Here is an 81,816-nt window from a genome sequence, read left to right as displayed (position 1 = left end):
CTTATTCTTGTGTCAGGCTTATTTTAGAGGAAGTAAACAACCCGGTAAAACTTGGCCTGGTTACCATCGTTGTAATATTTCTTATGGTGGGCAGGAAATCATCACTGATAACTATCGAATTTTAACTCAGTACGAAGAAAATACTCATTTTCATGGGCATGGTGAACAACAACCAAATAGTTATAACCAACATCACGGGCATCCTAGCCAAGCTATTCAACAACAATGTCTGCAGGGTCCTTTCGGCAACACAGCATGCGGCTTCAACTGTATAACTTCTATCAATTCAGTAGCATGTGCCTCTTCTCCCGATCAGCAATGTGTATCAGATAACTTCGGTCATATCGCTTGTGGTTATGGTTGCGTTAAAACACCCTTAAAAGTGGCATGTGCTAGTCAACGCGGAGAAAATTGCATTGTAAATAGTTTTAATGAAGTGCGCTGTGGCCGAGGCTGCAGAATGGATGGCTTCAATCATATCCAATGTAATTAGAACACTATCCTCGGGTTAATCACATAACCCGAGGCAATTTCAGTCGTATGAACGCTCATAGCGATAGAACGTCATATCATAATTATTTTTTTCATCTTTTGGGACAAAGACTGCTTCTTCGACTTGCCATAATGCCTTATCAAACTCAGGGAAAAAAACATCTGCTGAAAATTGATGATGAATGACTGTTAAATAGATTCTTGAGGCTAATGGTAATGCCTGTTTATAAACCGTAGCCCCCCCGATAATCATGGTTTCTGGAACATCCGATACTTTAGCTAAAGCATTCTCTAAAGAATCCACAACTTCAGTACCGTCAATATCTTTCACTTGCCGACTTAATATTATATTTAATCGTCCGGGAAGCGGTTTACCAATTGAGTCAAATGTTTTTTTACCCATGATTATTGGCTTACCCATAGTCAGTGTTTTAAAGCGTTTTAAGTCTGCGGGAAGATGACAAAGCAGGTGGTTGTCTTTACCTAAACCATTGTTTTCATCAATTGCAGCAACGAGACTTATAATAGTCATGCTTTTTCTCTCTGTCTTGCCATGAATTGTGCCATTTTAACTGCTGCTAACATGCTTCCTACCTCTGCCGTACCAGTTCCGGCTAGATCAAGCGCCGTTCCATGATCTACAGAGGTTCTAATAATGGGTAATCCCAAGGTGATATTTACTGCCGAACCAAAACCTGCATACTTTAGAACGGATAAGCCCTGATCATGGTACATAGCAATAAAGGCATCGCAGCAATCAAGATTACGAGGGGTAAATAATGTGTCTGCCGGAAAAGGACCGTGAACGTTAATACCTTCTTTTTTCAACTGCTCGAGCGCCGGAGTAATGATTTCGATTTCTTCCCGTCCTAAATAACCACCCTCGCCCGCATGAGGATTTAAGCCTGCAACATAAAGACAAGGATTCCTAATACCAAAATCTCGTTTCAATGTAGAATTAATTTGGTGGATAACCTGCTTAATCGTTGAAATAGAAATCGCATCGGCAACAGCTCTTAAAGGTAAATGGGTGGTTACCAAAGCAACTTTCATTATCTCACAAGCTAACATCATGACCACAACATCTGTTTTACAACGGCTTGCAAAAAACTCGGTGTGACCAGTAAAAGGAATTCCGGCCTGATTAATTACCGCTTTATGAACGGGTGCTGTTACTAATCCTGAAAACTCACCTTGCAAACATTGATCTGCTGCCAAAGTTAGCATTTCAATCACATAAGATGAATTTTTTGGATTGAGCTTCCCTGGTATTACATTTTCTGGACAAGGAATAGAAAGGACCGTTAGATGACCTTTACGAATTATTAAGGGAGTTTCTGGTTGATAATCCGTAAAAGTAATCTTTAGTTGAAGCGTCTGGGCTCGTTGTTGAAGCAAATTTTTATCACCCAGGATGACTATCGGTAACTCATAATCAGCAAGGGCAAGACATAAATCAGGTCCTACCCCTGCCGGCTCACCACTACTTACAAGTAGTGGTTTTATCATGCCAGATCCTTATCCATGATATTGATGTATGCAGTCGAACGTAAATGTTGCTGCCAGTTCTGCACAGCTTCAGTAAATTTACGTTGTTGTAGAAATTGTCGTACTTGTTGACGCTTGAATGACTCAGAGTCATCTATTTTTTTCCGTTCCAGCACTTCAATCAAGTGCCAGCCAAATACAGTTTTTACTGGTTTGCTTACCTTATTTAAAGGCAGAGCATCCATTGCTTTTTCAAATTCGGGAACAAGCTCACCAGGATTTACCCATCCAAGATCACCACCTTTAACAGCGCTTGCTGCATCCAGAGAATATTGCTTGGCCATTACCGCAAAATCTTTGCCTGATTTTAATTGCTGATACAAGTTATTCACTTGCCGATTAGCTTCTTCAGCGGTCATGCTTGGAGCAGGTTTTAATAAAATGTGGCGGACATGCGTTTTGGTGACTTCATGATGTTGATCAGCACCACCGATAGCAATCAATTTAATCAGTTGGAAACCATTGCCTGTTCTAATTGGCCCTGAAATCTGACCAGGCTTCATCTTCACTACTTCTTTAACAAAGATTTCGGGCAATTCCGCAAGATGACGCTCTCCTAAGTCCCCCCCTTCAAGGGCAAACTCTCCACTTGATTCAGCAATCGCTAACTGACTGAAATCTTCACCACTTTTGATTTTGCCTAATAATTCTATTGACTTTTCACGCGCTTTATTGACTTGCTCAGTTGTGGGTTCTTCAGGCAAAGGAATAACAATATTTTGTAGATGATACGTTAACTGACTTTTATCATCTTGCTGCGCATTTTTTAAATAATCTTCTATCTGAGCAGCACTAACATTGAGATCTTTCCCTACTGCTTTTTGTTGAAGACGGCTAATTAGCATTTCCTTGCGAATATTTTCTCGGTAATTTTGCCAAGTTAATCCCTGTTTAACGATTTCTTCTCGCAATTGAGTTAATGACAAATTATTTGCAGCAGCGATTTTATTAATAGTATCGTTAAGTTCTGTGCTATCAACGGTAATATCATTTTGTTTAGCCAGCTGTAACTCCAGATCCACATCAATTAGATGTTGTAAAACCTGCTTACGCAAGACCTTGTCAGAAGGTAATTGCATACGCTTGGCTTCAAGTTGTCGGCGCAAAATATCTACTTGTGTATTCAATTCACTTTCAGTAATTACCCCTTCGTTGACAACAGCCACCACTTTATCCAAAGGCTGTGCGGCTTCTGCAACAGGAAGTACTGATAGCAACAGCATTAAGAGTGCAATCCGCTTTAACATGTGAATTATCCCCTGTTTAATTATTCCGGCAATGTAGGTCATTCTTAATTAAAATTCAAGCAGCTTTGATAAATTTTAAATCAAAAACTAGCTATTATGGAACTGATCGGCATAAGTAGGTAAATAGGTACGTATTGTACTTGCTGGATCACTATTTCCTACAGAACCGAGTCCCTTTAATAAAATTTGCAAATAGATGTTGTTATTATATATGGGTTGTGCTGAAGCATTTAAACTCTGAAAGCTTCGTCCACCGATTAATCGAACTGCCCAACAACAACTATCGTATTGTACTCCTAAAAAGGACATCATTTCATAGTTTTTACTGATATTGTAATTGTACCCACCTAAGCTACCCCATCTTTCAGTAAAGGGCCACGCATATGAAAAGGTTATTTGATTTAATGGATTCACATTAACCTTGCTCACATCAACCTGTGTTATATCTCCGTTGACGAGGTAGGAATAACCTAGGTTAATAATGCGATTAGGTCCTGGCTGATAGTGTAGATTCAGGCGCCCATTATTAGTCGCCTCTGTATAAGGATCCCAAACATAATCTCCACTTAAAAACCATTTGGAATTGAAATGATACATTGCTCTACTAGCAACGGGAGAATACTCGGCAAGAGGAGATAAAAAGCCTAATGTCAGAGGATTATCATAGCAGTCTCCAGCTGGATTCTGACAAAGCTGCACTCGCCTATTTGCAAAATAGCGACTTTGTCCTATTGAAATACTTGCTTTTTCTGCACCGGTCTCATCAGATAACCACCGGGTTGTCACTGCATAGGAGAGTTGATTCGTATCACCAATTCTATCAAATCCTGAAAAACGGTTTTTACGAAACAACTGATCATAACTAAAAATCATATACCCAGAGTCATAAACTGGAATGGGGGTTTGATTGGCAAAAGGAACATTCAAATAATAAAGACGTGGTTCTAATGTTTGGGTTAAGGGATAATCAAAAAATGAGATCGAACGCTCAAAATATAATCCACTATCAATCGCATAACGAGGAATTGTCCTATCATACTGACTAAACGATGTTGTGCTCACAGGAAAACCATAGCTATTTAAAGGATTACTATCGTTTAATGACGCATAATTATTTCTACTCACATCATAATAGTTTTCGACTACCTCGACTGAGGGAGTAAAGAATCCCCAAGGTTTTATTTGTGGAAAGGACAATACAGGGTTTAAATGGTAGCGAGGACCTTGTGGCTTAACAATTTGTCGATTGATAACTCTTAATGATTTGATTGATGGATCATCAGGCCATACGAACTGATCATATTGCCCTAATATCGACAAATTTCCATTAAACGGTAAATCACCATAATTACCTCGAGCTAAAAGTTGAGGTAGTCGTTGATAGATATTAGCAATAGGCGTTTGATTAACTGGATGTAGTGTCTGATAACTCTGCACCATTCCACGAAATAGCCAATGACTGGTCGTATAACTTAAATTAGCTTCACGCAATAGTTGCCGTTCGGTTAAGATAGCAAAATTACTACTAAAATCCTGAAGAAAATAGTCATCTGACACTTGTTGAAAATTCACTCCAAAATGTAAATTTTGTGCCAGCCAGGTATTATTAAGTACCTGTACAGACCAGCGATCTGTAGACATCCCTTGCAATATAGGGTAACGCGCTTGATGATCTTGGATATAATCTTTAAATGCACGATCGTTTGGCAAAAATCGACCGTTAAAAACGCCTGAAGACATTGATGTCAAATACCTAAACTGTCCACCTAACATCAACCCACGTAAAGAATAGTAGTGGGGGATAATTGTCGCATCATAATTGGGAGCGATATTCCAATAATAAGGTTGTGCATAATCAAAACCACCTACATTTGATGTGCCAATAGTTGGCATTAAAAATCCGGACTTCCGTTCCTTAGAGGTGGGAAAACTTAAATAAGGAGTATAAAGCACAGGTACATCATAAATACGTAATTTAGCGTGACGAGCAACACCAGTTGCTTCAGAGTCGTCTAACGCGATGCTGTCGGCTTCAATTTGCCAAGCCCTGTCTTGAGGTGCACAATTACTGTAGGTTGCTCGCTTTAATAAATAATCCTGATTGGCAAAGCGCTCAATAAAACTGGCTCGCCCCCACGCTGGTAAAGTTGCACCTGGTCGCTGTGAATTAAAGCGATATAAAACGTCTTCAACCTTACCTGATTTATCCTGCGGATAAATCGTTGCTTTCCTCGCAATCATTAAGCGATCAGGTTCCAAGTAATGAACATCACCTAACAATTCAATTTTTGTGACTTGATTGGATTTAGCATCTCGATAGACATACGCAGTTTGCGCATTGACCACACGTTGTGCCTGCTGTACTTCTACATTCCCTGTTAATTGTGAACGTCCTTCGTTATAAAATGAGACCTCATTGGCGTTGATTCGTATTTCATTGGGATCAGCTAAGGGACTCACTTCCAGGGGATGATACTCGCCGCGACAAATGGACACAGTGGAAACTAATTGAGACTCCCATCCCAAGCATTGAGCAAATCGAGAACGAATTGCATCTGTTAAATCAACATCACGCGCGATAACACAAGCTTGAACAGGTTCAACTACCATGATGTTAGCCGCATAGCTCACCATATGATACGTACCGGTGGCTATACTAAGTACAGCAATGCTGCTGGCAAACATATAGCGATGGTCGATCATTTTATTTATTATTTGAGTTATTGAGTTAAACCTAATGTTCACCGCCACCAAAATACCTTATGATGCACATGCACAAAGTGCACGATAATTAATACTTATAAGGTTCACGCTAAAAACCTCTATAAGCAAGAACATGGCATTGGAGTATAGCATGCAAAATCGGCAAAACGCACTTAACAAATGGTTGGAAAAAACACTTACGCCAACTTCATTTTCAATTAGCCCTTTAGCAGGCGATGCAAGTTTTAGGCGTTATTTTCGACTGCAATTAGATACCATCACACAAGTCATAATGGATGCTCCTCCAGACAAAGAAGCCATGCAACCTTTTTTAGCCGTGGGTGATTTACTGACTGACTTGGGAGTAAGAATACCCTCTATTCACGCCCTGGATAAAGCGCAGGGCTTTGCCATTTTAGATGATTTCGGTGATGAACTGCTGCTTAAGCATCTAGCACCAAATACCGCCAACAAATTGTATACAGCGGCAATGAACATCATTCAAATTATGCAGCGTTGCCCCTCTATTAATGCTAATCAATTACCCCGATTTGATAAACAATTTATGTTGCAAGAAATAAGTAACTTCAGAGAATGGTTCCTGCATCGCTATTTAAACCTTCAATTAAGAGCTCAAGAAGAAGAGCTCTTGTCATCTACATTCGATTGGTTAACCGATAAAATTTCAAACCAACCACAGGTTTTTATTCATCGTGATTATCATTCGCGTAACATTATGCTGCTAGATAATACAGAAAACGACATTCAATTAGGCATCATTGATTTTCAGGATGCTATGCTTGGACCATTTACCTATGATTTAGTTTCTCTTTTAAAAGATTGCTACATCCAATGGCCACGCGACCAGGTTATGCAGTGGGTCACTGCCTTTTATGAGCAATCCCCGTTAACGAAAGACATATCCCTAAACGATTTCATTTACGCCTTTGACTTGTGTGGTTTACAAAGGCATTTAAAAGTGTTGGGTGTTTTCTCCCGCTTATATTTGCGCGACAACAAACCGAACTATTTACAGGATTTACCTTTAACGCTTCACTATGTAATGGCTTGTCTAGAAAGTTACAAAGAACTGGAACCGTTTTATGAATTTATGCAGACAAGGATTCGGTTACCATGAAAATTGCTATGATCTTAGCGGCAGGCAGGGGTGAACGTTTACGCCCACTCACGGATGAAATACCGAAGGCATTATGCAAGGTACATGATAAACCCTTAATTGAATACCATATCGCCAAACTTGCACAATGTGGTTTCGAACGCATCGTGATAAATCATGCGCACCTGGGTGGGCAAATACGGCGTTATTTAGGAGATGGAAGCCAATGGGATATTGAAATCTGCTATGCCCCCGAGCCTCCTGGAGGACTTGAAACCGGAGGAGGAATCTATAACGCTTTACCTTTATTAGGTAGCGAGCCATTTCTGACTGTCAATGCAGATATTCTTACCGGATATGATTTTAACGCTCTGCATCTTCCTGCGAAGACTCTGGTGAAATTAGTGTTAGTCCCCAACCCTTCACATAACCAACAAGGCGATTTCGGCCTTAACCAGCAACGGCTTACCAATGAAAAAACTTATACTTTCCCAGGTATAGCCTGTTATCATCCAGATGCCTTTCGTCACTGCCAACCAGGTCGATATTCAGTAGTCCCGTTAATTCGTAGCCTGGCAGAGCAAAATTTGGCAGCCGGCGAAATTTATGAAGGATTATGGATGGATATTGGCTCACCTGAGCGACTCAAGCTTGCCAGTACCATGAGTATTTAAGCTGAAGGACCTGAAGCTTGTGGTGCAGAACTGACTTCAGGAGTAACTTCTGGTGTAACAGTAGGAGCACTTTCTGGTGCTTGTGCTTTTGAAACAGTAGGCTGTTGCGGGTAAGCCCGCTCTTTAACCTCTACTTTAATATCGCCCTTTCCGGCTTCCTTAAAATAATTCTCCACTTGGTGGGCTGCGTCACTTAGTACTTGCTTTGCTTTTTCAACATCAGCCAGCACAGGTTCACCTTTAGAGTCGCGACGAATCTGACCTTTTTCATCACCTTGATAAATCACACTTCCCTTACTTACTAAATTCTCTTCAGCTAAAACAGCCTGCATGATTTTATCGAGTTCTTTCCTGGTTTCGGGATCCAACGCTTCTTTCTTTACTTTTCCTGATTCAACATCTTTTTTGACTATCGAAAAGGCTCTTCTCATTTCGCTTGAGTCATTGACAGCAAATTCGACGACGAGATTACCATCAATTTGGAGTCCAGCTTTTTTAGCAGCTTTCTCTGCTCTGTTTTGCTGTAAATTTTGAAAATCATTAAGTGGCCCAGGTACGCCAGACCAGGGATCGCCCCGGCTTTCCCGTTGATTACGCACCATTTCTACAAACTCATGAATATTATCCAGCGCAGGTTGAGCCTCCTCCAATTTACCAGCAGCACGAAGTCTTGATTCAAATTGGTTTTCAAAATACTCAGCAGCTTCTATGGTAGTGGCTACTTCTTTGCCTTTCACCAACGATTCTTTATTTGGAAGAGTAATTGTTTGTCGCGTTCCCATAATTTGTACTCTCAAAATAGGATAATTATAAATGTGGCTATATCAATTCGTTTAGGTGGATTATAGCAAAATTATATTGTGGCTCTTATAGGTAAAGATACACCAAATTGTTAAGGGAAAGTAAAAGAATGCTTTTATCAGCACAATATCTGAAGTTACAGATATTGTGCTGTCTTAAATTAAAGATCCAAAGGATTTGGGTAAGTATCCGTCACTGATGAAAACGATTTCTTTTTCATGGAATCAAAAGAAAATTCATCAACTTGAATTGCATCCCAACGCGCTCGTTCAACAGCAACCAACGCATCCATTTCTTGTTGAGTCAACTCACCTTTACTCACTTTGATTGCTAGTTGTTCTTTCAGCACACTAAATTTAACGCGTTTTAAGTCAGGTATTTTTTTGTACAGAGCGCCATGCTTGATAATTAGCTGCAATGCTTCTTCCATTCTATCCACTGGTTGATTAGCATCACCGCTTAGATAGATCAATTTCTTGATGCTATCCCGATAGTGATTATTAGACATCATTAATTGGGCTAATTGATGATCTAAGCGATCGCTTGGGTAACGCATTGTTTGTCCTAATGGAAATACGAGTAAACGCACTAATATACCGAGGACTCGCGAAGGAAAGTTATGACAAAACGTAATCATCGCTTTTTGTGCATGGTAGTAGCAATAGCTGACTGCCCATTTCGCATGAATTTTTTGGTCAGCATGCTCTTCATTTTTTTGGCAATACCGTAAAGCCGCCATAGCCATGTAAAGATAAGACATCCCATCAGCCAATCTTGCTGATAAACGCTCCTTCCTTTTTAAGTCACCACCTAGATAGATTAATGACAAATCAGCCAGCCATGCATAGGCGTAACTTAAGCGTGATAATCGTTGATATTCTCTTTTTAATTTGCTGTCAGGAGTTGATATGAAGAAACCACCCGTCCAGGCAGAGCAAATTGCTTTAGCAAAATTTTGCATGAAGTAACTTATGTGCTGCCAAATGATTTGTCTAAATCCAAGCTTGTCGTCGCGAGATATCGCATAAAACTCATCACGAACAAAAGGATGACATGCCATAGAACCTTGGCCAAAAATAAGTAAATTACGGGACATAATATTTGCCCCCTCTACTGTAATTGAAACAGGCACACCAAGATAATAACTGGATAAATAATTCCGCGGCCCAACTACAACTGCTCGACCCGCATGAATATCCATCGCATTATTAATCGTGGCTCGGCCAATTTCCGTATTAAAATACTTTGTAATTGCAGACGCTACAGAAGGCTTTTTATGTTCGTTGACCGCGGCCACGGTGAGTAAGCGTGTGGCATTCGCCAAATAATTTAAACCAGCAACCTCAGCAAGTTTTTCCTCTATACCTTCAAACTGCCCAATTTCCGTATTAAACTGACGGCGAATTCTTGAAAATGCTCCAGTGGTTAAATAGGCCACCGTTGAAGACGCAGCACCTAAAGCGGGTAAAGAAATCGAGCGTCCAATGGATAAACACTCCACTAGCATCTGCCAACCATGGCCTGCATTTTTTTGACCACCAATAATCGTTGTTAGCGGCACAAAAATATTTTTCCCACGAAGAGTACCATTCATAAATGGCTGCATCGCAGGTAAATGGCGATTACCAATTTCAAGATTTTCTGTATCACGTGGAATTAAGAGACAGGTAATACCTTCTTCGCCCACGCCATTGAGCAATCCATCAGGATCTTTTAGATTCACTGCCAAACCAATTAACGTAGCTACTGGCGCTAAGGTTATCCAACGCTTATTTAAAGTAATATCAAGGCCGACGATAGTTTTATTGGCTATCTTTCTTTTCACCACAATCGCTTCAGATTGAATCGATGTGGCATCACTTCCTGCTCCTGGCTCTGTTAACGCAAAGCAAGGTATATCAATTCCCTTCGCTAAATTAGGCAAATATTGGGCTTTTTGCTCATCAGTACCGTAGTAGTTAAGAAGTTCTCCTGGACCTAATGAGTTTGGTACCATTACGGTCACCGCCGCGATACCAGAGCGACTTGCAATTTTCATGACTACATCTGAATGAGCACGAGCGGAAAAACCTTTACCACCGTATTCTTTGGGGATAACTAAACCAAAAAAGCCTTTTTCTTTAATAAAATTCCACACGTCTTCAGGTAGATCGCCCGCTTGACTGATTTCCCATTCATTAAGCATGTCACACAAAGTTTGTGTTTCATTGTCAAGGAATGACTGCTCTTCCGGAGTTAACTCAGAAGACACACTCGCCAAGCGATCCCAGTTAGGAGTACCTGTAAAAATGTCTTTTTCAAGCCAGGTATCACCGGCATTAAGCGCTTCTTCTTCTGTCTTGGATAGTTTGGGGATGGATTTACCGACTCGCGCAAATAAGAAATCACTGATCGCAAATCGCACGGAGTCCATGCGAATGATTAGAACAGTGGCAAGAATAATTAACCAAATAAGAATGCCAGGAATCCAATGCATGCCGATAAAAAAAGTCGCAATTAATAAGTAAACAGCACTGCCGATTTCCCAAACAAGTGAATTTAAACCTCGATAGAGTACTGCTAATGTGAATCCAAGATAAACAAGAAATAAAAGTGTAGCCATCTCAATACCTTCCTTTTCCCTATTGATGGAGGTCCACGAATAGAAGTAAGTATATACCTGACTGACATAATTTTGCGAGTCATCAACGTTGATAACTAATAAAACTTCATTTAGCTTGCTTTCATAGAACGAATCATTTAGCGTATTCTTTTTTAAAAACCTCTTACCACAATGAATCAACGTCTTGTTTGGAACTTTGAAATTAACAATACTCCTATATTAAACATACAAGACTTACCACAGAGTGAGAAAGAAAGTATTAAATGGGAAGCCAGGTATTTTTGGTCTCAAAAAGAGATTATTTGCTTAAAGGGGCTCAATGATAGTTTCCTTGATTTAGGCAATTATGAGATTAAGCATCGAAACGATCAGTATTTATTATTAGCTGACGACAATTACAATCTTAAAAAGCGACGCGACGAATTACAGTATAAACCTTTATTGAAAGAAATAGATGGCATCCGAGGCTATGGTAGCAAAATTGATCTTTGCCATAATTCAGCGCCAGAACATTTATCCTTAGAAACTATTCAGAAACAAGCATTAACCATTGCAGTCCCTAAAATTGCTTTAATCTACAAATTTCCAACTGTCCCGGTTGTTAAACTTGAATTGGCAAGACTTACAGTAGCCGAAAAACACTTCTTTACGGTCTGCATCGAAGGCCGGTCGCAATTCTTGGTAAATCATATTGCAAAACACTTGCTGCCTAACCAGGTTTCTTGCGACTATGTGAACTTCCTAAAACAAATCATAAAGCCATGATGCAAACTCTTTTAGCCATTATGTTTAGTTTTGGCAAAATTGGCATAATTTCTTTGGGTGGCGGCAACTCCATGCTGAAGCTATTGGAGTATGAAGCTGTTACTTATCGCCATTGGATTGGTGAAGAAGAATTTGTACAAATGATAGGCTCAACATTTTTATTCCCTGGACTTACTGTCGTTAAATTAGCCGCCCTTATAGGGTATAAAGCAGCAGGCATCAGTGGCTTAATTATGGCTGTGCTTTGTCTAAACTTACCCGGCTTATTGACAGCTGTCTTAGGTTATCAACTTTTAACCAGTCATAATGGACCTGTCGCTCGCAAAATCATGATAGCCGTACAATATGGTGCTTTGGCTTTGTTAGCTGCAGCCTCATTTTCTGTCGCACAAGGTGTAGTCAATTCTTATTATTCTCTCCCAATGGCCTTTGCTTGTATTCTCTTTTTCCTAAGTTTGGCTTATTTACAGCTCTCACCTTTTTGGGGATTTATCGCATTTATCAGCATTTGTTTTTTTCTCATTCGTTAGAACGCTTGCTTGAAATACCAAGGTACACTAACCTAGGCCTATAATTCAGTCTGGAGTTCTTGGCTTGTGAGTAACGATTTAGACAATCCTGAATACTTTATCAACCGCGAATTCACCGCGTTGGCTTTTAATGAGCGAGTTTTACAACTTGCCAAAGATGAGCGTGTACCGCTACTTGAGCGCATGCGCTTTCTTTGCATTTGCAGTGGCAATCTTGATGAGTTCTTTGAAATTCGTGTCGCTGGTCTTAAAGAAAAAATTGCAATTTCCTCACGTAAAACCTACATCGATGGTCTACAAGCCACCGAAATTTTCACTCAACTGAGCAAAAAAGTTCATTTACTGACAGATGAGTTATACCACATCTTTAATAAACAATTGCTTCCTGCAATGAAAAAGGAAAATATCCATTTCCTGACAGCTGCAGAATGGACCGATGATATTCACTTATGGGCAAAACATTATTTTAAAAATGAAATCCTGCCCATTGTTAGCCCTATTGCGCTCGATTTAGCACATCCATTCCCGCGACTATTTAATAAGAGTTTAAATTTCATTATTTCTTTACGAGGCAAAGACGCGTTTGATCGTAATATTGATTATGCTGTCGTTCACGCTCCACGCTCCTTACCGCGTCTTATCCACTTGCCTTCTGAGCTTTGCGAACGAGGTAGTACCCATTTCGTTTATTTATCATCGATCATTGAAACCCATATCCACAGTCTATTCCCAGGTATGGAAATCAATGGTTGCTATACGTTTCGCCTTACTCGTAACAGTGATTTGTTTCTACGTGAAGAAGAAATTGAAGATTTAGCCGTGGCTGTGCAAAGAGAATTATTTTCTCGTCATTATGGCCATGTTGTTCGCCTTGAAGTTGATAAACACTGCCCCAGCAATATCGTTGACTTCCTCTTGCAAAAACATCATCTCCACCATGAAGATGCTTATTATTGTGATGGGCCGGTTAATTTCCAACGTTACTTTAGTGTTATCAATCGTATTGAGCGTCCTGATTTAAATTACCCACCACTGAGTGTGCAATACCCTGGCATTGTTCATCAAAAGCGCAATATTTTTAATGCCCTGGATGAACAAGATATTTTACTGCATCATCCTTATCAAAGTTATGATGTCGTCATTGATTTTGTACGTCAGGCAGCATCTGATCCTAATGTATTGGCAATCAAGCAAACACTTTATCGAACCCACTCCGAATCAGTCATGGTAAAAGCTCTGATCGAAGCTGCACGCTCCGGTAAAGAAGTAACAGCCGTGGTGGAATTGCGTGCTCGTTTTGATGAAGAATCAAATTTAAAACTGGCCAACCACCTTCATGAGGCAGGCGTACTCGTTCTCTATGGGGTTATGGGATATAAAACGCATGCCAAAATGACTTTGGTCGTTCGTCGAGCTCATGGCAAGCTAAGACGCTATGCGCATCTAGGCACAGGGAATTATCACGAACAAACGGCTAAACGTTACACAGATTTAGGCTTGCTCACCAGTGAACCAACTATTACTGCTGACGTCCAAACAATTTTCCAACAGCTCACAGGTCTTGGCAAAGCCGTTAAGCTTAAAGCGTTATGCCACTCCCCCTTTACCTTGCAAAAGAATTTATTACAGCTCATTGATGATTGTGTTCAAGCGGCGAAAGCAGGTCAGGAAGCGGAGATTAATATTAAGGTTAATGGTCTCACCGACAAAACGATGATTAAAGCCCTTTATTGTGCATCGCAAGCCGGCGTAAAAATTAATCTATTAGTGCGTAGTGTTTGTTGTCTTAAACCGGGTATCCCCAATGTGTCTGATAACATTCGCGTTCTTTCAATTGTAGGCCGTTTTCTCGAACATCATCGCATTTACTCTTTTCGCACAGGAGAAAATGAGCGCATCTATTGTTCCAGTGCTGACTTAATGGAGCGCAATCTCTATAACCGGATTGAAGTGATGTTTCCGATTCTTGACGAGAATCATCAACGACGAATCAAACAAGAAATCTTTAGGAATTATCTTAAAGACAACTCCAATGCCTGGGAAATGCAAGCTGATGGTAGCTACAAATCCGTGACACGCGGTAGTTATAGCGCTCAAGAAAAACTACTAGAACTTTATGCAAAAAATGGAGAGAACTCCTAGCATGACTAAATGACAAGAGTCTTACTTGCCCGTCCTGGTTCTTCTCGTGCCAAGCGAGGAACAAGATAACCTGGAAGTCTTTTTTGCAATTGTCTATAGAGTGTCAATGAGGTCTCTAGTGGGATATCAAAATGTGCAGCGCCCTTAACCTTATCCAATAAATGAAGGTAATAGGGCAGTACGTCACATTGAAATAATTGTTCACTTAATGTAACTAGACTCTCCACATCATCATTTATCCCTTTCAACAATACAGACTGATTAAGTAGAGAGCATCCTGCTTGTCGTAACAATTGACAAGCCTGTGCGACAGAATCATCCAATTCATTGGCATGATTACTGTGAATGACTATCACTTTACGCAAAGAACTAGATGATAATAGCTCTAAAAATTCTTCATCAATTCGTTCCGGCAGCACCACGGGAACTCGAGTATGAAAGCGTAAGATCTTAACATGCGCAATTTGTTCTAATTGCCTCAAAAACCGACGCAATGAAGAATTGGTTGCCAATAAGGGATCTCCTCCACTTAAAATCACTTCATGAATAGTCACATCGTTTGCGATGTAATCCAATACCGTCTGCCAGCCTTCTCGCCCAGGATTGTTGTCTTGATAAGGAAAATGTCGTCTAAAACAATAGCGACAATTAACAGCGCAGACTCCTGTTAAGGTCAAGAGTACACGCCCTTGATATTTATGCAGTAACCCTTGTTGAGATGTTGCTGCATTTTCAGCCAGTGGATCGGCTTCAAAACCATCAACATCTTGCAACTCCTCATCTACTGCTAAAACTTGCAAAAGTAATGGATCATTAGGATTTCCCGCTTCCATACGCGCAGCAAAGCCTCGCGGCACACGCGTTTTAAAGGTTTGTTCTGCTTTAACACTACCCAAAGTTACTGGTAACGATAAAAATTCAAGCAATTCATTGACTGAGGCAAAACCTTGAGCCAGAATTTTTTGCCAACTCACAGAGGTATCTCGCATTAATTGTACAAAATTGATAAACTGCGTGAACTCTAGCGAAATTGGAACAAAATCTCAACAGTGGAGCACTGATGGCAATTTACAGCACCAATGAATTTAAGAACGGTTTAAAAGTTATGATTGATAATGCGCCTTGTAGCATTGTCGATTGCGAATTTGTTAAACCAGGAAAAGGACAGGCATTTACCCGAGTAAAAATCCGCAACCTCAAAACAGGTCGAGTCGTTGAGCGGACCTATAAATCAGGGGAAACATTGCCTTCTGCTGACGTCGCCGACGTTGAAATGCAATATTTATACAATGACGGTGAGCATTGGCATTTTATGGTCGTAGATACTTTCGAACAGTATGCAGTAGGCCCTGAATCGGTGGCTGATGCCAAGCAGTGGCTTAAAGAACAAGATCTCTGCGTTGTAACTTTATGGAACAATGAAGCAATTCAGGTAATGCCTCCTAACTTCGTTATTCTTGAGATTACTGAAACCGACCCAGGGCTTAAAGGCGATACCTCTGGAGGCGGCGGAAAACCAGCCATATTAGAAACAGGGGCTGTTGTTCGTGTACCTCTTTTCGTGCAAACTGGCGAATTGATTAAGGTCGATACACGTAAGGGTGAATACGTGTCTCGAGCCAAGGAATAGAAAAAGGATATAAGGAGAGAGGGATGCCTGCAATTAACTTTAGAAATGCTTTTGAAGCGCTACAACTCTCTCCTGGTGTTAGTTTTACCGAAATTAAATACCAATACGAACACTTAGTGTCTTCCAAAAATCCCAATGCAAATAAAAGTCAGGAAGGTCTTTCACCGCAAGATATTGCAGCTGCTTATAATGACTTACAACTTTTAACAAAGCCTTATGAGGAGTTAAGTCAAATAGAACAAGCGTCATTGCTGGATGCTTTTAATGAAATGCCTGAATTAGAACTTACATTTTGGCTGCAACTTTATCCTCATAATACGACTAGTTTTTATTGGCATAGTAAATCCTATCCCCAACTCGCCACAAATTTGGCTACATCTCTTTATAAAACCACTGCCCATCGGACTGCTTCATCAGTAGGAACTTTTTTCTCAATGTTTACAAGCTGCTACAGTAATCCAGGTATTGTTAGTGATAATGAATACCAAGAGGATGTTGAGCTTCCTTTATGGACAAAAAAAACTCAGTAATGATTTCTTTTTTGTACGGCTCCAATGATGTACTGTAGAATCTGTATGGCAATATCATTACCAGTCGCTAACTCCATCCCTTTAAAGCCTGGAGATGAATTCGCCTCACAGATTTTAAACCCTTGCTCAGCAAATAATAAATCAATACCAGCAATTTCAAGATTAAGTAATTGTGCACAAGAAATTGCCAACTGTTCAATCTCGGCACTTACACGATAAGGGTTGACTTCTCCACCCAGAGAATAATTGGCTTTAAAACTATCCTTAGCAGTGCGTTGCATACACCCAATAACTCGCCCTCCCAAAACAAAAACACGCAGATCTCGACCATAACTTGTCGAGACAAATTCCTGAAGAATCATTTGATGATTACCACTATGACTCGCGATAAGCTCCATCAAATCTCGAAAACTATTTGCAGATTCACATAAATGGATACCAATACCTCGAGCACCAGAAATGTTCTTGATCACCAGTGGAAATCCTATCTCTCTCTCAACAACCGAAACTGGAACAGGAAATTTCACAAGCATTGTCTTAGGAAAAGGTAAATCACTCTGGGCAAAAAGTTGGCTCAGCAACATTTTATCGCGAACTGTTTCAACAGCACTGGCATTATTGCACGTATAAACACCTGACTTTTCCAGTTGTCTAATAATAGCCAACGCAAAATAACTTGTCTCAGCACCTAAACGTGGCATTAAAAAATCAGGTAAAGCAACACGAGAACCATCAAGAAGTATGCTTTTCATATCTTCTTTTGTGACAACAAGCTCAAATTGCTCGGGCTTATACACGTCTAATTCGATGTTCAATTCTGCGGCAGCAGACAATAAGCGATTAACACCATGGTCATTGCTGGATAACTCTTCTAGATTACGTTTATATAAAATCCAACCTTTCATCGATTAGCCTTAATTATGCTTGAGCTTTTAAGGGAAATTTTAACTGAATACCCCTCAGCAAATAAATGGTGACAAGGTATTTAATGAAAGAAATTGTGAGTAAAATTAAAATAACGGGAACATATTCAGCTGCAGGCACTAAAAGTCCTCCGCTAAAATCGCATTGGTTGTAGCATATGACCTGGGACTCCAAGAATCCAATGCCTCAAAACAATTAGGATTAATCCGCAGATTACCATCTACGGACATAGCCATACCATGCTCTAGGGTAGGTGTAGATTCCCCGGTAATTACTCCAGTCATAACCAGTATAAGCTCGAGTTCCCCAGTAAGGGCGATAACCATAATATCCCACAGAATAGACATAATCATTGGTATAGCCAGCAGGGACATAGTTAGTTGTAGTTACAGTACAACTGGATAAAAATATGGCAGGTACAAATACCATCAAAGCAACAATTGACTTTTTCATAAAGCACATCCTTGCTCATGCATTTGTTCTTAAATTATAAGACATGTTTTTACATTAAACAAAGAGAGATATTTAGTGACAAAATCAGCGCTTTTAAACAAAACAGAGACTGTATTTAGCTATGAAGCAGGTAACGACCACCTGTGCATCTGAGCCGCTAGAAAAAACCATGGTGGCGATCTATGACGCACTTTAGGTTTCCTGCATGGGGGCCAGGTATACACACCGCGCATCAAAAACAATCTCCCAATCTGAAAACAAAAACTGGTTCAGCCAGGATCAGTCATCACCTATATTGTATATTAGACTAAAAAATGCGGTTTGGAGAGCTTAGTCTCTCCAAACTTATTCGCGGAAATTCTCAAACTGTAGGGGCAGTTTAATATCTGAATTTTTTAATAAGGCGATAACTTCTTGTAAATCATCACGCTTTTTGCCAGTGACCCGAACTTTATCACCTTGAATAGACGCTTGAACTTTAGCCTTACTCTCTTTGATCAATTTTACAATGTCTTTCGCAGTGGGTTGATCGATGCCTTGTTTAAACGTCATAGATAGCGAAAACGTTTTACCACTATGAACTGGTTTATCCTCTATATCTGCACCGCTGGCATCTATATTGCGCTTTGTGCAGTGATTGCGAAATAGATCCTCTAATTGACGAACCTGAAAATCTGATTCCGATTTAAGGGTGACGACAAGTTCATTGAGTTCGATACTGGATTCCACACCACGAAAATCAAAGCGAGTTCCCATTTCACGCTGTGAATTTTCAACAGCATGGCGCAATTCCACTTTATTAATTTCTGAAACAATATCAAAAGAAGGCATAAATCCCTCCGACTAAAAAATCAGGAAACTATTGTAACTAAAAAATAAGGCTTGGGAATAGCTGATACGCGCTTTAAATCGCATTTGTCATTAGGTAAAAAAAGGGCTCCAGTTGGAGCCCTTTTTTTAGACGTTCTGTAGTTGTTGAGTAGGTTCGTTCAGTCCTAATTGCTGATACATACTTATACCGCCATGGGAAAGTTTTACATCCTTAGGATAGATGTTTTTCATCTCCATACGCATCTCATCCAGCATTACCGCAAGTTCTCCTATATCGTCAATAGGGATACCACCAGGTAACTTTCTAGCTAAGTTGTTATACACATCAATATTCTTCTCAAAAGCACGGATAAATGCTTGAGCAAATAATTGTGGATTGGTGATAGACTGATAATTTCGACTTTCATCATTTAATTGCATGTGCTTCAATTCTGCAAGAAAGTTTGCAGCAATCTCGATGCGAGCTTCTTGCAATGCTTTGTTATAAAATATACCTCTGTCTATAGGACGATAGTTATAAATAACCACACTATCATTCTTTTCTGTATTGATTAGCTCTGCACGTTTCGCTAAATAAGCTTCCAGTCTGGTAATCAGTTTCTCGCGTGCATCTTCAAGCTGGAAAGCAGAACCAACTGCATTTATTTCCAGTCCTAATGAAGTACGACGATCCTCGAGTGATTCCCTTAATTGATTGGGCAAGTCGTCTGCAAATAAATCAGCAGCGCTATTGGTTGCTGTGATTACTATTTCTTCCTTATCCTTATTAGATTCATTTTTGTCCTTCTGGCTGAATATGGATAGTAATCCTTTTGCCCCATCAGCCAGGTTTTTAGCCCCTCTTACCAAATTATCTTGTAATCCTTCACCCGTCGATAAATCCTCAGCAACTCCAAGTTGTGCTAATAAATCAGCTTCAATTGCAATTGTGGCAATTACTGCTGAAAGAGATTTTGCACAACTAATCAGGTCAATAGTCTGTTGAATAATCCATCTGCAATCATCTAATTTGCCTGCCGTTTCTAATCTGTTATGGAATTCACCTCGGTCGAGAACTGTTTTAAATCTTTCCAGCTTTACTATTAAGTCTTTTTTAATTCGATTCAGATCATCTGTCGTTATGTGTTTAAATTTAGCAGCTAGCGTTTCCTCATTGGCAAGATAAATTGCTTCGAAATGAGTTCGAGTAATACCATCTTTGTCCTGAGTGAATACTATTTCTTCAAGATTAATATTATCACCATAAATTAAACTTGTGCCGGCAGCCTGAGAAACAGCGGTATTCAATTTACGAGCAACCGCTAATGAACTTCCTTTTACATTTAAATCATTTCTTTGAGTTTGAGTCTGAGATTTTTTTCCAATTAAACGCTTTTCTAATTCACGTTGAGCATTGAGAGCCTTAAGAGCAGTCTCTTTTGACTCCTGATTTAATTTTTTATGAAAAGTTACCTTTACTACCGTATCGCGATAAGCTTGGCGCTGAAAACAAAAAAAACTCGACATAGTTTCACCTTTGGACAAAATGTAAAAAACAACTAATAATAACACAAAACAAATAAAAATTGTATAAATAAATATCATAAATAGCGCAAATAGCGATTACACCGGGTTATACACTCCTTGATTGCTATCTTTCCAATCGTAAGCATCATTTAAGTTCTGACACAAATCCTCTAAAATCTTGGCCAACTCTCCTTGTTTATCAACTACCCTTCCATAAAAACGATAAAGACGCTCGTTCTCTTTCTGCGCATTTTGTAAAATCTGTAATAACTGCTGAGGGCTATCAATATCTTGTCCAACATCAATCATAAATTGCAACTTATTTAATAAATGACTAGCCAATTCTATTCGCGCAATCTGCAAACGAGTATTATAAAAAAAACCCCTATTGATAGGCAGATAAGTCTGGCACAGATAATTTCCAGAACGCTCTTTTTCAGTGTACACGGCACGCTCTTTTAAATAATCCCCTAGTTTCTTAATACAAAACTCGCGCATTTGCTCAAATTTAAATGCTGGCCCTAATGAATTGGGAATGTAATTCGCTGATTTTAACGTTAATGAAGTATGAAGTTTAGTCGTAAGCGCCTGAAGACTGGAAAGAGCGAAATCAGTAATCTCTGGATAAAGACAAGCGAAATTAGCAGCAATGGCCAAACTGATAATAACTCCAGATACCGTTCTCGCAGAATCTATCAGTACCTTGCTTCGATTGACAAAACGCTCAAATCTATCAACTGTCTGGTGGTATTTAGCAGGAACATACTTTCCATGTGCTTCACCTGTTGCCCGAGAAACATACTCCTCATAAGATTGAATCATTAAAATAATGAGTGCTTCTTTCAAGTTCCTTAAATCTTTTGGGGTAAACTGCGCAAAACTATCGGATAGTGACTCTGTATTGAGCAGATAAATTAATACGAAAGAATCAATATTATTTTCAAAAAATTCCTTTTTAAAATACAAACTTACCTGATTTATTAAACTATCATAGGACGTAGTTGTAAAGGCATCCCTTTTATGAGGGTAAAATTCTTTCAATTGTTGCAGCGCCGTCTCAGGCGAAACGCGCTTTTCGATTTGCTTCTCAATAAAGAACCTGGTAGTTATTGCATTGCGAACCTGAATTGTCTTCGCCCCAAAAAAACGCCCCATGCTTTACTCAACCACAATCTAAAAAATGTCCTTATTTTATCACAAAGTGAACGAAATATTGATAAAAAGACCGCAAATTAGTCATGCCGCCCAGGAAATCATCATTTTATGAATATTTTAAAGGAGAGATTTGTAATTTTTAAGCGCTTTTTATCACCATTAAATAAAAAATTAACAACACCCCTATGAATGCAGGCCATCCCAAGATGAACCAAATTCGATAAAGACTATAATACGCAGCGGGTAAATCTTGTTTTTCAACAATAGCCAAGCGAATTATTTTTTCTAATTTCATTTGGATAAAGACAACCGGAATCCAGCACCCCCCCACCAGAGCATACAAAAGAAGGGAAGCCATAATCCAAAAACTTGTCAATGAATAACCAGCTATATAGATCATTGCCAAGCCGGTTAAGGGCTGAATAATTACCGCAGGTGTGGTAAAGACAAAATCTGCAATCACCACATTTCGAGTTATCCGTTGCAAATATAATAAATTATCACGCTTGCGATTTCCCATAAACATGTAAAATGCCGAACCTAAGCCCGTACCGAAAAGCAAGGTTGAGCTTACGATGTGAATTAATTTAAGCCATAGATAAAACATTATTTCTCCGAATTTGTGTCGTAATTGGCAAATCGGATATCTCAGCGAGGTAATCCTTTAAACTTACCAATCCCACACAAGGTAATGCACCCGTTGATGTCAGCGCCCCCTGAATTAATTGTTTCGCAAGAACAATAGCAGGAATTGTGGGGATGTGCGGTCCAGCAGCCTCTTTCGCTAATATAAACCATTTAATTTCTAATGGTTCTCCTTGCAAATTTTGTCCCTTCATAAACATATGCATACCGCTATCATTGCTACTCTGCCAATCGAAACAATGACCAACATTAATTAACAACTGTGTATGTTTAGGTAAGGATACCGGCAACCCTAACCGTACTAACCATGCCACTACCCACATTCCCCAATGCAACAAATTACTCTCCATTCCTGCTGAAAAGCGAATTTTTTTAATCCCAAAATGCTGTGGTAATAGATCAAGATCAGGAACATCACAAAAGCACATCCACCGTTTTCCCATGTCAGGGTAACGGATCCGATGCAAGCCTTGCCAACCATAAAACGATTCTGTCTCACCCAAGGGAGCACGACATGGTTTCCCTAAATAAGTCAATATGGCCTTAGCTGTAGCAAATCCTCGGGAAAATTTTTGTACTGTTGCAATACCATACTGTAAAGAATCAATACAACTAAACTCATGATGAAACTCTTGCAATACTGCCGAGGATAAACCAGGAACGCTACTTGCTCCACTTACAACCAAAACACCCTTAGCTTTTGCCTTGTCATTTAAGCCACTGATACCACAAACAAAATCACGCCCATCAGCAAGGTCCAAGTAATGAATCCCACAATCAATACAATTGGTAGCGATGTGATAATCCGCCATTTGAAAAGGACCGCAAGTATTAATGACGACGATTGGTTGATACTTTTTTAAAGTTGTTTCAATATTTTGTTCAGCGTCAACTGCCAGGGCAGTAATAGGCACATGCGGAAATTGTTGTTGCAATTCAAAAGAAAATTGCTCGGCTTTAGATAGATTACGGCCCGCAATAATGATAGCAATACCCTCTTTACATAGAGACTGAGCTATACGCTTGCCGAAATTTCCATAGCCACCCAGGATCATTACTTGCTTTTTCATGATTTGCTCTATTTTACTATCGCTAATTGACAAGTGATTGCGTCAATTTACTATCATCATAACCCAGCCTTGACTAATTTTCCTCAAATTATGGCCCCAGGCTTGGGTGGTAAAATTATTAAAAAAAACATAAAGTTACATTCATTCAATTGAAAGTGTATAATTTTTTGGCTATAGATCAGAAAGGCGCTTAATTCAGCAATTCCACAAGGAGGTAGGAAATGAAGCTTCCTATTCAAGTGATATTTCGCAATATGGACCATTCATCTGCTGCTGAAGACAGAGCCCGTGCACTAGCCAATAAACTTGAGCGTTATTATGACAGAATAATGAGCTGTCGTATTGTCATTGAATCACCACATCGTCATCATTCCAAAGGTAAACTCTACCACGTACGAATTGATTTAACAGTCCCAGAAGCCGAACTTGTTGTGAGCCGAGAACCTTCAGAGCATCATGCCCACGAAGATGTCTTTGTAGCTATTCGTGACGCCTTTCATGCGATTACACGACAGTTAAAGGATTATGTTGAGCAAAGACGAGGTCATGTGAAGCATCATGAGATGCCCCTTTATGGGCATATTCTTGAAGTATGTCCCCCAGCGGATTACGGGTATATTGAAACACCAGATGGGCGGCATGTACGTTTTAATAGTCAAAGCGTAATTGACTATGATTTTGAAAAGCTTGAAGTGGGCGATAAAGTCCGTTTTGCCGAAGTTGAAGGAGCGGGGGAACCTGTTGCCAGCACGGTGTATATTGAGAGTTTAACTCATCGCTAAAGCCAGGAAATTGGCGCATAAGCGTTGGAAACTCTACTGCTATGATAGGAGGGGTTTATGCGCGTTGGTGAATTTTGTAATCGCGAAGTTGTCATGATGCCAAGCGATGAATCTGTAAAAGTTGCGGCGGAACTTATGCGTTCGAAACATGTCGGCGATATTGTTCTTGTAGAAGAAAGACACGGCAAAAGAATACCTGTCGGCATAATTTCCGATCGCGACCTTGTCGTTGAAGTGATGGTCCCAGGTTTAATTCCTAAAGATCTTGCTGCATCTGATATCGTCACCCGCTCTCTACTTGTCATACACGAAAATGACAGCATGTTCGACGCGCTTTATCTCATGCGTGAAAAAGCGATTCGTCGTCTGCCAGTAGTTGATAGCGAAAATACTCTTGTCGGTATCATCACTCTGGATGACATTACTGATCTCTTGGCTGAAATGCTGGGAAATGTAGCTGATGTGGTGGAGCGACAGCGCGAACTTGAGATAAGACATCGCCCTTAAGATTCAAATTTATCCTTGATAATTATTGACTTAATTAGTGTCCTAATAGATAGTTTTTATCTAATGGTCCTAAGAATAAGAATTTGATGGTTTTCTCATACTCTCGCACCTTCTTTGTACTAACCTCACTTTTTCTAAGCTTCCCTGGTTTGACCGCAAGCGACGCTTTTCCACTTCCGGCGCGTTTATTAGGTGATGGTACCGCCGGGACAACCGCCGGAACCCGAGGGGATTTAATGTTGCCGTTGTTAGGTAGTGAACGAGGAATAGTGTATGGTGACTTACAAGGAAAATATTACCGTGATGAGAGTTGGTTTGGTGGCTTGGCGGGTGGTTTTCGTCAAACATTTGGTCGAACTATTATTGGCAGCTATTTGTTTGCCGACCGCAGTGAATCTGCAAACAGCCAGCATTTTTGGTCATTAAATCCAGGTATTGAGGCTATGAATGCGCAATGGGATGCGCATTTGAACGGTTATTTCCCTGTAGGTGACCGTAGTAAAACCCTCAACAGTGCCTGGGCCGACACTCTTGGTAATTATAACTTTGTCAGTTTTGCAGGACACCGCCAATTTGACCATATTTTTGTAGATACTGAAACGGCAGGTCGTGGTTGCGATGCAGAAGTGGGTTATCGTGTGCAACCCTTGAATAATCTTAGAGTGGCTGTTGGTGGTTACTATTTCAATTTCCAAGACATGAATAACATGCGTGGTGTTATTGGTACCCTTGAATATCCTTTCAATGAACGAGTCAGTGTGTTAGCGCAAGATTCCTACGACAATTTGCAAAACAATACCTTCATGCTCACCGTGCGTTTACGTTTCGGGGCCATCAATCCTCAGGAAGGACACATGCTAGACCCTATCCGTCGTAATTTGGGAACGTTAGATAGAGGTACAAGTATTCCTACCCAACGTGCCTGGATAGATACAGGAGCTAATCTTGTTGAAAAAGACAGACTGTGGTTCTTTAAACCGGGCGGAGAAACTTTTGATGCGGCCAAAGGCTTAGCCAACTGTACGGCAGAGCACCCCTGTACAAGTGCGCAATTAACACAATTTGAAGTCGACACAATTAATAACCTCGCTCCTAATAGCACATTGAATTTATCTACGGGTGTTTATTTACTCGATCCCACAGGTAATGAGCGTCTTAGTCTGCGTAGAGGACAAAATATTGACGGGCGAACCAGCGATTTTGTTAAAGAGGCCGTCGGTAATGAAAAACCAAGTTTAATTGGCGGTCTTGATTTAGATGGTTTTAATAATGTGAGTAATATTTTCCTTGATAGCACAATAACCTCTGTAACACCAAAAAATCTTGTACCTAACCAGGCAGCACAGTCTGTCGGTGAAATAATAAAAGGCAATGCAACCCTTCGTAATGTGAGCATAGGTGTTAGAAGTACTTATAATTTGGGGATCGATATTCTTAGTATTAATGGTGCACGACCCATTGTAAGCCTCGTCAATTCAACTGTTTTTGCTCGAAGCAACAATTCAAGGACAGTCACTACTATCCGCGCAAATAATGCAAATCTTAATATCCATGGGGGCGCTATTTTAACACGAGCAATCAATGCTCAAGTGGGTTTGCTCCCTGTTGTCGCGACAGGTATAGAATTAAATGGTCGCAGTGAGCTGAAAATGATTAATGGCACAGTGGAAACTATAGCAGTTACAGCGACTTCCAATCTCGTGCCTATAATGACTGCTCAAGGCCTGGTAGTAAATGATACCAGTACCTTTCAGATTTCAAATTTATCCTTATTTACTATTCGAGGAATTTCAGACGAACCAGCCCCGACTTTGATTCGAGCTATGGGTATAAACAACAATAGCTCTACTTTACACACAGGCAGCATTAGTAACACGACCTTTAACATTACTGCTGATGCCCGGATTGGTCATGCAAGTGCCTGGGGAATTCGTCAGTCTGTAAATCACAAGCTTAAATTAACTGACGTTACGATTAATCGCTTCACCAAAGGAACCTCCACATCTGGAGTAAATATAGGTCCTTAGAGAATCTTTCTCTAGGATAGATAAATCACTAATAGGAACATCTGGTGACTCATTGGATAACATGGCGTTGGCTACTTGATTTGCTGTGGCTTGCATTCCTTTTAGCCTTACTCTTGCATTTTTGGCAAGACAGAAAAAATTTTCTAAAAATCCAAAGCTGGTTTTTGACTAAGGGCAGAATTACTCAATTCCTATGGACCCAGGAAGGTTACCGTTTGTGGCCAAAAATTGAGTATTCCTATCGAGTTCTGGATCAAGATTTTCAAGGCGAACGTCTTTTTCCAGAAACAATGCATATTAATTTAAACAGCAAATATGCAAGAGAAGTGGCTTATCGTGCAGCCCTGGCCTATGAAAAAGATGTCGATATTGATATCTATTACAATCCTTATAATCCGCAGGAGGCCGTGCTTGATATCACTATGCCGCGTAAATTAACGTTAATCATTATCTTACTGACAGCGTTAATTCTTTTTCACCTTGTCATTGTGGCTTACCGTTTGTTGTAGCATCTTCCTCTGTTTGCGGCTGACATACACACGGAGGTTGGGTCACCTTTGATTGCAAACTAGCTATTGCTAATCCACGCACACCCTGCCCAGAGGGAGCTTGAATAAAATTAATCGTAACCAGCAAGTCTTGTTTTTGTTGATATTGGGGATTCTTATACAGAACAAGGATAGGCATGGTGGCTTCCCATTGTGTTGCATTGACCGTCCTGATGGTGGGAGGCAAAGTAGCTACAGCACTCACTACGTAATAATTTTTTTTCACAGTATCAGGAAGTTTAGAGGTGTTCAATGCTGTGCTATACGCAGTCCATCCAGCAGCTGTAAAATATTTGGCAATTTCTTTTTGACGAGGTAAAAAATTCTTATAGTCAAATGTATATGTTGCAATAATAGCTTCATTGGCCCACACAGCAAGCTGAGTGTTATCAGGTGCCGCAAACCCTGGCAGCGATATAAACAACGTGAACAGGAAATACAGTCTGATCTTACGCATCAAAATCCCCTAAATCTTCATTCTAAACAGCTTTAACAGATAAAAAAACCCCGGTGATAACACCGGGGAAATTGTTACCATACCTTAAGTATGGACAATTACTTCGCATAAAGAGGGAAATGCGAAGTAAGAGCATTTTTGATGCTCACTATTTAGACACGAAAATTATCAAAAAGTTCACACCTTTTTCAAAAATTTATTTTAAGATGCGTCCTCGCCGGATAAACATGCGTGATTGTTATACCGATAACGCCGTATTTATGTTATTTTATACGGTTTGGGGTCTTACTACTCAAACAGGGTGCTTTAATAATCCCCCGCCCTTTATACGCAATGACTGCGTATAGTTTTTCAATCAGTTAATAAAAACAAAAAAGGGGAGAAGCCTAGTGCGCAACAGTCGTTTTTACTTTGCTAATCGTGAAAATGTCAGCCGTTACATCAATCGCTGGGATCTGTTGTTACTAATTCTTATCTTTTCTGTTGTTTTTTTTCTCGGCTGGGCCGGCAAACAAATGGCCAGTCCTTATCAATTGGGCGAACCTTTACCTATTTCTTTAGAGCCTGCGAAGTTACCTTTTTATGCGTTACGCACCGTATTACGGATGTTTATTGCCCTTAGTCTCTCTATATTGTTCACCTTTATAGTTGGCGCGTTAGCCGCAAAACATCGACGGGCAGAGCAAATTATTATTCCGGCTATTGATATTTTGCAATCTGTACCAGTTTTGAGTTTTTTATCAATTACCGTAACGGGTTTTATTCACTTATTCCCAGGTAGTTTGTTAGGTCCTGAATGTGCTTCAATCTTTGCAATTTTCACCGCTCAAGTGTGGAATATTACCTTTGGTTTTTATCAGTCGTTGAAAACACTGCCTGAGGATTTGAAAGAGGCAGCAGCGATGTTTCAACTCTCTGCCTGGCAACGTTTCTGGAAAGTTGAAGTTCCTTTTTCCATGTCCGGTTTATTGTGGAATATGATGATGTCGATGTCTGCCAGTTGGTTTTTTGTCGTGTTATCCGAAGCCATTGCCGTTTCACATCAGGATATTCGCTTACCGGGGGTTGGTTCTTACATTGCATTAGCTATTGAGCGACACGATTTGCATGCTGTTGGCTATGCCATTCTCACCATGGTTATCGTGATTTTTCTCTATGATCAAATTCTTTTCAGACCTCTTATAGCCTGGTCAGAAAAATTTAAAATGGAGCAATCACCGGATGAAGAAGAATATCAATCCTGGTTAATTGACCTAATTCGCAGCAGTCGTTTGATAAAACGCTTCAGTAACCGATTTGCAGCGATCAAAGATCGTTTTGTGAACGCTCCTTTGTTTAGTCGAAGAAAACCAAAAGTTATTAAAGAAATTGATTACCGCCATCAAAGACATATGGATTGGATTTGGAATACAGTAGTATTAATTGCCATTTTAAGTGGCGGTTGGTTATTGTTAAATTTTATTCTCGCTCAACTTGCAGTCAGTGAAATTTTTCATGTGTTTCTTTTAGGAGCCGCGACAGGTACCCGCGTTATTGTTTTGATTATTGTTAGCTCCCTTATTTGGGTTCCTGTGGGAGTCTGGATTGGTTTACGGCCTCGAATCGCACAAAAAATACAACCCGTGGTTCAATTTGCCGCAGCATTTCCAGCAAATTTGTTTTATCCTTTATTTGTGATTGCTATTGTTCGCTTTAATTTAAGCGTGGAAATTTGGGTAACTCCACTGATGATTTTAGGTACTCAATGGTACATTTTATTTAATGTCATCGCGGGTGCATCAAATATTCCCCGAGATCTTTATCTAGCCGCTGACAATTTTGGTGTTAAAGGTTGGCAATGGTGGAAACGTTTAGCATTGCCCGGCATTTTTCCTTTCTATATTACGGGAGCCATTACAGCCGCTGGAGGCGCATGGAATGCCAGTATTGTGGCTGAGTGGGTTAGTTGGGGAAATACCACATTAAAAGCAACCGGTTTGGGTGAATACATTCAAGCCAGCACCATCGCTGGTGATTTTTCTAAAATAGCATTAGGTACTGCTATGATGTGTACCTATGTACTGGCATTTAATCATTTAATTTGGCGTCCTCTGTACCGCTTGGCGGAAGAACGCTTTCACTTCAATTGAGGCATCTATGTCAGAAACAATAATTGCTATCGAAAACTGCCGTAAATCCTTCAAAAAAGCATCCGATCAGGATTTATTGGTACTTGAAGATGTTAATTTTCAATTAAAGGAAGGTGAGATTGTTGCCATGCTGGGTAAGTCAGGGTCCGGAAAATCGACCCTCTTACGGATTATCGCAGGTTTAGTGCCCCCCAGCTCTGGCAAAATTTCTTATCGTGGTCAGCCCGTGACAGGACCTGTACCTGGTATTGCAATGGTTTTTCAATCCTTTGCATTAATGCCCTGGCTCACCGTATTGGAAAATGTAGAGCTAGGTCTGGAAGCACAAGGTGTTAGTCGCGAAGAGCGTCGACATAGAGCCATTGAGGCGATTGATACTATTGGTCTTGATGGCTTTGAATCAGCGTTTCCTAAAGAATTGTCTGGGGGAATGCGTCAACGTGTAGGTTTTGCCCGTGCTTTGGTGATTAACCCCGACGTATTATTAATGGATGAACCCTTTTCTGCACTTGATGTGTTAACGGCGGAAAATTTAAAGTCAGATTTATTGGAACTTTGGAAAGAGAAGAAAACCAATACCAATGGCATATTATTAGTTACCCATAATATTGAAGAAGCAGCAACACTTGCTGATCGTATTGTTATTTTCGGTAGTGATCCTGGTTATATCCGAGCCGAATTACAAGTAACTCTTCCACAGCCACGCAATCAAGAAACCCCTGAGTTCCGTGATTTAGTGGATAAAATATATAAACTAATGACAACAGGACCCAAAGAAAAAGCCAAACGCGCACAACGGGAGCGTCAGATAGGCTTAGGCTACCGCTTGCCTGATGTTGAACCTTCAGAATTATCGGGCTTAATTGAAACAATGAAATCATTTGAAGAGCGAATCGACTTACCAGAATTAGCTGATGAACTTATGATGAACATTGATGATTTGTTCCCTATTCTTGAAACCTTAGAGATTTTAGGACTAGCTAAAGTTTCTGATGGAGATATTCAGCTTAGTGAGTTAGGTAAACAATACTCTGAAGCAGATCTGCAAGCTCGTAAACAAGTTTTCGCAAGATGCTTACTCGAGAAAGTCCCTCTTGCTCGTTATATTCGTCGAGTATTGGACGAAAAAATAGGGCATCGTGTTTCAGAAGAACGGTTTTTAAGTAAGCTTGAAGATTATTTAAGCGAAAAAGAAGCTGAACGCGTTCTACGAACTATGATTGATTGGGGGCGATACGCGGAAATTTTTGCCTACGATTTTAACACTGGAATTCTAAGTTTAGAAAATCCAGGCTTCTCTGATTTACACTATAATGATTAATCTCTGAAATATCGCTAAAACGAATTTATTTACCTGAACAGCCCGTTCTGCAAGGAGTTCAAAACGGGCAATAGGCTAATAAACAAGTTCTTAAGCCTTTTTATCTTGTTTGGCTTTATCGACAAGAAAATTGAGTATCTTAAAGAAGCGCTCTTGATTTTGTGCCATTTGTAAATCTGTTTTGTAGTGATTATTCACAACCACCGCAGGTACACCATTGACATGGTAATGAGACATTAACGCAGCATCCTGAGCAATCTGCAAATCAACCATAGTGGAGTTTTCAAATGCTGACTTCACAGTTGCATTGTCTGCCCCTTCTGTTGTGAAGAAACCTACCATAGCTTCGTTATTTGTTAAATTACGCTTATCAGTTTGAATAGCCTTAAATAATGCAGGATTAATTTTGGTTTCCAAGCCTAAAAGATGAGCAGTGTAATAAGCTTTGGCATACACTTTCCAATCTTTATTGAAAACTACTGGAACCCGTGAAAATTGCACTTTGTCCCCTTGTTGCTCTAACCAGGTCATCAGCGCTGGCTCAAGTCGGTAACACCAAGGACAGCCATAGCTGAAAAACTCCGTAATAGTCACTTTATTGGTATTTGCATTAACAGTGGGTCCAATAACAAGCTCGTAGTCTTTACCAGCAACAAACTCATCTGCAAACACCAAGCTTGGCAATAATAAAACAATCAATAATAACCGCTTTAACATTTTCTATATCTCTCTTTCATTAAACAATTAATGTAGACCTTGCATATAAAAAGCAACCGCTTCCATATCCTCATGACTCATACGAGCACTGATATCTCTCATGATCGAATTTAAATCATTCGAACGTTTTTTATCTTTGAATGCCTGTAACTGCTGTATGGTATAGGGTGCGTGCTGTCCAGACAAGACTGGAAAACCTGCTTGACCATTTCCTGTCCCTCGCGGACCGTGACAGGCAATACAAGCAGTAATATGTTTCTCAAAGTCACCGCCACGATAAAGTTGCTCCCCACGCTTTAAATATTTCTGCGGGGTAACTCCTTCTGGAAGTGGTTGCTTGGCATAAAAAGCAGCTAGCTCTGCCATATCCGCTTCACTTAGAGTTGCCACAATGCCCACCATAGCAGGTGCGTTACGAGTGGTACCTTTTTTGTAATCCTGCAACTGCTTCAAAATATAACTTGCGTGCTGTCCAGCAATGTTGGGCCATTCGGGATTTAGACTAACACCCTGCTGTCCATGACAAGCGACACACACTGTTGCCTTAGCCGGCGCTGGAGTAGTTTGTTCTGCAGCATTGCTCGTAAAGGTGCAGAACACAATAAGAGCAAATACAATTTTTTTCATTCTTTTTCCGAGGGTTCTATCTCATTTAATGGTACACTGCTTGGTTAAAATCCCAAAATGAAATTGAAAATAATGTTAATAAATCCTTATTCGCGTGCAAGTTTTTTAAAAAGTGCTTCTCGAGTAAACCAATTACCGACCGATGAAGGTTTCGAGGTTGCTTTCGCCGGACGCTCAAATGCAGGAAAATCGAGTGCACTAAATTGTTTAACTAATATTAAACAACTTGCTCGGACCAGTAAAACACCAGGACGAACTCAACTCATTAATTTATTTCAACTTGACGACTCACGTCGTCTAGTTGATTTGCCTGGTTATGGATACGCAAAAGTTGCTCAGGAAATCAAACAAGATTGGCAACAACATCTTGCTCATTATTTGGAGGTTCGCCAGTGTCTACGCGGTTTGATTCTATTGATGGACTGCCGCCATCCGCTTAAAGAATTAGATCAAACAATGATTGATTGGTCTTTAGCACGAAATTTACCAGTTCATATCTTATTAACGAAAGCCGATAAACTAAGTCGCAGTGAGGTTAAAAATACTGTTCAGAAGGTTCGAAAATATTACCAGGCCATGCCAGACTTAATTAGTGTGCAATCTTTTTCATCCTTGAAAAAAGAAGGAATTGAGGAGTTAATTTTAAAATTAAACGAATGGTTTTGCTGGCCTGAAGAAGAATTAAACTCATAAAGGGGATATTTCTCCCTTATGAGCCCTTCGAATTCATTCCTTGCAAAAGCTCTTTAACGACCTGAGGATTAGCCAGGGTTGATAAATCACCTAGTTCGGAAAGATCATTTACCTTTTTAGAAGCAATTTGTCTTAAAATTCTGCGCATTATCTTTCCCGAACGGGTTTTAGGTAAATCAGTTACCCAACAAATTGCCTCTGGTTTGGCAATAGCACCGATATCAGATTTTATAGTTTCAATTAACTCCTGATAAAGCTGCTCAGAAGGATGCTCGTCATGTTGCAAACTGACAAAAGCATACACAGCCTGCCCTTTAATTTCATGCGGTATACCTACAACCGCGGCCTCTGCTACTTTGGAATGTGTCACCAAGGCGCTTTCGATTTCAGCAGTGCCCAAGCGGTGACCAGAGACATTTAAAACATCATCTATACGCCCTGTAATCCAGTAGTCGCCTTCATCGTCGCGACGAGCTCCATCCCCAGTAATGTAATAACCCTGATCAAAATAAGTTTCTCGGTAACGCTCATGATCGCCTGCAATAGTTCTTGCAATAGCCGGCCAGGGGTATTTAATTGCCAACCGTCCTTCTCCTGCCCCATTTATTTCTTCATTATGCTCATTTAATAAAACGGGAAAGATAGCTGGTAGAGGTTCACTGGCAGCACCGGGTTTTGCATGTTTCAAATCTTGCTGAGGGCATATCATAATGGCGCCAGTCTCTGTCTGCCACCATGTATCGACGATTGGTAAACGATTAAATCCCACTTTTTCGCGATACCATTGCCAAACATCGGGGTTAATTGGTTCTCCAACCGTTCCCAACAGCCGTAAAGAATCACGCTTTGTCGTTGCTAGCCATTGATCACCCGCTCGTTTTAATGCGCGAATAGCTGTTGGTGCTGTATAAAAAACACTAACCTGATGCTTATCTACTACCTCCCAACAACGTGCTGGCGTTGGCCAGGTTGGAATGCCTGCAAAAATTAAAGATGTAATACCATTGCATAAAGGGCCATAAACAACATAGCTATGTCCTGTTATCCAGCCTATATCCGCTGTACACCAGAAAATATCCTTCTCTGTGCAATTAAAGATATGTTGGTGGCTATAGGCAACCTGCGTCAGATAGCCTCCAGTGGTATGAACCACTCCTTTAGGTTTACCTGTACTGCCTGAGGTATATAAAATAAATAAGGGATCCTCAGCATCCATAGGTTCAGGAGGACATTGTCCACTCGCTTCAGTTTTTAACTCATGCCACCAGCAATCGTTTTTTGGATTAAAGGCGGTCGGTTCTCCCGTTGATTTAATAACCAATGTCTTAATAGGGAGATCTTTAATTGCCTCATCCGCCTGTTCTTTAAGAGCAAAATGCTTACCACCACGATAATACCCATCGGCGGTAATCAATAAGTTACAGGAAGCAGCCTTAAGACGTTGATGTAAAGCATGGGGCGAAAAACCAGCAAATACTACAGTATGTACAGCTCCAATTCTTGCACAAGCCAGCATTGCAATCACGGCTTCTGGAATCATTGGCAAGTAGATACCCACTCGATCGCCCTTTGCGACTTTTAATGACTTAAGCACATTAGCCATACGGCAAACTTCATGATGCAGGTCGGTAAATGTCAGTTTTTGTCCGTGTTGTCCTCTATCGCCTTCCCAGATTAAAGCCGTATGTTTCCCTTTTGCTGGTAAATGCTTGTCCAGGCAATTTGCACTCACATTCAATTTACCACCACGAAACCATTGAATATCACCCGTTGTGAAGTCTCCATGTAATATATCATCCCAAGGATTCATCCAGCTTACATATTTACGGGCAACGTTATCCCAGAAATCAGCAATAGTTTTCCTGTTATGACCAGAACTATTCATGAGTAACCTGCTCTTTAGCAATTGCTTTGATAATGGCCGAAAAATCTAAATGCCCTAAACCTGCGTCATTAAACTGCTGATAAATTGCCGTTGCTTTCGCCGCTACAGGTGTTTCGAGTCCCATTGCCGTAGCCGAATTTTGGCTTAAGTTCAGATCCTTAAGCATCATTGCTGCAGTAAATCCTGGTTGGTAGTTATTGTTTGCCGGTGTATGTGGTAATACCCCAGGGACCGGAGCATATTGACTCATTGCCCAACACTGTCCCGACGAATTAGTGACTACCTCAAATAATTTTTGCGCTGATAAGCCTAAGTTCTCAGCTAGAACAAAGGCTTCGGAAATGCCTATCATTGAGATGCCTAAAATCATATTGTTACAAATCTTTGCAGCCTGACCACTGCCAGCAGCACCGGTGTGAATTATTTTTTTTCCCATTGCTTCTAATATGGGTCTTGCTTTTGCAAACGCTTCTTCCTGGCCACCAACCATAAATGTTAATGTCCCTGCGGTAGCACCTGCAACACCTCCTGAGACAGGGGCGTCAACCGTCAATAGTTGTCTTTGCGCACCGTGTTGATGCACCTCGCGGCTGCTTGCAACATCAATTGAAGAACAGTCAATGTGCAGAGTTTTGGGTTTAACTACAGCGAACAACCCTTCGTTTCCTAAACAAACTTGACGCACCTGCTGCCCTGTTTGCAACATGGTGATAATAATTTCCTGATTAAATGCAGCTTCCTGTAACTTATGTGTGATACTGCCACCAGCATCTTTTAAGCTAGTCATAACTTGTTGTTGAAGATCAAAACCCGTTACTGCATGGCCTGCTTTTAACAAATTAATAGCCATTGGCAAGCCCATATGACCTAAGCCGATAAAACCAATCCGTGCCATTTTTTTCTCCTGAAAATGGGAAAGGCAAAAAGCCAGTTCTTATTCATGAACTGGCATTGTGAATGCACTTTTATCAAGGGTAGTAACAGGCCATTTGCTGGTAATTGTTTTGCGTCGAGTATAAAACTCAATACTTTCTTTACCATGCATATTGGTATCACCAAATGATGAGCGCTTCCATCCACCGAAAGGATGACTCGCTATTGGCACAGGAATTGGGATATTGATGCCCACCATGCCCACTTGTACTCGTTGGCTAAATTCACGAGCGGTATAACCATCACGCGTAAAGATAGCTGTACCGTTTCCATATTGATGGCTATTGATTAACGCCAGAGCTTCATCAAAATCACGAACGCGCAGCATCACAAGCACGGGGCCAAAAATTTCATTTTCATAAACCGACATTGACTCATTGACTTGATCAAATAATGAAGGGCCAACGAAGTAACCTTCAGGATGCGTTTTATGTTTGAAATTACGACCATCTATAACTAATTGCGCCCCTTCAGAAACACCTTTATCAATAGCAGCCAAAACCTTCTGCTTATGCGCGCTACTAATTAAGGGCCCCATATCTGTGCCATCCATTTCACCGTTATCAATGCGCATTCCCTGGATGAGCGGTTTTAATTTTTCCAGCAAGTTATCCGCAGTATGATCACCTACAGCAACCACCGCCGAGATGGCCATGCAACGCTCACCGGCAGAACCATAAGCAGCCCCAACAATAGCATTCGCCGCTTGATCCAAATCAGCATCAGGCATAACTACACAATGATTCTTTGCTCCACCAAAAGTGTGTGCACGCTTACCGTGTGCAGTTGCTTTAGTATAGATAGCTTCAGCTACTGGGGTTGAAGCTACGGCAGTAAACGCTTTAATATCAGGATGCGCTAATAAATAGTCCACAACAGACTTGTCACCTTGCACGCAATTAGCAACTCCATCGGGTAATCCTGCTTCTGTTAAAAGTTCTAATAAACGGATTGGAGCAGATGGGTCTTGTTCGGAAGGCTTCAAGATAAACGTATTACCGCAAGCAATGGCAGGAATCATCATCCATACAGGCACCATCACTGGAAAGTTAAAGGGAGAGACCCCTGCACAAACCCCCAGCGGTTGCCGCAATGTATGGCAATCAATATGATTGGAAACATCCGCCGAAAAATCACCTTGTAATTGAGTAACCAAACCACAATGAAACTCGACCACTTCTATTGCACGAGCGACAGAGCCCTTTGCATCTTCCAGAGTTTTTCCATGTTCACGGGTAACAAGACGAGCTAAATCAAGCTGGTACTTCTCAAGCAGCTCTCTAAATTTAAATAAAATACGGGCTCTTTTTAATGCCGTTGTTTCTGCCCAGGTAGGCCAAGCTGCTTTTGCCGTAGCCACAGCTTTATCGCAAGTTGCTTTATCAGCAAAATAGACTTGCCCAATGGCTTCCCCTAACGCCGGATTGTAAATTGTATGCGCATTGGACGATGTGGCAGTATAGTCTTTACCTCCAATGTAATGAGGCACAGTATAACTCATCTCAAACTCCTTTTAGGATGTAATTAGTCAGCGAAGGTGCTTATTAACACCTGATAATAACGTTTATCTTCACCAATTTGAGAACTGCGTGTTTCAATAATTTTAATTCTGGTATGCTGACCAGCTTTTGATAGTGCATTTTGGATTGCTTCATTGATCCCTGCATCAGAAGAACCAGTAAAGTCTCCTGTTTTTGTTTTCATTCCCTTTTATCCTTAATCCTAAAGAAAACACAGTGTAGCATGAAACAACATTGAATATCTTGCTAAAATACTTTAGAACAAATTGTTAAGTACGAGGATTTATTTAATAATAAAGAATCAACGCAGGCAAGGAAAAATGGATCATGGGAAAAAAAACAATATTGCGCCTAGCCGAAGGCACGAAATTTCCTGGATTAGAAGGTGGACCAAAGGAAGAGACCAGTGGCATTTTTGATAAAAAATTAAAACTACCTTTGAAATTTGCACAAAATATAAAGGAAAATATTGGTGATTTTGATCTGGAATATTATCCAAAAACTCCTGATTTAAAGCGCAGTTATCAGCGACGAATCGATAGTTTACACAACACATTTTTATTTATTTTAGAGTCAATTCCTGAGTTCCATGAAAAAAATGAAGAGCTGAAAGCCTATCTTTCCTGGTGTAAAGCATTACACACCCTTCCTGATAGTGAATCGATTGAGAGCTATCAGATAATTCTTGCCAAGTACACAAGCCTGTTGGTGAATGCACTTTACGATTATTACCCTTATGAGGTAGGCTCAGGTGATAAATTCAAGCTGGCTACTGAACTTTTAAATAAAGCAGAACAATATGTCATTATGAAAGAAGGTCGAGCTGATTTAGCGACTTTGATACCTTATAAACTGAATGATTCAATTGAATATATCTTACGGTGGGAGAAGCAATTAACACCTTATTCCCAAGAAACTTTTCAAGAATTTAATGCAGTTAAACAAGGGACGTTACGTACTACGCCAGCCTGGTTTCGTGGCCTACCTCCCTTTATGCAAATGTATTTGCATTCCTGCATCCCTGAATACCTGGTGGTGGAATCAAACGAAGCAACACTAACGAAACTTAAATTTGCTATTAATCAATTTATGCAGAAATGGGATGATATTCAAACACAACATAATCTAACGCTCGCGAGTGATTTGAATTCGATAGCGAATAATAAACTTCCTGGCTGGTTTGCCAGTTTAGGCAGACAAGATCAGCAATTGCTAAGATTATTCTGTGAATCCAAGCTATCAGTACTTGAAATTACTACGCAATTAAGTGCTTTCAATAAACAAATTCAATCTTGGGCAAAAAGCAAAACAAGCTCTGCAAAAAAAGACAATTTTAGATTCCAGGATCTGGAAGCTTTAAGAAAACTACCTTATTGGTTTATCGTTTTAGAAAACTATGAACAACTTTTTCTTAAACAAGTTGTAGATAGTTGCGAACAACTGAAAGATGCGATTTCATTCGCACCAAGTCGCCTTCGTCGCATTCCCCTGGCGGCAAATTTGTGTGAAAGCAACTGTTTTGCACTAACTGCAGAGGGGAAAGTCGTTCAAAAATATGCCTCTCGAATACGTTCTAGTCATTTGGCTTCTCGTGATGTTATTAAATTGCCTGAGCAAGTTAAAAAATTGCATGCCTCGCGTAATTTAGCATTAATCGCCAAGTTTGCCGAAACAGAACAAGCTCTGTTGGAACAAACTCTAGTGAGTCCTGTACCATTACTGGAGAACCATATCCCTGATGCTTATTTAAATAGGCAACTGCAAGAAACGGTAAGCAATTTTCAAAAAGAATCCAATCGCATTATTCTAACCACAAATCATCCATTGAATATAGCAAAGTATGTTTACTATACACAGTCTAATGATCCAGGATGCATGGCAGTTTATAATATGTCTCAGGTTATTCTTTTAATTAATAAAATCCCGCAGCTAGAAGGCTCTTGGGACTTAAAGAATATTAAACAAATCATTGAGCAAGCTTTTACAGAAGTAGAGTATAAACAAGGTGATAAGGCAAATTCTTATACCCCTGTAGAATTGGATCTCAAAAGCGAGCAGGTTAAAAAGAATTTAGTCAGCTTGTTTAGCGAAAACTATCAATTATTAAAGTCATTTAATGGTTGGCAACAGTTACTCAGTCAGCATTTACTGTTACGAAAAAATTGTGCTGACCAGGGAGAATTGGGCAACTATCTGACCAATTTAATCGACCTACAGAGTGTGGCTAACGAATACCACGCTGTATTAAATTCCTCATACGGAACCGCAACTTTTTTTGATTTTTATGGACGGGAATTATTTTTAGCCTCTCTTGAAAATCTACTGTTTATACTGGCCAAAGGTAAATGTGCAGGCTCTTGTGTCAGCGGTAAAGATCGCAAAGACATAGAAACTGTTCATACGCTTGCAATGTTACTCTACCGTGATAAAAAAGGACGCTGGCCTAGTATGCAGGATATAGGCGAAGACCGAAAAGACTTTGTTGATATTGTTGCAACACTTGTTGTGTCCGGGCATGGTGATGAACTCGCAGGGCAAAATGCGCCCGGTGCTGATGGCATTAAAACTCCTGAAAATTACTGGCCAGCAGATATTGCTGAAGCCATACGCAAAAAATCACATGAACAAGCCCTACGCAATAGTGACATCTTGGCCACTAATAACGAGGTGGGACGTATAGGAAAACTCCAGGAGCTAGTAACGCCTGGTTTCTCAACCTGTGTATTTGCAAGTCTTCGATTAACTGAGGAGCAGCGTCAAAAGATCCTTGGAGGACTCGGAATACTGTGTGGCGAACAACAATTTCTACGCAATAAAACGTGGAGACTTCCTTTTATTTCCTCCTATGCACCTACAGGTTTTGAGGGAATTAAAGCTATTCTACATGAGCCTGGTGATAATAACACAGCTTGTATTTTCAAACTTGCCCAAGTGATTATGGAAATCAAAAAGCGTCCGACGGTAAGTTGGACTCGAGCTCCAGAAATACAGAAGCTTTATACGGCATTGCTTGGTCTTTGCAAAGAAGAGTCGAAAAAGGAGGCAGTGGAGACTATTGCTCTTTTAACAGAAACTAAAAATATGGCATTTGATTCCAATTCCCAATGCGTTTATTAATGGGGATAGATCGTGAGTGAATATTTAATTTTTGCTATGGTAGGTTTCTTTGCGCAATTAATTGATGGTGGTTTAGGGATGGGGTACGGTCTTATTAGTATGACCGTACTTCTTACTTTTGGCGTTGCTCCGCCGTTAGCAAGCGCCAGTGTGCATGCAGCAGAAATTGTCACCACAGCAATCTCTGGTTTTTCCCATATGATGTTTAAAAATGTTGATCATACCCTTTTTCGTCGGTTGGTAATTCCTGGAATGCTTGGTGGTATTGCCGGCGCGCAACTATTAAGTTTTGCTCCTATGCAAATCATCAAACCATTTGTAATGTGTTACTTACTGCTAATGGGAGTTTATGTTTTATATAAATCATTTCGTAAAACAGAGTTATCCGAAAAAATTTACACATACCTGGTTCATACCTTAATGAAACGTGAGAAGCCAGCAAAAAAGATTCCGCGCTTAATTACTCTTGGTTTTATTGGGGGTTTTTTGGATGCAGCCGGTGGTGGCGGATGGGGTTCTATCGTTAATTCAACTTTGCTGGCACAGGGTGAGCCCCCGCGCTACACAATCGGTTCGGTGAATTTAGCCGAATTTTTAGTCGCAAGCAGTATTGTAGCTGCCTTTTTTCTGACCATCGAAATTAAACAATGGGATATGCTTATTGGTCTTATTTTGGGTGGTGCTATTGCAGCTCCAATTTCTGCTTATATGGTACGAATATTACCAGCCCATCTCCTGATGCTTTTTGTTGGTATCTTAATTATTGGACTTAGCTTGCGCTCATTCTGGATTCTTGTGTTTGCTACCTAAAAATTCTTCTTTTAGTATTTTTAATTTCCATTGCTGAATAAAAAATATTTCTATATAGTGATTCACTTGGCTGTTGATTAATTACATTGCAGTAAGCAAGGAAGTGCTTTATGCCGTTTAATCACAAAGAAGGCTTCATCATTGAAGAGGTACCCCCCCAGTCTCACGAAGATGACATCGTCATTGACGATGCTCCGCCTCAGTATCAGGACGTTGAACCAAGTTCATTAGCTTCCATTCATATTCAAGAAAATAGTTATCTTCGCGAAGAAAATGAGCTTCTAAAAAAAGAGCTCGCTTTATCTAAGCGCGTTCATCAACAATTACAATGGGATCATGCCACACTAAAAGAGCATAATCTGTTAGTAGAAACTCAACTTGCGTTAGTCAAAGAAACTAAACAGCAACTTGGTGAAAACTATGCGACTCTCTGTAAAAATTATGTACTTTCTATAGGTGAAAAAAATGGATTAATCCAATTACTCAGAGCGACTACCGAACAAGAAGAGCGAATACTTAACACGATTGAGACAGAATTAGAATCGTGTACACGAACTTTAAGTCAGTCACCAGAGATTGGTGAACTTCGTCTTAAGATGCAGGAGTTTGAAGCAAATCTGCAGGCCCATAAAGATGAAGTTTCTGCAGACATAGAAAAACAAATCGACGAAAAATCGCAACTACTTCGCACAAATATTCTGGAGTTATTTGATCAGTTCATTCACGGTGAAGCGTTTACTCAATTGGTTAGCGACCTTGAAATTAAATTAAGTGCAATTATTTATCAAGAACAAGAAGCATTTCTTGCAGAAGCTAACCACATTCCCATTATCGATGAAGTCACTCTGCAATACCTTGATAATAAAACTAAAAAATTAATCGCACTTAAACAAATCCGAGATAATGACAAGTGTAATTTATTTTATAACACCAGCTATATTGCGCTATGGGCAAAAATAATCGGGATTATTTCTGTTTTTAGTCAATTGGTTGAGAAAAAAGCCGGTACAGGGAAAAAAGTGCTCGACCTCTCTGCCGATGTAATTGGTGGATTGCTTGGTAGTGTTCCATTTGTCGGACCTTTGTTAGATACAGTCACGGCATTTACCTTAAAAGAAATTGGTGATGGTGTGCTTGATTATCTGGCAGATAAGCGCATACAAAATATTTTAGCAATTTTGCAAAATCCAGATCATGCTAAAAAAATGGCTGAATTATTTGCGCGCTCGTTAACCGTACGTTATCAAGATGACATACAATCCTGGGCTACCAAAACGATTAAACATGCAGCAACCATGTACAGCAATCAGGTTTATACCTTGTCTACCAGTGGTAAAATTAATAGTAAACTGGAAGAACTTAAATCAGATTCACTCGATGATAAAATTGAGATTTTTCTTAACTCACTAGCCACACTCAGTGAAAAAGAAATCATTTATGATAGTACTAAGGAGGTAACTACACCGTCCTCAAGCGGTTTAAAATTAAACAAATCTTTCCCTAATGAAAAATCAATTGGCACTCATGTACAACAACAAACACAAACACTGCGAAAACGAGTCAGTGAAACGGAGTTCTATTCGAAACATGCCTCAGTAGTCGTAAAAGGTGTCCAGCGACAAAACTCTGGTTTACAACAAAAATCAGAGAAACATGGTGCACAAATTTCGAGCTTAGAATCTGAGGTTGTTTTCTTAAGAGCTGAAGTGACACGATGTTATGAGCAAATCGATGGTTTACAAGCTCAAATTAATGGTTTGCACGAAATTATGGCCGATTGGCTTACTCCCGCCAATACAGACACATCTAACCCAGCAGCAGCTAGATCGAAGAAAAGCACTTCGCGATTTAAACTTTTTAATAAAAAAGAAAGCGGCCATAATTCTAGACCAGATTTAAATATAACCATGACTTCAAAATAAAATTTTGAAGTCATGGTTATATTTTATAAGTCGTACTAGCAAAAGCTATTATAAAAGATGTTCTAGCCCGTAATATAAAGAGTCCAGATTTTTGACTTTTTGGCAAGCCAGGACAACACCCGGCATGAACGAAATTCTATCGATACTGTCATGAGTAATCGTTAATGTTTCACCTGTGGTACCAAAAATCACTTGTTGACGGGCAACGACACCAGGAAGACGTAAAGAATGAATCGTTACTCCCTGGTGCGAACCGCCTCTAGCTCCCATGATTAATTCATGTCCTTTGATCCCTTGAGGATTTGTGGTACGTGCCTTGGCTATCATTTCAGCGGTTTTTACTGCCGTTCCGGAAGGGGCATCAAATTTTTGTTGATGATGCATTTCTACAATTTCTACTTCGGGTAATAATCGTGCCGCTTCAGCCGCAAAGCGCATCATAAGCACTGCAGATATGGAGAAATTAGGAGCAATGATGCCGCCTAATTTCTCTCTCTGGCAATACGTTTTTAACGTCTCTATTTGATCCGTGTCTAAACCACTGGTACCAATAACAGGGTGTGCACCGCTTTCAATAATGGCAAGACTATTTTCATAAACACAATCAGCACGTGTTAAATCGACCACAATATCGGCCTGCAAATTCATGATAGATTGTCGAAGATTATCCTGACGCGTTAACCCGCCAACCAGTTCAAAATCGGGGTGATTTTTAATCGTCTCACATGCGAGCTTTCCCATTTTGCCTTGAGCACCATTAACAATTACACGAATAGCCATGCTAACTCCACAAACTAAAAATTGCTTATTCTTCTTCTGATTTTTTCTTCTCTTTCTCTTCTTTAGCGGTAGCGGCGTTTTCCTGGAGAACTCTGACTGCCCAAAAGATAGCTGGTATCCAGCCAATAATGGTAGCTTGCATAACCAAAGCAACTACAGCACCCCCTGGATTATCATCGAGCAACAAGACAAGCCAAGGGAAAAAAACAGCAAGAAATGTCCAGAAAATTCGACTAATCATTGCCAGTTACCTACATGAGAATAGTTAAAGTATACAATATTAATTTACAGTATATCTTTCTTTTTTTAATTTAGAAGACAGCATCTATTTAAAGTTTTTTCAAACAAAAAAGTTATACTTGCAAATAGGTATTAAACGCTGTACATTGTATGCGCATTTTCAAGAAGAACCTGTTTTCCTTATATATGGCAATATGCAACTCGTACAACGCTCCTACATATACTTCAAAACAGTGTCGTCTTAACGCACACTTGATATTTTTCAAAAAAAGGTAACAGCATGAGAAGGCAAGAACTTCATCCACGCACAGCAGTGCTCAATAAGGCACAAAAAAATAAATCCAAAAAAGCCCGTAATGAAGCATTATTGTGGCTTGCTGCGACATTCCCTCATGCCTTTGATAATAGCTTAAGGATTCGCCCACTAAAGATAGGTATTATGGATGATATCCTAGCTGTAGCCGATGAAGCAGCTAAACATGGTATTTCTAAGAGCAAATTGCGAGAAGCTGTCGTAATTTTCACGCGCCGCATTGATTATTTGACCTGTCTTAAAGCTCGCGAAATGCGTGTTGATTTGGCTGGAAATCCCGTCAGCGTTGTGACTGAAGATGAAGCCGAAAAAGCAGCTACAAAAATTAAAAAAAGGGTGGAAAAAAGTGTGCGAAATGCTCGAAAGCAACTTCCTGCCAAATCAACGTCCTCTACTTATTCAAGCTCTAAATCACCTGCTCAATCTCAAGAATCGGTGACTCCTTATTTTCCTGAGCGAGCGCCAGCGTTTAGCGCCCAAAATCCAATTACTCCAGCACGCGCTGCTGTTGTAGTGAAGCACAAACCCTCCAGGCAATTTGATCCTGATGCGGTTGCCCGATTAAAAGAGAAATTAGGCTTATCGCGTAAGGCACAGGAAACTACGGATTAATTTTTATTTAAACTTTTATAATTTGCATACAATTTGTCCCACCAGGCTCACCAATTTTGTGGCCTCGCGTCAATAGGATAAATGTATTCTTTTTAAGATAGCCTTGATGCATCAGATGATTAAGTACCCCCTTATTAACCTCTTGATCCGCCAAACTATGATAATCGATATGTATAGGAAAAACGTTATTTACTAGACTTAGCTTTCCTACGGTACCAACATTTGCGGTGACCGCATAAATTGGCACCGTACTGTGCTGTCGAGACATCCAAATTGCTGACGCACCTGATTCTGTTAAGGCTACGATTGCTTTAATTGGAAAATGATTAGCCGCATGCATCGTTGCCATAGCAATTGCTTGATCAGCACGTTGATAATAACAGCTTTCATTTTCTGCATTGTAAAAAAAGCCAGCATGTTTTTCCGAGCTTTTACAAATGCTATCCACCATTTGAATGACTTTGACTGGGAATTTACCTGTGGCTGTTTCTGCAGACAGCATTACCGCATCGGTTCCATCTAAAATAGCATTGGCAACATCTGAAACCTCAGCTCGAGTCGGTTGAGAATGATGAATCATGGACTCCATCATTTGTGTCGCAGTAATAACCACCTTATCCAAACGTCTACTTTGCTCAATAATCTTTTTTTGTATGGCAGGGACTTCAGCAGGACCAATCTCTACTCCTAAATCTCCACGAGCAACCATGACTGCATCTGAGGCATTAATTATCTCTACCAAATGATGTAATGCTTCAGTACGCTCGATTTTAGCGATAATAGGGATAGCTCTTGCATTTAATCCAGCCAATAATTCACGTGCCTCTTTAATGTCCTGAGCATCTCGCACAAAAGAAAGCGTTAAATAGTCCACATCCAGAGCAACTGCTGTCTGCAGGTCTTTTTTATCTTTTTCCGTTAAGGCCCTTGCTGCGAGTCCGCCACCCTTGCGATTCAATCCTTTATTGTTGCGTAACACCCCTCCTTCAAGAACAACACATTGAATTAAAGGAGGAGTAATGGCTGTAACTTTGAGTTCAATCAACCCATCGTCCAACAATAAGTGATCACCGACATTTAATTCATAACACAAATTTTTATAGGCAACAGAAACAGTATGTTCATCACCCAACTCCTGCGTGGAGCAATTTAAAGTGAAGATCTGCTTATCATGAAGGGTAATTTGATTGTCTTTAAATCGACCAATGCGCAGCTTAGGTCCTTGTAAATCTGCCATAATAGCCAAAGGATGATTCAACTCATCCGCTATTGCCCTGGCTTTTTCCACAATTTGAAAAATGCCACTTTCAGCATGAGAAAAGTTAATTCGCAGAACATTTACCCCAGCGGCTAGTATCGCATGCAGTGTCGAAGGGTCACTGCATGCGGGACCTAGAGTTGCAACAATTTTAGTGCGTCGAAGCATTTGCACGCTCTTCCAAAATAGCAACAGCAGGCAATTTTTTACCTTCAAGAAACTCCAGGAAAGCGCCCCCGCCGGTAGATATATAGGAAATTTGCTGAGTTAGATCATATTGATCAATGGCTGCTAAAGTATCGCCGCCCCCAGCAATTGAGAACGCATTGCTATCAGCAATCGCAATGGCTAAAGCACGTGTGCCATAAGCAAATTGAGGAAATTCAAAAACGCCTACTGGACCATTCCAAATAATCGTTTTTGCTCCTTCAATGATATCTACATAACGGCTAACCGTATCAGGACCTATATCCATAATCATGTCATCGCTAGCAACATTACTTAAGGACTTATTGAAAGCAGGACAGCTGTCACTAAACGATTTACCAACGACAACATCTGTTGGCAAGGGAATTTCGCACCCTTTCTCAGCTGCTAATGCCAGGATATCACGCGCTTCTTCAAGTAAATTTTCTTCGTAAAGAGACACCCCGATTTCATAACCTTGAGCCTTTAAAAATGTATTGGCAATGCCGCCACCAGGAATCAAATAATCAACCACGGTTACCAGTTGCTTCAACAAGGTTAATTTACTTGAAACTTTAGCCCCGCCAACAATGGCAACGATTGGTTTCTCAGGCTCTTTTAGAACATGCTCTAAGACCTCCAGTTCGCTGACCAAAAGAGGGCCTGCTACAGCAACAGGCGCATATTTTGCCACACCATGGGTTGATGCTTGCGCACGGTGTGCTGTACCAAAAGCATCCATAACAAAAATATCACAAAGACGAGCAAGCTTTTTTGCCAACGCATCGTCATTTGCCTTCTCCCCCACATTAAAGCGCACATTTTCGCAAATCACCAGTTCGCCCGGATACACTTCTATACCATCGAGGTAATCCGTAACAAAACGCACGGGGTAATCTAAATTAGCAGCCATGTAATCAGCAACAGGCTGTAGCGAAAAACGCTTTTCGATTTTACCTTCCTCTGGCCGACCCAAATGAGACAACACCATAACGGCTGCATTTTCATCTAATGCTGCTTGAAGAGTAGGTAAAGCTGCTCGCAAGCGTTGATCACTGGTAATAATTCCATCTTTAACCGGAACATTTAAATCTTCACGAATTAGTAAGCGCTTACCACTTAAGCTGATTTCGCTCATTCTAAGTAGATTCATTCTCTCATCCCTTATCGATTCATCATGTAATGGGCGGTATCCAGCATACGATTAGAGAATCCCCACTCATTATCGTACCAGGCAACTACTTTCACCAAATTACCAAGAACTTTAGTCTGAGTCGTATCAAATACAGCTGAAGCGGGATAATGATTAAAATCACAAGAAACCAAAGGCTCATCATTAATATGTAAAATATTATTTTTTGCACGACGCATAATGTCGTTTACTTCATCAACAGTCGTTTCACGCTTGGAAATAAACGTTAAATCTACCACGGATACATTTAAGGTAGGTACTCGCATCGCGAATCCATCCAGTTTACCTGCTAATTCAGGGAGCACTAAACCCACAGCAACCGCAGCACCTGTCTTCGTAGGGATAATAGATTGAGTCGCTGAGCGCGCGCGGCGCAAATCACTGTGGCTACCATCTAATAGCATTTGATCTTTAGTATACGCGTGCACAGTGTTAACTAGACCATGTTCAATACCTAAAGCATCATGAAGAGGTTTAACGACGGGTGCCAGGCAATTTGTCGTACATGATGCATTAGAGACGATAATATCCGTTGCTTGTAATGTTTGATGGTTCACACCATAGACTATCGTAGCATCTGCATTTTTTCCTGGAGCAGAAATAAGGACTTTCTTAGCCCCCGCATGAATATGCTTCATCGCAGCATCACGTTGTGTAAAATGTCCAGTGCATTCAAAAACCAGGTCAACTTCTAAATCTTTCCAAGGCAACACATTTGGATCTCGTTCTGCGATAACACGAATAGAATGGCCATCAATTACTAAATTATTACCATCGACCTGGACTTCATTTGCAAAGCGACCGTGAGTGGAATCATAACGCGTTAAATGTGCCGTAGTCTCAATACCTGCTAAATCATTGATAGCAACAATATTGAATTCATTTTGGCGCTTGTATTCATAAATGGCACGCAAAATACAACGGCCAATACGACCATAACCATTTATTGCGACTCGTATTGTCATACTACTCTCCGAAATTACCTTGATTCGTTGCTTGCGAATCTGTTTTTTAAAATAGTGTTTTCAAGCTATCGATTACATGATCAACAGTAATGCCTAGATAATTAAACGCATCTTTTGCTGGTGCTGACACGCCGAAGCGGTTTAGGCCGATAACTTTACCATCTAAACCAACAAATCGATACCAATAATCAGTCGCTGCCGCCTCTATTGCTACGCGTCTTCGAACGGTACTTGGTAAGACCTGCTCCTGATAAGCACTATCCTGAGCAATAAAGCGCTCACAACAAGGCATGGAAACTACACGAATTTTTTTGCCTGAAGTCTGCATTTTTTCTGCTGCAGCCATCGCTAGTTGCACCTCAGAACCTGTAGCTAACAAAATAGCATCTGGAGTACCTTGGCAGTCGTGAAGAATATAGCCCCCGCGTTTAATCAATTGGGCTTGCCCTTCGCAGTGAGGCAGGGCTGGTAAATTTTGTCTCGACAATAATAAGGCCGAAGGACCATGATGGTGTTCAAGTGCTTGTTGCCACGCAATGGCGGTCTCCATTAAATCTGCCGGACGCCATACTGACATATTCGGTGTAATGCGTAACATAGCAGCATGTTCAATGGGTTGATGAGTTGGGCCATCTTCACCCAAGCCAATAGAATCATGAGTTAATACATAAATAACGCGTTGATGCATTAACGCACTTAAGCGAATCGCATTGCGGGCATAATCGGCAAACACCAGGAAAGTACCCCCGTAAGGAATAATACCCCCATGCAGTGCCAAACCATTCATAATAGCCGCCATGGCAAATTCACGGACTCCGTAATACAAATAATTCCCTGAAAAGTCATTCGCGCTAATTGCCCTGCTTCCTGACCAATCGGTATTATTCGAACCTGTTAAATCCGCTGAACCACCCAGCATTTCAGGTAATAACCTGGCAAATTGTTCGATACATTGCTGAGAACTTTTACGTGTTGCTTGCGCTTTATCATTTAAGCGACATTGTTCAATAAAAGCCTCTGAATTTTTATCCCAATTATCGGGTAAATCACCATTAATACGACGTAAGAATTCGTGATAATCCTGTTGATGCTCTTGTTGATAAGCATGACAACAAGCGAGCCAACGAGCTTCATCATGTTGCCCCTGTTCTTCATGATTCCATTTTGCATAAATAGAATTAGGAATAATAAAAGGAGGATACGGCCAATTAAAGGTTTCACGCACTTTGGCTATACCTTCTGCACCTAATGGTGCGCCATGGCTTTTTTCACTGCCCGCAACGTGTGAACCATAACCTATCACTGTTTTGCAAATAATCAGACTGGGTTTTTCGGTTTCTTGCCGTGCCTGTTCAATAGCGCTTTCGATGGCTTGTGGATTATGACCATCAATAGGGCCAATAACCTGCCAATTGTATCCTTTAAAGCGGGTTGCAGTATCGTCGGTAAACCAGGAATCAACCTTGCCATCAATGGAAATGCCATTGTCATCATAAAAGGCAATTAATTTTCCAAGTTTTAACGTGCCGGCTAACGAGCAAGCCTCATGGGAAATACCTTCCATTAAACAGCCATCACCCACAAAGGTATATGTGTAATGATTAACCAGCTCTAAACCTGGGCGATTAAATTGTGTGGCAAGAACTCTCTCAGCAATGGCCATCCCTACCGAATTGGCAAGCCCCTGTCCCAGTGGGCCTGTGGTAGTTTCCACTCCAGGAGTCTCATGCTCAGGGTGTCCTGGTGTTTTTGAATTGAGTTGACGAAAACGCTTTAACTCATCAAGGCTTAAATTATAACCGGTTAAGTGCAGCAAGGAGTACAAAAGCATAGAACCATGCCCGTTTGATAAAACAAAGCGATCACGGTCAAACCACTTCGGATTTTTAGGATTGTGTTTTAAAAACTTTGTCCACAACACGGTGGCAATTTCTGCCATCCCTAAAGGCATCCCCGGGTGTCCGGATTGTGCTTGCTCAACAGCATCGATACTTAAAAAGCGAATGGCATTGGCTAAATCGTTGGTAAGGCTCATGCGTACTCTTTTGCAATTTATCAGGGGCTCTATTGTCTCTCAGAAGACTGTAATCAGCAAGTTAGCGATATTCAGTGTGCTATTAATAAACAAAAACAGAGACTTCTAGTAAAAATATAGGATAAAAACATTTAAATTTTACTTTTTGTCTATTTTTTGAGATCATTGCCTCTTTATTAAATTAACTTCAGGGTTGTATGATCGCAGTTTTGCATAGATTACAGTCTCAGATTAATTTCAACATCGAAAAGAAAATAGGGAGTGAGTTGCCTAAATGGGGCTTTAGCAGTTTTTTATCAAAGCAGCCTCCAAGCTATTTTGAAGCATTTGTTCGTCATCATCCCATCCTTAATCTTGAATATAGTGTTTTTTGTACCAAATTAGCTAATAACATTCTTAATCGTACCAAGCATGAATCGTTAACTCAGTTAACAAACGATGAAGAGCTCATTGAACAAATCACAGCAGCTCTGGTAATCTCCGAATTATTAGCTCATCTTCACCGACACTATCTTGCAGTTCCAAGAGAAGTAACCAGTTTAGAAGCTGAGCAAACAATTTATCGCAATTGGCTTAAAAATCGTCGCTTTCAGTTCGAAGATAAAAAGGAATCTACAATCGTACCGCCCGGTTTCTTCACCCAAACTGTTAGAGATAGAACAGTATGGTTAAACTGGCCAAGACTATTCTCTAATCGTATACGTCGTGTTTTTACTACAGCAATACTTATCCCTGTTGTGAAAGATATGAAATACTTTTATCAATTTGTGATATTTGCCGACAGATTTGCTAATCCAACACTGACTTATTTTTCCTGGTTATTCTACATTCCTCGACTGACAGTCAATGTAGCGCTCCTGTTCAAACATCTCATTCCAGGTGGCTGGATGGATGACAAAGAAAAAAAATTATCGTTTCTAACCCGGCTACAAGGACAATTGCAACGACGCTGGTTTGAACTAGGAAATGATACCATCTGGCTAACAGGAGGCTTATTAAATTGCTTTGTTTTAACGGGGGCCTTATCTCCTATTGGCATGTATCTAACCATTTCTTTTTTCCTCTTTGATGCCGTATGGGCGGGACTGCGTGCCTTTATCGAATTGGGACGATTACGAGAATTAGAACGCTACTATGAGCGAAAAGGTGTCGAGCTAAATATTAACTCCGCGTCTGAGGCCGAACTTAAAGAACTGAAAGAATACCAAGAAACTTTACAACAACGTATTGATTTTGAATGGCAACGGTTAATAATCAGTGTAGCCAGTACCTCAACTTTGTTTTTGGCAATGTGTCTGGCATTACCTTTAATCACCAATCCGGTCATTACTTTTATTAGTGCCTTATTAGTGATTACCATTACTTTAGTCACCTACATTAAATCGCAGGAATTAGAAAAGCGACGCCCTGTTAATCCTATGATGAAATTAGCTGAGCGTGAGTATGCCGATTTATTAACAGACCAAGGGTTGTTTAAACCCAATAACCAAGAATCACCAACCGCTTCTTCGCAAATGGGACATAACTCAACTTCGCAGCCTATCTCTCGCACCGAATATTCCTAATCAATTTAGCGTGTTGAAATGGAGCCTTTCCAGATTCGATGCTATGCTAGAAGCATTTGTAGCCCAGGAGCTTAAGTTAATGAATTTACCTTCTTTTACTACGATTGATACAGGCAGTTTTGTCGAAAGATTAGATCAATTATTGCAAACCAACCTGGATCAAATTGATTCTATTCTTACTAATACTAAAAAATTTACCTGGGATACGCTGATGCGTCCATTAGAAGCAATGGACGATAAACTCGAGCGTTTCTGGTCACCTTTATCCCATTTGCATGCCGTAATGAATTCACCCACCTTGCGCGAATGTTACCAAGCCTGCTTACCAAAATTATCCGCCTATGATGCAGCAATTGGTCATAATCACGCTCTCTATGATGCGATTAAATCAATTGATCAAAAGGAATTAGATAACACTCAGCAAAAAATCATTGAAGATACATTGCGTGATTTTGAATTATCGGGTGTAGCTTTGTCCAAAGAAAAAAAAGAGCGATTTGAAGCCATTCAGACCCGCTTGTCTGCACTATCGAATCAATTTGAAAATAATGTCCTGGATGCAACACAAGCATTTAGCATTCATATTTCGGATGAGAAACGTTTAAGTGGATTACCAGAGCATGCCATCCATACTGCCCATGAGCTGGCAGTCGAGAAGAAAGTAGACGGCTGGGTATTTAATCTGGAATTTCCTTGCTACCTTGCAATTGTCACCTATGCTGATGATCGCAACTTGCGCGAAGAAATGTATCAAGCATATGTCACACGAGCCTCTGATAAAGGACCTTCTGCTGGAAAATTTGATAACACTGAAATCATTAATGAAATGCTAGCCCTGCGTCATGAAAAAGCACAGTTACTTGGATTTAATAACTATGCGGAATTATCACTTGCCACTAAAATGGCGGAGTCTACAAAGCAAGTACGTCATTTTCTTACCGATTTATCCTCACGGGCTTATCATCAAGCCCAAGAGGAATTCAGTAAACTGCAAGAGTTCGCCAAAAAAAATTACGAGATCAATGAACTGGCTCCTTGGGATATTGCCTATGTTTCCGAGAAAAAAAGACAGGCACGTTACGCAATTTCTCAGGAAGAATTACGCCCCTATTTTCCCCAAGATAAAGTTGTGGCCGGTTTATTTGCAATCGTTAAAAAACTCTATGGGATGACTTTTGAAGAAGTAAAAAATGCCGATATATGGCATCCTGATGTTCGCTGCTATCGCATCTCTGATGAAAATCAGCAAGTACGTGGCTATGTTTATGCTGATCTTTTTGCAAGACCTCATAAACGCGGTGGCGCCTGGATGGATTCTTGTCAGAGTCGACGTCAGCTTGATAATGGTGACTTCCAACTCCCTATTGCCACGTTGACCTGTAATTTTGCGAAGCCTTCAGCCAACAAAAAAGCCACCCTGTCTCATGATGAAGTGCTCACTTTATTTCATGAGTTTGGCCATTGCTTACATCATATTTTGACGCGCGTGAATTATTTAAGCGCCTCAGGAATTAACGGGGTGGAATGGGATGCGGTGGAATTGCCCAGCCAATTTTTTGAAAATTGGTGCTGGGAAGAAGAGGCGTTAAAACTCCTTGCTGAACATGTCGACACCAAAGAACCTTTACCTCAAGAGTTATTTAATAAATTATTAGCCGCAAAAAATTTTCAATCAGCCATGGCCATGATGCGACAACTGGAGTTTTCCCTTTTTGATTTTCGTATTCACGAAGAATTCGATGCGTCAAGAAACGATTTTGTGCCACAAATTTTAGCGGAAGTGCGCAAGCAAACAACGGTGGTGCCGTTGGTACCTTATAATCGCTTCCAACATAGCTTTTCTCACATCTTTGGCGGTGGTTATTCAGCAGGTTACTACAGTTACAAATGGGCTGAAGTTCTTTCCAGCGATGCCTTTGCCCGCTTTGAGGAAGATGGCATTTTTAATGAAAAAACAGGCCGTCATTTCTTGCATAATATTCTGGAAGTAGGTGGTTCTAAAAAGGCTGCCGATGCGTATTATGCATTTCGAGGTCGTGCTGCGACAGTTGATGCATTACTACGACATAATGGTATTCACTAATTTCATGGGGCATAGAAATATGCCCTGACTTTTCAGAGTCCCCAATGTCCTATTTTCTGAAATTCGCAGTGTTATGCTTTACCCTGTCTGCTTCCCTAGTGTCAGCATCATCGGCTAATCTTCCTGACTCAGAGAAATCAGGATTTGTTGCCATTATTGGCAACACAAAATTTTCGTTAACAACCATTCAACAATCGCAATTGCCAGCGCCTTTTGACTTTCTATTAACCCAACCTTTGATGACTGTAGGACTGGAACAACACTACCAACGTAGCGGCCAGATTAAAGTGATTTATAAACAAGAAATCGCGAGAAAAGGTACCTATTCCCGCGCCATCCTCATGTTGATGGATAACGATAAAAATCGCAATGATGTTAAAAAGGCTGAAGCCAGGCATGAAGTGATCGCTGTTGAACTGGCATTAATCAAAATGAATTTTAAGGCACTACCCAAAGAAGTCATTAATGGGGTATTACACAGTAGCATTCCTTTTGGTAAGTTACTGGTAATGAATGGCATAAAGACCACTTCTAGTCATCGATCCTATTTTAAAATGACTTGCAATACACAATTAGCAGCGTTTATAAATTGCAAATTAAATAGCATCCTTTACGGGCGTAAAAATACCCTGAATCGCGCCGACAACAACCAATGGCTAGCTCATGTCCTGGAAATTTTGCCAGCAATCCAATGCACTGAGAAAACTTGTTATCCGGTATAAATTTAGCCCTTGAAAAAATTTAATTCATAACCATATTGATCAATGTCACTTGTGTTATAATAAAGTTGTAAGTAAAAGGGGGCGACCTGGCTTCGACGTGGGTTGCGAAACCTGAAGTGCATGCCGAGAATGAGACGTCTCGTAAATCAGACTCACTAAATATAAATGCAAACGATGAAAACTTTGCAGGTGAAGCTATCGCTGCGTAAGCTTTGATAGTGTAACCGCACCGTGCGCTGCTATATAACCAGCGCCCCGTTGACCGAGCTCGCTTATCGGTATCGAATCAACGGTCATAGAAGATAAGCTCGCATCTTAACCCGTCCCGAGTTAAGCTGTTAAATTAAGGGAATCGCCGTGTTCAATCCTGCCCGTCGGAGGGACCACGGTTAACTTAAAAGACAAGGCTACGCATGTAGAGCTGATGGCAGAGGATTTGCGGACGCGGGTTCGATTCCCGCCGCCTCCACCAATTAAGCCTTTGATTACCAATCATTAGATATCTAGCTCTGGGTTTAGCTGAAGAAAAGAGCTCTGGGTGATTTTCGTCGCAATAAACTTCAAAATCCATCAGATTACCTCCTAAATTAAAGAGATTTTATCTGCTAGTTTGTGCATTTCAAAATGATATTAATTGCTATTAGCTAGAAGGGGGCAGGCAAAAAAATGGTTAAGCATATGAAATGCGTCAAAAAGAATCTGGTTTATATTTTTTTAAGTCTCGATAAAGTTTGTCACTGTTGAAAAAATATGTGCTATCGTGGTTTTGTCTTTGTTTTTTATATAAGCTAAACACCTCATGTAAAAAAATAAAATTGTGGCCACAAGTGCCCCATATATCCTTGATATCTAGGTCTCCTCTTGAATAAAAAAGCTAATTGTTTCTAGAAAATCAATTAAGTAAAGCACGTAAATAAATTTCTTACCTTCTCTCCCTGCTTTTTGACTTAAGTTTAATATGTCTTTTGCTGTATGATGTAAAGCGCCTGGGTAATCTTTTGAAATGGGGCTAGTTGTATCTCTATAGTTATGAACAAAAAAATCGTGGATTATTTGTCTAGCAATAATGATTTCCTGCAACCCCATCGCTTATATAAAAATAATAGAAATTCATTGCCTGTTAATTTATTCGCACGTTGGAACTCAATAAATGCAATAAATGCCAGAACCCCTGTAGCCAAGAAAATAAAATAATTAATTTCTTCTGCGCTAGTCGATTCGAATAACTTTTTCCAGCAAAGAAGGACAAAAACAAGCAGCCCGATAACTAAAAATATTGAGATGGGGTGTTTTTTAAGAAATTTCATATGGCTTCCTTCCAAAATTTCTTTATTAAATTTATAGCTCAATTTAAACGTTTCAGCAGCCAAATTCCTTGATGTATGGGGTATGTTCTACGTATATAAAATAAATTATTTATGAGTTATCTTTTATGTTTTTAATTTTTGGTGGTGAATGTGAAATCAGTATGTGTTTATCTGGGGGCGAAATTTGGTAACTCGACACTCTTTAAAGATGTTGTTGTTCAATTAGCGCATCAAATAGCTCATTCTAATATTCGTTTGGTTTATGGAGGCTCTGGTTTAGGCTTAATGGGGCTACTGGCAACTAATGTAATAGATTTAGGAGGAAAGGTAACAGGAATAATCCCTGAAAATCTTATTGCCTTAGAAAAACCATTAACATCGCTAGATGAGCTTATCATTACCAAAACGATGCAAGAACGAAAAATGCTGATGCAGGAAAAAGCAGATGCATTTATTGTGATGCCCGGGGGGCTAGGTACTTTAGAAGAGGCTTTCGATACTTGGAATGCTATTAAAATAGGGGCTTTTAAGAAGCCTTTTGGATTTTTAAATATTGATGGATATTTTGATGGTTTGTTTTCTTTTATAGCTAATGCTGAAAAGCATGGTTATATTTCTAAAGCACAGGCGCAAATACCCAAAATTAATACCTGTCCATCATTATTACTGTCTGAACTATCAACATGTTGTTCATTTGACTCAGAAAGTTGTTAAAATAGGAAGTTAGAGTATGTCAGGCCTAAATTTAGAAAAGCATTTCTCTTTAACCAGCAGTAAGCTTATTCAGCAAATTTGTAATCCCGTATTAAATCCAATTGGTATTACTTATTTTAATTATATCAAAATCTATCTCAATGATTGCTCAAGAGAGCTTCTAACAAATAATGCTGACTGGATTGACCATTTTTATAAAAATGCCTTATACGATACGGTTGAAGCGATTGATATTGAGCACCTTTTGCCAAAGGGTATTTTTCATGGTCTGAAATGGACAAGGCCTCCCCTGTTTCTGTAGTGCAGGGAACAAACAAAAAATTTTAATTGATGTTTTAACAAAATATAGTGAAATGGATATTAATAGACTTGCCTCGGTGTTGGAAGTATCTACAGAAATGCTAAATGATATTTGCGAGGCAGATAGCTTCTTAGTAGCAAAAAAAGCGGATTGTTTAGCTCAATTATTTTTGATATTTTTTGGAAAACAATTTTTTCGCAAATGTACCTTAATTCGCAATTTTAGAGATTGATTATGAATGAACGCGGCATACATATGCATCAATGCTGCTTTCTGCCGGGGAGAACCCATTGTGGTTGGCTACACAGATGGGGCATAGGGATACGGAGATGATTATCAAACACTATGGGCGTTGGATCCCTGATAAGTCCACTGTTGCTGGATATCAACAGGTGAATGATTGGAATTTAAGCATGGGCACTACCAAATATGTTAGTTAAGCAAACTAAGTAATCTATGTATCTGCCCCACAAGATAAAAGGGAATTGATATAAAAGTATAGTTTACGGATTTCCCTAAATTATCTTTTACAGCTACATTAGTTTTACTTGGATGATCAGAATTAATTCGCATGGCGAGAGGTAATTTTTTTAATCCCATGAAAACATGTAGTGACTTTAGGCTTCCTGTGGCACCAGCTTTTACTTCAATAGGTATAATTTTATTACCATGTTGGATTACATAATCAATTTCAGCACTTGAACCGGCCTCTTCTCTATGCCAATAATACAAAACTGGTTCAATATAGGGTGGTTCAATTGTTCTTAGCAATTGGCCAACTACCTGTTCAGCGATGCCGCCATTATTAATCAAAAGAATTTCATTTGTTGAATTAATTTGGTTTAAACTCAGTCCTAGTGCTGTACTACATAAGCCTATATCAAGGAAAATTTCTTTAAAAAATTTTTCTTTAATTTCAGATGCGAGGGGAACACCATTTGCTGAGCTACTTTGTACTCGGTGGCTAATTCGGGCTTTTTCTAACAGATCTAATACATGCTTTATTGTCGATGCTTGAATCGTTTTATTAACTCTACTAAATACAAATTTTTGTCCAAGCATTTTTGGAATAGAATTAATTACTTCGTCTAATCTTTCTGTCGCTAAACGGCCTTTATATTTTGAAAAGTCATCGCGATAGGTGGCCAATAAGTCATTTTGTATTTGACTAACTCTATTTAGAGAGCGTTCAGCAGCCCAATTAGAGACTACAGCGGGCATACCGCCGATAATCAGATATTCTTTAAATAAAGTAGTTAATTGCTCGTGAATCGCAGAGGGGAGCTCGACACTTAGGTCATATTGATTTAAATAGTCATAAAGTGATTCTTTGTCATTTGCTAATAAAAATTCATCAAATGACAATGGTTCCAAATGCATATAGCTAACTCGCCCAACCGGCATACTAAATGAGTGCTCCGCTAGAATAAATTCTAATAGAGAGCCAGCGGAGATTACTGCTAGTTGGGGTAAATCTTCTGCAAACCAACGGAGTTTGCTAAGCAGTTGAGGTGCTGCCTGTATTTCATCTAGGAATAATAAGCACTTTGGGGGATCTATTTTCTGATTTAATACCGTACTTAAATTTAATAAAATTTGATTTACATCATTAGAGGCAAAAAGACTGGCATAGGAAGGTTGCTTCTCAAAGTTGAGTTCAATTAATTGCATTCCTGTCTTTTCAGCTAAGTGCCTTACTAGCCATGTTTTACCAACTTGTCTTGCCCCACGAATGACTAATGGTTTCCGGTCAGGTGAAACCAGCCAGTTATTCATATAATTTAATAGAGTTCGTTTCATTTAATATACTTATCATTAGTAATATACTAAATTATAAGCAATAATATATTTAAGTCAACAAAACAGACGGTTGTTTTTATTATTAAACCAACAAAACAGAACCTTGTTTTAATTAATAGCCATGGAAAACAGAGGGTTGTTATTTGGATTTTTAAAGTATTGAGGGCCAGTAACACCACATAATATTTACTTTAATCTCCATTAAATACTAATACTTACCTATTACTGGAGATTAAAGTAAATGACGGTAGAACAATTTTTTTATGACCACTCAACCAACCATAAATTGGGTTATCAAGAAACACCAAAGGTTAATTAAAAAATATAGCGGTTGCAAGGAAACAAATTCAATTCCCATGTCAGGTCTTTCAGAGATTTTCACAACAATTTTTTTACAATTATTATAAAGATTTTCTATTCTGCTTCATTAATTCGAATATTAATAAACTGCCAAGGATCACTTTGATCAGTATGTTTACTATTTGAATTGCCTCTGTCCTGTAGTGGAGTCCAATCTGTGTAATAACCACCGACTTTCCCAAGATAAGGTAAGGCTAAACTCAAAATAAACTCATGGTCCATGTCTTCAGGCTCTGTAATTCCCCGTTCTGGATTGTTAATAGCCCAAACCATAGCTGCTAGAACCCCGGCGGCAACTTGTAAGCTTGTCGCATTATTATGATTCACTAATTTTCTAGCCTCATGTATGGATAGATGAGAGCCATACCAGTAAGCTCCTTTTTTATTTCCCATTAATAAAACTCCGAGTTCATCGTAGCCATCAACTATCTCTTTTAAAAGAATACGCTTTTCCTTTTGAGTGATGTAATTTCTTTGCACGAGCTCTTTTAAAGATAAAATAGCATCAGGGCAAAGATGATAAGCGTAATGAACTGTGGGTCTGTAATAGACCTTATTGTCTTTATGTAACGTTAAATATTCTGCAAGAGATATAGACTCGGTATGGGTTATTAAAAAACCATTGATGGGGCCAGAGTTAGGCGTCCAGGTACGGACTTGGGTCTCTGCCCCTGGCCGACCAAGATATATTCCACAATTTGATCCAAAACTGTGATGGTTCGCATCAAAGGGCCAATGGCGCTCATGGCTTCCCCAGCCTAGTTCAGCAGGGCGAACCGCTTCAGAAATTAACGCATCTACTGACCATGTATTTATAAACTCATTCTCTTTTTTAGCTTGAGAGGAAATTTGCGTATCACGTTCAGAAATATGTATGGTTTTTATATCAAGATCATGGGCCAATTGCGCCCATTCCACGGCTTTTTGTGGACGGGTAAAATTCAAATTATTATCGTTTGCTATATTCAAAAGGGCTTGTTTAAGGAAGTGGGATACTAACCCAGGATTGGCCCCATGCCTTAATACTGCGGTAGGTCCTTTTTTTTCAAGTTGTAATGTCGCATCACGCAACGCGTAATTAGAAAGTAGTTGACTATTATCGCTATACCTTTCTTCCCAACACTCGGCGGCTGCATCCAAATATAATAGATTATTTAATTGGCAATATTTTATTAAATCAATACTGGATACACCTACCGATAAGTTTAATAAAAAATCACCAGGTTTAAGAAGAGCGGATAAAAGGTCTTGGTAGTTATGTTCTGTAACGGCAATTTCTTTGAATGAAACGCCATACTCTTTTGCCACATCCGCACCAAAATTATGTTTGGATAGAATAACAATTTGCTTGGGATTTAATTTAAGATATTGGAACAAAAGAGGTAAAATTGCTTGCCCAATACTGCCGAATCCAAGAATTAGAACTTTACTTTTATAAACTGTTTGAATCACCGATTTAGCCATAATTACCCTTCAAAAAGAACATCTTTTGATAATTATTTAAAGTACAGGGGGGTACTAACTCTCCAAAATTTTATCGGTTAAATTTAATTTTTCCTCACCTTAGTATAGTTCACAAAAATGATTAGATTGTGAGTTGCAATAATCCAATCAGTGGTCAATGCGTTTATTACTTTAGTTTCCTATACTATATTTGATGAAAACAAGCATACTAAAAATAAATTTATATACCCTAACAGGCTAACGATTTACCAGTTTAAATTTACCCAGAAGGGATTTGATAAATGAAACGTTATGAAATGTATATTGATGGCAAATTCACTTCCGCCCAAAACGGTGCCACTCGCGATATTATTGATCCCGGTAACGGTAAATTAATTGCAACAGTTCCAGAAAGTAGTAAAGAAGATGTCGTGGTTGCGATTAAGGCTGCGCGAAAGGCTTTTGATGCAGGCGAGTGGAGAAAAACATCAGCACTTGACAGAAGTAAACTGTTATTTAAAGTTGCTGATTTGATTCGCGCCAATGCTAAAATGTTAGCGGAGCTTGAAACCCGAAACTGTGGTAAGCCATTGGCAGAAGCAGAATATGATGTGGTTGATGCAGCCAATTGTTTTGAGTTTTACGCAGGCCTCGCTACTAAAATTCATGGCGAAACGATGTCGGTTCCAGCGAACTCTTTTAGTTATGTTGTCCGTGAGCCGATAGGCGTTTGTGGACAAATTATCCCCTGGAATTTTCCACTCCTAATGGCAGCGTGGAAACTTGCTCCTGCACTTGCCGCAGGAAATACCGTCATATTAAAACCTTCAGAATTAACACCGCTAACTGCCCTTGAACTAGTCAAACTAATTGATCAATGTGGATTCCCCGCCGGTGTTGTGAATCTTGTCACTGGTCCTGGTGTAGGAGTAGGTGAAGAATTATCAACGAATGCGATGGTGGATAAAGTTGCATTTACTGGTGGAACAGTTACTGGAAAAAAAATAATGCAAGCCGCTACGGGAAATTTGAAACGAATATCATTGGAACTTGGTGGAAAAAATCCAAATATTGTATTTGCAGACTGTGATTTGGAGATGGCCATTGATGGCGCCCTTTTTGGTGCATTTGCCAATCAAGGCGAGGTGTGTTCGGCTGGTTCTCGTTTGATCGTTGAGCGTTCTATTCACCAAAAAATAGTGACAGGAATGTTGGAAAAAATTCCAAATATTAAGCTAGGCCATGGTTTAGATGAGGGGGTTAAAATGGGGCCGCTGGTTTCACGCACCCACCTCGAAAAAATAGAACATTATATCAAGATAGGGATTGATGAAGGTGCAAAATTGATCTGTGGCGGAAAACGTCCTACAGGTGAAGCTTATGAAAAAGGCTATTTTTTCGAACCCACTATTTTTGATGAAGTAAAACCTGCAATGCGTATTGCCCGTGAAGAAATTTTTGGTCCGGTACTCGCAGTGATTCCTTTTGACACTGAAGAAGAAGCCATCCAAATTGCAAACGATACGGAGTATGGTTTAGCCGCAGCGGTGTGGACTAAGGACCTTGCTCGTGCCCATCGCGTGACCGCTCAAATTCGTGCCGGAATTCTTTGGGTAAACCACTACCACCCAACGCATAATGAAATGCCTTGGGGTGGATACAAACAAAGTGGCTCCGGTCGTGAATTAGGTTTGTATGGAATCGAAAGTTATCTTGAAATCAAGCAAGTCAATATTAACCTCGATAATGCACCAATTGGGTGGTACTAATGGATAGGATTACTATTAAAACATCAATACCAGGACCAAAATCAAAAGTATTGATGGAACAGCGCTATAAGCATGTTGCGCGCGGTCCATTTCACACTACCCCTATCTTTGTAGAACAGGCAAAAGGTTCGTTTATAAAGGATGTCGATGGAAATGTATTTCTGGATTTCTCATCTGGAATTGGCGTGGTAAATACAGGCCACTGCCCCGATGCGATAGTCAATGCAATCCAAACCCAGGCTAAAAAATTCCTTCATACAAGTTTTAATATCCTTCCTTATGAAGGCTATATCAAAGTGTGTGAAAAATTAAATTATCACACCCCTGGGGATTTTGAAAAAAAATCACTCTTGTTGAATTCAGGAGCTGAGGCTGTCGAAAATGCAATTAAAATTGCACGTGCCTATACGGGAAAGCAAGCCGTAATTTGTTTTGATCATGCTTACCATGGCCGCACCTACATGGCTATGGCACTTACAGCCAAGAATAAACCTTACAAACATGGATTTGGTCCATTTCTTTCAGAAGTTCATCGTGCTTCCCTACCCTATGAGTATCGTTGGCAAGGAAAAAATTGTGTGGAAGAGTGTTTCAATGATTTTTCTGAACTTGTTAACTTTCGTGTGGGCATTGAAAATACCGCTGCAGTAATCTTAGAACCAGTGTTAGGGGAAGGCGGCTTCATCCAATTTCCAGTCCCATTTTTACAAAAGCTTCGTGAGTTTTGTACGGCAAACAATATTGTTTTCATTGCCGATGAAATTCAATCTGGTTTTGGACGGACTGGAAACCTCTATGCGATGAAGACAATGGGGGTTGCCCCTGACCTTACTACATCGGCAAAGGGGCTCGGTGGTGGAACAGTTATCGCTGCGGTAACAGGTAAAGCTGAAATGATGGATGCGGCGATGGTGGGTGGGTTGGGCGGAACCTTTGGAGGGAATCCACTGAGTTGTGCAGCAGCTCTTGAAGTATTCAAAATTTTTGAAGAGGGAGAACTTTTGAAAAATGTCACTAATCTTTCAAAAGTACTTCACTCCAAACTTTCTAGATTTAAAGAAAAATATGAAATAGTAGGTGATTTCCGTGGTCTGGGTGTTATGCAGGCGATCGAGCTTGTGAAAGATAAAAGCACGAAGGAACCCAATAAAGAAGCGGCGGACAGATTAACAAGATTTTGTTTAGAGCATGGTCTGGTAATTCTTAGCTGCGGAGGATACGGAAATGTAATCCGCCTCCTCATGCCACTTGCGACTGATATAAACGATTTGGAAATTGGACTTTCTATCATTGAGGAAGGACTCAAAACATTATAAAAGAAGTTTAGAGGTGTAGCCTGGGTGGCGCAGAGCGACAACCGGGTTTCCAATTCATTAACAATGAATAAATCCTTTCCAGACGACCTCCCGGATGTCAGCTAAAGCGTCCAGGCTACACTTGCTACATTCACCATCAACTTATAAACATCTAACTAATATTAAGAGGGATACAATAGATTATGGTGCTTTTGTAAAAACGCAATTACTATTAACTGTATCATCCAAAGGATTTAGGTTACTATAGAATTTTGCTTGCATAGTCATTAACAGTTGGTCATTATTTAATGCCATCGACGTTTCTGATATAGACGTATATATCATGCTTCCATTGTTATCCGCATTTAGACTGGTCCCATTAATCATTAACGCCGTTTTTTTAGGATCCCATGTCAGGCGTAATTGAGAGTTATGATAAAAATCAGTATCTGAAGAAGAGAAAGTTGTTATAGCGCCAAATTTAAAACCGTACCCATTAATTGTAATAAAATTTTCTAACTGCTGTATTTCTAACTGGAATTCTCCCTCAATATCAGTACAAGTTCCTGACCAATTCCCAGAAAAATCAGCATCTTTAATGCTGGGATGATTAATTATAGCATGTTGAATTTTACTTTTTGGTAAATGAGCATTTAAAAAAAAGGGGGTTAATGAACCAGCAACGCTTGTCGTTGTTACTACCGCTCCTAAAAGAATCCCTCTTGCCAATGTCCTTAACATAAAACCTCCCGTTGCTTTAATTAAATATTACACTTGGGCGTGTAATGACCCAAGAGGAAATTATATATGATTTAAAAGAATCATACGTAAATGCCCACCATTTTACGAGGCGCTCAAAATTTAGGCAGTTAATGCCCCCTTCTCACGCTACTTCTGTGCCTTAGCTATTTGTGAAAAAAGGCTTAAAAAAAGATTTTCAACATCCCAACATTCTAATCATCAATCAAAAAGCAGAACATTTCCTGGATTGAAAATCCAAAGCAAATTATTGCGCCTTTTAATCTTGCCACTAAAGAAAATCACCTCGAAACCACCCTGGAAATTCTAATAAACTCGCAGTTCTCTCTCATTTAACCCTACAGAATTAATGAATTAATTCTATTATTCTAATCTCCGATTAAGGGAAATATAACGATGCCAAAGAGCAAAAAAAGCCAGAAGGAAACGGACCCATTAATACATCAAGAATTACTTGGATTTCCTAAAAGCCTCAGCAACGGCAAGCGTAGCCTGGTTGGCGCAGAGCGACAACCGGGTTTCCAATTCATTAACAATGAATAAATCCCTTCCGGGCCTATTCCTGGATGTCAGCTAAAGCTGCCATCCAGGCTACGCTTGTTGCTACACTTTCCGTCCGTATGATTCATTGTGGGGGAGAAATTTCGTTCAACTCTGTTTCCTGATGAGTTGCTTGACACATTAGATGGCTCTTGATTTTTTGAAGTGTATTAAAAAAAGCTTCCCTGTTTCTGGCTAAACTCGAGGAATTGTTTGTTTCAGGAAGGGCTTGCCCGTTTTCAAGATTGGAAATATTAGGTATTTCAACTCCTCTCACTCGTTCAATTAAGGAGGAAACACTGTTTTTTAAGGCGTTGTAGCGATCAGCTACTTTATCAGGTATATCAGCTTTGTAGCAGGCAAAGCCTGTACATCCCAAAACGGCACCTACACATACAACACCTAAAATAATACCAATCGTTTCTAAAGTTTCTTCATTACAAGAGTCAGATACCTTATCTAAAAGTGCACAAAGGCAATCATCAAAAAACGCATCATCAGAACCATAGTTAGTAATATACGTAGAAGAAAAAGTGCCTCCGCAAGTTTTTGAGCCAAATACATTATTTATATCCCGATCGCGTTCGGACGCTCCACACCCCCCCTCATCAGTATTTTTTATCACCTCTTCCATAAAATCATCTTTTTTACAGCGACTATCAGAGGTTATCAAATAATCAGATTTACCTGGATTTTTAAAATAGCCTTTATATTCCTTTTTTTGTGAGGAGGATTTACTGGCCTCAACTTTAAGCATGAGAATATTTAAAAAAATGAGGACTTGGAGCATAAAAAAGAAGTTTCTATCAAATGTGGCATTGGTATTTCTAGGCATAATTACTCCTTTAATTTAAAACAACGCCATTATATATAGTTAACTTTATTTAAATACAAGATTTTTCCCTCTTATTTATTGATGTCGAATCAGGGTAATTTACCTTACCCATTTGAGTTGAGCGTTTCATGATTTGTCACCTGCCTGCCTTATAGAATTAATTAACTCATTCTATTATTCTACTTCCAGTTAAAAGGGAGATTTATCTATGAAAAAGAGCAAAGAAGCGCCAGAAGGAAAGTCATTAATTGATAAAAAATTACCGGAATATCCGAAGACTCCTCATGATTTGACCAATACTGATATTCAAGCCATGGGGCTAAGATATATGGAAAAGGTTAAGAAAATGGAGGGCAAGAATTTTGTTAGGAAGTTCTTCTCGAGTTACAAAAATCAAGCAGCAGCACAACAACTTATCAATTACAGAAATCAGTCACAGCCCCATGAAAAATGGGAGTTTTTAGCCGACCTATATCCAGAATTAAAGTATCCTGATGACAAGTTAGCAATCGAAATAATTGCTTTGTTTAAAACTGTCTTTAAACGCGATATTTTGCTCAAGGTAAAATGTCCTGAGAAACATTCAGCTTATCTATCAATGCAAAATGTTTCAGACTCCTTAAAAGGTATTTCTAGCCAACATTTTCTAAAACACTATGTAGAACTTTATAATGCCTCAAATAACTCTCATCAGACAAGGGATTCAACTCCTTCGAACCAGGAATCGCCGTTGTTTACATACCCTTAACTAATAACAACTGCCTTGAAGCATGCTCAAGGCAGTTGTTATTAGTATGTCATGCCTGCAGGTTTGGGTACACTAGAAGAAGCCTTTGAAACATGGAATGCCATTAAAATAGGTATTTTGGATAAACCCATCGGCTTTTTAAACGTAGGTGGTTATTTCGATGACTTATTTTCCTTTATATCCAATGGCGAGAAAAAGGGATTAATTTCTGAACGACAAATAAAAATACCGTACATAAATTCTAATCCGGAATTACTGCTCTCTGAATTATTAGCATACTACTTATTTGAAGCAGTGAGTTATTGAGGCTATACATGTAGTCTCTTAGCCTCAATAATTTAGTCCTACATAGGGCCTTTAGGTGTGAAATCAGTACTCGGTGAAAACTCCACCATTCTCTTTAAAAGTAATGCGAGAATAAATATCGTTACACTTAAGACTGCAAGAGGATATCCAGTTAATTTAGGCTGGTAAGAATGCATCTTAACGAGATCATCATAAATGCCAGTCATTTTTTCATAGATACCGGTGCATTGCTCAAGAATCTTTTTATATTCATCGTCCTCCAGCGCAATATTTTCATCCAATTCCTTTTTCATATCCTCATAAAGAGCAAGTGGCGATTTTTTTTTCGTTGATAAAAACATAAGTGCATGGGAGAAATTATATTGATTCTTTGGTATTTGATACACAGTTAAACGATTACTAGGGTCAATGTATTTAGTTCCAATCATATTCCCACCATGCATAAATCCCGAAACATGCATTAAGAAATGTGCAAGTAGAACTTTCGGGGAATATTGTTTTATGTCATGAAGGTATTTTTTGGTTGTACTTGTTATCGCGTCATCAGGAATGTTATCAGCGTCGACATCCAATAATTGTAAATCTTTTTGCATCCCTGGGGTACGCCATAATTCGTCAAGATAAGTTAAGGTAAAAAATGCACTTATTTGTGCTTTGCCATCATGCGACAAGTTTTTTAATTGGGTTTCTATGGCTTGGATAATCAAAAATTGTTGGATCAATCGAGACACATAGAGCTCTTTAGGGATCACTTCATTTTTAAAAAGATAATCGGTTTTAAAAGGATGGTTTTCAGCTGTATTATGCTCTTTAGTCAGTTTTCCAACTTTACCATCTACATAGGTTGCTTTTAATAGGGCTCTAAACATCGATCGATTTCCTTGCTCAAGAGTGAATGTCAGTGTGTAAGTCGTTGCGCATGTATGATACTGCAGATTGCTCAGCAAATATATTGCCAGATTAGTTTGCCAAGTATTTGACATCATAGAGGGGCAACTTTAGAGTGTTTTTATTTTTTGACAGGCCTATGAAAAGTAAATCTGAGATCACTCAATCTCTTGATGTTATATACCATACTGATATTACTGTTAATGATTTACGTGGAATTAGTACGCCTTCCGAACAGGTAGCCTGGGTGAGCGGAGCCAAGGGTACAGTGATTTGCACTCTCGATGGCGGCAAAACCTGGGACTTAAAGAAAGTCCCTGGAGCAGAGAAGTTAGATTTTCGTGATGTCAAAGCATTTGATAAAAATACCGCTTATATAATGAGCGTAGGGTATGCTACAGAATCACGCATCTATAAAACTGATGATGGCGGGCAAACATGGAACTTACAATTAAAAGGCCAGAATCTATCAGAATTTTTCAATTGCATGGCCTTTTGGAATCAAAATCATGGTCTCGTGCTTAGCGACCCCGTTGATGGTAAATTTACTCTATATACCACACAAAATGGTTGTACATGGTCGAAAATACCCAGTGATGGAATGCCAATCGCTTTAACTGACGAAGGGGCGTTTGCTGCCAGCGGTAGTTGTATGACTGTTTATGGCAAAAATAATGTATGGTTTGGCTCTGGTTTAAAAACTGCCCGCGTTTTTTATAGTCAAGATGGTGGATTTAATTGGCATGTTTCAGAAACACCCATTAAGAAGGATACAAAATCCTCCGGTGTTTTTTCTATTATATTTTCTGATCAAAACAAAGGAATGATTGCGGGAGGAGATTATGCGAATCCCCAAATAGGTGGCTCAAACCTGGCAATAACTACTGATGGAGGAGTAAATTGGCACCCTGTTGACATATCACCTCAATATTACTGGTCTTCGATTTCTTTTACTCCCGATAAAAAAAATTATATGGTCGTTGGTTCAACACATGTTGGTTATACGTCAAGCCCATTTTCTCAACAAAATACTAATAAAAATGGCTCTGACGTTGTTCAATCAACAATAACCAAGGAACCTGACCTTAAAGAAAAAGCAAACAGCATTTTATGCCCACCTTGGGAAAATTCGTTGACTAATGTTACCCTCAATGCGTTTAGTTTTTGGAAAAAAGATAGAGCATTAGCGATCGGCCCAAAGGGAACCATTGTCGAAATAGCAATACCTACTTCAAAAATATGAGGACCTAACTTTGCTTTAAGAAGGTTTAAAAACCTGTAAAGGAATCGCAGTGTCGGAAACCACTGTAGTTCGACTAAAAAATCGAAAGGGTGACATCAATTTTTCTGCCGTTTTTAAAATTTTCTCTGCTGAACTGATAAACCCTGTACAATCAGTGATGGCAGCGTGAATGACAGGGTGAATTTTTTGCTTTTCATACACGTATTTTATGACCTCAATTAATTCAAGCATGGATAGGTCCCCTTGAAAATCTTGTAACGCAAGGAATGCTTTGCGTATGCGCATTAAAAATTGTGGGGATTGCCCGTTTTTAATCGCCTTTTCAATATGCGTTGACAATAAACTGTCCACACTCGAGGAAAAGAACATGTTTTTCATGACAACATAAGGCAAATCACGAATAAAATCAGCGAGCATTTTGAGCTCCGATTCATCAGGCTTTTCCAGGGATACTTCACCAAAATCATACGCGTCCAAAATTATCTCGTCGGTAACAGGATTAACCAATACACGCATCTGATTGCCATGTCTATCAGAATCAAAATGATCACCACTTGCGATGTTCACTAGCTCCTTGATAAGTACTGCCTTGGCAACGGCTTTCCTGATGAGAATATTTTGGGGACTGAGTTTGTCAAACTCATTGAACTCAACACCACGTGCAAGCTCGATAAATCGATATCCTTTGCCGTTGCTTAAAAGAGACACGGGTTTCATTTGAATAGCAAATGTGATGTCCTTAACGGTAACATCCATATTAAATGTATAGATACGGCGGGCAATTTCAAATTGCTTCACGCTTGCCTGTGTATCCATTTCAAGCTCTGAGAGTTTTTCTGATTCTTTAAGAGTCGCAAGACCTAAATCACGTATTTCATCCATTAGTGGGTGTTTACAATTTTGAATCGTGGTTGCTAAATGACGAAATCCTTTTTGGCTTTCATTGGTAGCATTTTCTCGACATAAAGACAACACTACATGCTCATCGTTTTGTAAAATCACCTCTAATGCAAGATTATACGAGGCAGAACCAAGTAACCTGCCTATCCGTTTGATTCTGGCGCGCTCTTTAGCCGGCAATGTTTCATTAATCAGCCGTTCTAATTCCCATCGATCCGGAGGATTGGCGTGATTCTTAGCATGCTTTAAATCATCCCGGATATGAGCAGGAGTGTTAGGATGGCTATGAATAGCTTGTAATAATTTAATATAAGGTGGTCCCATGTGCTCACATATCATAGCCAATTTTTTCCCCACTCTTTTTGATGAGTCACGCGAGTCATTTGAGGCGACAAGCATGGCCGATAGTAAATAACTACGTTCATAAGGATCGGCAGAGTCTAAATAAGACTGAAGAAGAGCAAGGGCGAAATTTTCATCAGAATCAGAGCTAACATTTGGAAAAAGCTTATTAGCGACATAAGTAAATGCTTTTTTATAGGCAGTTTGACTTGAGGCATCACTCTCAACAGTTTTTGTTGGCATTAATAGATAATCAATAACAACAGCTCGCTGATAAATTGAGAAATCCCAAAACTCATAATAAAAATTCTTAATGGCATAAATGATGGCGGTGCGCTTTTCCTTTTCCCTGTCCATAACCTCCGGGTTCGACCTGAAATCATAATGGGCAAAATCGATTAAAGACTCTATTTTCTGATGAGCTGAGAGATATTTAGAAAATAATTGAACGGAGCGATCTGTTAACGGAGAAGAGATAAACTCTAAAAATTGTCGTCTATCTTCATCATGATTACTAAGCTGTTGACACAATTTTGCCAAAGCCGCAATAACAGAGCTCGATGAAATTTTTTTATCACTTACGAGGTAATGTTTTTCAGGCTCAAAATGCATGCCCACCAATTCATTGACACGAGTTTGTGATTCAATTCTCACTGTCAATTTTGATAAAATAGCATATTTATCTTGTCTAGAGGCTTTTTTAAGAACACTGTCAATGGCTGGTTTAATAGTATTAAAATACGTTTCGCTACCATCATCTTTTCCATAAAGCAAAGAAAATGCTTCAACGAGTAAATTAATAGCCCTTGCTCGCAATTCAGGATCATTTACGGGGCTATATTTCTCATTAGAATACAGCAACTCCTCCAACACTCTTATACGCTCATTCACATCATGAATTTGTTCTATTTTTTTGAGCAGTACATCTCGCAAACGCGCTTGTTGTTCTTGATTAGGAAATGATAATGTAGTGTCGTAGGAGCGATATATAGTCATCAAAGTACTATAAGGAATCGCTTCGAGTTTAGCCTCAGAAATCTGAGAATCCCAAGACAAATGTTTAATAATGTGTCTTCTATAGCGGTATTGACATAAAGTATCGAAAGTAAGTTTTAAAATTTTTTCTGTCGTCGCACTAAAAAAATAATAGTCATTTTCTTGTAAATGCGAAGCTAGTATCCTGCATGCATCGAAGGATAGATAACTCTTTTCCATTAATGGTAATAATTGGGTAATACAGGGAAGAGAAAATGTTGTAAAAGGCAACTTGTAAAGACTCAGATAGACACTTAATGGTACATCACCATCTTTAGTATACGTTCGGATAAATTGGATAATTTCATCAGGAGTAAATAAATTGAATTGAATATCCTGAAATTTTTGCTGCACAACAAATTGAACATAAGGCACATTATAATTAAAGGGATTGTATTCATAAGAGGGAATGCGACCCAGCTGCATCAAATTAAACTCACTTTCTTTATTCAAAAAGAAATCTTTAACACTATTCTTCTCTTCCTCACTCCCCTGCGCCATTTTAGCAAATAACCCTAAAAGAAATCTGACAGAAGGGTTATCGAGATTCATTGTTTTATCGAGTCCCGGAGCAGCCAAGGCAGGTAAATTAACTCTGAAAAAATTATTTAAAGCCTCTTTAGTAGGTCCAGAGGGTACAAACATATCTGTCACTAAATTATGTCTCTGTGAAAGATAACGCATTATAAATGTTTTATAATTAAACGTTTTGTCTTGTTTAAAACTAACATGACTATAAGGAGCGAGTTCGCCTGAGAGCTTGACTATCGGGGCTTTTTTTACTAGTTTCAATAAGGTGTTTGCGCCTAATTTGGGCCAAATTCTGGTCTCTCTGGTGACACCTATCCACCATAATACATTCGCCATCGCTGGACTTTTTGACTGAAGAGCCCATTTCACATGAAATTCCCAGGGTAAATGATGATTATTTTTGGTAAAACTGGTCCATGCAATGGACTCGCCGATTTCAGAACCAAAATAACGTGCATCACCTGTAGGCAAAGATTGTTGATGCGATTTTTTATAAGCGAAAAGCTTATTATGCGCTTTACCAAAACCTCTAAAGTGATTCTTTAAAAGCTTCTTAAAGCTATTCACCTCTCCTGCTGCCTTCTCGGCTTCCTCTGCATTTTTTGCATTTATAAATCGATTAATAGCAAGTTGTAATTCTCTAAAGGGGCCTAACGCAACTATTTTTTTCTCCTGCCTGAATTTAGGATCAAAAATGCTAAAATAAATGTACTCAAATGCAGGAATTCGCAACTCAAACGCCCGACTAATTAACGCATTTACTGCATGCGCCTGAGCCCTATCGCGAAAATCAATGCCGATTCGTTTTATTAAGCAACAAAAATGTCTAACCCGAATACCAGGAGCGTAGACAAATTCATAAGGAAGAAGTTCAATTTTTAAATCAGGTAAGCAGGTCGTAAGAACATTAATTTTTTCCACTTTTGTTTTACATTCTATAAATTTCTCACTAAAAAATACGGCTTGTTTGATTGACTGTAGTTCACTGACAATATTAGTCGGTATATCCTCTTTAGCACTCATGTTCACACGTAATGATTCATCCTTCGCCAATAAGGTCATTAGATTTTTAATGCGTTGTTCATAGGTCCACTTCGTTAAGATTGATAGTCTTGTTCCTGGCTCAATGATCTCAAGAACCTTACCAGCCGAGTTTTTCTTGCAAAATTGATTGGCTTTGCGTAAGTAACCTATAGCTGCATCTGCATGTTTACATTTGGCAAGAGCAAGACCATCCAGGTAATGATGTTCCTCAGCTGAAATATCATCATTAGACACGCCACCATGGTATTTAATTTGAAGCAATGCACGGGCAACACCAAATCTTAATTCATCAACACTAAATTGCTGAGGTATTTTGCATAACAATTCTCTATGGATTGCAATTTTTGGTACATCAAAACCATTAATTACACTCACTAGATTATTATTGGATGTCGTAATAAAGAACTCTATATCGGCCACGAAATTATCAGGCTGTAACTCATGCATTAGACTTGTGAGGAATGATTTTGTTTCTGCAAACTCTGGCGAGGCAAGCGATGTTAATTGATATTCTTCCATGATTAAAGGCAAACGGGTCTTAAGCGATTCATTACCGGTTATTGTCCAATAGGTTTGAAGCGTTGTTATATTTTTTAAGAGGTACCAGTCTGATGTTTCAAATTGAATAGATGTCCATTTACCATTTTTATGTAAGAGTGGATAGCAAACTGGTAACGATTGATAATCTTTAGCAAAACAAACCAGATCATTCCATGAGTCGAATAGAAAAGCATTCTCACCCCAAGTTGACATATCCTCTAAGGTGCTCTTTTTATCACGATAAACTATAAAAGTATGATTTACACCATCTCCATAGTCCACCGATACTTTTTCAAGGATACCGCTGAACAAAAAAGACAAGTCCTTCTCTAAAATTTTTACGAGCGCCAAACAAGCATGCTCATCACAAAACCCGACATGAATCGCAGGATTGGAAAAATAGACCCCTCGCCAAAAATGCATGATTTTTTTGGCTGTTTCTAATTTTTCCTTACCTCTAATTTTATCGACGTAAAGATAGGACGGGATACGAAACTGGCCTTCACAAATGTCTCTATGTTCGGCAAGTTTATGACTATCCTCTATCCTTTGAGTCATTTCAGAATTGATGGATAAACTTTCGCCCCGTCGCACACGAAGAATACGCTCTTTAATATCGTTTTCGATGCCGGCAGCATCTATGACTTTATTTGGATAAATGTGCTTTAACGTCCGAGTTAACTTAGTACAGAGTCGTGAATTATTCTCTAACAAATCCTCTTGCAACTGTACCCAGTCGAGTTCAGACAGCTCAGAAACATGAGACTTATCCTTTTTTTGCATTGATAAATTTAATCTAGCATTCAGTAACTTATATATTTCGTACTCTATAAATTGAGAAAAAATAAAATTCTGATTTGCTTTTAATTTAAGGATGGCTTCATCTAAATCAGTTTCCTTAGGCACGCACTCTAAATCATCAAAACGATTGGCTGGATGAGGAATTTGTTTCTTAATTTCCTGGTGTATTTCTAATAACATGTCTAAGACTTCTTGATGTGACTTCACAGATGGACTCCTGTCTGAAAAAATTACTGGAAAGATAGCGATTGAAATGGATGACTTAAATTAGTGAATTAATTATTTGCCGGGAATAATGGCTGAAAATAATAGCATAGATGACAAATAGTCGTAAAAATAATTTACTTATTTATCATAATATTAACTAAATATTTAAAAAAAACTCGTGAGTGCAGAGATTGTAGGCCAAAATGATAGCGACCGCAGTGAAATAATAGCAAAGTATAGATTTAACGACTCTTCTGCCACTTAGTCGACTCCTCAACCTGGTACTCCAGAAACTCAGTTTTCTTCTTCTCGTAACCATGACCAGAAAGCGATTTAAAAAAATTAAAAACTCTTCGCTCATCATTTTCGATGGTGGCATGTTCTTTGGGCGACCCATTAGATGGATAAAGTAGTTCACCCCCTACTCCAAAATGGCAACAACCTCTTTTATAATTTGCACGAAAAGCAGCAATCAATGCCTGTATCTCATCTGGTAACCCTAACTGACTTTTGGATAAAATTTGTAAATGACTTGCCGCTCTCGCTAAGGCTTTTGTTGAGGGATATCCAGGATTCACTGCTTGAGGCAAGAAACAAAGACGACTGGATCTGATACTGTTGCAATATTTATTGAGTCCTTTTATCAAATTTCTTATTTTATCTTCTTGTTTATCCATCCTTAAATAAACGCAATGTCTATAAAGCAATTGTGAATATTCCATCACACTCCTCGCCGTATTTTTTCCCAATACCTGCTTAATGATGGATGATTTTAGAATGTCGATAACCGATAACAAACTATTCTGCTCTTGGAGAGAATACCTCCGAAATTTTTTTTCGTTGGTAAAATAAATTTTAAAATCAAACAAAGCAGCGATTAACTCCATCGCCATATTCTCAAGAGTATTCGCTGCCCATGATCGTCGGTTATTTAATTTCGTCTGTTGACTCACTGTTTCTTGAAAAATGGGCAATACCTTCTCCAAGACAAACTTTGTGCTTACCCTGAAGTAATGCGCATCGATTTCATCACTAAAATGGTAAGTTGCTGTACTATCACCTAGCGATTTTAAGTACATTAAAAATCGAGCTATTTCACCTTCTTTGATAGCGTCAATTGCAAAAAACATCGTTTTACCATTCATATTACCAAATTGGCATTTGACAGGTTTACTATGAACTCTTGCCAGTTTCAGTAATGTCTCTACAAAAGTATTGGTATAAGATGCGTTGATTGGGTTATTCAATAAAAAACGTGTCAGTTTCTCCAGAAATTCATCATAGGTTGAATTGATTGTTCTTTCTAAAATTTTAATCTCCTGGTTTCCTATCGAAACGCCTTAACAAGCTATCAATTACAATAATAATTCTTTTGAATAGTCGTCAAGTTACTATTTTTCTAGAAATACTAATCGTTGAAGGCGGTTGTTATCCCATGCAAAGTCATGCACTATAAGAAATTCCCACAGGAAGTCACCCTTATAATGATAAATGCCAACAAAAAATTAGGTGTTCTTCTGTATCCTCGCGTACAACCGATGGATGTAATAGGTCCTTGGGAAGTATTTGCCACCTGGAAAAATATTCTGGGCGGACCCTTAGACATGTATCTGGTTGCAGAAACTATGGACTTAGTCCAAGGTGAAAATGGCATCGTATTAAAACCTCATTGCGAGTTCTCAAACGCGCCTCAATTTGATTTTTTATTAATTCCTGGCGGTCCTGGCCGTCGTGAACAAATCTTCAATAAGACCACAATTCATTTTATTAGCCATCAAGCAGTATTCTGCGAATATGTCTTATCAGTTTGCACCGGTGCCTTTTTGCTAAACGCAGCCAAATTGTTGCAAGACAAACAAGCAACAACCTATTGGCGAGCTCTTGATGAGTTAAGGTTAAATGACGATGTGGACGTCGTTGAGGAAAGAATTGTAAAGTCGGGAAATATCTGGACTGCCGGAGGCGTATCAAGTGGTATCGACTTAGCGCTCGCGTTCATTAATGAAATAGCAGGCTCTGAGACTGCCTGCAAGGTCCAAGTCTTGTTTGAGTATTTTCCAAGTAACACGATTTATTGCCACAAAGCCAGGACTCTAGAGCTTCCTCCTTACACAGCGGATGGGCTAAAAAAAGAAGAAACCTTGCCTGATTATGTAAAAAAAATAATGAAGCAAATAGGGTAGTTACATAACTAAGTAATGCAGTATTAAACCAATTCCATAGGCAAGTACTGCCGTAATTACGCCTATAATGAAAGTTTCAATCCCTGAATTTAGCCAGGATTTCGACGACCAATGACTTTTGATTGAGCCAATAATAAAGAAGGTAATCCCTGTACCAATATTAGACCAAAAAAAAGCGTTGGACATATTAAACACATAAGGAAATAGGGGAATTAAACCGAAAATTAGAAATGCTAAAAAAGTATAGCAGGCTGATTTTAAAGGGGTTCGAATTAACAATGGTAAACCATATTCTTCTTGTAGCATGGTTTTAACCCATAGCGATTTATTAGACGTAATTTCATTAACCACCATATCTAAAGCATCCCCTTTTAAGCCTTTATTTTGAAAGATCTGCCTAATTTCCTCTCTTTCACCTTCAGGAATAATATCAATATGTTTTTCTTCAATTGCTTTGAGTTTATGATACTGCTCCATTTCAGCCTTGGTGCCCAAGTAATTGCTTGCTGCCATTGAAAATCCGTCAGCAAGTAAGTTGGCAAAACCTAAAATTAATATAACCACAGAAGATAACTGACCACCAACAACTCCGGAAACGATTGCAAACGTGGTAACAGCACCATCAATTCCACCATAAATCCAATCACGTAAATAACTTGGCGAAGGAACCGCTTCAAACCGCTCTATAATCTCAGCCTTTGAATGACCATGTTCTAATTTTTTCATGAAAATTAAAATTAAATTTCGACAAGCACTTAAATTGACATAATCACTGATAATTTCATAGAGGCATGGCAAAAGACTGTTCAATAAAAAGCCAGACTCTTAAGTAAATCTTAAGTTTCCTTTGTTACTCTATTCCACAATTTACGAGTACTGACAACAATGAGGGCTTAATATGCTATATGTTATCGTAAACTTACCACCCCGTGTGAGATTCAATCCTTTCCTCACCTCCACACTTTTCGATGTTTTCCAACAAGTAAAAAATCAAGCCAAGCAAGAACATTCCTCTTATATCACTTATGGAACTAAGCTTGAGCAAGTTAATGAGCATATTAGCGGTATCTCCAATCATCCTTCTCGCATTCTTGTTTTGCAAATGCAGATCAATAATCGCTATGAGATACCAGGGGAGCCAATGAACTTTATTAAGGCTGTTAAAAAAGCAGATTTTCACCTTGGTGCTTTCCACAAAGAGATTGCACTAGCACTACCAATAGTTAAAAAACCAGTTACAGTCTCTGTTCCTAGAGAACCATTAAAATCAGTTAGTCCCAAACTACCCGATCATCCTATTAAAAAAATTATTCAAAATCATCCTGGATTGCAAATGCCTTCAGGCGTACAAAAACTTCCTGAGAATCTTCAGAAGGTTATTCAGTCGAAATCTGAGTTTCTCAGTAAATATAAATCTTCTCCACCGCTAAAAAAACCAAGTGTTGAGCAAATTAAACAAATCCCAAAACCTGTCGTACTACCTCAAATACCAAAGCCAGCACCCGTAGTACAACCTAGACCGCTAGCTCCACGTCCACCAGTAGTAGCACCAATACCTCCTGTTGCTGTTCCACCACGACCTCAAGTCGAGGAAGACAATCGAGTTAATCTTCCTGAAATACCGGTACAAGCGCTGCCCATTCCTCCACAGCCTCAACCGTTAGTGGATAACGTAAACAGACTAGATCCTGAAATACCTGAGGAAGCACTTCCCGTTCCACCAGGTCGCCTAGGGCATGTGCCTTATCCTGCACGAACGCTAGCGCAAGCTGCTAAAAAAGTGGCGGATGAACATGCTGATGAGCTACCTGTAGAATTCATGGATCCAATTACGATGGAGCCTTTAACCGACCCCATAGAAATCAATCGACGCGTCTATGATCGTGATACCGCCGAAGGCTTGATAAAACAGGGACAGTTTCAGGATCCTTTCACCCGTGAAGCCATTGACCCAGCTACAGCAAAGCCCGCGCATTACATGTTAGAAGCCATGTCAGAGCATTTAGCAGTTATGAAAAAAGAGGAGCCTAAATTGCCTGCGCTTCATAAGGACACCACCTGTATTCCTTTAAAAGCGCTATTTGAACAATGGGAAGAGATGTTAAAAATGCCTGTACCCGCTGTATAATCCTTGCTAAGTTTAAGGCATGGATTTCAACCATGTCTTAAACTTATGTTCTACTGCTATTCAAATTATGTCTACACTCTAAATTAGTGGAGAGCGTTATGACTCCTCTAACCCTAATTTAACTAAATAAAGTGATCCTATGAAAGAAAACTTTGTCCAAACCAGTGATTTCGGACTTCTCTTCACGAAAGACTTTTTTGAATTCTGTCTTAGAAGACAATTGAATGATCCAGAGCTAACCGTGACAGACGTTAGTTATATACCCTCTACCAGCGAAAAAATGGCACTTGAATTAAAACACCCGAAAAAAGGCGACCATCCGATTGGTGTACAGCGATATAATCTGTCTATTGTTAAACAGCATAAAAAAGAAACTCTCTCTTTGATTGTTAAATCAAAAATTGGCGAGCAACAATATTTGCAAGCTATTACTCAAGCCTTTGAAAAATGCGGCATTATCACCTCCATACCCTTGCTAGAGTATATGTCTCAACTTGAATTCATGTATGTCAATAGCAAGGAAATTGCTGTTTACGACATGCAAAAAGAACATTTGCCGTTTCGTAAATTCATGCCAACTTGTTATGGGTATTATCTGGATGAAGAACACCAGATCTGCGTGCTCATGCTGCATTATCTTTCTGATGATTATTTATCGTTAGACCCTTTCGATGTTGAAAAATGGAACCAAGAAGCCATTGATTATTTCATCGATACGATTAGTCAATTACACGCTGTTTGGTATGACAACGTCACTGAGCTTTCTAAAATTTCTTACCTACAAAACGTTTTAGATGCTAGCAAAATGCAAGCATTTCTACCCTATTGGCAGGCATTGGCAAAGGCAGTAGAGACTGCAGACCTGTCTTTTTTGCAAGATACCGATCATGCCTTCCACTATCAATTAATCAATGACATTCCTAAATGGCGACCACACATTGATCGGATGAAAAAAACTTTAGTGCAAAATGACTGTGTTCCTAAAAATGTCGGTCTTAAGCTTCATGATAACGTGAAAGAAGTCTATATTTTTGATTGGGAAATCACGACAATCCATATTCCTCAAAGAGATTCAGTGGAGTTTTTAGCTTACGTGCTTCCTGGTTCTTTTGATAATGATTTGCTTAACCACTACATAAACCGCCATCGCCAATCACTGGCACTCCATAGTCAAGAAAATATTGATAAGGAGGAATGGCGTCTTGGTTTTCTCTATAGTGCCTACGATTATTTAATTCAACGTGTTTTCCCACAGCTTGTTTTTGAAAAATTGGAAGCACGGAATATTGAAAAAATATATAAAAATACTCGAAGAATAATCAAGCTTTTATCCTGACAGGAGAATAATGTGACTCATGTACGCGTAATTTTGCCTGGATATAATACGAAGGTTTTAAATATGGCGATGTTAAAACCTTATAGTAGTCCTGAATTGGAATTTAGCATTGCTTATGTTGATTTGCCTGTCGATGCTGTCCGCCATGAGTTTGACATGGCGTTACTCGCCCCAGGCTTAATAAAACAAGCGATGTTAGCCGAAAAAGAAAATGTTTCTGCTATCGTTATTGATTTAATGGCAGAAATTGCACTCGCGGCCCTGCGCGAAGCAGTTTCTATCCCTGTCGTAAGCTTGCCTGAAACTACGATGCATGTTGCAGCGATGATGGGACGGAAATTTGCAATAATCAATACTACAGACGAGTTGACCGCTATTCAGGAAAATTTGGCAAGAAACTACGGCCTTTGGGAACATTTGGCATGTGTTCAAGGTATTCAACTCGATCCTCATGCCGACTATTCCTCGGAGGAAACAATTGCCTCACTCATTGAGCAATGTGCTGATGCTGTCATAAAAAAAGAAGCCGACACCCTTATTTTTGGCTCAGGACGACTGATTGCTTATCGTGACAAAATTAATAACGGATTAAGTGAACTCGGTATTCATGTCACAATTATCGAGCCACTCCCTACCGGAATTTATTTTGCAAAATTTCTGGCCGATGCAAAAATAAGCCATAGCAAACGAGTGTTTCGCTCGCCTGACGAAAATACATTAAAAATTTACCAACAAATTCTTAACAGTTTTGACTCGCCTAAGTAATTTCTTTATTCACCCGCTTGACGACATTCATTTTGTGCATTTTCCTGGCAAAGTTGTACACAATTTTGGTTGTCATTACTTTCGCATTTTTCAATACAGGGCTTAAGAATTCTTTGTATACAATCATCTTGCGCATTGACCTCTTCCTGCATACTCGGGCCATCAGCAGTGGCTGCCTGTGCAGGAATAAGAAATAAGAATAACAGCGTGGAAAAAATAATTTTATACATGATGTGCTTTCCTTTTCTCTTATTATGTTAACTCTAGCATAGTCTTTAATGCGATTGCGGAATCAGAAAAAGAAGATGTAAATTATGTCTGGGTAAAAAATTTGTTTCTTTAATTTGAAACTGGGTATCGGAAATTTTCTTAACATTCTTACCGC

At 39.4% G+C, this 81,816-nt stretch carries 71 protein-coding genes, 1 other RNA gene and 1 pseudogene (2 of these 73 running past the window's edge); 35 read left to right on the top strand and 38 right to left on the bottom strand.

Annotated features, from left to right (window positions below; translation table 11 throughout):
- A protein-coding gene (locus LHA_RS16315) for a DUF3421 domain-containing protein (protein ID WP_065238330.1) crosses the window boundary here: on the top strand, positions 1–493 show its 3' portion. 341 nt of this gene lie to the left of the window's left edge; the window shows 493 of its 834 coding nt (coding positions 342–834); the start codon falls outside the window, past its left edge; its stop codon occupies positions 491–493.
- A gap of 39 nt (positions 494–532) precedes the next feature.
- On the opposite strand, the gene LHA_RS01420 is transcribed toward LHA_RS16315, so the two are convergent.
- From LHA_RS01420 to LHA_RS01405, 4 genes are all read right to left on the bottom strand, one after another.
- The gene (locus LHA_RS01420) at positions 533–1,024 is read right to left on the bottom strand and encodes a dihydrofolate reductase (protein WP_045104962.1); all 492 of its coding nucleotides are present in this window, start codon (positions 1,022–1,024) and stop codon (positions 533–535) included.
- The gene (gene pdxA, locus LHA_RS01415) at positions 1,021–1,998 is read right to left on the bottom strand and encodes a 4-hydroxythreonine-4-phosphate dehydrogenase PdxA (RefSeq protein WP_045107328.1); all 978 of its coding nucleotides are present in this window, start codon (positions 1,996–1,998) and stop codon (positions 1,021–1,023) included. Before pdxA ends, LHA_RS01420 begins: the two co-directional genes overlap by 4 nt.
- The gene (locus tag LHA_RS01410) at positions 1,998–3,287 is read right to left on the bottom strand and encodes a peptidylprolyl isomerase (protein ID WP_045104961.1); all 1,290 of its coding nucleotides are present in this window, start codon (positions 3,285–3,287) and stop codon (positions 1,998–2,000) included. Before LHA_RS01410 ends, pdxA begins: the two co-directional genes overlap by 1 nt.
- An 87-nt stretch (positions 3,288–3,374) precedes the next feature.
- Positions 3,375–5,990: an LPS-assembly protein LptD gene (locus tag LHA_RS01405; RefSeq protein ID WP_102046622.1), complete on the bottom strand. Its 2,616-nt coding sequence runs from the start codon at positions 5,988–5,990 to the stop codon at positions 3,375–3,377.
- 151 nt (positions 5,991–6,141) lie between these two features.
- Between LHA_RS01405 and LHA_RS01400 the strand changes: the two genes are divergently transcribed.
- Together LHA_RS01400 and murU are read left to right on the top strand one after the other, a co-directional pair.
- Entirely contained in the window at positions 6,142–7,128 is a 987-nt protein-coding gene (locus LHA_RS01400) for an aminoglycoside phosphotransferase family protein (RefSeq protein ID WP_045104960.1), read from the top strand.
- Positions 7,125–7,781 (top strand): N-acetylmuramate alpha-1-phosphate uridylyltransferase MurU, encoded by a 657-nt coding sequence (gene murU, locus LHA_RS01395; RefSeq protein ID WP_045104959.1) that lies wholly within the window; start codon positions 7,125–7,127, stop codon positions 7,779–7,781. The genes LHA_RS01400 and murU overlap by 4 nt, the downstream gene beginning before the upstream one ends.
- Here the strand turns inward: murU and LHA_RS01390 are convergent.
- Together LHA_RS01390 and LHA_RS01385 are read right to left on the bottom strand one after the other, a co-directional pair.
- Positions 7,778–8,563, bottom strand: a complete 786-nt coding sequence (locus tag LHA_RS01390) for a hypothetical protein (RefSeq protein WP_045104958.1) — start codon at positions 8,561–8,563, stop codon at positions 7,778–7,780. The two genes, murU and LHA_RS01390, sit on opposite strands and share 4 nt — an antisense overlap.
- Before the next feature lie 179 nt (positions 8,564–8,742).
- Positions 8,743–11,184 (bottom strand): acyl-CoA dehydrogenase, encoded by a 2,442-nt coding sequence (locus tag LHA_RS01385; RefSeq protein WP_045107326.1) that lies wholly within the window; start codon positions 11,182–11,184, stop codon positions 8,743–8,745.
- A 171-nt stretch (positions 11,185–11,355) separates the two neighbouring features.
- On the opposite strand from LHA_RS01385, the gene LHA_RS01380 reads away from it, so the two are divergent.
- The 3 genes from LHA_RS01380 to ppk1 all read left to right on the top strand — a co-directional run bounded on the left by LHA_RS01380 (position 11,356) and on the right by ppk1 (position 14,621).
- Positions 11,356–11,949 carry a hypothetical protein gene (locus tag LHA_RS01380; protein ID WP_045104957.1) on the top strand — a complete coding sequence of 198 codons (594 nt, stop codon included), beginning with the start codon at positions 11,356–11,358 and terminating at the stop codon, positions 11,947–11,949.
- On the top strand, positions 11,946–12,479 hold the full coding sequence (locus LHA_RS01375) for a chromate transporter (RefSeq protein ID WP_045104956.1): 534 nt from the start codon (positions 11,946–11,948) through the stop codon (positions 12,477–12,479). The genes LHA_RS01380 and LHA_RS01375 overlap by 4 nt, the downstream gene beginning before the upstream one ends.
- A gap of 66 nt (positions 12,480–12,545) precedes the next feature.
- A complete protein-coding gene (ppk1, locus tag LHA_RS01370; RefSeq protein WP_045104955.1) occupies positions 12,546–14,621 on the top strand; it encodes a polyphosphate kinase 1 in 2,076 nt (691 codons plus the stop codon).
- Between the two features lie 5 nt (positions 14,622–14,626).
- On the opposite strand, the gene epmB is transcribed toward ppk1, so the two are convergent.
- The gene (gene epmB, locus LHA_RS01365) at positions 14,627–15,628 is read right to left on the bottom strand and encodes an EF-P beta-lysylation protein EpmB (RefSeq protein WP_256597229.1); all 1,002 of its coding nucleotides are present in this window, start codon (positions 15,626–15,628) and stop codon (positions 14,627–14,629) included.
- A 53-nt stretch (positions 15,629–15,681) separates the two neighbouring features.
- On the opposite strand from epmB, the gene efp reads away from it, so the two are divergent.
- Together efp and LHA_RS01355 are read left to right on the top strand one after the other, a co-directional pair.
- Positions 15,682–16,251: an elongation factor P gene (gene efp, locus LHA_RS01360; RefSeq protein ID WP_045104953.1), complete on the top strand. Its 570-nt coding sequence runs from the start codon at positions 15,682–15,684 to the stop codon at positions 16,249–16,251.
- A 23-nt stretch (positions 16,252–16,274) separates the two neighbouring features.
- Positions 16,275–16,781 carry a hypothetical protein gene (locus tag LHA_RS01355; protein WP_045104952.1) on the top strand — a complete coding sequence of 169 codons (507 nt, stop codon included), beginning with the start codon at positions 16,275–16,277 and terminating at the stop codon, positions 16,779–16,781.
- On the opposite strand, the gene LHA_RS01350 is transcribed toward LHA_RS01355, so the two are convergent.
- The 7 genes from LHA_RS01350 to LHA_RS01320 form a co-directional block, all read right to left on the bottom strand.
- Complete coding sequence (locus LHA_RS01350; RefSeq protein ID WP_045104951.1) at positions 16,775–17,686, bottom strand: ATP-grasp domain-containing protein; 912 nt, start codon at positions 17,684–17,686, stop codon at positions 16,775–16,777. The genes LHA_RS01355 and LHA_RS01350 overlap by 7 nt on opposite strands.
- Positions 17,687–17,918: 232 nt before the next feature.
- Positions 17,919–18,158 carry a hypothetical protein gene (locus LHA_RS16865; protein WP_082060251.1) on the bottom strand — a complete coding sequence of 80 codons (240 nt, stop codon included), beginning with the start codon at positions 18,156–18,158 and terminating at the stop codon, positions 17,919–17,921.
- Between the two features lie 345 nt (positions 18,159–18,503).
- Positions 18,504–18,989, bottom strand: coding sequence for a YajQ family cyclic di-GMP-binding protein (locus LHA_RS01340; protein ID WP_045104949.1), 486 nt, complete (start codon positions 18,987–18,989; stop codon positions 18,504–18,506).
- Positions 18,990–19,115: 126 nt separating this feature from the next.
- Positions 19,116–20,495, bottom strand: coding sequence for a hypothetical protein (locus LHA_RS01335; protein ID WP_147292379.1), 1,380 nt, complete (start codon positions 20,493–20,495; stop codon positions 19,116–19,118).
- Between the two features lie 96 nt (positions 20,496–20,591).
- Positions 20,592–21,650, bottom strand: a complete 1,059-nt coding sequence (locus LHA_RS01330) for a hypothetical protein (RefSeq protein ID WP_045104947.1) — start codon at positions 21,648–21,650, stop codon at positions 20,592–20,594.
- 139 nt (positions 21,651–21,789) lie between these two features.
- Positions 21,790–22,257, bottom strand: a complete 468-nt coding sequence (locus LHA_RS01325) for a DUF2269 family protein (protein ID WP_045104946.1) — start codon at positions 22,255–22,257, stop codon at positions 21,790–21,792.
- The gene (locus LHA_RS01320; protein WP_256597199.1) at positions 22,238–23,398 is read right to left on the bottom strand and encodes a saccharopine dehydrogenase family protein; all 1,161 of its coding nucleotides are present in this window, start codon (positions 23,396–23,398) and stop codon (positions 22,238–22,240) included. The genes LHA_RS01325 and LHA_RS01320 overlap by 20 nt, the downstream gene beginning before the upstream one ends.
- A gap of 188 nt (positions 23,399–23,586) precedes the next feature.
- On the opposite strand from LHA_RS01320, the gene LHA_RS01315 reads away from it, so the two are divergent.
- The 4 genes from LHA_RS01315 to LHA_RS01300 all read left to right on the top strand — a co-directional run bounded on the left by LHA_RS01315 (position 23,587) and on the right by LHA_RS01300 (position 27,190).
- Positions 23,587–24,147, top strand: a complete 561-nt coding sequence (locus LHA_RS01315) for an HPF/RaiA family ribosome-associated protein (RefSeq protein ID WP_045104944.1) — start codon at positions 23,587–23,589, stop codon at positions 24,145–24,147.
- 57 nt (positions 24,148–24,204) lie between these two features.
- Positions 24,205–24,654 (top strand): CBS domain-containing protein, encoded by a 450-nt coding sequence (locus LHA_RS01310; protein ID WP_045104943.1) that lies wholly within the window; start codon positions 24,205–24,207, stop codon positions 24,652–24,654.
- Between the two features lie 149 nt (positions 24,655–24,803).
- Positions 24,804–26,681, top strand: coding sequence for a hypothetical protein (locus LHA_RS01305; protein ID WP_147292378.1), 1,878 nt, complete (start codon positions 24,804–24,806; stop codon positions 26,679–26,681).
- A 44-nt stretch (positions 26,682–26,725) separates the two neighbouring features.
- The gene (locus LHA_RS01300) at positions 26,726–27,190 is read left to right on the top strand and encodes a DUF3592 domain-containing protein (RefSeq protein WP_045104941.1); all 465 of its coding nucleotides are present in this window, start codon (positions 26,726–26,728) and stop codon (positions 27,188–27,190) included.
- Here LHA_RS01300 and LHA_RS01295 read toward each other — a convergent pair.
- Positions 27,165–27,686, bottom strand: a complete 522-nt coding sequence (locus LHA_RS01295) for a DotI/IcmL family type IV secretion protein (protein ID WP_045104940.1) — start codon at positions 27,684–27,686, stop codon at positions 27,165–27,167. The two genes, LHA_RS01300 and LHA_RS01295, sit on opposite strands and share 26 nt — an antisense overlap.
- A gap of 389 nt (positions 27,687–28,075) precedes the next feature.
- Between LHA_RS01295 and LHA_RS01290 the strand changes: the two genes are divergently transcribed.
- Positions 28,076–29,815, top strand: a complete 1,740-nt coding sequence (locus LHA_RS01290) for an ABC transporter permease (protein ID WP_045104939.1) — start codon at positions 28,076–28,078, stop codon at positions 29,813–29,815.
- Between the two features lie 7 nt (positions 29,816–29,822).
- Positions 29,823–31,136 (top strand): ABC transporter ATP-binding protein, encoded by a 1,314-nt coding sequence (locus tag LHA_RS01285; protein ID WP_045104938.1) that lies wholly within the window; start codon positions 29,823–29,825, stop codon positions 31,134–31,136.
- Positions 31,137–31,226: 90 nt separating this feature from the next.
- Here the strand turns inward: LHA_RS01285 and LHA_RS01280 are convergent, their stop codons facing one another.
- Entirely contained in the window at positions 31,227–31,853 is a 627-nt protein-coding gene (locus LHA_RS01280) for a thiol:disulfide interchange protein DsbA/DsbL (protein ID WP_045104937.1), read from the bottom strand.
- A gap of 27 nt (positions 31,854–31,880) precedes the next feature.
- On the bottom strand, positions 31,881–32,480 hold the full coding sequence (locus LHA_RS01275) for a c-type cytochrome (protein WP_045104936.1): 600 nt from the start codon (positions 32,478–32,480) through the stop codon (positions 31,881–31,883).
- Between the two features lie 72 nt (positions 32,481–32,552).
- On the opposite strand from LHA_RS01275, the gene yihA reads away from it, so the two are divergent.
- Positions 32,553–33,173, top strand: a complete 621-nt coding sequence (gene yihA, locus LHA_RS01270; protein ID WP_045104935.1) for a ribosome biogenesis GTP-binding protein YihA/YsxC — start codon at positions 32,553–32,555, stop codon at positions 33,171–33,173.
- 16 nt (positions 33,174–33,189) lie between these two features.
- Here yihA and acs read toward each other — a convergent pair whose 3' ends face one another.
- From acs to LHA_RS01250, 4 genes are read right to left on the bottom strand one after another with little or no spacing between them, the layout of a single operon-like run.
- Complete coding sequence (gene acs / locus LHA_RS01265; protein WP_045104934.1) at positions 33,190–35,058, bottom strand: acetate--CoA ligase; 1,869 nt, start codon at positions 35,056–35,058, stop codon at positions 33,190–33,192.
- Positions 35,051–35,953 (bottom strand): 3-hydroxyisobutyrate dehydrogenase, encoded by a 903-nt coding sequence (mmsB, locus tag LHA_RS01260; protein WP_045104933.1) that lies wholly within the window; start codon positions 35,951–35,953, stop codon positions 35,051–35,053. The genes acs and mmsB overlap by 8 nt, the downstream gene beginning before the upstream one ends.
- 39 nt (positions 35,954–35,992) lie before the next feature.
- Positions 35,993–37,492 carry a CoA-acylating methylmalonate-semialdehyde dehydrogenase gene (locus tag LHA_RS01255; protein WP_045104932.1) on the bottom strand — a complete coding sequence of 500 codons (1,500 nt, stop codon included), beginning with the start codon at positions 37,490–37,492 and terminating at the stop codon, positions 35,993–35,995.
- Positions 37,493–37,515: 23 nt separating this feature from the next.
- A complete protein-coding gene (locus LHA_RS01250; RefSeq protein WP_045104931.1) occupies positions 37,516–37,695 on the bottom strand; it encodes a hypothetical protein in 180 nt (59 codons plus the stop codon).
- Positions 37,696–37,838: 143 nt separating this feature from the next.
- On the opposite strand from LHA_RS01250, the gene sidP reads away from it, so the two are divergent.
- The 3 genes from sidP (at position 37,839) to LHA_RS01235 (ending at position 43,360) form a co-directional block, all read left to right on the top strand.
- Positions 37,839–40,628: a Dot/Icm T4SS effector PI-3-phosphatase SidP gene (gene sidP, locus LHA_RS01245; RefSeq protein WP_045104930.1), complete on the top strand. Its 2,790-nt coding sequence runs from the start codon at positions 37,839–37,841 to the stop codon at positions 40,626–40,628.
- A gap of 12 nt (positions 40,629–40,640) precedes the next feature.
- Positions 40,641–41,438 carry a sulfite exporter TauE/SafE family protein gene (locus tag LHA_RS01240; RefSeq protein ID WP_052673549.1) on the top strand — a complete coding sequence of 266 codons (798 nt, stop codon included), beginning with the start codon at positions 40,641–40,643 and terminating at the stop codon, positions 41,436–41,438.
- A gap of 110 nt (positions 41,439–41,548) precedes the next feature.
- On the top strand, positions 41,549–43,360 hold the full coding sequence (locus tag LHA_RS01235) for a hypothetical protein (RefSeq protein WP_045104929.1): 1,812 nt from the start codon (positions 41,549–41,551) through the stop codon (positions 43,358–43,360).
- A gap of 48 nt (positions 43,361–43,408) precedes the next feature.
- Here the strand turns inward: LHA_RS01235 and dapB are convergent, their stop codons facing one another.
- Together dapB and LHA_RS01225 are read right to left on the bottom strand one after the other, a co-directional pair.
- Positions 43,409–44,140, bottom strand: coding sequence for a 4-hydroxy-tetrahydrodipicolinate reductase (dapB, locus tag LHA_RS01230; protein ID WP_045104928.1), 732 nt, complete (start codon positions 44,138–44,140; stop codon positions 43,409–43,411).
- A 25-nt stretch (positions 44,141–44,165) separates the two neighbouring features.
- A complete protein-coding gene (locus LHA_RS01225; RefSeq protein WP_045104927.1) occupies positions 44,166–44,381 on the bottom strand; it encodes a hypothetical protein in 216 nt (71 codons plus the stop codon).
- A gap of 279 nt (positions 44,382–44,660) precedes the next feature.
- On the opposite strand from LHA_RS01225, the gene LHA_RS01220 reads away from it, so the two are divergent.
- Complete coding sequence (locus tag LHA_RS01220; protein ID WP_045104926.1) at positions 44,661–45,305, top strand: ProQ/FinO family protein; 645 nt, start codon at positions 44,661–44,663, stop codon at positions 45,303–45,305.
- Positions 45,306–45,312: 7 nt separating this feature from the next.
- Here LHA_RS01220 and pyk read toward each other — a convergent pair whose 3' ends face one another.
- The 4 genes from pyk to tkt are packed head-to-tail and all read right to left on the bottom strand — an operon-like array spanning position 45,313 to position 50,941.
- Positions 45,313–46,731, bottom strand: coding sequence for a pyruvate kinase (gene pyk / locus LHA_RS01215; RefSeq protein WP_045104925.1), 1,419 nt, complete (start codon positions 46,729–46,731; stop codon positions 45,313–45,315).
- Positions 46,715–47,902 (bottom strand): phosphoglycerate kinase, encoded by a 1,188-nt coding sequence (locus tag LHA_RS01210; protein ID WP_045104924.1) that lies wholly within the window; start codon positions 47,900–47,902, stop codon positions 46,715–46,717. The genes pyk and LHA_RS01210 overlap by 17 nt, the downstream gene beginning before the upstream one ends.
- Before the next feature lie 11 nt (positions 47,903–47,913).
- Positions 47,914–48,906, bottom strand: coding sequence for a type I glyceraldehyde-3-phosphate dehydrogenase (gene gap, locus LHA_RS01205; RefSeq protein ID WP_045104923.1), 993 nt, complete (start codon positions 48,904–48,906; stop codon positions 47,914–47,916).
- 46 nt (positions 48,907–48,952) lie between these two features.
- Positions 48,953–50,941 (bottom strand): transketolase, encoded by a 1,989-nt coding sequence (tkt, locus tag LHA_RS01200; RefSeq protein WP_045104922.1) that lies wholly within the window; start codon positions 50,939–50,941, stop codon positions 48,953–48,955.
- Positions 50,942–51,138: 197 nt separating this feature from the next.
- Here tkt and LHA_RS01195 point away from each other — a divergent pair, with 197 nt between their 5' ends.
- The 4 genes from LHA_RS01195 to ssrA all read left to right on the top strand — a co-directional run bounded on the left by LHA_RS01195 (position 51,139) and on the right by ssrA (position 55,783).
- Positions 51,139–52,506, top strand: a complete 1,368-nt coding sequence (locus tag LHA_RS01195; RefSeq protein WP_052673548.1) for a hypothetical protein — start codon at positions 51,139–51,141, stop codon at positions 52,504–52,506.
- Positions 52,507–52,585: 79 nt separating this feature from the next.
- Positions 52,586–54,589 (top strand): M3 family metallopeptidase, encoded by a 2,004-nt coding sequence (locus LHA_RS01190; RefSeq protein ID WP_045107323.1) that lies wholly within the window; start codon positions 52,586–52,588, stop codon positions 54,587–54,589.
- 44 nt (positions 54,590–54,633) lie between these two features.
- Positions 54,634–55,311 carry a hypothetical protein gene (locus tag LHA_RS01185; RefSeq protein WP_045104921.1) on the top strand — a complete coding sequence of 226 codons (678 nt, stop codon included), beginning with the start codon at positions 54,634–54,636 and terminating at the stop codon, positions 55,309–55,311.
- 77 nt (positions 55,312–55,388) lie between these two features.
- Positions 55,389–55,783, top strand: a transfer-messenger RNA (tmRNA) gene (ssrA, locus tag LHA_RS16310).
- Positions 55,784–56,360: 577 nt separating this feature from the next.
- Here the strand turns inward: ssrA and LHA_RS01175 are convergent.
- A complete protein-coding gene (locus tag LHA_RS01175) occupies positions 56,361–56,618 on the bottom strand; it encodes a hypothetical protein (protein ID WP_147292377.1) in 258 nt (85 codons plus the stop codon).
- 150 nt (positions 56,619–56,768) lie between these two features.
- Here LHA_RS01175 and LHA_RS01170 point away from each other — a divergent pair, with 150 nt between their 5' ends.
- The 3 genes and pseudogenes from LHA_RS01170 to LHA_RS16415 all read left to right on the top strand — a co-directional run.
- Positions 56,769–57,332: an LOG family protein gene (locus LHA_RS01170; RefSeq protein WP_045104918.1), complete on the top strand. Its 564-nt coding sequence runs from the start codon at positions 56,769–56,771 to the stop codon at positions 57,330–57,332.
- Positions 57,333–57,348: 16 nt separating this feature from the next.
- Complete coding sequence (locus tag LHA_RS01165; RefSeq protein ID WP_045104917.1) at positions 57,349–57,633, top strand: hypothetical protein; 285 nt, start codon at positions 57,349–57,351, stop codon at positions 57,631–57,633.
- Between the two features lie 242 nt (positions 57,634–57,875).
- Positions 57,876–58,073 (top strand): annotated as a pseudogene (locus LHA_RS16415) (site-specific integrase); the annotation flags it as partial.
- Here LHA_RS16415 and LHA_RS01155 read toward each other — a convergent pair.
- Both LHA_RS01155 and LHA_RS01150 read right to left on the bottom strand, forming a co-directional pair.
- A complete protein-coding gene (locus tag LHA_RS01155; protein ID WP_045104915.1) occupies positions 58,066–59,433 on the bottom strand; it encodes an ATP-binding protein in 1,368 nt (455 codons plus the stop codon). The pseudogene LHA_RS16415 and the gene LHA_RS01155 sit on opposite strands and share 8 nt — an antisense overlap.
- A 414-nt stretch (positions 59,434–59,847) precedes the next feature.
- Positions 59,848–61,257, bottom strand: coding sequence for a saccharopine dehydrogenase C-terminal domain-containing protein (locus LHA_RS01150; RefSeq protein ID WP_045104914.1), 1,410 nt, complete (start codon positions 61,255–61,257; stop codon positions 59,848–59,850).
- Between the two features lie 281 nt (positions 61,258–61,538).
- On the opposite strand from LHA_RS01150, the gene LHA_RS01145 reads away from it, so the two are divergent.
- Positions 61,539–63,005, top strand: a complete 1,467-nt coding sequence (locus LHA_RS01145; RefSeq protein WP_045104913.1) for an aldehyde dehydrogenase family protein — start codon at positions 61,539–61,541, stop codon at positions 63,003–63,005.
- Positions 63,005–64,321: an aspartate aminotransferase family protein gene (locus LHA_RS01140; protein ID WP_045104912.1), complete on the top strand. Its 1,317-nt coding sequence runs from the start codon at positions 63,005–63,007 to the stop codon at positions 64,319–64,321. Before LHA_RS01145 ends, LHA_RS01140 begins: the two co-directional genes overlap by 1 nt.
- A 180-nt stretch (positions 64,322–64,501) precedes the next feature.
- Here LHA_RS01140 and LHA_RS01135 read toward each other — a convergent pair whose 3' ends face one another.
- Together LHA_RS01135 and LHA_RS01130 are read right to left on the bottom strand one after the other, a co-directional pair.
- Positions 64,502–65,041, bottom strand: a complete 540-nt coding sequence (locus tag LHA_RS01135) for a hypothetical protein (RefSeq protein ID WP_045104911.1) — start codon at positions 65,039–65,041, stop codon at positions 64,502–64,504.
- Positions 65,042–65,684: 643 nt separating this feature from the next.
- Positions 65,685–66,434, bottom strand: a complete 750-nt coding sequence (locus tag LHA_RS01130; protein WP_045104910.1) for a hypothetical protein — start codon at positions 66,432–66,434, stop codon at positions 65,685–65,687.
- 208 nt (positions 66,435–66,642) lie between these two features.
- On the opposite strand from LHA_RS01130, the gene LHA_RS01125 reads away from it, so the two are divergent.
- On the top strand, positions 66,643–67,182 hold the full coding sequence (locus LHA_RS01125) for a hypothetical protein (RefSeq protein WP_045104909.1): 540 nt from the start codon (positions 66,643–66,645) through the stop codon (positions 67,180–67,182).
- A gap of 51 nt (positions 67,183–67,233) precedes the next feature.
- On the top strand, positions 67,234–67,488 hold the full coding sequence (locus tag LHA_RS01120; protein ID WP_052673546.1) for an LOG family protein: 255 nt from the start codon (positions 67,234–67,236) through the stop codon (positions 67,486–67,488).
- A 38-nt stretch (positions 67,489–67,526) separates the two neighbouring features.
- On the opposite strand, the gene LHA_RS01115 is transcribed toward LHA_RS01120, so the two are convergent.
- Positions 67,527–68,357, bottom strand: coding sequence for a biliverdin-producing heme oxygenase (locus LHA_RS01115; RefSeq protein WP_045104908.1), 831 nt, complete (start codon positions 68,355–68,357; stop codon positions 67,527–67,529).
- A gap of 158 nt (positions 68,358–68,515) precedes the next feature.
- Here LHA_RS01115 and LHA_RS01110 point away from each other — a divergent pair, with 158 nt between their 5' ends.
- The gene (locus tag LHA_RS01110) at positions 68,516–69,619 is read left to right on the top strand and encodes a WD40/YVTN/BNR-like repeat-containing protein (protein WP_052673545.1); all 1,104 of its coding nucleotides are present in this window, start codon (positions 68,516–68,518) and stop codon (positions 69,617–69,619) included.
- 15 nt (positions 69,620–69,634) lie between these two features.
- Here the strand turns inward: LHA_RS01110 and LHA_RS01105 are convergent, their stop codons facing one another.
- Both LHA_RS01105 and LHA_RS01100 read right to left on the bottom strand, forming a co-directional pair.
- Positions 69,635–75,019: a hypothetical protein gene (locus LHA_RS01105; RefSeq protein ID WP_045104907.1), complete on the bottom strand. Its 5,385-nt coding sequence runs from the start codon at positions 75,017–75,019 to the stop codon at positions 69,635–69,637.
- Positions 75,020–75,261: 242 nt separating this feature from the next.
- Positions 75,262–76,266: a hypothetical protein gene (locus tag LHA_RS01100; RefSeq protein ID WP_045104906.1), complete on the bottom strand. Its 1,005-nt coding sequence runs from the start codon at positions 76,264–76,266 to the stop codon at positions 75,262–75,264.
- 237 nt (positions 76,267–76,503) lie between these two features.
- Between LHA_RS01100 and LHA_RS01095 the strand changes: the two genes are divergently transcribed.
- Positions 76,504–77,202: a DJ-1/PfpI family protein gene (locus LHA_RS01095; RefSeq protein WP_045104905.1), complete on the top strand. Its 699-nt coding sequence runs from the start codon at positions 76,504–76,506 to the stop codon at positions 77,200–77,202.
- On the opposite strand, the gene LHA_RS01090 is transcribed toward LHA_RS01095, so the two are convergent.
- A complete protein-coding gene (locus LHA_RS01090) occupies positions 77,203–77,928 on the bottom strand; it encodes a VIT1/CCC1 transporter family protein (RefSeq protein ID WP_045107321.1) in 726 nt (241 codons plus the stop codon).
- Positions 77,929–78,100: 172 nt separating this feature from the next.
- Between LHA_RS01090 and LHA_RS01085 the strand changes: the two genes are divergently transcribed.
- The 3 genes from LHA_RS01085 (at position 78,101) to LHA_RS01075 (ending at position 81,431) form a co-directional block, all read left to right on the top strand.
- On the top strand, positions 78,101–79,330 hold the full coding sequence (locus LHA_RS01085) for a U-box domain-containing protein (RefSeq protein WP_045104904.1): 1,230 nt from the start codon (positions 78,101–78,103) through the stop codon (positions 79,328–79,330).
- Between the two features lie 139 nt (positions 79,331–79,469).
- Complete coding sequence (locus LHA_RS01080; protein ID WP_045104903.1) at positions 79,470–80,666, top strand: hypothetical protein; 1,197 nt, start codon at positions 79,470–79,472, stop codon at positions 80,664–80,666.
- A 12-nt stretch (positions 80,667–80,678) separates the two neighbouring features.
- Positions 80,679–81,431, top strand: coding sequence for an aspartate/glutamate racemase family protein (locus tag LHA_RS01075; protein ID WP_045104902.1), 753 nt, complete (start codon positions 80,679–80,681; stop codon positions 81,429–81,431).
- 5 nt (positions 81,432–81,436) lie between these two features.
- Here the strand turns inward: LHA_RS01075 and LHA_RS01070 are convergent, their stop codons facing one another.
- Both LHA_RS01070 and LHA_RS01065 read right to left on the bottom strand, forming a co-directional pair.
- Positions 81,437–81,661, bottom strand: coding sequence for a hypothetical protein (locus tag LHA_RS01070; RefSeq protein ID WP_052673544.1), 225 nt, complete (start codon positions 81,659–81,661; stop codon positions 81,437–81,439).
- Between the two features lie 45 nt (positions 81,662–81,706).
- Positions 81,707–81,816, bottom strand: partial view of a DUF4424 domain-containing protein gene (locus tag LHA_RS01065; RefSeq protein WP_045104901.1) — the 3' portion only. 913 nt of this gene lie beyond the right edge of the window; the window shows 110 of its 1,023 coding nt (coding positions 914–1,023); its start codon lies beyond the right edge, outside the window; its stop codon occupies positions 81,707–81,709.

The organism is Legionella hackeliae, from assembly GCF_000953655.1.
GTDB classification, from domain to species: domain Bacteria; phylum Pseudomonadota; class Gammaproteobacteria; order Legionellales; family Legionellaceae; genus Tatlockia; species Tatlockia hackeliae.
This window is presented reverse-complemented; position numbering and strand designations above follow the sequence as displayed.

What these genes read in the sequence shown, in the direction of transcription:
- LHA_RS01385 (WP_045107326.1), bottom strand. Translation starts at nt 11,184, where the DNA reads ATGGCTACACTTTTATTTCTTGTTTATCTTGGATTCACATTAGCAGTA.
- LHA_RS01340 (WP_045104949.1), bottom strand. Translation starts at nt 18,989, where the DNA reads ATGCCTTCTTTTGATATTGTTTCAGAAATTAATAAAGTGGAATTGCGC.
- LHA_RS01115 (WP_045104908.1), bottom strand. Translation starts at nt 68,357, where the DNA reads ATGTTTAGAGCCCTATTAAAAGCAACCTATGTAGATGGTAAAGTTGGA.
- sidP (WP_045104930.1), top strand. Translation starts at nt 37,839, where the DNA reads ATGGGAAAAAAAACAATATTGCGCCTAGCCGAAGGCACGAAATTTCCT.
- LHA_RS01145 (WP_045104913.1), top strand. Translation starts at nt 61,539, where the DNA reads ATGAAACGTTATGAAATGTATATTGATGGCAAATTCACTTCCGCCCAA.
- LHA_RS01085 (WP_045104904.1), top strand. Translation starts at nt 78,101, where the DNA reads ATGCTATATGTTATCGTAAACTTACCACCCCGTGTGAGATTCAATCCT.
- LHA_RS01335 (WP_147292379.1), bottom strand. Translation starts at nt 20,495, where the DNA reads ATGTCGAGTTTTTTTTGTTTTCAGCGCCAAGCTTATCGCGATACGGTA.
- LHA_RS01375 (WP_045104956.1), top strand. Translation starts at nt 11,946, where the DNA reads ATGATGCAAACTCTTTTAGCCATTATGTTTAGTTTTGGCAAAATTGGC.
- mmsB (WP_045104933.1), bottom strand. Translation starts at nt 35,953, where the DNA reads ATGGCACGGATTGGTTTTATCGGCTTAGGTCATATGGGCTTGCCAATG.
- LHA_RS01120 (WP_052673546.1), top strand. Translation starts at nt 67,234, where the DNA reads ATGCCTGCAGGTTTGGGTACACTAGAAGAAGCCTTTGAAACATGGAAT.
- LHA_RS01135 (WP_045104911.1), bottom strand. Translation starts at nt 65,041, where the DNA reads ATGTTAAGGACATTGGCAAGAGGGATTCTTTTAGGAGCGGTAGTAACA.
- LHA_RS01175 (WP_147292377.1), bottom strand. Translation starts at nt 56,618, where the DNA reads ATGAAATTTCTTAAAAAACACCCCATCTCAATATTTTTAGTTATCGGG.
- LHA_RS01275 (WP_045104936.1), bottom strand. Translation starts at nt 32,480, where the DNA reads ATGAAAAAAATTGTATTTGCTCTTATTGTGTTCTGCACCTTTACGAGC.
- LHA_RS01130 (WP_045104910.1), bottom strand. Translation starts at nt 66,434, where the DNA reads ATGCCTAGAAATACCAATGCCACATTTGATAGAAACTTCTTTTTTATG.
- LHA_RS01310 (WP_045104943.1), top strand. Translation starts at nt 24,205, where the DNA reads ATGCGCGTTGGTGAATTTTGTAATCGCGAAGTTGTCATGATGCCAAGC.
- LHA_RS01150 (WP_045104914.1), bottom strand. Translation starts at nt 61,257, where the DNA reads ATGGCTAAATCGGTGATTCAAACAGTTTATAAAAGTAAAGTTCTAATT.
- LHA_RS01420 (WP_045104962.1), bottom strand. Translation starts at nt 1,024, where the DNA reads ATGACTATTATAAGTCTCGTTGCTGCAATTGATGAAAACAATGGTTTA.
- LHA_RS01185 (WP_045104921.1), top strand. Translation starts at nt 54,634, where the DNA reads ATGTCCTATTTTCTGAAATTCGCAGTGTTATGCTTTACCCTGTCTGCT.
- LHA_RS01400 (WP_045104960.1), top strand. Translation starts at nt 6,142, where the DNA reads ATGCAAAATCGGCAAAACGCACTTAACAAATGGTTGGAAAAAACACTT.
- LHA_RS01285 (WP_045104938.1), top strand. Translation starts at nt 29,823, where the DNA reads ATGTCAGAAACAATAATTGCTATCGAAAACTGCCGTAAATCCTTCAAA.
- LHA_RS01255 (WP_045104932.1), bottom strand. Translation starts at nt 37,492, where the DNA reads ATGAGTTATACTGTGCCTCATTACATTGGAGGTAAAGACTATACTGCC.
- LHA_RS01405 (WP_102046622.1), bottom strand. Translation starts at nt 5,990, where the DNA reads ATGATCGACCATCGCTATATGTTTGCCAGCAGCATTGCTGTACTTAGT.
- LHA_RS01155 (WP_045104915.1), bottom strand. Translation starts at nt 59,433, where the DNA reads ATGAAACGAACTCTATTAAATTATATGAATAACTGGCTGGTTTCACCT.
- LHA_RS01225 (WP_045104927.1), bottom strand. Translation starts at nt 44,381, where the DNA reads ATGATTAGTCGAATTTTCTGGACATTTCTTGCTGTTTTTTTCCCTTGG.
- LHA_RS01325 (WP_045104946.1), bottom strand. Translation starts at nt 22,257, where the DNA reads ATGTTTTATCTATGGCTTAAATTAATTCACATCGTAAGCTCAACCTTG.
- LHA_RS01350 (WP_045104951.1), bottom strand. Translation starts at nt 17,686, where the DNA reads ATGAAAGGTTGGATTTTATATAAACGTAATCTAGAAGAGTTATCCAGC.
- pyk (WP_045104925.1), bottom strand. Translation starts at nt 46,731, where the DNA reads ATGCTTCGACGCACTAAAATTGTTGCAACTCTAGGTCCCGCATGCAGT.
- LHA_RS01235 (WP_045104929.1), top strand. Translation starts at nt 41,549, where the DNA reads ATGCCGTTTAATCACAAAGAAGGCTTCATCATTGAAGAGGTACCCCCC.
- LHA_RS01410 (WP_045104961.1), bottom strand. Translation starts at nt 3,287, where the DNA reads ATGTTAAAGCGGATTGCACTCTTAATGCTGTTGCTATCAGTACTTCCT.
- LHA_RS01295 (WP_045104940.1), bottom strand. Translation starts at nt 27,686, where the DNA reads ATGCGTAAGATCAGACTGTATTTCCTGTTCACGTTGTTTATATCGCTG.
- LHA_RS01140 (WP_045104912.1), top strand. Translation starts at nt 63,005, where the DNA reads ATGGATAGGATTACTATTAAAACATCAATACCAGGACCAAAATCAAAA.
- LHA_RS01165 (WP_045104917.1), top strand. Translation starts at nt 57,349, where the DNA reads ATGTCAGGCCTAAATTTAGAAAAGCATTTCTCTTTAACCAGCAGTAAG.
- LHA_RS01380 (WP_045104957.1), top strand. Translation starts at nt 11,356, where the DNA reads ATGAATCAACGTCTTGTTTGGAACTTTGAAATTAACAATACTCCTATA.
- dapB (WP_045104928.1), bottom strand. Translation starts at nt 44,140, where the DNA reads ATGGCTATTCGTGTAATTGTTAATGGTGCTCAAGGCAAAATGGGAAAG.
- tkt (WP_045104922.1), bottom strand. Translation starts at nt 50,941, where the DNA reads ATGAGCCTTACCAACGATTTAGCCAATGCCATTCGCTTTTTAAGTATC.
- LHA_RS01315 (WP_045104944.1), top strand. Translation starts at nt 23,587, where the DNA reads ATGAAGCTTCCTATTCAAGTGATATTTCGCAATATGGACCATTCATCT.
- LHA_RS01095 (WP_045104905.1), top strand. Translation starts at nt 76,504, where the DNA reads ATGATAAATGCCAACAAAAAATTAGGTGTTCTTCTGTATCCTCGCGTA.
- LHA_RS01070 (WP_052673544.1), bottom strand. Translation starts at nt 81,661, where the DNA reads ATGTATAAAATTATTTTTTCCACGCTGTTATTCTTATTTCTTATTCCT.
- acs (WP_045104934.1), bottom strand. Translation starts at nt 35,058, where the DNA reads ATGAATAGTTCTGGTCATAACAGGAAAACTATTGCTGATTTCTGGGAT.
- LHA_RS16865 (WP_082060251.1), bottom strand. Translation starts at nt 18,158, where the DNA reads ATGAAAAAGTCAATTGTTGCTTTGATGGTATTTGTACCTGCCATATTT.
- LHA_RS01250 (WP_045104931.1), bottom strand. Translation starts at nt 37,695, where the DNA reads ATGAAAACAAAAACAGGAGACTTTACTGGTTCTTCTGATGCAGGGATC.
- LHA_RS01110 (WP_052673545.1), top strand. Translation starts at nt 68,516, where the DNA reads ATGAAAAGTAAATCTGAGATCACTCAATCTCTTGATGTTATATACCAT.
- murU (WP_045104959.1), top strand. Translation starts at nt 7,125, where the DNA reads ATGAAAATTGCTATGATCTTAGCGGCAGGCAGGGGTGAACGTTTACGC.
- efp (WP_045104953.1), top strand. Translation starts at nt 15,682, where the DNA reads ATGGCAATTTACAGCACCAATGAATTTAAGAACGGTTTAAAAGTTATG.
- yihA (WP_045104935.1), top strand. Translation starts at nt 32,553, where the DNA reads ATGTTAATAAATCCTTATTCGCGTGCAAGTTTTTTAAAAAGTGCTTCT.
- LHA_RS01220 (WP_045104926.1), top strand. Translation starts at nt 44,661, where the DNA reads ATGAGAAGGCAAGAACTTCATCCACGCACAGCAGTGCTCAATAAGGCA.
- LHA_RS01390 (WP_045104958.1), bottom strand. Translation starts at nt 8,563, where the DNA reads ATGGGAACGCGACAAACAATTACTCTTCCAAATAAAGAATCGTTGGTG.
- LHA_RS01190 (WP_045107323.1), top strand. Translation starts at nt 52,586, where the DNA reads ATGAATTTACCTTCTTTTACTACGATTGATACAGGCAGTTTTGTCGAA.
- LHA_RS01280 (WP_045104937.1), bottom strand. Translation starts at nt 31,853, where the DNA reads ATGTTAAAGCGGTTATTATTGATTGTTTTATTATTGCCAAGCTTGGTG.
- gap (WP_045104923.1), bottom strand. Translation starts at nt 48,906, where the DNA reads ATGACAATACGAGTCGCAATAAATGGTTATGGTCGTATTGGCCGTTGT.
- LHA_RS01080 (WP_045104903.1), top strand. Translation starts at nt 79,470, where the DNA reads ATGAAAGAAAACTTTGTCCAAACCAGTGATTTCGGACTTCTCTTCACG.
- LHA_RS01210 (WP_045104924.1), bottom strand. Translation starts at nt 47,902, where the DNA reads ATGAATCTACTTAGAATGAGCGAAATCAGCTTAAGTGGTAAGCGCTTA.
- LHA_RS01125 (WP_045104909.1), top strand. Translation starts at nt 66,643, where the DNA reads ATGAAAAAGAGCAAAGAAGCGCCAGAAGGAAAGTCATTAATTGATAAA.
- LHA_RS01330 (WP_045104947.1), bottom strand. Translation starts at nt 21,650, where the DNA reads ATGGGGCGTTTTTTTGGGGCGAAGACAATTCAGGTTCGCAATGCAATA.
- LHA_RS01195 (WP_052673548.1), top strand. Translation starts at nt 51,139, where the DNA reads ATGATCGCAGTTTTGCATAGATTACAGTCTCAGATTAATTTCAACATC.
- LHA_RS01090 (WP_045107321.1), bottom strand. Translation starts at nt 77,928, where the DNA reads ATGAAAAAATTAGAACATGGTCATTCAAAGGCTGAGATTATAGAGCGG.
- LHA_RS01355 (WP_045104952.1), top strand. Translation starts at nt 16,275, where the DNA reads ATGCCTGCAATTAACTTTAGAAATGCTTTTGAAGCGCTACAACTCTCT.